The sequence below is a fragment of the Myxococcus faecalis genome (genome assembly GCF_050039385.1).
GTDB classification, from domain to species: domain Bacteria; phylum Myxococcota; class Myxococcia; order Myxococcales; family Myxococcaceae; genus Myxococcus; species Myxococcus fulvus.
The window spans coordinates 10,542,210-10,657,552 of record NZ_CP144336.1; the positions used below are offsets into that span (position 1 = coordinate 10,542,210).

The following is a 115,343-nucleotide window of genomic DNA, read 5'->3' on the forward strand; positions in this document are numbered from 1 at the left end:
AGCGACGGCACCGCGCCCGGCACCTATATCCTCCGAGACCTCTGGCCCGGCCCCGAGGGCTCGTCCCCCGCCTCCTTCACCGCGACGGGAGATCGCGTCTACTTCGCCGCCACCGAGCCCAGCGTCGGCCGCGAGCCCTGGTCCACCGACGCCACCCGTCCCGGCACCGCGCTCGTGTTCGACGTGCACCCCGGTCCCTCCGGCTCCTACCCCCAGGACTTCACGCTCCTGGGCCCCAGCGTCCTCTTCAGCGCGGAGGACGGGGTCCACGGACGAGAGCCCTGGCGCGCCGACAAAGGGGTTCCGCGCGCCGCCCTCGTGAAGGACCTGAACCCGGGCCCCCAGGGCTCCGAGCCACGCTGGATGACCTCGGTCGGCGCGCTCGCCCTCTTCCACGCCGACGACGGCCGCACCGGCCCCGAGCTCTGGGAGTCCAACGGCACCACGGCGGGCACCCTCCTGCGTCAGGAGCTGGCCCCGGGCCCGACAGGCTCGCTCCCCTACGTGTTCACGCCCACGAACACGCAGACCTTCTTCCTCGCGGACGACGGCGCCCAGGGCATCGAGTGGTGGGTCCTGCGGCTCCCCGCCTCGCGCGAGCGGGAGTGACCCCCCACCCCGCAAGCCCTCTCCGGGCTCGCCGGGAATAGATATTTCTCCCAACCGTTGCCCCAGTGTTCACCCTATCCTCATTTCTTTTTCCCCGGAGTCATCGCCATGAGCAGCGAGCAGTCCCTCATCGTGACTGAGACCGACCTGGACCGTCTGCGCCAGGTCATCGACCACCATGGAGGGGGCCGCACGGCCGAGCTCGTGGAGATGCTCGAGTCGGAGCTGGGCCGGGCCCACGTCGTCAGCTCGGAGACGGTGCCCCCCAGCGTGGTGACGATGAACAGCACCGTGCTCTTCGAGGACGAGCAGACCGGCGAGCAGCGTCAGGTGACGCTCGTCTACCCGAAGGACGCGCGCAGCGACGAGGGCCGCATCTCCGTGCTGGCGCCCATCGGCAGCGCGCTCATCGGCCTGTCCGTGGGCCAGTCCATCGTCTGGCCGCTGCCGAACGGCCGCACCAAGCGGCTGCGCATCGTCGCCGTGCCGTACCAGCCCGAGGCCTCGGGCCACTACCACCTCTGAGGGCCCTTGAGGCGCCCGTCCCGTCCGTCGAGAGGGACGGGCGTCGACGATTCCCTCAGCGCAGCCCCACCCGCTTCGCCAGCTCCTGCGCCAGCGAGCGCAGCTCCTCGACCCCCGGCGCCGCGGGGCTCGTGTCGAACACCACCTCGTAGCCCAACCCCGCCTGATTGATGGACTCCGAGCGCGGAATGCGCGCCCGCAGCACCGGCACCGTCGAGTCCCTCAGCGCCTCCTCCATCGCCCCGTTCGTCGCCGGAGTGCGCCGATCCCACAGGTTCACCACCGCCACCAGCTCGCCGCCCTGCGCCTCGCGCACGTCGCGCCACGCCGCCTCAATCTCGCCCAGCCCCTGCAGCGCGAACGCGCCCGTGGGCACCGGCGCCACCACCAGGTCCGCGAACGCCAGCACCGCCTCCGTGTACGCGCCGATGCTCGGCGGCGTGTCGACCAGGATGATGTCCGGCGTCCAGCTCAGCGTCTTGAGCGCCCGTGGAATCGCCTGCAGCCGGTGACCCCACTGGAACAGCTCGCGCTCCAGGGCCGCCATGCGCGGCGCCGCCGGCGCGATGAAGAGCGTGGGACGCTTCGGTGACGCCACCACCACGTCGTCCAGCCGGTACTTCGGCCGCGGCCCCAGCGCCTCCGCGAGGCACGGCCCCTCACGACTCTCCAACCCCAGCACCAGCGACGCGTGCGCCTGCGGGTCCAGGTCCAGCACGAGCACCCGCCGGCCCGCGTCCGCCAGCGCCGAGGCCACGTGCGCGCAGAGCGTGGTCTTCCCCACGCCGCCCTTGATGGTGCAGAACGCAATCAACGCCATGGGCCCGTCCTATACCGGATCTCCCACGCCGCCACCGGCCTCCCGGCGAGCCCCTCCGACGCCCCGGCACCTCCCAGAACACCCATGAATTCCGGACGCTCCGGAATGGTACGGCCGCACCATCCGGGGGCGCTCCAGAATGGTGCAGCGTCCCGGAATGTCAGACCTCTCGCCAATAATTCCAGCCACTTGGCCATGGCATCCCACGTGCTGAAGCACGGGGCATCAGGGCGTCCTCCCGAGGAGGCCCGCCAGCTTGAGGAGGCACATCATGGATATCCGGTTCTACGGCGTTCGCGGCAGCATCGCGGTTTCTGGCTCACGCATCGGCGGCAACACGGCCTGCGTGGAGGTGACGAGCCAGGGCCACCGGCTGATCCTCGACGCGGGCACGGGCCTGCGCGCGCTGGGCGAGTCGATGATGCGCGAGCCGATTCCGCACGACGTGACGATGTTCTTCTCGCACCTGCACTGGGACCACGTGCAGGGCTTCCCCTTCTTCACCCCGGCGTACCTGCCCACGTCGCGGCTGACGATGTACGGCCCCGGCGCGAATGGCGCGCAGGCGCTCCAGTCGGAGCTTGCGGCGCAGATGCAGCCGCCGCACTTCCCGGTGCCGCTGAGCACCATGCGCTCGAAGATGGACTTCCTGTCCGCGCTGCACGCGAGGACGGTGGAGGTGGGCCCGTTCAAGGTGACGCCCATCGACGTGCCGCACCCGCAGGGGTGCCTGGCGTACCGCGTGGAGGCGGACGGGCACTCGTTCATCTACGCCACGGACGTGGAGCTGCGGCTGGAGGACCTGTCGCCGGAGGTGGCGCGGCTGTTCGAGGGCGCGGACGTGCTGTGTCTGGACGCGCAGTACACGCCCGATGAGTACGACGGGAAGAAGGGCATCCCGAAGAAGGGCTGGGGCCACTCGACGATGATGGACGCGGCGGGCGTGGCGAAGACGGTGGGCGCGCGGCGGCTGTGCCTGTTCCACCATGACCCGGCGCACTCGGACGAGGTGCTGGAGGACATGGCCGAGCAGGCGCGGACGCTGTTCCCGGTGTGCGAGCCGGCGCGCGAGGGCCAACGACTGGTGCTGGGCCGCGCGGCCTGAGAGGTGGGCCGGACGATGCCACACGGATGCTATGGTGACGCTTCGGCCTTCATCCTCCCGCCCCTGCCCACCATGCCCCCCGCCCCGGATGTCACCCAGGTCCTCCTCCCCTTCGGGGCGCTGGTGGGCCGTGAGGTGGACCTCGACGCCTTCCTCCAGACGTTGATGGACCGCATCGCCGCCACCATGCAGGCGGACCGGGGCACGCTGTGGTTGTTGGACCCCGCACGGCGCGAGCTGTTCAGCCGCGCGGCGCACCTGCCGGAGGTGTCCCAGATTCGCGTGAAGCTGGGCCAGGGCGTCGCCGGCACCGTGGCCCAGCAGGGCCAGCCCATCAACGTGCCGGACCCGCGCGGCGAGCAGCGCTTCTTCGCGGACATCGACCGGATGACGGGCTACCGCACCACCAGCCTGCTCGCGGTGCCGCTGCGCGACGTGGACGGCGCGCTGTACGGCGTGCTCCAGGTGCTCAACCGCCGGGGCGCGGACCGCTTCACGCATGAGGACACCGAGCGGCTGGACGCCATCGCGTCGCAGGTGAGCTCCGCCCTGCAGAGCACCAGCCTCTACCAGGAGCTGCAGCGCGCCAAGGACCAGCCCCAGGCGCCGGTGGGCTACTTCTTCAACCGCATCATCGGCGAGTCCCCGCAGCTGCAGAGCATCTACCGGCTGGTGCGCAAGGCCGCGCCCACCGACGCCACCGTGCTGCTGCGCGGAGAGAGCGGCAGCGGCAAGGAGCTCTTCGCGCGCGCCGTGCACGTCAACGGCCCGCGCCGCGACAAGCCGTTCATCAAGGTCGACTGCGCCGCCCTGCCCGCCACGCTCATCGAGAACGAGCTGTTCGGCCACGAGAAGGGCGCCTTCACCGGCGCGGACCACCGGATGCCCGGCAAGTTCGAGGCGGCCGACAACGGCACCGTGTTCATCGACGAGATTGGCGAGCTGCCCCTGCCCGTGCAGGGCAAGCTGCTGCGTGTCCTGCAGGACCGCGAGTTCGAGCGCGTGGGCGGCACGCAGGCCATCAAGGTGGACGTGCGCATCGTCGCGGCCACGCATCGAGACCTGGCGCGCATGGTGGCCGAGGGCCGCTTCCGCGAGGACCTCTACTACCGCATCAAGGTCGTGGAGGTGGTGCTGCCCCCGCTGCGCGAGCGCGGCGCCGAGGACATCGAGCGGCTGGCCCGCCACTTCGTCGCCACCGCCGCGCGGAGACATCGCCTGGTGACGCCGCGCCTCAGCCCCGCCGCGCTGGAGCGGCTCAAGCGCTACCGTTGGCCGGGCAACGTGCGCGAGCTGGAGAACTGCATCGAGAGTGCCGTGGTGCTGTGCGAGGGGGAGATCCTCGAGGAGCACCTGCCCCTGCCGGACCTGGACCGCATCCCCGGGAGCACGCCCGCGGAGCCCGTGCGCACCCTGGCGCCCGCCGCGTCCGAGCCGGGCCTGAAGTCCCTGGCCGAGGTGGAGCGCCTGCACATCCTGCGCGTCCTGGACGCCGTGAAGGGCAACCGCACCGCCGCCGCGAAGGTGCTGGAGATCGGCCGCAACACGCTCGCCCGCAAGCTCAAGGAGTACGGCCTCGCCGACGAGGCGTGAGCGCCGCGCCCCGGTGGGCAGGCGGCCTTCCGCGTCAGTCCAGAATTACCCCTTGGAACCGACAGCACGTGCCTCCCGGTAGAACCTGGAGCATGCTGGAGCGGCCATCCATTCCGTCCGAGGGGAAACCCATGAAGGTCATCGAGTCGCTGCTCGCCCAACTTCCGCCGGCGCTGGCCGAGAAGCTTCCGGACGTGAAGCTGCAGGACCAGGACATCCGGGTGACGCTCGCGCAGGAGGGCCTCACGCGGGACAACATCCTGCCGCCCAAGCTGAGCCTCGCGGACTTCACGCTGTCGTTCGACGGGGCCGTGGAGGCCACGGTGCGCAACTTCAACTCGCCCGGTGACGTGGACGAGAACGGCGTGGTGGGCGAGCCCGCCGCCGCCAACGCGCCGGCCTCCGACGGCTCCCGGCCCCAGCTGCTGCTGGGAGGAGAGACCGGCTGGATGCGCTACCAGGCCACCGCGCGCATCAAGTCCGCGGGGTCCACCGGCTCGCTGCCGTTCGTGTCCGGACAGGGCAAGAGCGAGGTGTTCGCCACGCTCAGCGACTACCGGGCGCACCCGCTGACGCGGAACATGCGCGAGGCGGCGAAGGAGGACCTGTCGCATCCACGGCTGCTGGTGCTGTCCACGGACCTGACCAAGCTGGGCCCGGGCGACGCGGTGGCGTGGCAGGTGCGCGGGACGCTGGAGGCGGGGCTCGAGCTGAACTGGGCGGACCTGTTCACCACGAACCTGGCGAACCTGGCCTTCGTGCGCACCAGCGAGCTCATCGAGCTGAAGACGGCGCTCGACGCGAAGGTGGGCGCGCGCGTGTCGCTCACGGACGACTACCAGCTCGTCTTCTCCCGCCCCGCCGCGAGCCGCATCCAGCTGGCCGTGCGCAAGGCGAAGTCGCGCGAGGCCACGCTGGGCGCGGGGCTCAACCTCCAGGTGGAGCTGGCGGACGCGGAGGCGGTGCGCAAGCGGCTCGGCGAGGTGCTCACGGCCATCACCGGACAGGCCGAGGCGAAGGTGGAGGAGCTGGTCGACAAGGCCCTCGACAAGGTGCTCAGCGCCGAGGAGCAGGCCCAGCTTCGCAGCATCCTGGAGCGGCTGGGGCTGGACCCGCAGCTGGTCGTCCTGGACCACCTGAAGCAGGAGTGGGGGCAGCTCAAGCAGAAGGTGTCGAGCGCGCTCGACACGTTGGTGAAGGCGCGCGTGGCGGCGTCCTTCCAGTACGAGTACCTGCGCGTATCCGAGTCCTCCACGCTGCTGGAGGTGGAGCTGGACGAGACCACCGCGCTGCGCTTCCACGGCTCGCTGCTGCGCGGCAGCCTGGTGGACCTGCTCGCGTGGCTGCGTGAGCCTGCGAACGCGGGGAGCTACACGCTGCGCAACTACCTGAACACCTCCTCCGCCACGCTCCAGTCGACCGTGGGCTTCACGCTCGGCCTGGGCAGCTTCGAGGTGCTCAAGGCGCGCTCCACGCGGAAGCAGACCTGGGTGAACCAGGAGAACCTCCAGGGCGCGCGGCGGCAGGCGTTCCTCGGGCAGCGCGCGTACGAGGACTCGTTCCTGGGCCACCGTGGCCGGTGGGTGGTGGACTTCCGCGCGGACATGGAGACGTTCACCCTGGCCCCGACGGCGCCGGACTTCCGCCTGGGCCTGCACATGCTGCTGTGGGGCCAGAAGAAGAAGCTGTCGAAGCAGGAGCTGCGCGAGGCGGTGGACGACGCCGTCGTGTGGGGCGTGCTGGACGCGAACGACGCCGCCACGGTGCTGACGAAGCTCGACGCGCACGTGGGCAGGTCGGACGTGGAGACGCAGCTGGAGCTCAAGGTGTCGGACGACATGCTGCGCGAGATCCTGCCGAGACTGCAGGGGTTCGACGTCAAGCTGTTCTCCCGCGCGCTCGCCCGGGCCATGCCGTGGAGCGAGCAGACGGCGCGGGTGTCCCCGGAGTTCCGCAAGCTGGTCTACGCGCCCATCTGGGAGTCGTACCTCAACGAGGTCCTGGACAAGGGCAGCTTCCTGTCCGGAGACCTCTCCCCCACCCGCGCCGCGCAGATCGCCCAGTGGTTCATCGAGCGCGACGCGACGGTGAAGCAGCTCGCCTCGGACCTGCTGCTGCGCGAGAAGACGTGGAGCGGTATCGGCGGCAGGTTCACCTTCGCGGAGGTGACGCAGGCGAACAGCGGGACGCTGGGCAAGTGCCGCCGGTTCGTGGAGGGCCTCGTGCGGCTGCGTCGCTCCATCGACGAGCGGCGGAGCGGCGAGGAGCTGCGCGCGGTGCACGGTGAGTTGGAGGGGATGTGGAACACGGGGTTCCACCTGCGCGCCGCGGGGGCACTGCTCGCCGAGGTCGCGAAGGCGACTCCTCGCGGGCTCGGCGGCATCGAGCGCACGTTCACCGTGCGGATCGCGAGCAGCCAGGAGCAGCTCGTGTTCTCCACCGCGTGGGGCCCGTCGTCGTCAACGTAGGCAGGGCGCGGAGCTCACAGCGTGCGCGACAACATCAGCGCGGCGGCCACGGACATCACCCCGGCCGCCGTGAAGTGCGTCCAGGCGCGGCGAGCCAGCGTACCTCGCGTGTCCTGCGCCTCCGGCCCCAGGACGACCAGGGCGGGTCCGCCGCCGCGACCGCACAGCTCGTAGGAGCCCTCGCTCGGGCCCCGTCGGAGCTCACCCACCACGAAGCACGTCTCGCCCGCGGTCCCCACGCGCTCCCAGGACAAGGCCCAGGGCTCGTCCGTCAGCTGGCGAGCCTCGGGCACCGAGGCGCCCTCCGGCGTCACCGGCCGCTCCTCGAGCCACGCTGAGGGCGTCGGCAGACAGACCGTCCTGCAGCGGCGGGGCCGCACGGGCGCCATCAACGACGCGGGCGAGAAGCGCACTCGCGCCCGGATGCGCGCGCCGCGCAATGTCAGCGTCGGGGAATAGGCGCGCTCACGAGACAGCAGCGTCCCCTTGCGCCCATCCGAGGCGACCTCGCGCAGCTCCGCTTCGTAGAACGCGCAGCCCACGCCCCCTGGCGATGTCAGCTCCTCCTGCGCATCGAGCGTGCCCTGGAAGACACCCCAGCTCATGGAGGCCCCGGCGCACAGTTCCGCCACGGCGTCATCCAGGCTCTTCGGCGCCGAGTCGCGCAGCAGCTCCGAGCCCGAACGGACCCGGGTGCCCCGCACCGCGAGCAGGGCCGCCGCCACCAGCAGCGCGATGCCTACCGACCTGCCGAACGACTCGGACGACCACACCACGAAGGCCACGTTGCCCAGCCCGGAGACGAGCAGGAAGCCGCCGAAGGCCAGCATGCCGAACCAGACCAGCGGCAGACGGGGGACACGCGAGTCCGGCCCCCGCCGTCCCACGGTCAGCACGGCCACCACCAGCCCTGCCAGGAGCGCCGCATAGATGGGCGCCAGCACGGCGCGCCAGAATTCCATCCTGTCCCCCGGCCGCACGAACAGGGCCCGCTCCACGCCAGACCCCGGATACCGAGGGAAGGTGGTGCGTTGGACAGGCTCGCGCAAGGTCGCCCGGAGTCTCACCCCGTCCCGCGCCTGACAGGTGCCGCGCGAACCGCCCTCCGTCGGACTGCGTCCGGCCGGTTCGTGCGAGGGGAATGTTGAAAATGTGCCTCCCGCGCACCGCGGCCCTCATGAGCCGACCGCTCGTGAGTCCAGCCCCGCCTCGGGGCGCAGGTGCTGGAGAAACATCTCAGGAGGCAGGCGGGTAGGATTCACACGGCCATGGAGTTCCGTGGAGGCGGCCAGTGACCCTCGATGAGTTGGAACAATGCATCTCGCAACTTCTCGCACTCGCACGTTCGCGGGGCATCGAGAGGCTCGACACCGGGAAGCGCGACTACTACTGGAACGTACCGAGCCCGGAATGGGTGGACATGACGAAGCAGCCTCCATTGACCGTGGGTTCGCTCGACGATGACCTCGTCGAGCTGGACAAGCTGCGAGCCCAGCCGGAGCGAGCAGCGTCCGTCGATCTCGACCGTGCCGCCGCGATGCTTCGACTGATTTCGGACGAGCTGTCGAGGTGAGGAGCGGAACCGACGGCTCCCCTCTCGAGTCGGCGCACGCCGCTGAACCCGCTACTGCTCCTGGCCCGCGGAGGCCCGGCGCAGCGGCTGCTCGCGGAGCTGCCCCTTCACCTTCAGGTCATCGAAGGTGCAGGCGAGGTTGCGGCATCCCACCGCCACCTTGGCGACGCGGTTCTCCAGGCCGGGCAGCAGCTTCCGGGCGAAGCGCTGCCGCCCGAGGAACCCCTCCGCGAGCACCCCACCCTTCACGCGGCTGAGCTTCAGGCGCACCTGGTAGGGCCCCCGGTCGGGCAGCGGCATCTCGTCCTCGACGAGCCCGTCCGTGTCCTGCGCGCTGTTGCCGACGATCTCCTGTCCGTCCTCGGCGAAGTAGCGCCACGCCAGGCGCATGCCGACCTCCGGAATCGCGAAGGCCGACACCTGGAGGTCCCGGATGCGGAAGGACAGCTCGCCGTAGTGCTGTGAGTCCGGCTCGTCCGGACGGTACTCGTCCCCGAGCGGCTTCACGTCCATCATCACCGAGGCGTCGAAGTGGTCCGCCGCGAAGTAGCGCGTCGCCACATAGGCGCGAGGCACCAGTCGCCGGCCACCGGCATCCTGCCCCCCCTGCCATGCGCGGAGCTGTCCGCCTTCGACCTTCCACAAGCCGCTGTGGAGATTGAGCTCCTCGGGGCCCTTGTCGTCGAAGGACACCTCGAAGCGCGCCTCGCCATCCGGCGTCGCCGCCTCGACCAGGGTCGCCGTGGAGAAGGCCTCCGCGTACGTGTTCGGCGGGTTCGGCTTCTCGGGCATCCGCCCGTTGACCCATCGCGCGCCGAGCCCCAGCACCGCGAGTCCACCCACCACCGACAGGCCTGCACGCACCCGTCGCCACCCGGTCCGCAGCTTGCGGGTGATCTGACTCGTCGACTTGCGACGCCCCTCGATGGGATGCGTCGGCCGGGTCGTCTGGTTGGGCGCGGACGTCGAGGCCACCAGCAGCTCCAGCGCCTCGCACAGCTCCGTGGCCTTCGCGTAGCGCGCCTCGGGGTCCGTCTCCAGCAGCCGGTCGATGATGTGGTCCACGCGCGGGTCCAACCCCGGCACCCGCTTGGACGGCAGCTTGAAGCGCCCCAGGGGGAGCTCCCCGGTGAGCAGCTCGTAGAGGACCACGCCCAACGAGAACAGGTCCGCGCGGCCGTCCACGCTCTTCGCGTCGCGCCGCTGCTCGGGCGCCATGTAGTTGAGCGTGCCCATGGCCACCGCCGTCGCGGTGAGCTGCAGCCGGGCCTCGGACTGACGGATGCCGGCGAGACCGAAGTCCGCCACCTTCACGTTGCCGCGCCCGTCCAGCAGGATGTTCTCCGGCTTGAGGTCGCGGTGGATGATGTCCTTGTCGTGCGCGCACTCGATGGCGCGCGCCGCCTGGAGCATCAGCTTCAGGCCCTGCTGCGGCGTCAACGAGCCGGTGGAGATGGCCTCGCGCAGCGAGCAGCCCTCCACGAACTCCATCACGAAGTAGTAGTGCTCGCCGGCCACGCCCCGGTCGATGATCTGCACGATGTTCGGGTGGTTGAGGGCGGCCAGCGCCGTGGCCTCCTTCTCGAACCGCGCCACGAACTCCGGGTCCTTCGCCAGCTTCGGCGGGAGCAGCTTCACCGCCACCGTGCGACCCAGCGACGTCTGGCGCGCGAGCCACACCTCGCCCATGCCGCCGCGGCCCAGCAGCTCCTTCAGCTCGAAGCCCGGCAGCGTCACCCGCGCCGCCGCCACGAACGTCTCCACCGAGTGGATGTCCAGGTCGGAGTCGGCGTCGCCCCGCCCCGTCGGCCGCGTCGAGCGCACCACCGTCGCGTCCACGGGCACATCCATCCCCGGCGTCGAGGAGGGCAGCGCCACGCCACTCGGGCCAACGCCGCCCGACTCGTTCGAGGACTGCGGGACGCCCTGCCGACCGTTGCCCGGACCCTCTCCTCCGCCCGAAGCGCTCTGCACGGGCACCTCGCCCGCGCGAACGCCCGGCAGGGGCACGCCGAACGGTGCGCCCGGAGATGCCCCGCCATGCCCGGGAGCATCGCCCCCCGCAGCGTTCGGAGACGCGGCGACGCGCGCCAGCGCATCACCCGCTGCGCCCACCCCTGGCACCGCCACTCCGAACGGCGCGCCTGGCGACACGCCGCCACGGACGGAGGCCTCGCCTCCGGCAAGCCCCGAGGCCACCGGAGCCTCGCCGCCCACGCTCACGCCCGACAGCGCGACGCCGCCCGGTGAGGAATCGATGGCGGTCCCCGTCACCCGCAGGCCGGGCACGTCCGTGTCCCCGAAGGACACCTCCACACCACTGTCGCGCGCCGCGTCCCCCGCCGCTTCCACGTCTCTCATGTCGGCCACACCCGAAGACGCGTCCACGCGCGCCACCGGGCCCACTGACGCGGCGTCACCACCCGCGCTCACAGCGGCGCCCAGGCGCGCTCGCGCCTCGGAGCCCGACGTCACGCCGGCCGCGGACGTCCCACCCACCCACGAGGCACCCGCCCTCGCGATTCCACTCGGAGCCGCGCCGACCCTCGACGAGCCGGGCTCCCGCTCCTCACTCCAATCGATTCCGCTCGACCCCGCGGACGCATCCCGCAGCGCTCCGCCGTTCGCATAGCTGGGGCTGCGCGACGCGCGCTCCTCCCCCAGCCCCGGGACCACCGTGTCGCGCGTGTGCTCGTTCAACGGCTGCGCCCGGTGCGGCGCGAACGTGATGTTCGAGTTGCCCGCCCCCACCGGCTTCACACCACCCACGTCCTGACGACGCACCTCGAAGCGGATGCCACAACGGCACGTCAGCTTCTGCCCGCTGACATAGACCCGGGTGTCATGTTGGGTCCCGCAGTTGGGACACTCCTGGGTCGTCGTCATCGGCGCGGGGAGGCGGCGGTCGTATGTTCCACGCCATGGACGCGGTAGGTGGGGACGGCCTTCTCCTTGCCCTTGACCTGCATCGCCGGCAGTTCCTCCACGTCGAAGCCGGCGCCGGACCTGCGCACCGTCGACTCCGACGCGAGCACCTCGCCGCTCTTGGCCATGCCGCACAACCGCGAGGCCGTGTTCACCGTGTCGCCGATGGCCGTGAACTCGTGCCGCTCCGCGCTGCCCATGTAGCCGACGACCGCCTGGCCCGTGTTGATGCCGATGCCCACCTCGATGGGCGCCTTGCCGGCCGCCACGCGGTTGCGGTTGATCTGATCCACCGCCTCCTGCATCTCCAGCGCCGCCCGCACCGCCCGCGCCGCGTCGTCCGGATGCGACAGCGGCGGACCCCACACCGCCATCACACAGTCGCCGATGAACTTGTCCAGGTTCCCCTCGTAGCGGAACACCACGTCCGCCATCGCCGTGAAGAACGTGTTGAGCATCGACACCACTTCCTGCGGCGACTCGTTCTCGGAGATGGTCGTGAAGCCGCGGATGTCCGCGAACAGGCAGCTCACCTCCGCCAGCCGGCTCTGCCGCAGGTCCTCCGTCTCACCGGAGATCACCGCGTCCGCCACCGCCTTGGACAGGAAGCGGCTCAGCTCCGCGCGCGTCACCGCCTCCGCGCGGATCTGCTCGCCCAACGCCGCGTTCTCCAGCGCGATGCTCGCCTGCGAGGCGATGCCGGAGAGGATGTTCAGGTCCTTCTCCGAGAAGGCGTTGATCTGCTGGCGGCTGTCCAGGAAGAGCACCGCTTGAATCTTGGAGTTCACCATCAGCGGCACCGCCATGGCGGAGCGGATGCCCTGCGCCACGATGCTCTCCGCCGCGGAGAAGCGCTCGTCGATGATGGCGTCCGCCGTCAGCACCGCCTTGCCCGTCTCCACCACGCGCTTGAGCACCGTGTCGGACAGCATGACGTTGACCGGCTTGCCCGTGCGGTGGTGCACCGCCGCCGGGATGAACTCCCCGTCCCCGGCCACCTTCAGGATGACGCCGTGGTCCGCCGCGAGCAGCTGGAAGGCCACCTTGAGGATCTGCTCGAACAGGCCCGTCTGGCTGCCCTGCGTGCTCACCTGCCGGTGGAACTCGTGGGCGATGCGCAGCTTCTCGTAGTCGCGGCGCAGCGCCTCGCCGTCCGTCATCTGGTCCACCGGACGGAAGTTCTGCGGCACCTGGTCCATCTGCGCCAGGAACGCGGGCATGGACACCGACTGCGCCACCACCGTCACGCCGGGCGCCGCGGGCGCGGGGACCGCCGGCTGCTCGCCGCTGTGGAAGATGAGCCGCGAGGAGCCCAGGGCGATCTCGTCCCCGTCCTTCAGCCGCAGCTCCTTCACCCGCTTGCCGTTGACGAACGTCCCGTTCGAGGACCCCAGGTCCTTGAGGACGAAGTCCTTGCCCACCTTCTCGATGGTCGCGTGCTCCTTGGAGACCTCGCGGTCCACCAGGCGCAGCGTGTTGGACGGATGACGGCCGAGCGACGTCAACGGCCCCAGGGGGAACTCCCCCAGAGTGCCGTCCGCGAAGCGCCCGGTCAGCCGGGGGCCTCGGAGCTGTTGCCCGGATTTCGGAGCGAATGGGGCGGGAACCTGGCTCACGCGCGAATCCTCACCGGCCCGGACACTACCAGAGCCGCCTGGGAAGCGGGGAACGTCTGGTGGCGCTGGCCGACCAGGGCCCCCTCCGGAGGGCTGCACGGCCGGTCAGGGTCCCGCTCCTGGGACGGCGCGTCAGCTCCGTCCACCCCCCTCCCCCTGGTCCCCCGTCCTCCGCCCCGCTTCTCTCCCAGGGCCCACACTGGTAAGGGGGGCCCGTGCGAATCAAACAGAAGCCCGAAGACTTCAGCGTCAAGGAATCCTACCGCTTCGATGAAGTCGCCTCCGGGCGTTTCCGCGTCTACCTGATGGACAAGCAGAAGCTGTCCACGTTCGACGCCGTGGCACGCCTGCGGGACGCGTTCGGTCTCAAGCCGGGCTCCATCAGCTATTGCGGCCTGAAGGACAAGCAGGGCCGCACCGAGCAGCTCATCGCCGTGGACGGCGCCGACGTGGACATGCAGGAGCCGGACCTCCGCCTGAAGTACCTGGGCCGGACGAACAAGGCCCTGTCCTCGGCGAACATCACGTCCAACCGCTTCTCCGTGACGGTGAGGGCCCTGGAGGAGTCGTCCCTGGGCCCCCTCAACGTGGCGGCCGCCGAGGTGAACCGCCTGGGCGTCATCAACTACTTCGACAGCCAGCGCTTCGGCTCGCTCAAGCACGGGCAGGGCTTCATCGCCAAGGACCTCATCCGGGGCGACTTCGAGGCGGCGCTCCACAACTACCTGGCCAAGCCGTCGGAGCTGGACCGCTCCGAGGACGCCAAGGTGAAGGCCTTCTGGCGCGACAACTGGGGCCACTGGGACGCGCGCGTCCCCTTCGAGGGCACCAAGAAGTACCACCGCGTCCTGCGCGCGCTGCGCGAGGAGCCCAAGAACTTCACCCGCGCCTTCCTGCAGATCGACGCGGACTACCGCGCGATGCAGCTGTTCACCTACCAGAGCTACCTCTGGAACGAGGGCGTGCGGCGCTACCTGCAACTGCTGTTGCCGCGTGAGTCGCTGTTCCCCATGCGCTACCAGGCCGGCTCGCTCCTGTTCCACAAGGATGCGGATCCGCAGACGCTGCGCGTGCTGCGCGACGCCACCTTCCCCCTGCTCGCGCCCAACAGCACCTTCACGGATCCGAAGGTCGAGGACGCCGTGCGCTGGGTGCTCGGCCGCGAGAAGCTCAAGCTGTCGGACCTGGTCATCCCCGGGGCCGAGCGCATGCTCTTCTTCAAGCACGAGGAGCGCCCGGTCCTCTCCTTCCCGCACAAGCTGGTCATCGGTCGCACGCAGCCCGACGAGCTCAACCGGGGCAACATCAAGGTCAACGTCGCCTTCACCCTGCCGCCGGGCGCGTACGCCACGCTCGTCGTCAAGCGCCTGTTCCACTTCGAGTACGCCGAGGACACCGCGGAGGAGATCCGCGCCTCCCAGCGCGCGCACCTCGTCGAGCAGGAGCAGGCCGAGGGTGCCCCCTCCAGCCGCCGCGGCCCTCCCGTCCGTGAGGAGCGGGGCACCGGCCGCCGGGCCCCCGCCGCCCGTGGCGCCGCCGGCCGCCGCGCCGAGACCACCTTCGACGAGGAGCGTCCGCGCGCCTCGGACCGCCGTGCGCCCGCGCGCGGCGAGGCCCCCAGCCGGCCCGGTCGGCGCACCACCTCCGAGGTCGAGGCCCCCGCCCGTCCCGGACGCAAGAGCACGGCCGAGGTCTCCGAGACGCCCACCCGGGGCCGCTCGCTCGCCCAGCAGGCGGAGCCCAAGCCCAGGCAGGAGCCCGCCGCCCCGCTCGGCTTCCGTGAAAAACAGCGCCAGCGCAAGGCCGCCCGCGAGGTCGCCCGGGCGGAGACCGAAGCCAAGCGCTCGAAATCACGGAAGAAATAAGTCTGCAACGGCGATGAAACACCTGGACGCAATGGGGGAGCGCGCACACCGTAGACCCAGGTGTGAACGCTCTTGCCCTCGACGACGCTCCCGGGACCCTCGCCCACGCCATCGGGATGCTGATGGCTGACGACGCCGTCCCCCTCCCCTGGAAGGCCGACGTGCAGGCGGCCCGCCGTGGAGATCCGTCCGCCTTCGAGTCCCTGGTGCGCAGCGTCCAGCGCCAGGTCTACGGCCTGGCGCTCCGGCTGCTGCAGAGCGAGGCCGAGGCCGCGGAGGTGTCCCAGGAGGCGCTCCTGCGCGCGTACCAGAACCTGCACCGGTACGACGACTCGCGCCCGTTCGACCTCTGGGTGCTGGCCATCACCCGCAACCTCTGCCTGGACCTGCTCCGCCGCCGCACCAAGGTGCGCACCGAGGAGCTGGAGCCCATGAAGGAGGTGCTCCCCAGCAACGAGGCCTCCCAGGAGGAGGGCGCCATCGCCCGCGAGGAGCGCCAGTCGCTGGAGGAGGCCATGGCTACGCTCTCCGTCGATGATCGTGAAGTCCTCGCGCTCTACTACGTCCAGAAGCGCACGACGAAGGAGATCGCCCAGATCCTCGGGTGCGCCCCTGGCACCATCATGGCCCGGCTCTTCAGGGCCCGAGAGAAGCTTCGCAAGAAGATGAGCACGGAGGAGGCCCCCCGATGAGCGCGCACCCCTGCCCCGACCTCGAGGTCCTCTTCGCCGAGCTGGAGGAAGGTGAAGGCCCCGCGCTGGACCACGCCGCCGAGTGTGACGCCTGCGCGGGGGTCCTCGAAGAGCACCGGCTGATGGAGAACGACCTGTACCGGCTGGCGGATCCCCTCCCGCCGCCGACCCTGGTCGCCAGCGTCATGGCACGCGTGGCGGCGGAGCCCGTACCTCAGCGTCGCGAGGTCTGGTCCGGGCTCGCCATCCTGCTGACCTCGTTGCTCGGTGGGCTGGGCTACCTGGTGATGAACGACCAGGCGCTCGGCCGGCTGGGCACGGGCGTGGCGTCCTTCCTCGTGGAGGGGCGCTTCCTGGCCGAGGGCGTGCTGAGCGGCGCCCGCGCGTTGTGGTCGACCGAGGGCCTGGCCGTGGCCGCATTCCTCGCGTTCCTCCTCCTGACGTCGCTGGCCGGTCTCAAGCGGCTCGCGGGCAGCGCCCCCACCCCCTCCGAAGCCTGAGCGACCCATGAAGATCTCCTCCCGATTCCTCATCCCCGCGTTGCTCCTGGGCGCCCCCCTCGCGCTCGCCGAGTCCGCGCCCGCCGCCCGCGCCGCCGAGTCCGCGCCCGCCGCGAAGAGCATCGACGTCTCCTTCCGCGGCAGCCTGCGCGACGCGCTGAAGACCATCGCCGACAAGGGCGGCCTCAACCTGGTCGTCACCGGCGACCTGGACGTCCCCGCCGAGGTCCACCTGCGCGGCATCTCCGCCGACCAGGCCCTGCGCACCGTGTCCCGCGCCTACTCGCTGCGCATGGAGCAGGACGGCTCCATCATCACCCTGCGCCCCATGACGCCCTCGGAGAAGGAGGCCGCGGCCCAGGGGCTCGCCGAGCCGGCGCCCGCGCCCCAGGCGGTCCCCGCGCCCGTGGCCCCGCCCGCGCCACCCGCTCCGGCGGCGCCCGCGGTCGCCTCCGATGGCTCCGAGCACGAAGAGGACTCCGCCACGGACGCGGAGACGATGCGCGAGGTGCGCGAGCAGATCCGCGAGCAGATGCACCGCACCCGCGACGAGCTCAAGCGCTCGCGCCGCTCGGGGGCCCGCAACGTGGTGGCGCGCGGTCAGTCCCTGGAGGTGAAGGAGGGACAGACGGTGGAGAGCGCCGTGGTGTACGGCGGCAACCTGGTGGTGAAGGGCAACGTGGAGAAGGACGCGGTGGCCTTCGGCGGCAACCTCATCGTCCACGGCCACGTGGAGGGTGACGCGCACGCCTTCGGCGGCAACGTGGTCCTCAAGCCCGGCGCCTCCGTGGAGGGCGACGTGTCCTCCTTCGGCGGCAACGTGGACCGCGAGGACGGCGCGAACGTGGAGGGCAGCATCAACACCTTCGGCGGGGCCAACATCGGCCGCGTCGTCGCGAAGGAGCTCAACAAGGGCCTCCAGGAGTCCAGCGACGAGGGCGAGGAGCGGCGGCGCAACCGCGACGACGACGACGGGGGCGGGCTCGCCGGGTTCATCCTCACGTTCGCGGTGCTCTTCGGGCTGGGCTTCCTGGGCCAGATGTTCTTCCCCTCGCGGATGAAGCAGTTGGGGGATGAGATCCGCGCGCGGCCGGTGCAGAGCGGCCTGACGGGCCTGCTCGGGGTGGTGGCGATGATTCCGCTCACGGTGGTGCTGGCCATCACCATCATCGGCATCCCCGCGGCGCTGGTGCTGTGGATGGCGGCGCCCCTGGCGGCGGCCCTGGGCTTCGCGGCGGTGGCGAGCGAGCTGGGCACGCGGCTGCCGGTGATGCGCGGACGCAAGACGCAGGCGGTGGTGCTCGCGCTGGGGTTGCTGGTGTTGCTGGTGGTGGGCGCCATCCCCGTCTTCGGCGCCATCGTCTCCTGCCTGGTGGTGCTCATCGCCCTGGGCGCGGTCATCCGGACCCGCTTCGGCTACCGGCCGCGCGGCATGGGCATCCCCGAGCCCATCCACACCCACGGGGAGCAGCCGCTCTGACGCACCCGCGCCGGGATTTGCCCGGCGCGTCAAGGACCACGGCCTGCACGGCCGCCCGCTCCACCCACCGGGGATCGCCACGAGGCCTGAGACGGCCCGTCGCGGTCCCCGGTGACGTTCTGCGGGAGTCTTAGAGAAGTTCCAGCGCGCCATCACCTCGACTGTCGGCTGGGCCTCATGACCGGGGTGCGTCATGCGCCGACAGGCTTTGACCACCCGCGGGCGTTACGCCATTTTGCGCGGCACCCATGCGACGTCTCCCAGATGCCTCGTTGCGCGGCAGGGCCATCACCGTGGACCTCGAGGGCGAGAGCATCCCCGCCATCGAGGGCGAGCCGGTGGCATGTTCCCTCGTCGCCGCGGGCGAGCCCATGCTCGCCCGTTCCGTGAAGTACCACCGCCCTCGCGGGCCCTACTGCTTCGCCGCCGCGTGCTCACAGTGCCTGATGCGCGTGGACGGGCTGCCCAACGTCTACACGTGCCGCACGCCCGCGCGCGACGGCATGAAGCTGGAGCGGCAGAACGCGTACCCCTCCGCGAAGGTGGACGTGTTCGAGACCATCGACTGGTTCTTCCCCAACGGCCTGGACCACCACGAGATGTTCGCCGGCGTGCCCGTCGCGGAGACGGTGATGGCCAAGGTGGCCCGGCAGCTGGCGGGCCTGGGCCTGCTGCCCAAGGACGCAGCCCCCGCTCCACCGCCGTCTCGCACGCTGCGCACCCGCGTCGCGGTGGTGGGCGCGGGCGCCGCCGGGCTCGCCGCCGCGAGGGAGCTGACCGGACGGGGCATCCCCTTCCTGATGTTCGAGCGCGAGGACCACGTGGGTGGCCGGCTGGCGCACGGCGCCCCGGAGGCGGACGCGCCCGCCATCGACGACGTGGCCACGCTCGCGCGGGACAGCGTCGTCACCCGCGCCACGGCGCTGGGCCTGTACGACGACGAGCAGGGCCGCTACCTCGCGGTGGGCGCCCGGGAGAACGGCGAGGCGCGGCTGCTCAAGGTCTACGCGGAGCGCTTCCTGCTGACGCCCGGTGGACACCCGCCGATGGTGCCCTTCGAGAACAATGACCTGCCCGGCGTCTACGCGGGCCGCGCGGCCAGCCTGCTGTTGCGTCGGCACGCGGTGGCGCCGGAGCGCGCGGCGCTGGTGGGCTGGGGCCAGGAGCTGCAAGGGCTGGCGCGGCTGCTCGAGGAGCACGGCGTGAAGGTCGCCGTCGTGGTGGACCTGAAGGGCGCGCCGGGCGCGGGAGCACATCCGACGACGGTGGAGGGCTCGGAGCCCAAGGCGCACGGCCTCCGGCACGTGAGCGGGTTCAGCTTCACGCCGCGCCAGGGAGGACGGCGCAAGGTGGACTGCGACGCGGTGCTGGTGTCGGTGCCGGTGACGCCCAGCTTCGAGCTGGCGCGGCAGGGTGGCGCCAAGGTCTCCTTCGAGGCTTCGCGCGGACTGTTCCGGGTGGAGGCGAGCGCCGAGGGCCGCACCGACGCGGCGGACGTGTTCGTGGCCGGAGATGTGACGGGCGGAGGCAGCGCGAAGGAGGCGTCCGAGGCGGGCCGCCGCGCGGCCCAGGCGCTGGTGGAGGGACTGTCATGAGCAAGTCGATGATCTGCTCCTGCGAGGACGTCACCGCGGACGACGTGCGGCACGCGGTGTCGCGGGGCTACTGCGACGTGGAGTCGGTGAAGCGCTACACGGGCTTCGGCACGGGCATCTGCCAGGGCAAGAGCTGCCTGTCCGCCGTGGCCGCGCTCCTCGAGCAGGAGAAGGCGCTCAAGGCCGACGCGGTGGTGCCCTTCACGCCCAGGCCTCCGCTCTACCCCACCGAGCTGCGGCTGCTCGCGAGCGCCCCGGTGGACGAGTCCCAGCCCCCGGTGGGCGGCGTGCCCCAGGAGGTGGATGCCTTCCCCAAGGGCCTGCGCCCCACCGAGCCCCTGCCCGCCAAGGCCAAGGTGGTCATCATCGGCGGCGGCATCATGGGCCTGGCGCTCGCGTACAACCTGGCGCGCGAGGGCGAGACGGACGTGGTGGTGCTGGAGCGCGGCTACCTCTGCGCGGGCGCGTCCGGCCGCAACGGCGGCGGCGTGCGCATGCAGTGGGGAACCCCGGCGCTGGTGGAGCTGGCCAAGCGCTCCATCGACCTGATGAAGGGCTTCGCCCGGGAGATGGGCATCAACGTGTGGCTGCGCCAGGGCGGCTACCTGTTCCTCGCGCGCACCGACGCGGTGGCCAGGCGGCTGGAGCGCAACGTGGCGCTGCACAACCGCTTCGACGTGCCCACCCGGCTCGTCACGCCGGACGCCGCGCGCGACATCGTCCCGGGCCTCACGATGAAGGGCTGCGTGGCCGCGTCCTTCAACCCCGAGGACGGCGTCATCTTCCCCTGGCCCTTCCTGTGGGGTTACGCGCAGGGCTGCCGCAAGAAGGGCGTGCGCGTGGAGACGTACACGGAGGTGACGGGCTTCGACGTCAGCGGCGGACAGATCCGCAAGGTGAAGACGGACCGCGGCGACATCGCCTGTGACACCGTGGTGCTCGCGTCCGGCGCGTGGAGCCCCGAGGTGGCGAAGCTCGTCGGCGTGCAGCTGCCCAACGAGCCGCACCGCCACGAGATCCTCAGCACCGAGCCCCTCAAGCCCTTCCTGGGGCCGCTCGTGTCCGTGCTCGACTCGGGCCTGTACTTCAGCCAGTCCATGCGCGGCGAAATCGTGGGCGGCATGGGTGACCCCAAGGAGCCCGCCGGGCTCAACATGGGCAGCACCCTGCGCTTCGTGTCCCGCTTCGCCCAGGCCCTCATGGAGCAGTTGCCCCACGTGGGCCACGTGAAGGTGCTGCGCCAGTGGGCCGGCTGCTACGACGTGACGCCGGACAACAACCCCATCCTCGGGCGCACCCCGGGCCTGGACAACCTGCTCCAGATGTCCGGCTTCGTCGGCCACGGCTTCATGATGGCCCCCGCCGTCGCCGAGCGCATGGCGAAGTGGATGCGCACCGGCGAGTCCGACGAGCTCTTCACCCGCTTCAACCTGCGCCGCTTCTCCGAGGGCACGCTGGAGCGCGAGGACATGATCATCGGCTAGGCGCCCGCGCTCCGCTCACCGCGCCCCCGGGCCGCGTTCCCCCTCTTCAATGAGCGAGCGGAACGCGGCCCGTGGATTTTTCCGTCGCTGTCCGGGACCACGACACCCGACGCCGGGAGCGTCCCATTACAGGACAGTTCCGGAATTAATTGTAAATCACGAATATCATGAAGACTCTCGGCGGCGACGCGAAGGGGCTTTACAACCGCCGGTGACGGAGCGGAGCACGCGCGCACCACCCGGGGCCCGGCGCGAGGAGGGCTGTCGAGTGGAAGTGTCCCGCGCGGAACGCTGGCATGGGGAGTGCCTTGGGCACGCCGCGCGCAATCCCGCGTGTGGAGGAGACCCGATGTTCGCCAAGAGCCTGCGTGCGTTGTTCGTGATGGGTGCCCTGTCGGCCTGCGGTACCGAGCAGTCCCCCGATGTCCCGGACCAGGAGGCGAACGAGCCGCTGCAGTCGCAGGAATCCAACGTCATCGTCGGCTCGGTGAACTGGGTGAGCTCCACCACGCTGACGGGCGCGCAGGCCACGGCGGCCAAGGCGGTGGGCTACCTGTCCATCCCGGCGGTGGGCAGCCGCTGCACCGCGTGGCTGGTGTCACCGGATGTCATCATCACCAACAACCACTGCGTGGGCAGCGCGTCCGAGGCCGTGGGGGCCCGGGTGTCCTTCAACTACATCGACGGCGTCGCCTCGGCCAGCCGCGTCTGGTACTCCTGCGCCACGTTCATCAGGACGTGGTCCACCGACGACATGACGGCGCTGCGCTGCTCGGCGACCAACGGCCAGCTCCCCGGCAACGTGCAGGGCTACCTGACGGTGGCCAGCGCCAACGCCGCCACCAACGCGAGCATCTACGTGGTGCACCAGAACTGCGACTACTACACGTCGTCGGGCTGCTCGCCGACGAAGAAGCTGTCGCCGGGCGTGGTGAAGAACGCGAACTACTCCACCACGGACCTGTCCTACGACGCGGACACGCTGGGCGGCTCGTCGGGCTCGCCCGTGCTGTCGACGGGCTCCAACCAGGTGGTGGGCCTGCACCACATCGGCCTGGGCGGCAACTCGCAGGGCCGCGGCACGGCCAACACCGGCGTGAAGGCCACCCGCGTGAAGGCGCGTCTGGCGGAGATCGGCCTCTAGGCCGTCACGCCGGATTGGGCTCGCGCGCCAGCAGCACGGGCGACGCGAGCCCCACGGGCAGGGCGTCGGGCGCGGCCAGGGCCTCGCGGCGGACACCGCGCAGCGCCAGCCGCCCCAGGCTCCGCTGGAGCCCTCGTGGCAGGAGGGGCAACAGCCGCATCACCCAGCGGTGTCCCCAGCCCGGGTACACCAGCGCCTCGCCCCGCTCGAAGGCCGCCAGCGCGGCGCGAGCGCAGCGCTCGAGCGACATCTGGAAGAAGGGCGCGCGCCCCGCCTCCTCGGCGCCCGAGTCCCCCACCGGTCCCGGAGCCACGCGGGTGATGACCACGCCGCGCCCCTCCACCTCCAGCCGGAGCGACTCGGTGAAGCCGTCGAGGAAGCGCTGCGTGGCGGCGAACATCGCGGAGCCGGGCAGCATGAGCTGCGCCGCGCCCGAGCCGATGTTCAGCACCCCGCCCCGCCCCCGCTCCAGCATGGGCGCGAGCAGCCGGTGCGTCAGCAGCGCGGGCACCCACACGTTCGAGCGCAGGAGCTCCTCCAGCCCTCCCCAGCGCGCCTCCGCGTAGAGCCCGCGCAGGCCCAGCGTGGCGGTGTTCACCAGCACGTCCACCCGGACGAACTGCGCCTCCAGCGAGGCCACCATCGCGTCGACCTCGCGCGGCTCGCACACGTCGCAGGCGTGGAGGAGGACGCCCAGGGTGGGATAGCGCGTGAGCAGCTCCTCACGCAGCGGCTCCAGCCGCGCCACCTCGCGGTCCACCAGGACCAGCGTGCGGACGCGCCGGGACAAAAGCCGGGCAAGCTCCCGGCCGATACCCCCGGCCGCGCCGGTGATGAGGACCGTGGCCTGATCAATGGGAGGTCGCATGGGGGCCATCCTGCGCACGAATCGCGGGCCGCGCTCGCCTCCCCGCAAGCTTTGCGCGTCGCGGTGGCGAACGGGCGGGCAGGCGCTGGCACGCAACTTCCATCTGAGGACGTTCGGCCCCACCCCAAGAGAGGGCCTTTCACCTCAGCGAGGAGCCGACCATGGCAGCGCCATCCCGAATTCTCGTCCCCGTCGACCTGAGCGAGGGCTCTCGCTCCATCGTCGACTACGCCCTCCAGCTCGCCCGTCCCTTCAACGCGTCGGTGGAGGTCCTCCACGCGTGGGAGCCCCCTCAGTACGTCGCGCCGGATCTGCTCGTCGCCGCCCCCGGATGGAACCCGCTCTCGCTGGAGCAGGTCGCCCTGGACACGGCGGGCAAGGAGCTGGCCACGCTGCTCAAGCAGATGGAGCCGGCCTCCGTCCCGCTCAAGCACCGCGTGGTGGTGGGCGAGGCGGCCTCCACCATCCTGGAGCTGGTGGAGAAGGAGGGCTTCGACCTCATCATCATGGGCACCCACGGCCGCCGGGGGCTGTCGCGCATGCTGCTGGGCAGCGTGGCGCAGAAGCTGGTCTCCCGCGCGCCCTGCCCCGTGCTGACGCTGCACGTCCCGCAGGACACCCAGAAGTAGGCGTCAGGGACTCAAGGCCCGAGCGCCGCCTTCAGGGCGGCCTCGCGCCGGCGCGCCGCGAGCACCGTGGGCACCGCCAGCACCGTCATGGCCACCATGACCAGCGCCGCGCCCAGAAGCTCGCGCGGCCCCACGCCCGGCAGCCCCAGCCACAGCGACAGCCCCAGCGTGGCCACCACGCCCGCGAGCACGCTGGAGGCCCGGTTCACCGGCACGGAGAACGCGTTCTCCCGCGCGTCCAGCAGGATGAGCCCACCGAAGATGCCGGTGCCCTGGGACAACAGCCCCACCAGCATCTCCTCCAAGAGCCGCCCGCGGGCGAACATGCCGGTGAAGCCCTCGCGGATGTCCAGCGCCGGCCCCGCGCCGCCCCACACCGCCACCAGCCCGAGCACCAGCACCAGGAAGGGCGTGGCCACCATCTGCTCCTCCACGAAGTAGCGGATGGACAGGCTCTTGTCCTCGGACTTGGCCAGCCGGCTCATCGCGCGCAGGCGGATGAAGTAGCTCAGCAGGTACACGCCGACGTCCAGCGCGGCCACCCACGTCAGGGTGGCGCGCGCGTCCTTCCCCGACGCGACGAGCACGGCGGCGAAGCTCAGCCCCAGCGCCACCCACGAGGGCCAGCGCACGTGCCTGCGGCTGAGCACGTCCACGATGGGCGCCAGCACCAGCACCCCGCCGCGCATCAGCAGCATCATGAAGACGATGGAGGTGCCCTCCAGCGTGTACGCCAGCGTCGTGGTGCCGATGATGGCCGCCGAGCACATCCCCGACAGGAACGTCCACGCCCCCGGCGCGGGCACCCGCAGGCCCAGCACCTGGCGGTGCGCCGCGAAGCGCCACCAGCGCTTGAGCGAGAGGAAGACGAACATCCCCACCATCGACGTCGCCGCGCTCACCGGCAGGAGCGTGAAGCCGACGATGCCCTCCTCCATGCCCGGCAGGGAGCCGCTCGACAACGCCTTCGTCAGCGCGCTGTACGGGGCATACGCCGCGAAATAGCCGAAGGCATAGGCCCAGATGGTCAGGTCATGCGAGGAGGAGTCTTGCTGCGTCGACGATGTGGCCAGGGGAAACCTCGGGGCGTGCGGGCCAGGGCCTCCCCCACCCTACTGCAAGCCGCGCGCCCCGACCTGCCTCCCGGGAGGGAAACAAACCCATGCAATGGGTGTGGGCCTGCCGCGTAGACCTCTCAACCCGGTCGTCCCCAGGAGCCGTCCATGCGCTCACGCTTCCTTTCCACTCTGGCCCTCGCGTCCACCCTGGCCCTGCCCGCCTTCGCCGGCGATGACGCGGCCAGGAAGTCGACCTCCCCGGTGAAGGTCGTCTGCGACACCACGGCCAAGGACGGCAGCCGCGTGGTGCAGGGCACGGACCTGGTCATCGAGGCGGGCGAGAAGGCCAAGGACGTGGTCGCCGTGGAGGGCGACATCATCATCCGCAAGGGCGCCACCGTCGACGACGCGGTCGCCATCCGGGGCCGCGTCATCGTGGAGGCCGGCGCCGTGGTGAAGGGCGACGCGGTGTCCATGGGCGGCGAGGTCCGCCTCCGGGGCAACGCCCGCGTCGAGGGCAGCGCCGTGGCCCTGGGCGGCAAGCTGACCACCGACAAGGACGTCCACATCGAGGGCGACCGCATCAGCCTGTCCTTCGAGATCGGCGGGAAGGACCTGCTGCGCGGCTTCATCGAGGACGCGCTCGACGAGGAGTCGGGCTGCCACATCATCGACAACGAAGTCACGGACGCCTGAGCGGCGTGCCTCGTCGAAGCCGCTACGCGGCGCTGGGAGTCCCCGGCGTCGCGGCGTCCTGGGTGAGCGGCTGCAGCGTGGCGCGCAGGGCGAGGATCTGCTCGCGCACCAGCGTCTTGAGCTTCTCCACGTCATCGAGCGTCATGCCCTTGGTGGAGATGGGCGTGCCCACCGTCACCAGGCCGCGCGAGGTGGAGAAGCGCCAGGAGTGCTTGGGCAGCGCCTTGCGCGTGCCGCTCACCGCCAGCGGGAGCACGTCCGCCTGCTGCTCGATGGCCAGGCGGAAGGCGCCGTCCTTGAAGGGCAACAGCTCGTCCGTCTTCGAGCGGGTGCCCTCCGGGAAGATCATCACCGGCATGCCCTTGCTCATCCACTGCTTGCAGCGCGCCATGGCGCCCGTGGCGGACTCCTTGTCGCCGCGGTGCACGGGGATGTCCCCGGCGATGCCCATCATCCACCCCACCACCGGCACCTTGAACAGGCTCGCCTTGCCCAGCCACTTCATCTCCCACGGCAGGCGGGAGATGAGGAACGGGTCCGCGTTGGACTCGTGGTTGCTGACCACCACCGTGTTGGGGGCCACCTGGTCCGGCACCGGCCCGTGGATGCCGAAGCGCCAGTACGGCGTCAGCTTCGCGGCGGTGACGCCCACCATGCGGAAGCACCTCCCCACCGCGTAGCGCTTCTTGTCGAACGGCAACGTGAAGACGGCGATGACGAGCTGAACGAAGAAGCCGACCAGCGCGACGATGCCAATCTCGACCCAGGTCCAGATGGAGAGCAGTGCGTTCATTGAGAGCCTCGAGGGGGATCAGCGGACGGCGGAGTCCAGGTCCACGCTCACCGGGCAGTGGTCGGAGCCCGACACGTCGGGATGGATGGCGGCGCGCTTGACGAAGGCCATGGCCGCGGGGGACGCCAGCACGTAGTCGATGCGCCAGCCGATGTTCTTCTCGCGCACGCCGAAGCGCTGGCTCCACCACGAGTAGTGGCCGGCGCCCTTGTGGAAGTGTCGGAAGCTGTCCACCCAGCCGGCGCGCAGCCAGCGGTCCAGCTCCTCGCGCTCCTCGGGACGGAAGCCGCTCGTCTCGCGGTTCTCCCGGGGCCGGGCCAGGTCGATGTCCTGGTGCGCGGTGTTGAAGTCGCCCACGACGAGCAGCCGCTCACCGTCGCGCAGCGGCTTCTCCAGCTGGTCGAACAGGCGTCGGTAGAAGGCGAGCTTGAACGGGATGCGGCTCAGGTCACGGTCCTTCCCGTTGCCGTTGGGGAAGTACACGTTGGCCACGGTGAGCTTGCCGAAGCGGGCGAGCTGCAGCCGCCCCTCCACGTCCATCTCCGGGACACCCAGCCGGGTCTCCACCATGTCCGGCTCGTCGCGGGAGAACAGCCCCACCCCGCTGTAGCCAGGGCGCTCCGCGGCCGAGAAGTGCGTCTTCCACCGGGCCGGAGCACGAACCTCATCCGGCAGTTGCTCGGGGCGCGCGCGCACCTCCTGCAATGCCACCACCTGCGCCCGGGCGCCCGACAGCCAGGGCAGGAAGCCCTTGGTATGGGCCGAGCGCAGCCCATTCACGTTCCATGAGACGACTCGCACGGGAACGCTTATGACCCGGCCGCGCCGGGTTTTCCAGCCCCTACCGGTTGATGGACCCGGTAGGGGCCGGAAGGCCCTGAGTCAACTACTCCGTGGCGCTGCTGGTGTTCTGGGGCTGGCGCTGCGTCCGGAGGATGAAGTCGGACGCGTTGTCGTCGGAGTCATACCCGTTGCCCGCCGCCGCCTCCGAGCCCCCCTCCATGGTGGCCGCCGTCGAGGAGATGGTCGCCTTGCGCTCGAAGGAGCCGGCCTCCGCGGGGACCGTCGGGAAGGCGGTGCCCTCGGGGGCATTGCCCGTCCCATAGGCGAAGGCATCCACCGTGGCCGGGTCGTTCATGTTGGTGCCCAGGCCCGGCCCACCGATGCGCAGGTTGCCGCCGCCGGTGCGGCTGGCGGACATGGAGAACACCGTCCCCCAGCTCACGTCCCCCGCCGTCGCCCCGCTGTAGCCGGAGTGCGTCAGCAGGAAGAAGCCCCGAGGCTGGATGATCGAGTTCGCCGGCAGCGTGAAGGACAGGTACGTGGTGCCCGTCGCGCTCTTGTACTGGAGCTTCCAGCCGGACAGGTCCACCGGGCTCGTCGTCGGGTTGAACAGCTCGACGAACTCGTCGTTCGCGCCGCCCGACCCCGCCGGCGCGGTCTCGCTGATGACCACGTGGTTGGCGCCCGCGGGCTGCTCGGTGACGCGCAGCTGCGCGGACACCGAGTCGCCGCCCAGGCTGGCCACCACCTGGCCCTCGCCGCTGACGTTGGCCGCCGTGAAGTCGAACTTCGCGGACAGCGTGTCGGCGCGCACCACCACCTGGGCCGGCACCGCGCCCAGGCTGGCCGGCTGCACGGACAGGCTCACCACCGTGTCCACCGACGGAGGCACATCCAGCGTCACCGTGAGCGTGGCCGTCCCGCCGCCCGTCACCACGACCAGCTCGGGAGACAGCTGCTCCAGCGCCGCCGGCTGGTCCACCGCCAGCACCGTCACCGTGGCGTCGCGGGACACCGTGCCCAGCGTGGCCGTGAGGGTGGCCTTCTTCGCGTCCGGGTCCAACGCCGAGTCGGTGTTCAGGAGCACCACCGCGGAGCGCTCGCCCGCGGGGATCACCACCTGGCCTCCCACCACGGAGACGGCGGGGCTGGACGACGCCACCGTCACCACCGTGTCCACCGTCACCGGCCCGGTGAGCGTCACCGTCAGCGGCTCCGGGAACGTGGGGCCGTTGACGCCCGAGCGCACGAAGACGCCCGTGGGCGCCAGCGAGGCCAGCGACACCTCGCCCGCACTCGCCGGAACGAGGTCCGCGGCGGAGCGCGGCTCGATCTTCGAGTGGTCGTTGCGCAGCTCCAGCACGCCGGTGATGGAGAAGAAGCGGTCTCCCAGCGCCGGCAGCGGGAACGAGAACAGGTAGTCGTTGATGCGCAGCGCGCCGTCCACCTCGAACTCACCGGTGGGCGCGGTGTCGCCGCCACCCGGGGTGGGCGCGGTGTTGGTCACCTGCACCTGCGACACGCGCACCAGCACACCCTCCAGTGTCGTGGCGCGCGAGCCACCCGTAGCCACCTCGGCGGGCGTCACCACCTGCGGCGGAGGCAGCGTGCTGCCCTGGGAGACCACCTCCACGGAGGGCGAGGCCAGCTGGAGCTGACCGAAGTAGTTGGCCACCGTCGCGTCGACGTTCACACGCGAGCCGGCCGCCACGGCGCTCGGCGGCGCCGTGCGGGTGAAGACGAAGGCGCCCGAGTAGTCCGGGCCCTGGTAGCCCTGGTCCAGCGGGTTGACCTGCACGAAGAAGCCCGTCGCGCCAACGCCGGTGACGGTGACGTTGGAGAGCACCACGCGCTGGCCCAGCCACGGAGACGTTCCACCCGTGCCCGGCTGCTTCACCGCGTAGATGGACAGCGGGCAGGCCGCGTCGCCCGGGTTGGGCGCCGGGCAGAGGTCACACGCGTCGCCCTTGCCGTCGCCGTCCGAGTCCGTCTGGTCCGGGTTGTGCGTGTTGGGGCAGTTGTCCGTGGCGTTCGGGATGCCGTCGCCGTCGGTGTCGTTCGGGTTGGGGCGGGTGCACTCGGTGGTGCCGGGCGCGAACGGGCACACGTCGCACGCGTCACCCACGCCGTCGCCGTCGACGTCGGGCTGCACGCCCTGGTCCATCGGGCGCACCGGGTTGAACACGCCGGGGCAGTTGTCGACCTCGTCGGGGATGCCATCGCCATCGACGTCCGCGCCCGACAGGCCACCGGAGTACACGGTGGAGCCCGACACGGAGGCCGGCCAGCGCGTGTTGGTGGAGGTGCGGGACGGCTCGCACGTTGGCTCGTCCGTCGGCACGCCGCACGCGAACAGCGGGTAGGCGCCGGAGTTGCGCGACTGGAGCGTGGACAGCGACATGCTGATCTCGGACTGGAGGCACACCGAGCGCTCGACGCCGCAGACATCCAGCGTGTCGCAGCCCCCGCCGCTCAGGGCGGAGACGACGGAGGACTCGCCGTAGAGCGCCTTGCCGCCGCGCATCGTCAGCACCACGTCCGCGGGCTCCGCCCGGATGACGGCGCGGTGCGGCGAGGACGCGTGGCCGTTGAGCCGGAAGATGGCCACGTCCGCCACCTTGCCCGGCACCAGCGCGCCGGTGTTCGTCGCCTGGAAGGCGTGCGCCGCGTTGCCCGTCACCAGCGCCCACGTCTCCGCGTCGCTGAGCGAATCATTGAAGTAGTCGCTGTCCAGGTCGTCCGCGCAGCGCAGCTCGCGCAGGATGTTCATGGAGCCGGACTGCAGCCAGTCGGTGCCCAGCGTCATGTTGACGCCCAGGTACTTGTAGAGCGGGATGGCCGCGGTGTCGCCGTACAGGCCGATGTTGGAGCGCGGCGACCAGACCAGGCTGGTGCTCGAGGTGGCCATCATCCGGATGTCGCTGGCGCTCAGGCCGATGCCGTGGACCAGGGCGGTGCGGGAGCTGAGGATGTTCTGGCCCCCGGACTGCTGCCCGGAGAGGCAGAGGAACTCGTTGCGCGCGCTGGTCTCGATGCCCTCGGCGATGTGCGGCAGGTAGGCCGAGGCGGCCGGGATGACCGACGGCGAGTCGACGCGCTCGTAGTCACAGCCGCTCGCGCGCTCGCGACCATCCGAGTCCCCCAGCGGGAACGTCTGGTACTCCGCGCCCGAGCCCGCGCCCAGGCCTTCCTGGTTGGTGCCCGTGTCGGACGTGTTCGGCGCGTCCAGGTTGCGCAGCAGGCCCTTGGCGCCGCCGGAGCCGGCGATGGACGTGGTGCCCGCGATGACCTGGCGCAGCTCCGCCCAGCGGATGCCGTCCGCGCCCGCCGTGTTGCCCGCGGGCAGACGCGTGTGCTGGTTGTTGCCCTGGCGCCAGTCGTGACGGTGCTCGTACTTCTCATCCGTCCGGGCGAAGGGCGCCTTCTGGAAGGTGATGTGGTCGTGCGCGTTGATGAGACCCGGCGACACCACCGCCTGCGGGCACGTCACCTGCGTGGCCGAGGCCGCGCCCGCGGCCTGCGAGCAATCACAGCTCACGCACTGGATGACACCCGCGGAGTCCACGAGCACCTGCCCCCCGTGGTAGACCTTGTCCGGCGCCAGCACGATGCCGGTGAACAGCTTCGCCGCGCTCCCCGACGTCACCGTGCAGCTCCCCGTCGCCGGAGGAGGCAGGTTCGCCGCGGGGCACATCACGACGGTGCCACCCCCAGGGCCCGCGTCCGGCTCACCCGGGCCGGCATCGGGAGTCCCCGAGCCACCATCCGTCTCACCTGGACCGGCGTCGGGCGTACCCGAGCCGCCGTCCGTCTCACCCGGGCCGGCGTCGGGAGTCCCCGAGCCACCGTCCGTCTCACCGGGACCCGAGTCGGGCGTACCGGAGCCGCCATCCGTCTCGCCCGGACCCGCGTCGGGAATCCCCGAGCCGCCATCCGTCTCACCAGGGCCCGCGTCGGGCTCGACCTGGCCACCGTCGGTCTCACCGGGGCCCGCGTCGGGCTCGACCTGGCCACCGTCCGTCTCACCGGGGCCCGCGTCGGGCTCGACGTGGCCACCGTCGGTCTCACCCGGACCCGCATCGGGCTCGCCCGGGCCGCCGTCGCCTCCGCCCGGACCGGCATCCGGCCTCGGGGTCGGCTGACATGAGCTCTCACACCCATCGCCGTTGGTGGTGTTTCCGTCGTCACAGGCTTCGCCGCGCTCGACGACACCGTTGCCACAGACAGGACTGGGGGGATCATCATCGCCGCAAGCGGTGACGACCAGGAGTAGCGCCGTGAGCGGCGCCAGCAATTGGCGGAAAGACATGAAGGAGAGACTCCGAAGTAGGTGTGACCTGCGGGGGGGCCTGCAGCCTACAACCGTCGCCCCTCCTTCGAGCTGGCAAAATTCCAACATCGGCGTAGCAAATTGCCACCCACTGGGTGGGTTTTACCCCAGGAAAATTCAGGCAATTCAAACAATTACGTGTACGCCCGAGACAACCCCGCACTCCCTGTTCCTTTGAAACTTCTCAGACAACCTCACGGAACGTCCGAGGAGTGTCGCGAGTCCGGGTGTTTACACGCTGTGTTTACTTCCGGCGGCCAGCACCCATAGTGAGACATCCCAGACACAGACAACGTCTGGGTTTGTGAGAAGTCTCTCAGAAACAGAAGTCTCACACCTGGCGGCTTAATCAGAGAATCGCCCCGAAGGGGGCCGATACTGGGGGAAGTGTGTCTTCGAGCGAGAAACGACATCACCCGGGTGGAACACCTCCGCCCCGAGGTCCGGAGGGGCGCGCGCGACAGCGGCTCCTCCTGGCGGCGACCACCTTCCTCATCCTGTCCTGCCAGCCCGACAAGGACGCCGCGTCCACGGTCGCGGCGCCGGGGAACCAGCCCATGGCGGAGGCGCAGACGCGGCAGGTGGACCCTTCCCCCCAGAAGGTCGCCGCCCCTCGCTGCGCGCGCACGGTCCACGCGGACGTCGTCGCGCTGGACCAGGTGTACACGTACAACCGGCTGGGCTCGTTCAACCCCACGGGGATGATCTACGCGCTGCTGGAGGACGTGGAGCCCATCAGCCCGAGCAAGCCCCTGGGGCCCGGCAACACGCGGCTCAAGACGAGCAAGCGGCCACGCCCCCTCACCCTTCGCGCGAACGTGGGGGACTGCCTCCACGTGAAGTTCTTCAACTGGCTGGCGCCCACGCGCTCCGCCATCCCGAGCCCGAACCAGTCCCAGCCCGGCGTGAGCAAGGCGGAGGGCTCCACCACCCTCTCCTTCCTGCGCAAGGTGCTGCCCTCGTGGGTGTGGACGCCCACCTATGACCCCGTCGAGTCCCTGGTGCAGAACAAGGCCGTGGGCGGCCGGTGGTTCTGGTGGGGGCAGGAGCTGGAGGCGGAGAACGACCACCGCGACAACTCCCCGGCCACGCGCCATGCCTCGCTCCACATCCAGGGCCTGCAGTACTGGAGCATCGACTCGGACGGGGCCTGGGTGGGCCGGAACACCAGCAGCCTGGTCCCCTCCGGCGGCCAGACGGACTACCACTGGTACGCCGACCACGAGGGCGTCTTCTTCTTCCACAGCATGGGCGCCTCGTTCGGCGGCGAGGGCGACGGCGGCTCCACCGCGCAGGGGCTCTTCGGCGCCGTCAACGTCGAGCCTCCCGGGAGCGTCTGGTACCGCTCCAAGGTGAGCGCGTCGGTGCTCAAGTCCGTCACCACCGGCCTCAACCCGGACGGCACGCCCCTCATCGACTACGCGAAGCTGGACGACACCGGGCGCCCGCACCTGGCCATCCTCGACGCCAACCACAAGATCCGCCACGGCGACCTGGAGGCCATCATCACCGGCTACTCCAGCACGGTGATGGGTACCCGTTCATCCATCGACCAGGGCCACTTCCGCGAGCTCACCGCCATCTACCACGATGAGATCAAGGCGGTGCAGGCGTTCGACGAGTTGGAGTGGAACCCCACCTTCCACAGCGTCCGCGACGGCTTCGGCGTCAACTACGGCGTGGCGGGCCTGGGCGCGGAGCTGCTCGCCAACCGCGCGAAGATCGGCCCCACCAAGGACTGCGTCACCTGTGAGTACGAGGAGTTCTTCCTCGAGTCCTGGGCGAATGGGGACCCGGCGATGAACGTGGAGAAGGACGCCAGCGGCAAGGCCGTGGGCGCGCTCTACCCGGATGACCCGTCCAACGTGCACCACAGCTACCTGGGCGACCCGGTGCGCATCCGCAACATCCACGCGGGCCCCGCGGAGACGCACGTCTTCCACCTGCACGCGCACCAGTGGAAGTACTCGCCCGGCGCGGAGGACTCCAACTATCTGGACTCGCAGACGGTGGGCCCCGGCTCCGCCTTCACCTACGACATCAACTTCGGAGGCTCGGGCAACCGCAACTTCACCGCGGGCGACTCCATCCACCACTGCCACCTCTACCCGCACTTCGCGCAGGGCATGTGGGCGCTGTGGCGCGTGCACGACGTGTTCGAGGCCGGCACCAAGGACCGCCGCCTGCCGGACCCGGAGATCTCCGGCGGCACGCCCAACCCCGCCGTCATCCCCATCCCCCAGCGGGCCATGCCGCCCATGCCCACGTACGTCGCCACGACGGTGAGCACGCCCTCGGGCCCCATGTCGCGGCCCGCGTTCCCGGGCTTCCCCTTCTACATCGCCGGCATGCCGGGCCGACGCGCGCCGCAGGCGCCGCTGGACCTGGAGTACGACGGCGGCCTGCCGCGACACATCGTCACCAACGCGGTGGGCCCGGTGGCCTACGGCAACTCGGGGCGCTTCGACGTGGACCCCACCGCGCTCAACATCAAGCTGCTGCCCCACGACGGCACGCCCACGGAGAAGGCCGCCATGGCGTTCCACGCGGGCGAGTTCCCCAGCAGCGCCGGGACGAGCGCGCCCACGGTGGCGCCGCTGCACGCCGACCCCGCCTTCGCGGAGCTGGCGCGCTACTACCCCGGCTACACCGCGCTGGGAGGCACCGGCCGGTTCCTGATCAACGGCCGCAAGCCCGTGGCCGGCGCGCCCTTCGCGGACCCGTGCCCCGAGCGCACCACGAAGCGCAACTACCGCGCGACGTATCTCCAGGTCGCCATGCAGCGGGTGAACCGCGCCGGGTGGCATGACCCGCAGGCGCGGCTGATGGTGCTCAACGAGGACGTGGCCGCCACGCAGGACGGCAAGCGCGCCCCGGAGCCCTTCTTCTTCCGGGCCGCGTCCGGCGAGTGCATCAACTTCTACGCCACCAACATCATCCCCGCGCACCTCAACCCGGACGACTTCCAGATCTACACGCCCACGGACGTCATCGGGCAGCACATCCACCTGGTGAAGTTCGACGTGATGGCGGCGGACGGCGCCGGCAACGGCTGGAACTACGAGGACGGCACGCTGTCCTCGGACACGGTGGCCCACCGCATCCACCTGGCCAACGCCGCGGGCGGCGCGTTCGCGGCGGACGGCACGGTGGGCGAGTCCGGGCCGCGCGTGTACCTGAGCGCACCGGCCACCCACCCGCGCATCCCTCGCGCGCCGGGCACCGCGCAGACCACCGTGCAGCGCTGGTGGGCGGACCCGCTGCCCAGCAACACCGGCCGCAAGCACCCGCTGGAGACCGTCTTCACGCACGACCACTTCGGCCCGTCGTCCCATCAGCAGCACGGCTTCTACGGCGCGCTCATCGTCGAGCCCGAGGGCTCCAAGTGGAGGGACCCGCGCACGGGCGTCTACTTCGGCTCGCGCGTGGCGGACGGCGGCCCCACCAGCTGGCGCGCGGACATCATCGCCGCCAACCCCGCCGACAGCTTCCGTGAGTTCGGGCTCGCCTTCGCGGACTACGTGCCGCTGTACGACGAGTGTGGTCAGCCGGTGAACCCGCCCAACTACAAGGAGACGAAGCTGCCGTGGGCCGTGGACTTCGAGTCGGTGCCCATGCCGGAGGCCATCAGCGCGGCGGACCCCGGCGGGATGACCATCAACTACCACAACGAGCCCATCCCCCTGCGCATCAGCAGCCGGCTCTCCTGCGGCGGGCGCGTGCAGCGGCTCGGCGCGCGGGGCGACATGGCGAACGTGTTCCGCTCGGACATCCACGGCGACCCGTACACGCCGGTGATGGCGGGCTACCCGGGCGACAACATCCGCATCCGCCTCATCCAGGGCGCGCAGGAGGAACAGCACTCCTTCACGCTGCACGGCAACAAGTGGCTCAAGGAGATGTACGACCCGGACAGCGGCTACTACAACGCGCAGGCCATCGGCATCTCCGAGCACTTCGAGTTCAACCTGACCGGAGGCCTGCCGCAGATCATCGGCCCGTACGAGACCGCGGACTACATGTACATGAGCGCGTCCACGGGGGACCTGTGGAACGGCCTGTGGGGCATCCTCCGCACGTACAAGCACCGGCAGCGCGGCCTGCGCTCGCTGGCGGACGTGGCGCTGCTGGCGGCGGACGAGAACCCGAAGCTGCACATCTTCACCACGCGAGGCGCCGCGGAGCCCCAGGCGCAGGCGTATCCGCCCATGGAGCTGCTGGACCTGCCCGAGGAGGCGGGCCTGGAGGTGATGGACCCGGAGAAGGAGCGCGACTCGGTCCAGGACTCGTACGAGGTGGACGAGGAGGGCAAGCCGGTGAAGCCGCGCCTGGTCGAGCACGTCATGGCGGACCGCGACGGGATGATGCGCATCGACAAGGACCTGGTGCTCAAATATGAGGAGCTCGGCTGGTTCGGCATCAAGCCCGTCAAGACGGACTCGTGCCCCGTGGGTGCGCCGGTGCGGCTGTACCGGGTGTCCGCCATCGACGCGAAGACGTGGCTGTACGGCAAGCGGCTCGTCTACAACGACGCGCACAAGATCTACGACCCGGACGCCATCATCTTCGCGCAGGACGCGCACCTGGCCGCGCTGAAGAACGGCAGCCGCAAGCCCGAGCCGCTCATCCTCCGCGCCCGCGCGGGTGAGTGCGTCCAGGTGGTGCTGACCAACCGGTTGCCCTCGAGCTCGCTGACGAAGCAGAACACCTGGGCGCACCACGCCGCCATCACGCCCTACTTCAACGTGAACCAGGTGCGGATGTCGAACCACGTGTCGCTGCATCCGCAGCTCGTCAACTACGACGTGAACGTGGATGACGGCGCCAACGTGGGCCTCAACGCCGTGCAGACGGTGCCGCCCGGCGGGGTGCGCACGTACCGGTGGTTCGCGGGCGAGTTCAAGAGCTCTCCCTTCGGGATTCCCTTCCCCTGGGGACGCCGCACGCCCATGGAGCTGGGCATCGTCAACCTGCGCAACATGGCGGACGTGGTGAACCACGGCATGCACGGCGCCATCGGCGCGCTCATCATCGAGCCGACGAACGCGTACTGGATGACGGACCCGGGCACCGAGGCCCAGGCCTATGTCTCGCACACCCTGCCGGACGGCACGCAGGAGACGTTCCGCGAGCTGGTCGCCCTCCTCCAAGATGACCTGGGCCTGCACAGCGACGACTCCACCTTCTGGGACACGGACGGGCTGGAGAGCGGCACCGCGCTGCGCAACACCGCGGGCATCGACGACTCGCAGGACACCGGGCAGAAGGCGTTCAACTACCGCACCGAGCCGCTGTGGGCCCGGCTGGGCGTGCCGCCGCAGACGAGCCCCGAGGCCATCAACGACTTCGACCTGCACCACATCCTCGCCTCCAGCGTGCACCTGGACCCGGCCACGCCGCTGTTCCGGGCGAAGCCGGGAGACCCGCTGCGCTGGCGCTTCGGTCACCCGTCAGGACACTCGCGTCAGCACGCGCTCTCCGTGCACGGCGCGGAGTGGCGCCGCAACCCCTGGCGCGCGGGCAGCCAGTCGCGGGTGATGGGGCCCAACGCCTCGTCGCCCATCATCTCCACGCAGGGCGGCGCGTCGGTGATGCAGTCGTACACGATGATTCCCGAGTACGGCGCCGGGGGCATCACCCAGTCCTCGGGTGACTACCTGTACCGCGACCACTCCAGCTTCCTGTGGAGCGGCGGCGGTCTGTGGGGCGTGCTCCGGGTGGAGTAGCGCGCGTGTGGCAACCCTCGGACGGCGTGGCGCGAGTCGGCGCCGCGCCGCCCCGTCCTCTCGTCGTCTCGAAGCACCCTCCTCATGATGCGCAAGAGCCTCGTCCTCCTCGTCTCGGGCGTGCTGTTCGCGGGCGCCCTCGCCACCGTGCACGGCGCCCTGCGCCCGGACGCGTCGCCACCTCTCGAAGACCCACCTCCTCCGCTGCCCGCGGCCCCTGTCTTCGCGGAGCGCGAGGGTGTCCGCGTGTCCTTCGACCTCGCGCTCAAGGCGCGCCCCCGCGAGGCCGCCGCCGGGTCCGCGCTGCAGGGCACCGCGCGCTTCATGCTCGCGGACGCGAAGACCGGCGCGTCCCTCCAGGGACGGCGCGTGCTGGGCTGGATGGCGCCTCGCGCCCCGGGCGCCGAGGCTCCGGACGACGCGGCCTGCAAGGAGCGCGTGAAGTCCTATCTGGGGGGACTGCTCTCCACGAAGGCGGAGGTGGACCTGAACGCCTATTGGTTCCTCACGCTGAACCATGACCAGACGGTGTCGGTCATCAACCCGCAGCTCGCCTTCGAGCGCACCAAGCTGCACAGCCTGGTGTCCCTGGGCGGCGAGGTGGCGGACTGGGCGCTCCTGAAGGACCGCTCGGCGCTGTACGCGACGGTGACCAGTGGCGACAGCGTGTCCGTGGTGGACCTGCGGCGCTTCCTCACGACGCGCACGATTCGCGTCGGTCAGCGCCCCGGGCGCATCGTGGTGGCGCCCGACGGCCGCACGGCCTGGGTGAGCAATGACGGGGACGGCACGGTGAGCATCCTCGACACCACGGCGCACACGGAGCTGGCGGCACTGGAGGTGGGCGCGGGGCGCCACGAGGTGACCTTCTCCGACGAGGGTCGCACCGCGTGGCTCACCAGCACGGAGGCGGACGCGCTGACGGCGGTGGATGTCGCGTCCCGCGAGGTGCTGGGCACCGTGAGCGTGGGCGTCGGCGCGGGTGACGTCGCGTGGAGCGCCGTGGCTCGCGCGGTCTTCGTCGCGCAGCCGCGCACCAGCGAGGTGCTGGTGTTGGACGTGGGGCGGCGTGAGGTGTCCCGCCGCATCGCGGTGAAGCCGGGGCTGGGGGCGCTGAGGCTCGACCGCACGGGGCGCTGGGCCTTCCTGCTCCACCCGGACGCGGGCAGCGTGGACATCATCGACGCGGCGACCAGCCAGGTGGCGCACTCGCTCCACGGCTTCGCCGCGCCGGACTCCGTCGTGTTCACCGATGCGTTCGCCTACGTGCGCAACACCACCAGCGGGCGCGTGTCGCTGGTGGACCTGAGCACCCTGGGCGGCGCGAGCACTCCGTCCGTGGTGAACGTCACCATGGGGCAGTTGGCGCCGGCGGATGCGCGTGGACTGGGACGCTCCGACCCCATCGCCGCGCTCCCGGAGGGCAATGGGGTCATCGTCGCGGGCGCGGCGGACCGGGCGCTGTTCCTCTACCAGGAGGGCATGATGGCGCCGCGCGGGACGCACCTGAACTACGGCCGCGAGCCTCGGGCCGTGCTGGTGCTGGACCGCTCCCTGCGCGAGGTGGAGGCCGGGACGTACACGGCCACCGCCACGGTGCGCGAGAACGGCACCTACGACGTGGCCTTCCTGCTGGACAATCCACGCACCATCGTCTGCATGGAGTGGAAGGTGGGAGGCGTGCCCGAGGACGCGGCGCTCGCGAAGAAGCTCCCCCTGAAGCTCACGCCGCGGTTCGACCCGGCCCGGCACTTCACCGCGGGGACCTCTACGCCCTTGCGCTTCCGACTGGAGCCCACGCCGGGCATGGACCCGCGTCCGGTGGGGCCCGAGGAGGTCCGGGTGTTGATGTTCAAGACGCCCGGGACGTGGCAGTGGCGCACCGAGCCTCGCCTCACCGACGACGGAGACCTCGAGGTGGACTTCGCCCCGCCCTCTCCGGGCCAGTACAAGCTGGTGGTCGGCGTGGAGAGCCGGAACATCGACCTGGGTCGTCTGCCGCACTTCACCTTCGGCGTCGTCGAGGCTTCGGCTCCGACGCGCGCTTCCCTCTCCGAGGTCGCACGATGACTGTGTCCATGCGCTCGCTGTTCGTGCTGCTCACCCTGTGGAGCGCCCTCGCCGGGGCCGAGGACGTGGCGGTGCCCACGCCGCCCAGGGACTCCGCCTCGTTGCGCATCGAGGTTCCCGACGTGGAGCTGATGGACCAGACGGGCCGCCCGGTGAAGCTGTGGTCGGACCTGGTCCGTGGCCACACGGTGGCGATCAACTTCATCTTCACGCGCTGCAAGACCATCTGCTCGCCGATGACGGCCACCGTCGCGCGCGTCCAGAAGGAGCTGGGGCCGGACAGTCCGGTGCGCTTCATCTCGATCACCTTGGACGTGGCCAACGACACGCCCGAGCGTCTCGCGCGCTTCGCGGCGCCCTTCCAGCCTCGTCCGGGTTGGTCCTTCCTCACGGGAGACCCCGCGAAGGTGAAGCAGGCGCTGGTCGCATTGGGGGGCTATGTGCCGGACAAGGAGGCCCACCGTCCCACCGTGCTGGTGGGCAATGCAGTCTCCGACACGTGGACACGGGTGGATGGGCTGGGCGCTCCGAGCGCGTTGCTCGCCGCGATTCGTGAGGTGCAGGCCGCTTCGGCGGGGCCGTCCGAGCTGCGCGGTGCCGCGCCCCAGGACGATGCGCGCGCGCAGGACGAGGCCGCGGCGAAGTACTTCACGAACACGGAGCTGGTGGACCAGGACGGCCGCACGCACCGCTTCTACGAGGACCTGGTGCGAGGCCGGAAGGTGCTCATCAACTTCGCCTTCACGTCCTGCAAGGGCGCGTGCTCGCCCATCACGAAGCACCTGACCCAGGTCCAACAGCGGCTCGGTGAGCGCGTCGGGCGGGACATCACGATGATCACCCTCTCGGTGGACCCGGCGAACGACACACCGAAGAGCCTGGGGGCCTTCACGAAGAAGCTCGGGGTGAAGCCCGGTTGGTACTTCCTCACGGGGGCGCGAGAGAACATCACGCTCGTGCTGAAGAAGCTGGGTGGCTACGTGGATGACCCGGATGCACACAACACCACGCTGCTCATCGGAGACGCGGCCACGGGCGTGTGGGTGAAATCCCCGGCGATGGCGCAGGTGGAGAACATCGTCCACGCCGTCGAGAACCTGAATGCGCCGAGGTAGTCCCATGCGCGGTCTCGGAGGCCTGTCCGTGAGTGCGCGCCAGCACCACGTCCTCCTGATGGTGCTCGCTTCGGTGTGGTTCGGCTGCAAGTCGGCCTCGACGCCCGAGGATCCTGAGCATGCCCGGCGTGGACGCATGCTGTTCCAGCGAGGGCAGAGTGTGCGTGGCATGCCGCTGGTGGGCTTGCTCGCGCCCGAGCGCGTGGAGCTCGGCGGCGAGGTGGCCGCGTGCGCGCGATGCCACGGCCCCGCGGGACGCGGGAGCGCCGAGGGCGGCGTGGAGGTGCCCGACATCACGCCGGGCGCGCTCTTCCACTCACGCCCCCGCGCCGTGGGCGAACTGGAGGACAGGTCGCGGCCGGCCTACACGCGCGACACGCTGCTGCGCGCCATCACCGAGGGCCGCTCCGCGAGCGGCCGGACGCTGAGCGTGGCGATGCCTCGTTACGAGCTGGACGACCTCTCGCGCCGGGAGCTGCTGGCGTACCTGGGGGAGCTGGGTGAACGCCCCGACCCGGGAGTGAGCCCCACGACGCTCACGGTGGGCGCGGCGCTGCCGCTCACGGGGAGCCTGGGGCCCGCGGGTCGGGAGGCCGCCGCGGTCCTGCGCGCGGTGTTCGACGACGTGAACGCGCGGGGCGGCGTGTTCCGCAGGCGTCTGGAGCTGGTGGTGGAGGATGACGCGGCACAGGTCCCCTCGCTGCAGGCGGATGCCACGGAGCGCCTCCTGGAGCGTGGCGTGCTCGCGCTGGTGGGAAGCCTGCGTCGAGGACCTCGAGCCTCTGATGCGAGGCTCACGCGGGAGGGGGCTCCGCTCGTGCTGCCGCTGGTCTTGCGTGGCGGAACCTCCGACGTGGACAGCCCCGTGTTCTTCCTCTACCCGGACGAGCCCTCGCTGGCGCGGCTCGCGGTGCAGTGGCTCGCGAACAGCCAGGAGCCTCGTTTGCGGCGTGCTTCACTCGTCGTGGCACACTCGGGAGATGACGTGGGCGCGGAGTGGACCCGCGCCGTGAAGGACGAGATGACGCGCCGGGCGCTGCCGTCCATCACGGAGCTCGTCCTGCCTCGAGGACTCCCCGGCGAATGGCCAGCGAGGCCCCCCGTCGCGGTGCTCTATGCGGGAGCACCCGAGGATCTCGCTCCACTGCTCCGATGGTTGGAGGCTCGAGCCCCGTCGGTCCTGGTGCTGGCGCCAGCCCGCCTCGCGCGGCCGGAGGTCGTCGGGGCGACCTCGTTGCAGCTCCGGTTCCTCTCGCCCGTGGGCCTGGGTGAGCGTGCGCCCAGGCTGGAGGCCTTCTCCGAGTTCATGGCGCGTCATGGCCTCGAGCAAGGCCACGCCGCCTTCCAGCTCGGAGCCTACGCGGCGGCGCGAGTGCTCGTGGAGGCACTCACGCGCACGGGCGCGGAGGTCACCCGCGCGAGCTTGATGCTCCAGCTCGAATCCCTGCGGGATTTCGATACAGGCGTCTCGCCGCCGCTCACCTTCGGCGTCAACCGCCGCGTGGGGGTGCAGGGAGGACAGCTCGCCGCGCTGGAATCGGGCACGGGTCGACTCGTGCCCGCGTCGGAGTGGCTCCCCTTGTCGCCGTGACGACGCCCCACCGGTCGCATCCGCTGCCTCTGACGCCGCCGCGGCTCAGCGCGCGCGGACCCGCTCCTCCGATGAGTCCCTCGGCAGCTCGATGACCACCTCGGTTCCGAAACGACGCGGCTCCGGAGCGACATAGGCCCGGCCACCATGTTGCTCCGCCACCTCGCGGACGATGGACAGCCCCAGTCCAGTGCCCGGCGTGTGCGCCGTTCCAGCCAACCGGTGGAATGGCTCGAACACGGACTGGTGCTCCGCCAGCGGAATCCCCGGCCCGGCATCCGCGACCCGGACTTGATAACGCTCCGCCTCGCGAACGAGCCGCACTTGAATCTCACCGCCCGCGGGCGAGAACTTCATCGCGTTCGACAAGACATTGTCCACCGCCTGCCGCAGGCTCCCCGCGTCGAAGAGGGCCTCGGCTGGCGCTGACACCTCCGCGCGAATCAGCAACCCGCGTCGCTCGGCTTCCGCGCGCGCCCCCTCCACCGCCTGCGCGACGAGCCGCGACAGGTCTCCCTGTTTCCGGTCCCACGCCCCCCGCCCCGCCACCGCGAGGTCGAGCAGATTCCCCGCGAGCACCGCCAGCCGGTCCACCTCGCGCCGCGCCTCTTCCAGCCCCACCCGCAGCTCCTCACGCGACCGCTCCCGTCGCAGCGCCAGGTCCATGCTCGTGCGCATCAGCGTCAGGGGTGTCCGCAGCTCATGGGCCGCGCCCGCGATGAGCCGCTCCTGCGCCTCACGCGCGCCCCGAAGACGCTCCGTCGCCTCCGCCAGCACGGCGCGCAGCTGTCCGATTTCATCACGCGCCGGGTCCTCCACCGGGGCATGGGAGAAGTCCCCTTCCCGCAGACGCCGCAGGTGCCGGGTGATGGCCGCCAGCCTCCGCGCCAGCTTGCGCGCCTGCCAGGTCTGCACCACCAGCAAGGCCAGCCCCAACGACACCGCGAGGAAGAGCGCCAGCCGGTGGTACGTCCCCACCGAGCCATCCACCTGCCCCAGGGACGCCGACAGTCGCAGCGCGTACGGCGCGCCCTGCGGAGAGCGGACATCCACCTGCACCTCGCGCCAGCGCACCCCATCCGTTCCGATGCGCGTGACCAGCTGGGGCGGCGCACCGGGCGCACCCGGAACCCGTCTCGACTCGGACTCCTCCACCTGGAGCCCGGGCGGATAGCGCGCCACCAGGGCTCCATCCGGACCATGGAGATAGCCGTGCGGTGCGAAGGGGCGTACCTGCTCCAGCAACGGGGACACCGTCATGTGGAGGTGGGCCTTGCGCTCGGGCCCGTCGAAGAGGCTGGCGCTCTCCACCGCCGCCTGCGCCAGCAGCGCTCTGTCCAACGAGCGCTCCAGGTCGTAGCGGAACAGCCGCGCCGCGCTGCCCAGCGCGACCACCATCGCCAACGCGGGAACGAGCGCGCCCAGCAGCCACAGCCGCCGGGTCAACGTCACGGTGTCACGGCCTCCGACACCGTCAGCTTGTACCCCACGCCCCGCACTGCGCGGATGGCCACGTCCGTCGCCGAGAGCCGCTCGAGCTTCGCGCGCAGATAGCCGACATACACATCGAGCACGTTGCCATGCCCCTCGAAGTCCCGCCCCCACGCCTGCGCCAGCAGCCGCGCGCGCACCTGCGCCTCTCCCGGGTGCTTCGCCAGCGCGGAGAAGAGCGCGAACTCACGCGCCGTCAGCGGCTCCTCGCGGCCGGAGCGGCCCAGCACCCGCCGCCGTGGATCCAACACCACCGAGCCCAGGCGCACCGGTCCATCCTCGGACTCCCCACGCCGGGCCAGCGCCTCCAGCCGGGCCAGCAGCTCCTCGAAATCGAAGGGCTTCACCAGGTAGTCGTCCGCGCCCGAGCGCAGCCCGGTGACCTTCTCCGGCGTGGTGCCACGCGCGGTGAGCATCAGCACAGGCGTGCGCACGCCCGCGCCCCGCCAGTGCTTGAGCAAGGTGACACCGTCGACCTCGGGCAGCGCCCAGTCGAGCACGATGACGTCGAACCCCTCCTCACGGCCCCGCTCCAACGCCTCACGCCCGCCGGTACAGACCTCCAGGCTATGGCCTTCCTCCTCCAGCCCCCGCTGGAGCAACACCACCATCTTCACTTCGTCTTCGACGAGCAGCAGTCGCATGGGCACGTCCCCCCTGCGCTCCAGAGCTTTCCACGCTCCGGGAGAACGGACCAGCATCGTTCCCGTCACGAAGAAGGAGGGGGTGCCTCCGCCGGCCGCAGCCCGTGGTCCACCAGGAAGCCGCGCACCGCGTCGGCGATCTCTGTTCCGGCCTCCAACAATCCCGCGTGCCCGGCGTCCTCCACCAGCATCCAGTGGGCATGTGGCAGCGCGTCACGCATGCGCACCATCTCCCTCAGCGGGACGAGGGTGTCGTGACGGGCGGCGATGATCTGCGTGGGCACCTTGACATGGGGCAGCACATCCCACGCGTGCCCCTCCGCGAACCCCCGCAGCGTGTGCCAATAGGCCTGGGGGCTCATCGTGCGCAGCGCGTACAGGAACTCGTCGATGTCGTCGCGCGGGGCCCGGGGACGCAGCGCGCCCACCGCGCGGGCCAGCGGATACGCCAGCCGGCTGCCCAGGAACGCGCGCACCACGGGCGTGGCCAGGGGCACCGCGGGCGTCGCCAGGCGGATGGCCTCGCGCGCCGTGCCCAGGAGGGCCCGCGCCGCCAGCCCCGCGTCCCCCGAGCCCGCCGCGCCCGGCGTGCCCGCGATGAGCGTCATCGCCGGCACCAGGTCCGGACGGCGCCGATACAGCTCCAACAGGACACGCACGCCCATGGAGTAGGCCACCTGGTGTGGAGGCCGTCCGTCGCCGAGCGCCATCACCTCCTCCGTGACGCGCTCCAGGTCTCCCACGTGCACGGAGAAGTCGTAGTCGCCTCCGCGCGACTCCTCGCTGCCCCCGTGGCCCCGGTAGTTCCAGTGCACCACCCGGTGGTCCTGCTCCAGGCTGGCGACGACGTGGCGCCAGAAGTTCTCCGAGGAGCCGATGCCATTGCTCAGGAGCACGGTGGCGCGCGGCTTGAGCGCCTCGTCCGAGGACTCCTCGAGCAGCTCCCCCAGGTGCGTATGCCAGGCCACCCGGGTTCCATCCGGAGCGACGACGAAGCGCGTGGTGCGACGGTAGGGCATGCCGCCCTCACCATGGTGCGAGGACGGCGAGCGCGCAAGCCGTGCGTGCCCCAGGCCCCCGTCGTCACACTCCTCCACCGCAGGCGTCCGAGGTATGAGGGCGCATGCTTCGTGACGACGCGCAGGCGCTCGACCTCACCCCGGTGCTCGCGCACTACGCCGAGCATGGCTATGCCCGGCTGGGCAGGGTCCTGGACGAGGAGGGCCTCGTGGCCCTGCGCGAGCGGGCGGACGACCTGATGCTCGGCCGCGTGGTCTACCCCGGCATGTTCTTCCAGCCGGACGCCACCACCGGACGCTACGAGGACGCCCCCCTGGGGCTCGGCTGGCAGGGGCCCTCGCTGGACTACCGCAAGCTGGAGAAGCTGGAGAAGGACGCGCGCTTCCTCGCGTGGCTGGAGAATCCGCTGTTCGAGCGCATCGTCCGCGCGCGCATCCCCGGCGACATCGTCCTGTACCGCGCCATCCTCTTCCACAAGGGCCAGGCCGGCGGCAGCAACCTGCCCTGGCACCAGGACGGAGGTCGGCTCTGGGGACTCACCCGGGAGCCGGAGCTCCAGCTGTGGACCGCGCTGGATGACGCCCCCGAGGACGGCGGCTGCCTGGAGGTGGTGCCCGGCAGTCACCGGCGAGGACTGGTGACGGAGCTGGGCGGCGTCATCCCGCCGGACCAGGTGGCCGCCGAGGACGCGGAGCACCGCGCGGTGCCCCTCCCCGCGCTCGCGGGCGAGGTCATCCTGGTGCACAACCACCTGTGGCACCGCTCCGGCCGTGGGCGCCCCGGCCTGAGGCGCCGCGCGTTCTCCGCCTGCTACATGAGCGCGGACACCCGCTGCGTGCGCAAGAAGAAGGCGCCCCGCGTGTTCCATCCGCTGTTCCGCCACGGACGCGACTGAAGCGGCCTTCAGCCCACCAGGTGCAACGGAGGGGGACGTCCCAGCGCGCGCGCGCGGTGCCCCACCGGCAGGGAGACGCGGAAGGTGCTGCCCCGCCCCACCTCGCTCTCCACGGAGATGTCCCCGCCGAAGCCGGTGACGATGCCGTGGCAGATGGACAGGCCCAGGCCCGTCCCCTCCCCCACGGGCTTGGTGGTGAAGAACGGGTCGAAGATGCGCGCGCGCACCTCCGGCGTCATGCCCACGCCGGTGTCGCTCACCTCCACGATGACCCGGTCCCCCGAGGCGCGCAGCACCACGCGCACCTCGTGGTGCTCCGGCTTGCCCTCTGGAATCGCATGCGCGGCGTTGATGAGCAGGTTGAGGAACACCTGCCCGAAGCGCCCCTCGCTGCCCTCCACCGGAGGCACGTCGCCGAAGTCGCGGATGATCTGCGCGCGCATCTTCAGCTCTCCGCGCGCCATGGTGATGGCGGACTCGAGCACCGCCTGCAGGTTGACGGCGGTGGCCACCTCGTCGTCCCCGCGCGAGAAGGTCCTCAGGTCCCGGACGATCTGCCGCACCCGGTGCGCGCCATCCACCGCCTCGCGCAGCACCTCCTCCATCTCGGACGTGCGCCCCGGGGGCAGCTCGCGCGTCACGTTCTGCAGCTCCACGGAGAGGAACGACAGGTTGGAGAGCACGAAGGCCAGCGGGTTGTTGATTTCATGCGCCACGCCCGCCGCCAGCGTGCCCACCGCGGCCAGCCGGTCCGACACGACCAGCTGCGCCTGCATCGCCTTGCGGTCCGTGACGTCCAGCGACACGCCCCCCAGGAGCCTCCGCCCTGAGCGGTCGCGCACGATGAAGCGGTAGGTGAGCCAGTGCCGCTCCGAGCCGTCCGGCGCGGGAATCATGCCCTCCGTCGCGCTGGGCTCCCCCGACGCGAGCACCGCCTGGTCCTCGCGCCGCACGTGCTCCGCGGAGGCCGCGGGCATCAGCCGCGCGTCGTCCATCCCCTCCACGTCCGCGCCATCGGCCAGGCCGAAGAAGCGACGATAGGGTTCGTTCACCCAGACGCGGCGCCCCTGCGAGTCCTTCATGTACGCCACCGCGGGGCTGTGGTTCATGAAGGCCGCGAACAGCGCCTGGGACTCCTGCAGCGCCGCGAGCGCCGCCGCGCGCTCCTCCATCAACGCCTGCCTCGCCGCCGCCTCCGCCGCGTTCCCCATGGCCGCGCCCAACAGGCCCGCCATCAGCTCCAGCGTGCGCACGTCCCGGTCATCGAACGCGTTGGGCAGGTGCGAGGTCAGGTTCAGCGCCCCCACGGGCCGCGCCTCGCGCCACAACGGGACGCAGACCATGGAGCGCGCGCCCACCTGCCGCGTGGCCGCCACGTTGACGCGCACGTCGTCCTCGGTGTCGTCGGTGCGCATCACCTCGCCGCGCAAGAGGCTGGTGCCGGTGAGGCTTCCCTCCACCTTCAGCCGGAAGCCCATGTGCCGCCGCAGGCTGCCGGTGGCCACCCGGTACTCCACGTAGCCCTCCTCCAGCAGCGCCACCGCCGCCCCGTCCGCGCCGCACAACACCCGCGCGCGCTCGCACAACAGGCTCATCACCCCCGACAGGTCCAGCCCCGCCAGCGCCACGTCCGCCTGCGTCTGGATGATGGAGGCCAGCCGCTCCATCTCCCCACGCGCCGCGGCCTGGGTGCTCTGCATCTGCCGACGCCGCGCCGCCCGGCGCTCCAGCAGCAGCCGGCGCGCGCGCACCTCCACCGCGTGGAAGGGCGCCACGAGGAACTCCTCCACGCCCGCCGACAACAGCGGCGCGAGCGCCTCGTCCGTCGCCTCGTCCGCCAGCCCCAGCACCAGCGGATCCTCGGGCCTGGCGCGCCCACGCAGCGCATCCAGCCACCGGGCATCCGGCGCGAGCGACGCGGCCTCCACGATGAGCACGTCCACGTGGCCGTGCACCAGCTCCGCGTCCGCCTCCGCCGCCTCGCCCCGGATGAGCACGTCCTGCCCCTGACGTCGGAGCTCCTCCGCGACGGGATGCTGCGGGTCCGCGCTGATGCACAGGTACCTCATCCGTTCGTTTCCACCTCGGCGAAGGTCCCTGACCGGCTTTGGAATGTTACAATCTAGCAGCAGGAGCAATCCACCGCGTCCGGTCCGGCAGTGAGGGGCCGCGCCACCCCAGCAATCCTCCGCGGAAAAGAGGCCGTGCGTGCCGGGCAGTCCAGGAGTCGTCGTCGCCGAGCAACCCCACTACCTGCCCTGGGTGGACTTCTATGAGCAGACGGCGCGCGCGGACACGTTGCTGGTGCTCGACAACGTGCAGTGGCTCCGGCGTGGCTGGCAGCGCAGGACGCGCGTGGCGCTGCCCGCCACCGTGCCCACACCTCCGCCCACCGAGCCCGGCTTCCAATGGCTGTCCATTCCGCTGGAGGACCCACATCGCGACACACTCATCGCCGACCTGGCGGTGGACTCGCGTCAGCGCTGGGCGCGCAAGCACCTGGACACGCTGGTGACGCTGTACCGGCGGCGGCCCCATTTCGCCACCCAGGTGCTTCCGCTGCTGGAGCCCTTCTATGACGGCGTCGCGACGGAGGCGGGCCCCGGCTCGCTCCTGAGGGTGTTGCTCGCGAGCACCGCCCTCTTCCACGCGCCGCTGGGGCTGTCGCCGCGCATCCTGCTGGCCTCCACGCTGCGGAAGCAGGGCGACGAGAAGTCGGCGCGGCTGGTGGAGTACTGCCGACAGCTGAAGGCCCACACGTACTACTCGGGGCTGGGCTCGTCGCTGTACCTCCAGGTGGGGCTGTTCCGGAGCGCGGACGTGCGCGTGCTGTGGCAGCGCTTCCGCCACCCGCCCTACGAGCAGGGGCGCGACGGGAGGTTCGTGCAGGGGATGTCCATCGTCGACGTGCTGTCCAACGTCCCCGTGGACGAGGTGCGCCGGTGGTTGGAGCCCTCGCCGTGGGGCCCCTTCGCGCCGGCGCCCCCCTAAGGAGCGCTGAAGGGCCTTCAGCCCGCGGAGGCCGCGGTGGTCTCCGCGGGCTTGTCGAAGCGCACGAAGTAGCTGCGCACGGCGGCGTCCAGCAGCGCCGGGTCCAGGCGAGGCTCCTGCCCCATGTAATGGGACATGTCGATGACCTGGTCCAGCAGGTCGCGCGGCTGGCAGGCCGCGAAGGGCCGCTGGGTGGGCCGGTAGTGCTGCTCGATGAGGTAGTCGACCGCGTTGGCGTTGTAGGCCACGCCGCGCTTGCGACACATCACCTCGAAGATCTGATGGAACTGCTCCTCGTCCGGGCGCTGCACCTCCAGCTTGTAGCGGACGCGGCGCAGGAAGGCGTCGTCCACGAGCGCGCTGGGGTCCAGGTTGGTGGAGAAGGCGGCGAACACATCGAAGGGCACCTGCAGCTTCTTGCCGGTGTGCAGGGTGAGCATGTCGATGTCGCTCTCCAGCGGGACGATCCACCGGTTGAGCAGGTCCTTGGGGGAGACCTTCTGCCGGCCGAAGTCGTCGATGAGGAGCATCCCGTTGCTGGCCTTCATCTGGAACGGGGCCTCGTAGTACTTCACCTCCGGCGAGTACACGAGGTCGAGCATCTCCAGCGTCAGCTCACCGCCCACGACGACGAGCGGCCGCCGGCAGCGCACCCAGCGCCTGTCGTACGAGGGGGCCCCCTCCTCCTCCACGGGCTTGTGGAGGTTGCTGTCGAAGACGCGCACCACGAAGTCGTCGATGAGGATGGCGTGGGGGATGAAAATGTCCCCGTCGAAGCAGTTCACCATGCCCTGGCAGATGGCTGTCTTGCCATTGCCCGGCGGCCCGTAGAAGAAGATGGCGCGCCCGGAGTTCATCGCCGGACCGATGCCGTCGTAGATGTAGTCGCGGATGATGAGGTCGCCGAACTTGTCCTGCATCCGCGCGCGGGTGATGCGATTGCCGCGCACCGTCTGCTTCTTCACCGCCGCCACGTACTCCTGGAAGGGCACGGGCGCCGGACCGTTGTAGCGATTGCGGTCCGTGATCTGCCGGAGCACGTCCGTCACGAAGGGCGTGAGCTGGTAGATCATCGTCGACTTGCCCACGCCGGACGCGCCGCCGCCGCGGATGTCCACGTACTTCTGGCGGCGCAGGCCCTCGATGATGTCGTCGACGATGGAGGTGGGCAATTGCAGCCGGCTGGCCAGGTCCATGCCGCGCATCTCGCCGGCGAAGAACAGCGCCTTGAGCACCAGCTCCTCGACGAACGTGGCCGTGAGCCCCGTCTCGGACAGGTCGCGGGGCTGGGTGGGCCAGAAGCGGTCCGGAGCCCCGGGGCCGCCCGACTCGAGCGCGCGACGCGAGCCGGTGACGGCGGACCGGCGCTCGGGGCCTGAATAGGCCGGAGGAGGCACCGTCCTGCGCTCGGCGCCCCCGAAGGCACCACCACCGCCCGGGGCCGCGGCCTGGGGACGGCGCTCCGGGGCGCCCGGGGCGGCGGAGGGAGGACGGCGGGCGGCGCCCTCCTGGTTGGACACGATGACGGACGGCAGCGCGCCGGCCGGCGGGGGAGGACGGCGCTCGGCGCCCGGGCCCGGCTGGGCGGTGCGCCGCTCGGTGGGGAACTCCGGATCATCCGAGGGAGGCGGCTGGGGTCGCATGGAAGCACCGGGCCTGCGCTCGCCGAGCCCGGGGGACGCGCCTGCCAACGGGCCGCGGGCGCGCGGGGGAGAGCTGAGGACCGGGCTGGGGATGTCGGACTGCGCGGGCGTCTCCGTGGGGGTGGCGCTGCGACTCGAATCGTCGCTCGACTCACCCGCCGTCGGGGGGGACGGCCTCCTGAACAGGGTCATTCGGTGCTCGCTCCAGGGTGTTCGCCAGCGAGCCTACCCGAAATGACGGGGGACAACGAGGCGCCCCGGGCGTGGGCCCCACGGGCCATGATGCGCGCGCCTCCCCATGGAGGGGGTCTGTCGCCGGCGTCCACGCCGGCCCGGGCCCGCCATTCACCCAGGAGCCACACCCTTGAAACACATCCTGACCCTGTTCCCCCTGCCCCTGCTGTTCATCGCCAGCGCCGCCGCGGCCCAGGGCGCGCCCGGCATCTCCTTCCACGCCGACTGGACGCTCACCCAGTCCCGCACGCTGGTCGCGGGCGACGCGGTCCAGGTGACGTACGACACGAACCGGCTGCCGCAGTGCCGGCTCACGCTTCCGGATGGCACGCCGGGCTGGAGCCTCACCGGCCACTACCGCGTCAACGGCGGCCCCGAGGGCAGCTTCGACGTCGCGGGCCAGCCCACCGCCGGCGCCCCGCCCGTGGTGTCGCTGCCCGCGGAGGGCACGCTGGCGCTGTGGTTCCGAGTCTCGAGCCCCGGCTGCGAGCACTACGACTCCCACTTCGGCTCCAACTTCCAGTTCGCCGTGCGCGCGGCGGGCACCGCGCCGACGCCGACGTGGGTGTTCCAGGAGGGCTGGCTCGAGTACACGGTGGGCACCGTGAAGGCGGGACAGCCCTTCCTGGTGGACTACGACATCGACCGGCTGCCCGAGTGCCGCCTGCTCTACAACGGCGCGCCCACGTGGGAGGTCTGGGTGCACTACCGCTTCGACAACGGCGTCACCGGGAGCCAGAGCATCACGCAGGTCAGCGGCTACTCGCGCTACGGCGTCCCGGTGACACTCACCCCGCCCGCGGGCGCCCGCGCCGTGACGCTGTGGTTCGAGAACTGGGACCGCGGCTACTGCCGCCGCTGGGACTCCCTGCACGGACAGAACTACCGCCTCGCGCTGCAGCCGTAATCCCCTTCCCTCCGCCCCACCGAGATGACCCACGCGGTGGGGTGGACCCGGTTGCTTTTTGCGAGGCCCGGCGGTCAACTGCGCCGCATTCCAACCAGGGGCCGGACGGCAACCGACATGTTCAATCAGACCCACAAAGCACTGGCACAGCAGCTCAAGCCCCTGGTGAAGTCCGCGGCCCGCAACTTCATCCATCGCCTGGAGCCCTGGCTGGGGCCGCCGCCTGCCGCGGCGGCGGTGCAAGCCGCTCCCGCCCCTGCTCCCGACCTCACCAGCGCCGTCTGGACGCTGCCAGACAGGCCCCTGACGGTGTCGCTCCCGCCCATCGCGGAGCTGCTCCGCGAGAAGCACGGTGGCGAGCCGCTCAGCCTGGTCGCCAAGGGCCTCTTCGGCGACGACGGAACCGTCCAGACCGGCCTGCTCCAGTCGCTCTCCGAGGAGCAGCTCCAGGCCTACGTCGCGGCGGACACCGCCCCGCTCCCTCCCATGCAGGAGCGCGCCCACTACTTCGGCGAGCAGCACGTCAGCTACTGGCTCAACGGCCTGAGCGACTACCTGTTCCTGAAGGGCCTGCTGAAGTCCGCGGGCATCGACCCGGACGGACACTTCCGCTTCCTCGACTTCGCCTGCTCGTCGGGCCGCGTGCTGCGCCACTTCCTCGCGCACGCCCCGAAGGCGGAGGTCTACGGTTCGGACATCTACTCGAACGCCATCCGGTGGATGAACCGGTACCTGTCACCCAAGGGCTTCTTCTTCCAGACCGCCATCGTCCCGACGCTGCCCATCCCCGACGCGTCCATCGACCTCATCTTCTGTGGCTCGGTCTTCACGCACATGGATGAGTTCGAGGAGTCGTGGCTGATGGAGTTCCGCCGCGTCCTCAAGCCGGGCGGCGTCGCGTTCATCTCCCTGCACACGGAGCGCACCTGGGACGCCATGGCCCGGGACGCGGGGCACCCCATCCGGCGGCACCTCCTCGACCACCCGTATCGGAGCCTGGAGTCGGACACCCAGCCCGTGCCCTCGGCGTGGTTCGACCAGCCGATGCCCTCCGAGCGGGTGGTGCTGCGCTACATGCCCTCGCCCTTCCACAACATCCACACATTCTACAAGTCGGACTACATCCGGACGAAGTGGGCGCGCTTCTTCGACGTCCGCGAGCTGCTCCAGAAGGTCCACGGCGCGCACCAGGACGGTGTCGTGCTCATCAAGCGCTAGGCGGCGCCCGCGCGCCCGGTCGGCGCCCGCTCGTGGAGGAGCCGGGCGCCGACGCGTGGTGAGTCAGAGCGCCAGGCTCTTCTCGATGTCCGCCAGCTTGAAGCGCGCCATCGCCAGATTCGCGTTGGCGCGGTTCAGCGCGAGGTAGAAGAACAGACCGTCACGCGTCGAGAGCGGCCGGATGATGTGGTACTGCTCGCCGAGCGTGATGAGGATGTCCTCGATCTTGTCCTTGATGCCGATGACGCTCATCGCCTTCATCTTGGCGCGCACCACCTCGGTGTTGGCCGCAGCCGCCGTCTCGATGTTGAAGGCCGCGGTGCCGCCCTGGGAACCCAGACACATGCCGCTCTTCGCATCCACCAGGCACGCAGCGAACGCGCCTTCGATCTTCAGTGTCTCTTCCAGGGTCTGCTTCACGTTCGCCATGACTTCTCTTTCGACTGGGGGGTGGGTGGGGTGCTGCTCGACAGGGTGCACCAGCTCCTCCAGCGTGAACGTCAGCTGGCTGGAGTAGGTGCGCGGTTGGGGAACGAAGAGCGCCTGCGCATCCGGCACCGCCAGCAGCGCCTGGACGTGGCCGGCCATGTGCTCGCGCAGCAGGTCGCGCAACGTCTCGCGCGGTACCAGCCCCCACGACACCAACACCTCGCAGAAGTTGCCGCCACTCTTGCGACACTCCGCCATGACCTGCTCGACGTCGTCGCGCGTGACGAGCTGCTGGTGGATGAGCACGGACGAGAAGTTCTGCACGCCGGGCCCGTTCAGGACCGCCCAGGCCACCTTCTTTCCGACGATGAAGATCCGCCCGGAGATGCTGGCGGACTTCACCACCACCTCACCTCCCTGGTGGCTCTCCAGGGCCTCATGAAGCACGGTGCGCAGCACAGGGCGTGAAACCTGGGTCACCGTTCGGGATGCTGGTTCCATGGAGTGGGTCCGGGACGCACCAGGTGTACTGATCTGCATATTCATCGCTCTGCGGGCAACTATATCCAGCCTCCCCGCAATATCGCAACCCGACTACATTTTTCGCGGAAATCGGGCGATCTGGGTTCACCCCGCCCCAGACTCGGAGCAGAGCCGACCCATCGCAGAGATCAACGAGGTTGGGAAGGAAATTTCCCGTAAGAATACATACACAGCGTGCGTCTCGGCGCCGCCCAACCCAGGAGGCATGGGCCCGGCTCACGGGAGCCGACAGCCTGCCTGCTTTCCCACCATTCCCGACGCGGCCACCTGCGTGAATTGTCCGCTCATTGACAGTCACCTCCCGAGTGACGCCGGGGCCATGTGCAATCCATGCCGGCTGTCCGCGAGGCTTTCCGGTCATGAATGACATCCACTCGTTGCGGACCCATCTGGCCTTGAATGGCCGGATGCGGCTGGAGTTCCACGCCGCCCTGTCACGGTTCTTCAAGGAGCAGGGGGTCCCGCTCGCCGAGAGGATCCTCGACTCCGCCACGCTGGCCACCGAGGAGGAATTGATGGCGCGCTCGCTGGCGGCGGCCTCCCCCGCCCCGAGCGCCCAGCTTCATGCCGCGCACTACGCGATGAACGCCTACGCCGGCGCGTACCCGTCCTATTGGGGCTGGATGCCGACCTGGTACGCCTATCCCTACGCCTCCTACTACCCGACCCCGGGACGCTGATGGGCGCGCTCACCCCCGTGGAGGGTGCGGGCGGCATCCTCGAGTTCCCTGACGCGCTGACGGACACGAAGGCCCTGCTGGAGCTGGCGCGCGAGCCCGACGGCTGGCAGCCCACGGCGAACGCGTCCGTCACGGACAAGCACGCGAACATGCGCACCCTGGAGATGACGCTCCCGGCGCTCGCGCCCTACCGCGCGCTGGTGGAGGGCGCGCTGCTCGACGCGGCGAACGCGCGGTGGAGTCTGTCGTTGCGCGAGCACCTGCCCCAGGCGCACCTGGTCCGCTACGAGCCCGGGCAGATGTACCCGCCACACTTCGACCACCTGGGCACCCCGGAGCGCTTCTTCACCGTCATCGGGTACCTCAACGACGACTACCAGGGCGGCGCCACCGTGTTCCCGGACCTCGCCCTGCGCATCGAGCCGCGCGCGGGGAAGGTCGCCGTCTTCCCCTCGCACTACTGTCATTACCCGGCGGACGTCACCTCCGGCACCAAGTACGTGGCCGTCACCTTCCTGCTGGGAAGGCGCCCCGGCCCCCGCGTGTTCCGCGCGCAGCCGCCCCGGCCCTGAAGCCGACGCACGCTATGACTCCAGGACCTCCGGCCCCCGGAAGTCCCGGTCATGCCCCAGCGACGGGAGCGCCCGGCGCGCCTCCTCCACGCGCGCCAGGTCGATCTCCGCCGTCACGAAGCCCGCCGAGTCCCCGCCCGCGTCCGCCAGCACCTCGCCCCAGGGGCTCACCACCAGCGAGTGCCCGTACGTGCGCCGCCCTCCCGCGTGGAGCCCCACCTGCGCGGGCGCGAACACGAAGCAGCCGGTCTCGATGGCGCGAGCCCGCAGCAGCACGTGCCAGTGCGCGCGCCCCGTGGGCACGGTGAAGGAGGACGGCAGCGTCAACAGCGTCGCGCCCGCACGCGCCAGCGCGCGCTGCAGGTGCCCGAAGCGCATGTCGTAGCAGATGCCCATTCCCAGCCCACCCCAGGGCGTGCGGGCCACCACCGCGCGCTCGCCCGGCCTGAAGACAGAGGACTCGCGGTAGCGCTCACCGTTGGGTAACTCCGCGTCGAACATGTGAATCTTGTCATACCAGGCCACCACCCGGCCCTCCGGGTCGATGACATAGGAGCGGTTGGCGCACCGCTCGCCCTCCACCTTGACGTGGATGGAGCCAATCAAAAACCAGACACCGTGTTCCCGCGCCAGGCCCTTCGCCGACATCAGCCCGGGGTGGTGCTCCTCTGCCACCACCTTCGACAATGTATCCTCGTGGTTTGCCCCTAGGAGCGTGGAGTTCTCCGGCGTCATCACAAAGTTCGCGCCGGCCGCCAATGCCTTGCGCGCCTGCTCCTCGATGAACGAAATATTTGGCGCCATTTCATTGCGCGCATTCACCTGGATGAGGCCGACGATGAGCTTCGACATGTCTCTCTTGGCTCCTTGACCAATAACGCGGTTGTCTTTATATACCGGCTTTCGGAAAGGGGCTTCGTTCCGCTATGTCCAACGCACTCGACGTGGACGGCCTGGAGGGCGACGCTCGGGAGGGCAAAGCCAGACGCCTGGCGATTGAGAGCCCCTTCCTCCGTCGGATGCAGCGCAGACACTTCTTCCTGTTCAACGTGGGCCCGTTGCTCGGGACGCTCGCGGCGGTGGGCTGGGCCTTCGTGCGGCCCATCGGCGCGCTGGAGCTGGGGTTGTTCGGGGTGATGTGGCTCATCACCGGGCTGGGTGTGTCGGCGGGCTACCACCGCTTCTTCACGCACCGCTCCTTCAAGGCGCCCACGCCCGTGCGCGTGGCGCTCGCCATCATGGGGAGCATGGCGGCACTGGGGCCCGTCATCTCCTGGGCGGCCATGCACCGGCGTCACCACCGGCTGGCGGACCGCCCGGGGGACATGCACTCGCCCAACCTGCACGGCGCGGACTTCGGGGGCCGGGTGCGCGGGCTGGTCCACGCGCACTTCACGTGGATGCTCCAGCACGAGTATCCGAACATCGTGCACTACGTGCCCGACCTCCTGGAGGACCGGGCCATCGTCCGCGCCTCGCGCCACTACCAGACGTGGGTGGTGTTGGGGCTCGTCGTGCCGACGGCCATCGGCGCCCTGGTGACGCGGACCTGGGAGGGCGCGCTCGCGGGCTTCCTGTGGGGTGGCGTGGTGCGGATGTTCGTGGTGGCGCAGTCCATCTCCGCGCTGAACTCCATCCTGCACACGCTGGGCTCCCGGCCCTTCCAGCTGAAGGACAACAGCCGCAACAACCCGTTGTTGGGGATGCTCATCTGGGGCGAGGGCTGGCACCACAACCACCACGCCTTCCCCAGGTCCGCCTCGTTCGCCCTGGCCTGGTACCGGGTGGACCTCTCCTACTGGTTCATCCGCCTGCTCGAGAGGCTCGGGCTGGCCACCCACGTCATCGTCCCCACGCCGGAGCAGAAGGAAGCACGCCGCGCCCGCGCGGCCATCAAGGACAGCAACGCCCACCTACAGAGGAACGAAGCGACCCATGGAAGCCAAGGCTCATGACGCGGCGTCGATTCAGTCGTGGTGCATCAACTACGTGGCGAGGATCCTCGACACACCTCCATCCCGCATCGACCCCAACGTGGAGGTGGAGCGGCTGGGCCTGGACTCGTCCACGGCCGTGGCGTTGATCATGTCCCTGGAGGAGCACCTGGGCATCGAGCTGATGCCGGAGCTGCTCTTCGAGTACCCCACCCTCGCGTCCATCTCCAAGCACCTGGCCACGAAGCTGCCCTCGGCGGCGGGAGGCGCGTGATGGGCAGCCCGGCTCGGGTGGACGAGGCGGCCACCGGCACCGCCGCGGCGCTCCGGGAGCGCGAGGGCGACAAGTACGGCGGCTCACAGGAGGGCATCCAGGCGCACTACGACCACGACGCGCGCTTCTGGGAACTGGTCCTCGGTCCGACGATGACCTACTCCTGCGCGCTCTTCGAGGACCCGGACGAGCCGCTGGAGCGGGCGCAGATCCGGAAGATCGACTGGCACCTGGCGAGCGCCAACGTGGCCAACGCGCGCACGGTGCTCGACGTGGGGTGCGGCTGGGGCTCGGTGCTGCGGCACACCTCCGCGCGTCCCTCCGTGGAGCGCACGGTGGGCCTCACGCTCAGCCCGCTGCAGGCCGACTACCTGCGCTCGCTGAACCTGCCCCGGGTGGAGGTGCGGGTGGAGAACTGGGCCACGCACGAGCCCGCCCGGCCCTACGACTCCATCATCTCCGTGGGCGCGCTGGAGCACTTCGCCAAGCGCGAGGAGACGCCCGAGGAGAAGGTCGCCGTCTACGCGGACTTCTTCGCGCGCTGCCACAAGTGGCTCACGCCGTCCGGACGGCTGTCCCTGCAGACCATCGCCTTCGGGGACATGCGGCGCGAGGACGCCAGCGACTTCATGAACCGGGAGATCTTCCCGGACTCGGACCTGCCCTTCCTGGGAGAAATCGTCGCCGCGGCCGAGGGCCTGTTCGAGATCGTCGCCTTCCGCAACGACCGGCTCCACTACGCGCGCACGTATGACCGGTGGGCCACCAACCTGCGCCGCCACCGCGCGGAGGCGGTGAAGCTCGTGGGCGAGGAGACGGTGGCGCGCACGGAGCGCTACTTCAAGCTCACCTCCATGGGCTTCCGTCTGGGCAAGCAGCACCTGCTGCGCTTCATGCTGCGGCCCATCTCGCCCCACTGGTCCGTCAACGGCACCGACCACTGGGGTCCCCGGGGCGCCTGAGCCATGTCCATCCACTCACCCTGGCTGCGCCACGCGGAGGGCACGGCTCCGCCCTCGGCGCGCCTGCTGTGCCTGGGCCACGCGGGCGGCGGCGCCTCCAGCTTCAATGGCTGGCGCGCCGTCCTGCCCGACTGGCTGGAGCTGGTGAAGGTCCAGCTCCCGGGCCGCGAGGACCGCAGGGACACGCCGCCGTGTGAGCGGGTGGAAGAGGTCCTGCCTCCGTTGTTCGCCCAGGTGCGCGCGCTCTTGGACCTGCCCCTGGTCATCTACGGGCACAGCATGGGCGCGCTCATCGCCTTCGAGCTGGCGAGCGAGCTGCGTCGCCAGCAGGAGCCTCCGCCGCTGGCCCTCTTCATCTCCGGCCGCCGCGCGCCGCACAAGCCGCTGCGGCCCGCGCACGAGCTGCACACGCTGCCGGAGCTGGCGCTGGTGGACCGGCTCCACGCGCTGGGCGGCATCCCCCCGGGGCTGCTCGGCACCGCGAAGCGTCGCGAGTACTACCTGCCCACCATCCGCGCGGACCTCGCCCTGTCGGACGAGTACGCGTACCGGCGCGAGCCTCCGTTGCCGTTCCCGCTGCACACGTTCATCGGCGAGCACGACAACCTGGTGGTCCGCGAGGACTGGGAGGCCTGGTCCGAGCTGGCGGGCGGCACCTTCACCCGGCGGGTGCTCCCGGGCGGCCACTTCTTCGGCAAGGAGGGCCAGGCCGTGCTCATCACCTCCATCGTGGAGGGCGTCCGCGCGACGCTGTCCGCGTCCACTCCCACGCCCCTGAGGTCCGCATCATGAAGCTCATGCGCGCCGCCTTCGCGGAGGCCATCGGCGAGCCCCTGAAGCTGCGCGAGGTCCCCATCCCCGAGCCCGGCCCCAGCGAGGTGCTGGTGCGAATCGCCGCCAGCGGCGTGTGCCACACGGACGTGAGCATCCTCGACGGCGAGTGGCCGATGAAGAAGCCCCGCTTCCCGGTGGTGCTGGGTCACGAGGCCACCGGCTACGTCGCGGGCCTGGGCGAGGGCGTGCGCTCGCACAAGGAGGGAGACCGCGTCGGCGTGTTCTGGCTGAACTCCGCCTGCGGCACGTGCGAGGACTGCGCCACGGACCACGAGCCCTTGTGCGTGCGCCAGGTGGGCACCGGCTACAACGTGAACGGCACCTACGCGGACTACTGCGTGGTGTCCGAGTCCTTCGCCGTGCCGCTGCCGGACGGGCCCTCCATGGAGGAGCTGGCGCCCATCCTCTGCGCGGGCGTGACGAGCTACAAGGCGCTGAAGACGCTCGACGCGCGGCCGGACTCGTGGGTCGTCGTCTCCGGCGTGGGCGGCGCGGGCCACCTGGCCATCCAGTACGCGACGGCGCTGGGGTTGAAGGTCGCCGCCGTCGACGTGAGCGCGGAGAAGGCGGCGCTGGCCGAGTCGCTCGGCGCGTCCTTCACCGTCAACGCGGAGAAGGAGTTCCCCGTCAACCGCATCGTCCACCGCACCGGGGGCGGCGCGCATGGCGTGGTGGTCACCACGGGCGCGGCGAAGGCGATGGAGCAAGGCGCGCGGATGCTCCGGCGGGCCGGGACGCTGATGGTGGTCGGCGTGGCGCCGGAGCCCCTGCCCTTGTCCGTGTTCGACCTGGTCATCAAGGGCCTGTCGGTGCGCGGGACGCTCATCGGAACCCGGCAGGACGTGCGCGAGGCGCTGGCGCTGGTGGCCGCCGGCAAGGTGCGGCCGCTGGTGGAGAGCAGGACGCTGGACGACGTCAACGGCGCCATCACCGCGCTGCGCCAGCGGCAGGTCCAGGGACGCCTGGTGTTGAGGATGACGTAGCACGCGGAGGAGCCCCATGGCCCACGTCGAGCAGGTCGCAGGCAAGCGGGACAAGAAGGCGGTGAGCAGCCCGTATCTGCACAAGCTGCAGCGCCGCCACTTCATCCTCTTCGACATCCTCCCCACGCTGGGCACCGTGGGCGCGCTGTGGCTCGCCTTCACCGTCCGGCCGCCCACGGCCCTGGACCTCACCCTGTTCGCGGTGATGTGGGCGCTGACGGGCTTCTCGGTCAGCATCGGCTTCCACCGGCTGTTCACCCATCGCGCCTTCAAGACGAGCACGCCCGTGCGCGTGCTGCTCACCGTCTTCGGCTGCATGGCGGCGCGCAGCTCCATGATCACCTGGACGTCGCAGCACCGGCGCCACCACGAGCTGGCGGACCACGAGGGCGACGTGCACTCGCCCAACCTGTTCGGCCAGACGTGGCGCCTGCGCCTCAAGGGCCTCTGGTACTCGCACTTCAGCTGGATGCTCAAGCACGAGTACCCCAACGTGGTGCACTACGTGCCGGACCTGCTGGCCGACAAGGCCATCATGAAGGCGGACCGGGGCTACCTGCGCTGGGCGGTGCTGGGGCTCGTCCTGCCCGGCGTCATCGCCGGCGCGCTGACGCAGAGCTGGCTGGGTGCGCTCACCGGCTTCTTGTGGGGCGGCGTGGTGCGCCAGTTCGTTGTGGCCCAGCAGGTGTCCGCGCTCAACTCGCTGACGCACATGTTCGGCACGCGGATGTTCAAGATGAAGGACAACCACAGCCACAACAACGCGCTCTTCGGCCTCATCACCTGGGGCGAGGGCTGGCACAACAACCACCACGCGTTCCCGGACTCGGCCAACTTCGGGTTCCGCTGGTACCAGCTGGACCCGGGCTATTGGATCATCCGCGTCATGGAGGCGGTGGGGCTCGTCTGGGACGTGAAGCGCCCGGACGCAGAGCGCATCGCCGGCCGCATCCAGCGCCTGGAGGCGCTCGACGAGCCCGCCGCCGAGCCCACCGCTGGCGCCCGGATGCCGGGCTGAGTCCCCCGTTCCCCACGACCTGCTTGCGCGAGGCTTCCATGCAGACCCGCTACCCCTCCCTCGTCACCGCGCTGCGCACCCATGCCTCCGACCACCCCGAGGACCGCGCCTACGTCTTCCTGGGAGAGCGCGGGGAGGAGGCCGCCGTCCTGACGTACGCGGAGCTGGACCGACGCGCCACCGCGCTCGCCAGGGTGATGGCCGCGAAGGCGGGCCCCGGTGAGCGCGCGCTCCTCGCCTTCCCTCCGGGCCTGGAGTTCCTCGTCGCCTTCTTCGCCTGCCAGTACGCGGGCATCGTGGCGGTGCCCACCATCCTCCCGCGCCAGATGCGCCTGCGCGACTCCAGCATCTCCATCGTCGAGGACTGCGCGCCCAGGCTCGGCCTCACCACCGCCGCGGCCCGCGAGGCCGTGAGCGCCGCCTACGCGCAGGTGCCCGCCGCCCGGAGCATGGAGTGGCTGGGCGTGGATGCGAACGCCACCGACGACAGCGGGCCGCCGCTCGCGGTGAGGGAGCCGGACCCGAACGCCATCACACTCCTGCAGTACACGTCCGGGTCCACGTCGGCGCCCAAGGGCGTGATGGTCAGCCACGGCAACCTGTGCGCGAACGTGGAGATGATCAGCCAGGGCGGCGACCTGTGGCGCCACGCGACGCGCGTCGGGTGGATTCCGATGTACCACGACATGGGGCTCATCTTTAACGCCCTCCAGGGCGCGTACGTCGGTGCGCAGTGCGTGCTGATGTCGCCCCAGGCCTTCGTCGCGCATCCGCTGTCGTGGCCTCGCGCCATCAGCACGTACCGAGCGGAGATGGCCATCGCGCCGAACTTCGCCTACGACCTGTGCCTGGAGAAGTACGACGCGGAGCGGATGAAGGGCACGGACCTGTCGTGCTGGGAGCTGGCGCTCAACGGCGCCGAGCCCGTGCGCGCCAGCACCATCACCCGCTTCGCGGAGGTCTTCGCCGCCCACGGCCTCCCCCGCTTCTCGCCGCGCCCCACCTACGGCATGGCGGAGGCCACCCTTCAAATCTCCGTGGGCAAGCGCGGCAGTCCGCCCCGGCTGTGGAACGTGGGGCGTGAGTCACTGCAGAAGGATCGCGCGCTGGCGCCCGCGCCCGGTGAGCGCTCGCAGGACCTGGTCGGCTGCGGCAGGGCCCTCACCGGCGAGAAGCTGGCCATCGTCGCGCCCGACTCGCACCAGCGGCTCCCCCCCGGGCACGTGGGGGAGATCTGGGTGCACGGCCCCAACGTCGCGCACGGGTACTGGCAGAAAGCGGACGCCACGCGGGAGATCTTCGAGGCCCGCATCGTCGGCGAGGACGGCGCCACGTGGCTGCGCACCGGGGACCTGGGTTGCATGGACGACACCGGCGAGCTGTTCATCACCGGTCGTCTCAAGGACATCCTCATCATCCGGGGCTCCAACTTCTACCCCCAGGACCTGGAGCTGACGGCGGAGAAGAGCCACCCCGCGATCCGCCGGGGACACTCGGCCGCCTTCACGCTGGCGGGCTCGCGGGAGCAGGAGCAGCTGGTCATCGCGTGCGAGGTGCGCGAGGACCAGGTCGCCGGCCTGGACGTGGCGGACGTCGTCGGCGCGGTGCGACGCGCGGTGGTCCACGAGCATGAGCTCACCACCTACAAAGTGCTGCTCACGACCTCCGGGGCAATACCGCGCACCACCAGCGGGAAGATACGACGCAAGGCCACCCGTGAGCTCTGGCAGAAGGAGCAGCTGCCCCTCGTCGGTCAGAGCTAGCGGGAGGAGGATGGCATGGGAGCGATTCGACGACTGGAGCCCACCGACCTGCCCGCCGCGGTCCGCATCTGCAACGCGGAGATTGCGCGAGGTGGCTCCACCTGGGGACCGGCGGAGCTGACCGCCGACCAGCTGGGGGCGCGGCTCTCCGGCGGGCCCCGGCCGCTGGAGTCCTGGGTGTGGGAGGACACGCCGGGCGAGCTGGCGGGCTGGGGTGCCCTGACCAGCCACACGCAACGCGACATCTACGACACCATCGCGGAGGTGGCGCTCTTCGTCGATGAGCCCAAGCGCCGCCATGGCATCGGCCGGGAGCTGGCGCAGCACGCGCTGGCCCGGGCACGCGCGCTGGAGCTGCGGGCGCTGGTGGTGCTCGTGCAGCCCACGCCCGCGTTCCTCATCGCGTGGTGTGTGCGCCAGGGCTTCCGCAACGTGGGCTGGCTCAAGGGCGTGGTGCCCGTGGGCGCCGAGTGGCGTGACACCCTCGTCTTCCAGAGGACGCTGACATGATGAGGCCCGCCGAGGAGCGAGACGCGCCCGCGCTGGCGCGCATCTACAACCAGGCGATGAAGCCGGGCATCTACGCCGTCCCGGTGAACAAGCCCGTCACCGCCGAGGACCGCGTCGCGTGGCTCAAGCGCTTCCAGGCGCCCTTCGGCGCGTGGGTCTACGAGACCCCGTCCGGTGACGTGCAGGGCTGGTGTTCGCTCATCCCCTTCGCCGTCCGGCCGTCCTACCCGGGCATCGCGGAGATCTCCGCGTACGTGGACGAGACGCATCGCGCGAGCGGCATCGGCGGCCTGCTCCTGGCGTGTCTGGTATCCGAGGCCCGCAAGCGCGGGCTGCGCTCGTTGGTGTCGCTGGCGTTCGAGAAGAACGTGGTCAGCATCTCCGGCTGTCTGCAGGCGGGCTTCCGGCCCATGGCCCTGCTGCCGGGCGTGGCGACCTTCGGCGACCACTTCGAGAACGTGGCGTGGATCCAGAAGGACCTCCTGGAGGAGGACCCGCCCGCGCTGCGTCACCTGCTGGAGAAGGTTCCATCGAGTCGAGGAGGCGCACGGTGATTCGTTTCGAGGAGACCTTCGTGGGTGACGAGCCGCTGCCCCGGGTCTGGCGCATCACCCAGGGACAGGACGCCTCGCGCGAGCAGATGGTGGACTGGCTGCGCGAGCACAAGGGCGCGCTCAACGCCGCCCGGGACAGACATGGCGCGGTGCTGGTGCGCGGCTTCCAGGCGCTGGACTCCGCGCCGGCCTTCGCGGACGTGCTGGGCGCCATCGCCAATGACTTGATGGAGTACGTGGGCGGCACGGCGCCGCGCAAGGTCGTCCACGGCCGCGTCACCACGGCGTCCGGACTGCCGGGGACGCACTCGCTCGCGCTGCATCAGGAGATGGCCTACCAGGCCAGCCGCCCCGACGCGCTGGCGCTGTTCTGCGAGGTGCCCCCCGACGAGATGGGCGAGACGCCGCTGGCCGACGCGCGGAAGGTGACCGAGCGGCTGGACGCGGGCGTGCGCGCGCGGTTCGACGCCCAGGGGGTCGGCGTGCGGCGCGCCCTGCGCAGCCCGTCCACCGGCGAGGAGAACAGCATCCCCCGTCCCTGGAACCAGGTGTTCCTCACCACGGACCGGGACGAGGTGGAGCGCATCGCGCGCGAGAAGGAATGGAAGGTGGAGTGGCGCCCGGACGAGTCCATGCTGCTGTGGCAGCAGGTGCTCCCCGCCTTCAAGGCCCACCCGCGCACCGGGGAGCGCGTCTGGGCGAACCAGGTCCACTACCACATGCCGGAGTGCATGGTGCGCTGGGCGCTGCGCGATGGCCGCTCCGCGGACGCGGCGGACCTGCGGCGACAGATGGCCGAGACGCCGGAGCTGATGGACCACTGCTTCCACCGCGACGGCACCCGCGTGTCCGCCGAGGACGCGGAGCACGTCTGGGACGTGCTCGAGCAGTCGGAGGTCCCCCTGCGTTGGGAGCGCGGTGACGTGCTGCTGCTCGACAACGTCCTGGCCATGCACGGCCGCCGCCAGTACCGGGGCCAGCGCCGCATCCTCGTTGGGATGATCAAGGACTGACGATGCCTCCCTCCTTCTCCCATCTGGTGGCCTCGCTGAACCTGTCGCAGCCGTTCCCGGGGCGGCGGGAGCTGGAGCGCAAGCGGGGGCGCCCCTACCGGGTCCGGCTGGGCGCCAACGAGTGTCTGTTCGGCGTGTCCCCCGCCGTCTCGCGGGTGCTGGCCACGCGCGGCGGTGAGCTGCCCTACTACTCGGACCCCGCGCAGTTCGAGCTGCGGACGGCGATCGCCCAGGGCCGGGGCTTGACGCACGAGCACGTGGTGGTGGCGGAGGGAATCGAAGGGCTGCTCGGCCTCTTCTCGCGGGCCTACCTGGACCCGGGCGACACCGCGGTGACCTCGCTCGGCGGCTACCCCAGCTTCGACTACTACGTGCGCGGCTGTGGCGGGCGACTGGTCCACGTGCCGTACACCCGCGCCGGATGGAACGACCTGGACGCGCTGGTCGACGCCGCGCGACGACAGCGCGCGAAGCTGCTGTATCTGGCCAATCCGGACAACCCCACGGGCACGCACCATGGCCCCGCGGAGCTGGAGCGGCTGCTGGACCAGCTCCCCGAGGAGTGCCTGCTGCTGCTCGACGAGGCCTACGTCGAGTTCGCGGACCCGGGCAGCGTGCTCCCCTTCACGCGCAGCCGCCCCAACCTGGTGCGGCTGCGCACGTTCTCCAAGGCCCATGGCCTGGCGGCCGCGCGCGTGGGCTATGCGCTCGCGTCTCCCGAGCAGGTGTCGACGCTGGACCGCATCCGTCAGCACTTCGCGGTGAGTCAGCTCTCCCAGGAGCTGGCGCTGGCGGCCTGGCGGGATGTCGACTTCCTGGGCCAGGTGATTGGCGCGACGCGCGAGGGACGGGAGCACTACGCCGAGCTGGCCCGGCGCGTGGGCGCGACAGTGCTCCCCAGCTCCGCCAACTTCGTGAGCTTCGACTTCGGCGGCACCACGCGGGCCCGAGCGGTCGCGCGCTGGCTGGACGAGAAGGACATCCTCGTGCGCCATCCCTCGGAGCCCTTCGGTCAGCTCGTGCGAATCACCGTGGGGCCGCTGGCGGCCCGCGAGCTGCTGGCGGAGGCGCTCGCCTCCGTCCCGAATCCCTGACGCGCCCGCTCACTCCGGGCGGTGGAGCTCGAACACCTTGCCCGGATTGAGGATGCCATGCGGGTCCAGGGCCTGCTTGAGCACGCGCATCACGGCCAGCTCGGCCTCGCTCCGCGAGCGCCACAGGTGCCCCTTCTTGAGCAGCCCGATTCCGTGCTCCGCGGAGACCGAGCTCGTCTGCCGCTCCAGCGTCCCATAGACGATGTCGTCGACGTCGCCGTGCGCGTCCGAGCCTCCCGCGCGGATGGACAGGTGCAGGTTCCCATCCGCGAGGTGTCCGAAGACATGGCAGTGGTGCGCGGCGCCGAAGCGCTCCGCGAGCCGCGCCTTCACCCGCGCGACATAGTCCTCCATCGCGTCGAGGGGCAGGCTGACGTCGTAGGAGAAGACGGGGCCGGTGCGCTTGAGCGGGTCCAGCTCCTCGCGCAGGCTCCACATCTCGCGGCGCTGCGCGGCGCTGGTGGCCACCGCCGAGTGGGCGAGGAGCCCCTGCGACTCCGCCTGGGCCAGGGCCGACAGCAGCGTCTCGTCGCCCTCCTCCGCCCGGGGCCCCATCGTCTCCACCAGCACGTAGTACTCACACCCCGCGGGGAGGATGGGCCGGCCGCGCGAGGGAGGCGTGGTCATCAAGTCGTAGAACGAGCGCCACATCACCTCGAACGAGGTGAGCTCGCCCTGGAGTCCCGCCTCCATCACCCCGAGGAAGCGGGCCAGGCGCTCGAAGCCGTCCACCGCCACCAGCGCCGTGTGGTGCCCCCTGGGCATGGGCCGCAGCCGCAGCACCACCCGCGTCACCAGCCCCAGCGTGCCCTCCGAGCCGATGAACAGGTGCTTCAGGTCATAGCCCGCGTTGTTCTTGAGCATCTTCCCGCGCGAGTCCACCACGGTGCCGTCAGCCAGCACCGCCTCCAGGCCCAGCACCGCCTCCCGCATCATCCCGAAGCGCAGCACGCGCGTGCCGCCCGCGTTCGTGGCCACGGTGCCTCCCACGGTGGCGCTGCCGCGAGCCCCCAGGTCCACGGGCACCATCAACCCCACCTCCTCCGCCGCCTCCTGCGCCGCCTGCAACGGCACTCCGGCCTGCGCCGTCAGGCAGCGATTGAGGACATCCACCTCCTCGATGCGCCGCATCCGGTCGAACGCGAGCGCCACCTCCTCCGCCCCGCACACGGCGCCGTGCACCAGCCCCGTCAGCCCCCCCTGCGCGACCACGGGCCGACGGGCCTGATGACACAGCGCGAGCACCCGGCTCACGTCCTCGGTGTCACGGGGCAGCAACAGCACGGATGACCGGCTCCCCGGCGCCATCCGCCGGGTGGCATCCACCCCCGTCAAGACAGACTCCGGTCCGATGGACTGCCGCAACCGAGCAATCAATGACTCCATGGCTGCTCTCTCCAAAAGAAGACACTCCACCCCTGGCGACGCATTGACCGTGACAATCCTTTACAATAGCATCCTCCAACTTTCCGGGAGGGACTCATGGCGAATGGGCGGCCTGGGGCTTCCGCGGACTCCGTCTACAAGCAATTGGAGTCCGCCTACAACGCATTCATGCTCGAACTGGGAGGGTCCTCGAACGAGGCCCAGCGGCGGGTCTTCATGGCCGCGCAGCAACCCTGGGACGGTGGCAAGGATTACGCCACGGCCCACGCGGAGCATCGCCAGCGGATCGACGACGCCTGGAAGGACGTCGACCTCACCCAGCGTTATCTGAATGCATTGAAGGATTACAAATCCGCGGTCGAGAAGGTCATGGCCAACACGGATGTCCATGCCCTGGACTCGATTGCGCTGATGGCCTGGTCGCAGACCTTTCATCACATCGCCATGTATGGCTATTGGCTGAACGACCCGGGGGTGCTGGGGAAGAGCGACACGCCCTCGGGAGGTGCTGAGCGCATCGAGCCGGATCCCAGCAGGAAGCCCACGCCGCCCCCCGCTCCCCCGAAGTAGCCCGAGCGCGCTCCGTGAGCCGCACGGTGCTGATGTTCGGAGTGGAGAGCCTCCTCGGCAGCCACCTGGTGGCGGACGCGTTGTTGTCGCCCCGGGAGCCGGGAGAGCTCGTTCATTGTGGGGTGTCGAGCCCGCCGCTCCAGGGAGCCCGCACGGGGCCCCTGGAGGCCATCCGTCACGCCGCGAGACACCTCGCGCCGACGATGTCGGAGGGCGTCCGCGAGGAGCTGCTGGCCGCGCGCCTGCGCTGGGTCGTTCCAGGGGCGTGGGACGCGCCGGTGGACGAGCTGTGGTGTCTGTCGTCGGCGGCCCTGGAGGTGTTGCCGCGCTCGCGCATCGGCGAGCTGAACCTGGTGAGCCAACCCTCCGTGTCGACGGAGGAGCTGGAGCGTCAGCTCGCGGGGCCGTGCGGGGCACGGGACATCCCCTGGCGGCTGTTCCGCCCGGGGCTCCTGCTGGGCGTGCCCTCCGAGGAAGGCACGGGCTGGAGTGAAGGGCTGCTGCCGCTGCTCTCGGCCCTGCACACGCTGAAGCACGAGGTCGAGGAGCGTGCCCCCGGGTACTTCGACCACCACGCGCTGCGGGTGCGCGCCCCCATCGACGCGCAACCGAGCGTCCTGCCGGTCCACCACGCCGTGAAGCTGTCGCGCGGACTGGCGAGCCGTCCCGACACTCGAGGCCGCGTCCTCGACCTCGTCGCGCCCGTGCCCCTTCCCTTCGCGGAGCTCTGCGAGCACCTGGGCCTGGAGTATGGGCTGAGCCTGCTCGCCGTCGGTCCGCATGAATCCCTGGCGCCCGTGGACCGGCTGTTCCAGCTGCGGCTCCGGGACTTCGAGCGACACCTGCACGTGTCACCACCTCGGGGCTCCGAGGAGCTCTACGCCTTCGCGGGCGTGGAGCCGCGAGCGCTGACGATGGAGCCCAGGGCCTGGCGCTCGATGTTCCGCGCCGTGAGGAAGGCCCAGGACGTGGCCCACGCGGAGCGGCGGCGGCGGGTCGACACGCTCTGGTCCTCGCTGCGACGCTCGACAGTGGCCGTCGGTGGCGACTCGGAGCTGACGTGCCTCTCCGGAGGCATGGGGGAGCCCCCGGTGGTCATCCTCAATGCGCTGGGACAGGGCCTGCGCTACTGGGCGCGGCTGGTGGAGCGTCTGCTCTCCAAGGGACGCCGCGTCCTGCTCTGGGAGCCACGGGAAGCGACGCGCCCTCTGCTCCTCGAGGACCAGGTGAAGGACCTGGAGGCGGTGCTCAACGCGGAGGGTGTCTCCCGCTGCCACCTGGTGGGCTGGTGCACCGGCGCCTCGGTGGCGGTGGAGTTCAGCCTCCGGCACCCGGACGCCGTCGTCTCGTCGGTGTTCCTCAATCCGTCGTTCAAGTGCGACGGCGGCCCGAAGGAGCTGGACACCGACTACGAGGAGACGCTGGAGCCGCTGTTCCGGATGCTCGACCGGCGCCCTGCGATGGTGTCCTCGGTGACGAACTCCCTGCGGACCCGCGCGAGCGCGCACCCGCCCGACTCCACCGAGGTCCTCACCCGGATGAACCGGGACCTCGAGACGGAGGTGCTGGCGCCGTTCCGGACGGAGGCGTCGACGCTCGACTACGCCCGGCAGCTCATCGACTTCTGGGCCTATGACGTCCGGGCCCGGGCCCGGGAGGTCCGCGCGCCCGTGCTGCTGTTGGGAGGTGAGCTGGACCGGGTGGCCTCGTCCGCGGCGGCCTGTGAAGTGGCTCGGCGCTTTGCCGACGGACGCTACCTGGAGGTCCACGCCGGGACGCACTACTGCCTCTATGACCGGCCCGCGCTCGTGGCCGAGGTGATGGAGCGGTTCTTCGAGGACCCGCGCCAGGTGGATGGCCTGTCCGGAGAAGTGGAGCACGTGAGATGAGCCAGCGCGTCGGCGAGCGCATCGCCAACCTCTCGCCCGAGAAACGCGCCCTGCTGGAGCGTCGCCTGCTCAGGCCCACCGCCGCGCCGGACCGCATCCCGAGGCGCCCCGGGGACTCCGGCCCACCCCCGCTGTCCTTCACGCAGCAGCGGCTGTGGTTCCTGGAGCAGTTGGAGCCGGGCAATCCGTTCTACAACCTGCCGCTCGCCACGCGCTTCCGGGGCCTGCTCTGGCCCTCCAGGCTGGAGGAGGCGCTGAACGAGGTGGTGCGCCGTCACGAGGTGCTCCGGACCACGTTCGTCCTCCAGGACGGGGAGCCGACCCAGCGCGTGGCGGCGCACCGCGCGCTCACGTTGCCGGTGGTCGACCTGAGCGAGCTTCCCCCCGAGCAGCGAGAAGCGGAGGCCGCGCGACGCACCGCCATCGAGGCCCACCGCCCCTTCCGCCTGACCGAGGAGCCACCGCTGCGCGCCACCCTCTTCCGACTGGCCGAGGACGACCACGTGCTGGTGCTGGGCATGCACCACATCGTCTCGGATGGCTGGTCGATGGGCGTGCTCGCGCGCGAGGTCTCCGCGCTGTATGCCGCGTTCAGCGCCGGCCAGCCATCACCGCTCCCGGAGCTTCCCATCCAGTACGCGGACTTCGCGGTGTGGCAGCGCGACTGGCTGCGCGGCGACGTGCTGCGACGGCACCTCTCCTACTGGAAGCAGCGGCTGGCGGGGATGCCCACCCTGCTGGACCTGCCCACGGACCGGCCGCGCCCTCCGGTGCAGGTGTTCCGAGGCGCCACGTACACCTTCCCGATTCAAGCCTCCACGGTGGAGGGGCTTCGCGCCGTGGGCCGCGAGCTCAACGCCACGCTCTTCATGACGCTGCTGGCGGCGGTGGATGTGCTGCTCCAGCGCTACAGCCGACAGACGGACGTGGTGGTGGGCGCGCCCATCGCCAATCGGACCCGGGTGGAGACGGAGGGGATGATCGGCTTCTTCGTCAACACGCTGGTCCTGCGCGCGGACCTGTCGGGGGACCCGACCTTCCGTGAGCTGGTGGCCCGCGTACGGGACGTGACGCTGGAGGCCTTCGCGCATCAGGAGCTCCCCTTCGACCGCCTGGTGGAGGAGCTCCAGCCCGAGCGCAACCTGTCCCACAACCCGCTCTTCCAGGTGATGTTCATCCTGCAGAACGCGCAGGCGAACCTGGAGGCGAGCACCCGCTTCGCCGCGCCGCAGTTCAGCGCCGGGACGTCGAAGTTCGACCTCACCGTGTGCGCCATGGAGACGACGGACGGCGGGCTGCTCATGGCCCTGGAGTACAACACCAGCCTGTTCGACGCGCCCACCCTGGTGAGCCTCGCGGAGAACCTCCAGGCCCTCCTGGCGAGCGCGGCGTCCCATCCGGAGCGGAGCATCTCGCGGCTCTCGATGAGCCCGCATGGCGAGGCACACGACGTCCCTCGCGACGAAGGCGACGCGCCGGACTTCGAGCTGCTCCATCAGCTCTGTGAGCGACAGGCGAGGCTCCGCCCGGAGGCGCTCGCGCTGGAGTCCCCTGGACGCACGCTGACGTATGGCCAGCTCAATGCACGGTCGAACCAGCTGGCGCGACGCCTGCGTGCGCTGGGCGTTGGCCCGGAGGTCCCCGTGAGCGTGTGCCTGGAGCGCTCACCGGACCTGGTCGTCGTCGTGCTGGCCCTCTGGAAGGCCGGGGGTGTCTACGTCCCGCTGGACCCGGCACATCCGCAGGACCGCATGGCGTATGTGCTGGAGGACTCGGGAGCGCGGCTCCTCGTGACGGAGGAGGCGCTGTGCGAGCGGTTGCCTCCCTTCCCGGGAACACGGCTCACGGTGGACACGCTCTGGGGCGCGCTGGAGGAAGAGGACCCGAGCGACCTGCGTCCCCAGGCCACACCGGACAACCTGGCATATGTTATCTACACCTCCGGCTCCACGGGGCGGCCCAAGGGCGTGGCGGTGGCCCACCGCACCGTGTGCAACGCGGCCGAGGCCGAGCAGCGCCTCTTCGATCTGCCGCCCTCGGCCCGCATCCTCCAGTTCTCCGCGTGGACCTTCGATGTCTCGCTGTTCGAGCTGCTGATGGCGCTGCGCTCGGGTGGGACGCTCTATCTGGCGCCGACGAAGGCGCTGCTGCCTGGAGCCCCGCTGTTGGAGCTGCTGAAGGAGCAGCGCATCCACGCTGTCACGCTGCCCCCTTCCTCGCTGGCGGCGCTGCCCTGGGCGGAGCTTCCCGAGCTGCGGATGATGGTGGTGGGCGGAGAGGCCTGTCCCCTGGAGCTGGTGACGCGCTGGGGGCGTGGACGGCGACTGTTCAACGTCTACGGTCCCACCGAGGGCTCCATCTGGAGCACCTGCGCGCTGTGCTCCGAGGACCTCCAGGTCACGCCGCCCATCGGCAGGTCACTGCCTCGGGTCCGCACGTATGTCCTGGACGCGAACCTGGAGCACGTCCCGTTCGGCGTCCCGGGTGAGCTGTACCTGGGGGGCGCGTGTGTCTCGCGCGGCTATCACCGACGGCCGGACCTCACCGGGGAGCGCTTCCTGCCGGACCCCTTCTCCACCGAGCCCGGCGCGCGCATGTACCGCACCGGCGACGTGGTGCGCCGTCAGCGCGAGGGCGACCTGTGCTTCGTGGGACGCGCGGACGAGATGGTGAAGGTCCGCGGCTACCGGATTGAGCCCGCGGAGGTCGAAGCGGCCCTGTTGAGCCGACCCGAGGTGCAGGCCGCCGCGGTGGTGGCCGAGCGCGCCGGCACCGATGGCGCGCGCCTGCTCGCATATGTCGTCCCCAAGGAGGGGCAGACGGTCGACCCGGCGAACCTGCGGGGAGCGCTCCGGCGAGCGCTGCCGGAGTACATGGTCCCCGCCGCGTTCATTCCGCTGGAGTCACTGCCCAGGACCTCGCACGGGAAGCTGGACCGCCGTGCGCTTCCCGCCGTGAGTCGGGATGCGCTCGCCCGGGCACGCGCGGAGCCGGTTGCGCCCCGCACCGCCACCGAGGCCCTGGTGGCGCGCGTGTGGGGCGAGGTCCTGGAGCTTCAGCGCGTCGGCGTGCTCGATGACTTCTTCGACCTGGGCGGCCACTCGTTGCTGGCCACCCGCATCGTGTCCCGGCTGTCCGCCGCGGCCGGGGTGGAGCTCCCGCTGCGCACCCTCTTCGAGCGGCCCACGGTGGCCGCGCTGGCGCAGGCGCTCGACACCTCGCGAGACAGCGGCGCGAAGTCCACCGAGCCGGCCCTCCTGCCGCTCGACAGGCAGGCACGACGCATCCCCATCCCCGTCGTCGGAAAGGACGCGCCCACCTCGGGGGTGTGAGCACCCACGAGCCGCGTGACGCCCACCATGGCCTCATCACCCGCGGTCCCGGAGCTTCGCGAGGCCTTCGTCTTCCCCGCCTCATACGCCCAGCGCCGCCTGTGGTTCCTCCACCAGTTCGAGTCCGCGAGCCCCGTCTACAACATCCCCTCGCCCCTCCGACTGGGCTTCGCGCTGAACGTGGAGGCCCTGCGCAAGAGCCTCGACGAGCTGGTGCGCAGGCACGAATCGCTGCGGACCACCTTCACGGCCGTCGACGGTGAACCCATGCAGGTGGTGGCGCCCTCGCGACAGGTGACGCTGGACATCACCGACTTGCGCTCGATGCCCGCCGCGCAGCGCGAAGCGGAGGCGCAACGGCTGGCGTCCTTCGATGCCCTGCGCCCGTTCTCCCTCGCCGAGGGTCCGCTGCTGCGCGTCTCGTTGGTGACGCTGGCGGAGGCAGACCACGTGCTGCTCGTGACGATGCACCACATCGTCTCGGACGGCTGGTCCATGGGCGTCTTCCTGCGGGAGCTGGGGGCGCTCTACAACGCGTTCAGCGCGGGCTGGCCCTCGCCCCTGCCGGAGCCGCGGCTCCAGTATGCGGACTACTCCCATTGGCAGCGGGAGCTGCTCCGCGGCGACGTCTACACCCGGCACCTCGAGTATTGGAGGACGCAGCTCGCGGGGGCGCCGCCTCGGCTGGAGCTTCCGACGGACAGGGTGCGTCCGTTGATGCAGGCCCACCGCGGCGCGGGGCACCTGGTGACGCTGGACGCCGACCTGCATGAGAGGCTCCGGGCCCTGGGGCAGCGCGTCGGGGCCACGCCGTTCATGGTGATGCTCGCGGCCTTCGATGTCCTCCTGTACCGCGCCACCGGACAGGAGGACCTGGTCGTCGGCACACCCATCGCCAATCGGGGACGACCCGAGCTGGAGGGGTTGATCGGCTTCTTCGTCAACACGCTGGTGCTGCGGACCCAGCTCTCGGGCGCGCTCGGCTTCCAGGACGTCCTGGCGCGCGTCCGCGAGGTGACGCTGGGCGCCTACGCCCACCAGGACATTCCCTTCGAGAAGCTGGTCGAGGAGCTGCAACCCGAGCGCAACCTGGGCAGCAACCCGCTGTTCCAGGTGATGTTCTCGTTCCAGAGCGCGGAGCGTCCCCAGGGCAGCGCATCTCCCGGTGGACCGGAAGCACCTCGGGTACCGACCACGACCTCCAAGTTCGACCTGACGCTGTCGGTGGCGGAGGCGCCGCGCGGTGGAGCATTCGCGCTGTTCGAGTACGACACGGAGCTGTTCGAGCCGGAGACGGTGACGCGGATGGGCTCGCACTTCCTCGCCCTGCTCCACGCCATCGTCCTTGCGCCGGCGCAACCCATCTCGAGGCTTCCCCTCCTGGGCGACGAGGAGCGGCGGCGGCTGTTGGTGGAGTGGAACGACACCACCGTGTCCCGGGAGGAGCCGGGATTCCTCCACCGCGTCATCGTGGCGCAGGCCGCGCGGACACCGGAGGCGGTGGCGCTCATGGCCGGGCTGGAGCGGGTGACGTACCGGGAGCTCGTGTCCCGCGCGAACCAGCTCGCGCGCTTCCTCGGGCGTCACGGCGTGGGGCCGGAGGTCCGGGTGGGCGTGTGCATGGAGCGTTCGCCGGAGCTGCTCGTCGCGCTGCTGGGCATCCTGCAGGCAGGTGGCGCGTATGTGCCGCTGGACCCGGAGTATCCCTCGGAACGACTGGCCTTCATGCTGGAGGACTCCGCGCCCGCGGTGCTCATCACCCAGGCGAGCCTCGCGTCGACGCTGCCCGGGACGCGTGCCCGCGTGCTCCGCCTGGACACGGAGTGGGCGGAGGTGGCTCGCGAACAGGACAGCGACCCGGCGCTGCCCGTGCACCCCGCGCAGCTCGCGTATGTCATCTACACCTCCGGCTCCACCGGGCGCCCCAAGGGCGCGATGAACTCCCATGCGGGCATCGCCAACCGCCTGGCCTGGATGCGCCAGACGTACCGGTTGGATGGGCGCGACAGGATGCTCCACAAGACGCCGACCAGCTTCGACGTGTCGATCACCGAGCTGTTCTGGCCGCTGATGACGGGCGCCACCGTGGTCATCGCGAAGCCCGGAGGACACCGCGACCCGGGTTACCTCATCGACCTGATGGCCGCTGAACGGGTGACCGCCGCGCACTTCGTCCCGTCGATGCTGCGAGTGCTGCTGGAGCACCGGGGAGTCGAGCGCTGCGAAGCCCTGCGGCAGGTCATCATCAGCGGAGAGGCCGTCACGCCCGACCTGGAGGCGCGCTTCCACGCACGCTTCCGGGCGGAGCTGCACAACCTCTACGGCCCCACCGAAGCAGCGGTGGAGGTGTCCGCGTGGACATGTCCTGCGACTGGCAGTGGTGGTCGGGTGCCCATCGGCAAGCCCATCCACAACACCCGGTTGTTCATCCTGGACGCGACGCTGGAGCCTGTTCCTGTCGGTCTCCCGGGGGAGCTGTTCATCGGCGGCATCGGCGTGGGACGCGGCTACCTCGGGCGCCCCGAGCTGACCGCGGAGCGCTTCATCCCGGACCCGTTCAGCACCGATCCCGGACAGCGGCTGTATCGCACCGGTGACCGCGCGCGCTTCCGGGCGGATGGGAACATCGACTTCCTCGGGCGACTGGATGACCAGGAGAAGATTCGAGGGTTCCGCATCGAGCTGGGCGAGGTGGAGGCGGCGCTGCGCTCGCATCCGTGCGTACGCCATGCGGTGGTGATGGCTCGCGAGGTGACGCCGGGCGACAAACGGCTGGTGGCCTATGTGGTGGGCGGCCCCAGGGAGGACCTGCCAGGCGCGCTGCGACGCCACCTGTCTCGCACCTTGCCCGAGCACATGGTGCCCACCGCCTTCGTGGCGCTGGAGGCCTTGCCGCTGCTGCCCAACGGCAAGCTGGACCGACGCGCGCTGCCGCTCCCTGGAGAGCTCGATACGGCGACGAGGACGGCCTATGTGGCGCCGCGTGGCGCGGTGGAGGAGAAGCTGGCGCACATGTTCGCCGAGCTGCTCGGCCGCGCGCGCGTCGGGGTCCACGACAACTTCTTCGAGCTGGGGGGACACTCCCTCCTGGCGACGCGCGTGGTGTCGCGCATCCATGACGCCTACGGCGTGGAGGTGCCGCTGCGCCGGCTCTTCGAGACGCCCACCGTGGAGGCGCTCGCGAAGGTGGTGGCGGAACAGGGGGCGACGCCGGTGGCCTCGGCCATTCCCAAGCTGGAGCGGGACACGGAGCTGGCGGACGTCGCCCACCTCTCGGACGCGGAGGTGTCGGCGATGTTGGAGGAGCTGGCCGCGCGCGGGGAGCTGGCGAAATGAGCGCTCCCGCCCTCGCCCAGCTCTCGCCGGATGAGCGCAGAGCCCTGTTGGCGCGGACCCTGCGGGACAAGGGCTCCCGGCCCGAGCCTCCGCTCTCCTATGCACAGGCGCGGCTGTGGTTCCTGGACCGTTTCCAGCCTGGGAACCCGACGTACAATCTTCCGGCGGTGACCCGGCTGACGGGGCCCATCGACCTGGCGGTGTTGCAACGCTGTCTCGATGCGCTCGTGCAGCGCCATGAATCCCTGCGCACCCTCTTCGCCCTGGTGCGCGGCGAGCCGGTGCAGCGGGTCCTGCCTGCGCTGGAGCTGAAGCTGTCCGCGGTGCGCCCTTCTGGCGAGGACGAGGCCACGCGCGCGGTGGAGGCGCAGCGACTGGCCATGGAGGAGTGTCGGCGACCGTTCGATCTGGAGCGCGGGCCGCTGCTCCGGATGACGCTCTACTCGTCGAGCGACACCGAGCACCTGCTCGTGCTGGTGCTGCATCACATCATCGCGGATGGCTGGTCGATGCGGGTGTTGTTCGACGAGCTGGCGCGGCTGTACGAGGCCTTCTCGGCGGGACGTCCCTCGCCGCTCCCGGCGCTTCCGCTCCAGTACGTGGACTTCGCGGCGTGGCAGCGGAAGACGCTGCGCGGAGAGGTGCTGGAGGGGCACCTGGCGTACTGGCGGAAGCAGCTCGCGTCGGTGCCCAGTCTGTTGGCGCTGCCCACCCATGGGCCGCGTCCCCGGGTGGTGGGTCAGCGGGGTGGTCATCACGTCTTCTCGCTCGAGCCCGCGCTGATGGAGCGGTTGGGGGTGTTGGGTCGGAGGGAGGGGGCGACGAGCTTCATGTTGCTGCTGTCCGCCTTCGCCACCCTCCTCCATCGGCTCAGTGGTGAGACGGACGTGTGCATCGGCACGCCCATCGCGAACCGGATGCGTCCGGAGCTGGAGGGACTGGTCGGCTTCTTCGCCAACACGCTGGTGCTGCGCGCCGACCTCTCGGGGACGCCGAGCTTCCGGCAGCTCCTGGGGCGGGTCCGGGAGATGACGCTGGGGGCGTTCGCGCATCAGGACCTGCCCTTCGAGAAGCTCGTCGAGGAGCTCCGACCCGAGCGCAACCTGGGTCACAACCCGTTGTTCCAGGTGATGTTCGTCCTGCAGAACACGGGGCCTCGTGATGCGAGCCGTGCACCGTCGTCCGACACGCCTCCGCTGTATTCGAGCGGCACGGCCAAGTTCGACCTGACCCTCTGCGTGACGGAGGCGGAGGCCGGGGCTCACGCGTTCTTCGAGTACAATCTGGACCTGTTCGAGGGCGAGATGATCGCCCGGCTCGCGAACAGCTTGCACGCGCTGCTGTGGGGCATCGCCGAGGAACCGGACAGGACGACAGCGTCGTTGCCGCTGCTGGACGCCGAGGCGCGGCGACGAGTCGAGGCGGCACAGCCGTTGCCGGAGGTGCCGGTCCGGTCGAGCGTCGAACGTGTGCACGAGAAGGTGTCCGCGAGAGCGATGCGCCACCCGGAGGCCGTCGCGGTCCAGACCGGTGAGGACGCGCTGAGCTACGGCGAGCTGGTCCACCGCGCGGACCTGGTGGCCCGAGCGCTGCGGACGCAGGGAGTCTCGCCGGGAATGTTGGTGGGGCTCTTCGTGGAGCCATCGCCGGAGCTGGTGGTGGCCCAGCTCGGTGTGCTGTGCGCAGGAGGAGCGTTCATCCCGCTCGACACGAGCGAGCCCCCGTCTCGACTGGCCGCCACCGTGGAGGCGCTGCGCCCGTCGCACATCCTCTGCCAGCAACATCAGGCCGCACGGCTGCAGGGGCTCCCTGGACGGCACATCCTCCTGGAGCATTGCCTGAGCGCTGATGCGCCCCCCACCGGTGACATGGCACCTCTCGCGGCTGGGACGCGCTCCGCTGGATTCGCACCAGCGAAAGAAGACGAGCCCATCCCTACGATTCGCGACGGGTTCGCTCGCTCCCTGCCACGTCCAGGCCCCGCGGCCCCACCGGCGGCAACACTCGATGGGCTTGCCTGCGCCCTGCCTCGTCCAGGTCCCGAGGGCCGGCCGCTGGGCGTGGTGATGAGCCACGCGGCCCTCGCGGCGGCATGTCGACTGCCTGACCTGAGGCTGAGCCCCGACGATTGCCTCTCCTTCCCTGAAGGGGCGTGGGACGAAGCCGCGCCCTTCTTGCTGTTGGGCGCGCTCGCCGCCGGTGCCCGGCTCGCGCCTCTGTCAGGTGGGCGAAGCCTGACTCCGCGCAAGCTGGCCATGCATCTGCGCGAGCACTCGGTCTCCGTCATCGCGTTGACCACGCCCATGCTCGTGAAGCTGGGCCGTGAGTTCCCCTGGTCCCTCCGCTCCCTCCGACTCGTGTTGTGGACCGGCGGCCCCGACGAGGAGGCCCTGCTGACGAGCTCGCTTCCTCCTGATGTCCTCAGTCGCGTCCTCCACGTGTACGGCTGGACAGAAGTCGGCGGAATCGCCGCGCTCCGTCCCGTGGCGGCGCCCTCTCCTTCCGAGCGCCCCGTCACCCGAATCGGTACACCCGTGGCGGGCACCACCCTGCACCTGCTCGACGAAGCCCTGTCCCCCGTTCCATCGGGCTTCGTCGGGGACCTGTACATCTCGGGTGAGCAGCTCGCCTCCGGATATCTCTCCTCACCCGAGCGCACCTTCCCCCGCGACAACCTGGTGCGAACGGGAGACCTCGCGCGTCGCTTGCCCGACGGAGGGCTCGAGTGGGTGGGTCGACGCGATGGGCGACACCTGCATCGCGGAACACGCCTCGAACTGGGCGAAGTCGAACAGGCCCTGCGTGCGCATCCCCAGGTGACGGAAGCCACGGTCGTCCTCAGGCCGGGCTCGCAGTTGGTGGCCGCCGTGGTCGCCCCGTCCTCGGAACGCAAAGCCCTTCGACAACACCTCGAGGACCGACTCCCCGACTCCGCCCTGCCCGACTCCTTCCTCTTCCTGGACGCACTTCCACGTGCCCCTACAGAGGAGCACGCACGCCGAGCCCTGCTGACCGAGCTCGAACGTCGAGACACCGCCGGTGCCTCGGCAGCGCCCTACTCGGCACCGCGTGACCCCGTGGAGGAAACCCTCGCCCGCATCTGGGCCCAGGCCTTCAGCCTGGAGCGCGTGGGCATCCACGATGACTTCTTCCGCCTGGGTGGACACTCCCTGCTCGCGACCCAGGTCGTGGCGCGCGCATGCGATGCGTTCGGCGTGGACCTGCCCCTGCGTCAGCTCTTCGAGGCGCCCACCATCGCGCAGCTCGCGCGAACCATCGAGCGACTCGGCCACGACTCCGGCCGTCCTCCCCCCATCCGCCCCGCGCCCAGGGACCGCCCGCTCCCGCTCTCCTTCGCGCAGCAGCGCCTCTGGTTCCTCGACCAGTTCGAACCCAACAGCGCCTTCTACAACATCCCCACCTCCTTCCGGATTCGGGCGCCCCTCGACGTGGCCGCGCTCCAGGGGAGCCTGAACGCCCTCGTGCTCCGGCACGAGTCGCTCCGCACCACGTTCACCGTGATGGACCAACAACCGGTCCAGGTCATCGCGCCCCCAGGCAGTGTCGCCCTGCCAGTCGTCGACCTGCGCTCCTGGCCCGAGGCCACGCGAGAACACGAGGCCCAACGACTCGCCGCCCTCGAAGCGCAGCATCCCTTCGACCTCTCACGCGGCCCGCTGCTGCGCGCCCGGCTCCTGCACCTCGCGGACAACGACTACGTCCTGCTCCTCACCGTGCACCACATCGTGGCCGATGCCTGGTCGGCCGACGTGCTCTTCCGTGAGCTGAGCGTCCTCTACGAAGCGGGCCGGACGGGCACACCCGCATCGCTGCCTCCGCTGGAGCTCCAGTACGCGGACTTCGCGGCCTGGCAGCGACAGTGGCTGACGGGCTCCGTGCTCGAACGTCAGCTCGCCTATTGGAAGGAGCACCTGCGCGGCGCGCCGCCCGTGGTGTCGCTGCCCACGGACAGGGCGCGTCCTCCGGTCCAGGTCTTCCGAGGCGGCCTCCATCCCTTCACCCTGCCCTCCACGGCCTTGCTGCGCTTCTGCCAGGCCGAGGGCTGCACGTTGTTCATGGGGCTGCTCGCGGCGTTCAACCTGCTGCTCCACCGCTACTCGGGGCAGGACGACCTGGTGGTCGGCTCCCCCATCGCGAACCGGGTGCGTCCCGAGCTGGAGGGGATGATCGGCTTCTTCGCCAACACGCTCCCCATGCGCACCCGCGTCACCGGCGAGGAGAGCTTCCGGCAACTGCTCGCACGCGTCCGCGAGGTGTCGCTCGGCGCCTACGCGCACCAGCACCTGCCCTTCGAGAAGCTGGTCGAGGAGCTGAACCCCGGACGCAACCTCGCGTACAACCCGCTGTTCCAGGTGATGCTCGCCCTGCAGAACACGGGGCGACCCTTGTCCGCGGAGGGCGCGAGACTGGCCTCCGGTGCCCCCGCGATGGGCACGGGCACCGCCAAGTTCGACCTCATCCTGTTCGTCGCGGAGACCTCGGAGTCCCTCCAGGCGAGCCTCGAGTACAACTCGGACCTGTTCGACCCGGAGACCATCGCCGGGATGGCGTCCCACCTGCGCAACCTCCTCGCCTCCGCGCTCGCCACACCGGACCTCCCCGTCGCGCGGCTCTCCATGCTGGACCCGGCGGAACAGGCCGCGCTGGCGCGCTGGAATCCGCCCCGTACGCCCGCGCCGGACCTGTGCGTGCACGAGCTGTTCGCGCGGCAGGCCGAGCGCACCCCGGACCTGCGAGCCGTCCTCCTCGGCCCCCGCGCCCTGACCTACCGCGAGCTCGATGAACGCTCGGAGGCCCTGGCCACACGCCTGCGTGGACTCGGCGCCGGGCCTGGGGTCGTCGTCGGAATCTGCCTGGAGCGCTCGCTGGAGATGGTGGTGGCGGTGCTCGCCGTCCTGCGCTCCGGGGCCGCGTACCTGCCCCTGGACCCCGGGTTCCCGAAGGAGCGACTCGCCTTCATGCTCACCGACGCGAAGGTGCCCGTGGTGCTCACCCACCGGGGCACACGCGAGCGGCTCCCCGTCGACCTCGCCCGGCTCATCGACTGCGACGAAGAGGACACCGCCCCGCTCCGCCCCATCGCGCCACGGGCACCACCGTCACCGGACTCGCTGGCGTACGTCATCTTCACCTCCGGCTCCACGGGCACCCCCAAGGGCGTGGCGATGCCGCACCGTCCGCTGGTCAATCTGCTCCACTGGCAGATGGCCCGCTCCCAGCTCCCCCTTGGCGCGAGGACATTGCAGTTCGCGTCCTTGAGCTTCGACGTGTCCTTCCAGGAGCTGTTCTCCACGTGGTGCGCGGGCGGCACGCTGGTCCTCGTCACGGAGGAGCAGCGCAGGGACCCGGAGGTGCTGTGGCGCCTGCTCGCGACCGAGGACATCCACCGCGTCTTCCTCCCCTACGTCGCGCTCCAGCAGCTCGCGGACCGGGCCCGGGAGCTGGGTGGCACCCCCGCCAGCCTGCGCGAGGTCATCACCGCGGGCGAGCAGCTCCAGATCACTCCGTCCATCGCCCACCTGTTCTCGCGCCTCCAGGCCACGCTGCACAACCAATACGGTCCATCGGAGACCCACGTGGTGAGCGAGCTGACGCTGGAAGGTCCTCCCGCGTCGTGGCCCGCGCTCCCCGCCATCGGTCGCCCCATCCCCAACGCCACGCTCCACGTCCTGGATCGCTGGGGACAACAGGTCCCCGTGGGAGTCCCAGGTGAGCTCCATCTCGGCGGGATGATGCTCGCGCGCGGCTACCTGGGCCGTCCCGACGCGACGGCGGAGAAGTTCATCCCCGGCCCGCCCGACCCATCCTGGCCCGGCGAGCGCCTGTACCGTACAGGCGACCGAGCGCGCTATCTGCGCGACGGCACCGTCCAGTTCCTGGGGCGCGTGGACGAGCAGGTGAAGATTCGCGGCTATCGGGTCGAGCCCGGCGAGGTCGAGGCACGGCTGCGGCAACACCCGGCGGTGAAGGAGGCCGCGGTGACGACCCGGCCCGACGGAGAAGGACGCCCCAGGCTGGTGGCCTTCTTCCAGACGGTGGATGCTCGCGACCTCGCGGCGAACGAGCTGCGCACATGGCTCGGGGCCTCGCTGCCCGAGCACATGGTGCCGTCGGCGTTCGTGCGGATGGATACCCTGCCCCTCACGCCCACCGGCAAACTCAACCGGCGCGCCCTGCCCGACTCCGACGAGGTCCTGCCCGCGACCGCGGACCGCTTCGTCGCGCCAAGGACGCCCGTGGAGGAAGCCCTGGCGAAGCTCTGGACGGAGCTGCTGCGAGTCGCGCGCGTGGGCGTCCACGACGACTTCTTCGAGCTGGGAGGCCACTCGCTGCTCGCGACCCGACTGGTGTCCCGCATCCGCGGTGAGCTGGGGACGGAGCTGCCCCTGCGACGCGTGTTCGAGGCGCCCACCGTCGAGCGGCTCGCGGTGGTCATCGTCCAGACCCGTGCGGATGCAGCGAGTGAGGACGAGGTGGCCCTGCTGCTCGCGGAGCTGGAGGCGCTCCCCGCCGAGGAGGCCCAACGACAGTGGGCGGCGCTCCAGGAGGAAGGTCCATGAGCCACGCCCGGAACGAGGAGACGCCGATGGACGCCATCGACGTGCGTCGGATGCTGCCCCGCCTGCTGGAGCATCCCTCGCGCGAGGTCATCACCTTCGAGAAGGGCAAGGTCGTCCGCCGAAGCCACGCGCAGGTGCACGAGGACGTCGTGACGACGAGGGCCGCGCTGGAGCGCTGGGGCATCCGCCCGGGCATGCGCGTGGGCCTCCGGGCACCGAACTGCTACGAGTGGCTGGTCCACGACCTGGCGCTGCTCGAGCTTCGCGCCGTCACCGTCGCGTTCCCCGACGACTTCGCCGCGAGACCTCCCGACGAGCTGCTCGAGCGCTACCAGCTCTCCTTGCTCCTGGTCCCAGGAAGGCAACGTGAGGGACACACGAACGCCGCCCTCGCCGCGCTCGATGGCCCCAACGACGGCGTGCGCGCCATCGAGCGAGGCACCGAGCCACCCCCGGAGGGCTTCGACCAGCCCTGGCTCGTCTTCTCGTCGGGCTCCTCGGGGTGGCTGAAGGGGCTCGTCCTCAACCGCCGGGGGGTCGAGGAGAGCCTGGACGCCTTCGTCCGCGCGGCGGGGACCCGCTCCGATGACTCGATGCTGTTGTTCCTGCCCATCTCCAACTTCCAGCAGCGGCTGATGTACTACGCGGCGTTCTGGTACGGGTTCGACCTCATCGTCACGGAGCCCGTCCACCTGTTCCGCGCGATGAAGGAGCTGCGGCCCACCGCGCTGGTGGCCCCGCCCACGCTCTACGAAGCGATCGAGACCCGCTTCGGCAACCTGCCCCGCTCGAAGCAGCTGCTGGCCCGGGTCCTCGGAGCAATCGCCCGGCGTCTGCCCTCCCGGTCCGCGCGCGACGCCATGGCCCGGAGGATCTTCCGCGAGGTCCACGAGACGCTCGGTGGACGCATGCGCTTCATGGTGACGGGGATGGCCCCCACCAAGCGCTCCACGCTGGAGCTGCTCGAGCTGATGCGCCTGCCGGTCTTCGAGACCTACGGCGTCACCGAGTGCGGCTCGGTCTCCCTCAACACCGCCGAGGCCCACCGGCTGGGGAGCGTGGGCCGGCTGCTCCCGGGTCCCAAGGTGGAGCTGGCGCCGGATGGGGAGATCATCGTCCACCGCGAGCACATGTACGCGACCGGCTACTTCGAGTGCGCGGAGGGCGAGAACGAGAAGACCTTCATCGGCGGCAATCGCGTGGCCACGGGTGACGTGGGGCGCTTCGACGCGGAGGGCTACCTGTACCTGGTGGGCCGCAAGAAGGAGATCATCATCACCTCGGGCGGGGAGAAGGTGCATCCGGAGCTGGTGGAGGCGGAGATCGACCGCTGCCCGGAGGTGGCCAAGTCCGTGGTGTTCGGCGGCGGCACCCTGACGTGCCTGGTCGCGGTGGTGCTCCCCAAGAACCCCGACGACGTGGAGGCGAAGCGCCGCATCGAGCGCCACGTGGAGGAAGTGGGAGGACAGCGGCAGTCGCTGCGCGTGGGGCGCGTGGTGTTCGCGCAGGAGGCCTTCACGCGGGAGAACGGGCTTTTGCGCCCGAATCTGAAGTTGGACCGCAAGCGCATCGGCGACGTCTTCCAGACCCAGCTCGACCGCGCCGCGAGCTGAGCACCCCGCAGGACTTCGAGGAGCACCATGACGGGCGACCCGACGTTCGAGGAGAAGGTCATCGCGATGATTGCCCAGGCCGTGCCGCGCCGGTTCCGCAAGGCGGCGATCACACCGGAGCTGAGCCTGCGCAAGGACCTGGGCATCGACTCGCTCGGCGTGGCGAGCCTGCTGTTCCGGCTGGAGGAGACCTTCGGCGTGGCCCTGGACGAGCTCGCCTCGGACGTGGACCTGGGCCGGCTCCACACCGTGCGGGATGCCATCGACATGAGCCGGCGCCTGGTCGAACAGGCCCGCGCGGCCGGCCCTCGGGCGGAGTCGGCATGACGCAAGGCCCTCCACCGCGCATCATCGACGCGCACTGCCACATCGCCTCGGAGCGGTTCATCCCCCGCTCCTTCATCGACGGCGTCGTGGCCAACGGCGTCGCGGCCCTCACCGCGCAGGGCGTGCGCGCCACGCCCCAGAAGCTGGCGAACGCCTACCTCCAGAAGCTCCAGGACCCGCTCTGCGACCAGTTGGTGGCGGAGATGGAGGCCGCGGGCATCGAGCGCGCGGTGCTGCTCGCGGCCGACTACAGCTACGCGCTCACGGACTGTCCGATCACCGTCGAGGAGACCCTCCTGGCGCACGCCGAGGTGCTGAAGCGCCACCCCGGGAAGCTGGTGGTGTTCGGCGGCGTGGACCCCCGGTGGGGGAAGGACGGCGTGGACCTGTTCGAGCGCTCGCTGGTGGAGTGGGGCTTCAGCGGGTTCAAGGTGTATCCCCCGTGCGGGATGAGCCCCAGCGCGCCGGAGCTGTTCCCCTACTACGAGCTGTGCGCGCACCACCGCGTGCCGGTGGTGGTGCACATCGGGCCCACGTCACCGGTGCTGGCGTTCGACACGTCGACGCCGCTGATGCTGGACCTGGCGGCGCGCTCGTTCCCCACCGTGAACTTCATCCTCGCGCACGGCTCGGTGAGCTACCCCGACGAGTGCGCCATGCTGTGCGCGTACCGGCCCAACGTGTACCTGGATGTCAGCGGCTATCAGAGCCAGTTGAGGACCTCGTCGGACGAGGCCCTGCGGCGCGTGGTGGCTCGCGGCATCAACCACAAGGTCCTCTTCGGCACGGACTGGCCCGTGTTCCGCATGCAGGGGGACCAGCGTGCCTTCGTGGACGTCCTCACCGCCGAGGAGGGTCCGCTGTCCCTCATCACCGAGCTGGAGGCCCGCCTGGTCCTCCATGACAACATGGCGCGTCTGCTCGCCGGAGCTGCTGGGAACGCCTCGAACCAGGCTCGTGTCGCAAGCCGTTGACGCTGTCTCCACCCCGGAGAATGGACCATGACCACTGCCCCCGTCGTCGAAAACCTCTCATTGGCGAGCCGAGGTCCGACGCGCCCGCTGATCCTCAGCGACCGCCAGGGCTTCGACCGCCGCTGGTTCGCGCCGAACCTGAAGGCTGTCTACGTCCCCACGCACCCGGAGCAGGTGCTCGCCATCGTCAACGAGGCGCTGTCGACCCATGGGCGCAACGTGAAGATCACCTCTGGCCGCCATTGCTACGAGAACTTCGTCTACAACGATGAGACGGCCGCGGTCATCGACATGTCCGCGCTGAACCAGGTCGGCTTCGACAACGCGAGGCAGGCGTACTTCGTCGACGCGGGCTGTGAGAACTGGACCGTCTACCGCACGCTGCTCAACACGTTCGGGAAGACGCTGCCCGCGGGCTCCTGCTACTCGGTGGGCGCGGGCGGGCACATCACCGGAGGGGGCTACGGGCTGCTGTCCCGGCTGCACGGCCTGACGGTGGACCACCTGAGCGCGGTGGACATCGTCACCTGGGACGCGGCCGCGGGCCGGGGGAAGCTGAGCCATGTCTCCGCGTCCAGCGCGGACCCGGACGAGAAGGACCTGTTCTGGGCGCTGCGCGGCGCGGGCGGCGGCAACTTCGGCGTCATCGCGCGGTACTACTTCCAGCAGCTCCCGGACGCACCGGACCACGCCACGCTGTGGACGCTGGCGTGGGACTGGTCCAGCCTGGACCTGACGGCCTTCACGAACCTGCTCGCCGAGTACGCGGACCTGGTGACGACGCTGCCCGACAGCAACTTCACGTTGCTCAAGTTGAACCACGTCGCGGCGAGCCAGGTGGGCATGGTGTTGCAGGTGACGTCCCCGGCCGGGACGAAGCATGACCAGCACCGCAGGCACGCGGAGGACAGCGTGGCGCGCATCCAGAAGCGCTTCGCGAAGGTCGCCCGGTCCAGACCGCTGGTGAGGCCGCTGGGAGGCCACCCGGGGATGATGACGCACCTGCTGGCCAGCGATGAGGCCCAGCACATCACCTATCTGGAGGCGCTCCAGACGCTGAACGGCTCCGGGCCCAACCAGTTCGGCAAGTACAAGTCCGCGTACATGAAGAAGGCGTTCCCGGCCGAGCAGGTGACGGCCATCTACGAGTGGCTCCACCGCTACCCCTCGGGGATTCCCCAGGCGGACATGGCGCAGAGCCTGCTGCAGGTGGACAGCTACGGCGGGGCCATCAACCGCTACCCGGCGGACTCGACGCCGGTGCCCCAGCGCAGCTCACTGATGAAGCTCCAGTACCAGACGTACTGGAACAACGCCTCCAAGCCCGGCGAGGGCCTGATGTCGCCCTTCCGGGAGCAGGCCGAGGCCCACGTGAGCTGGATCAACGGCTTCTACAAGGACGTGTACGCGGCGTACGGCGGGACACCCAATCCCACGCGGGACTCCACGGGCACGGTGGACGGCTGCTACTACAACTACCCGGATGAGGTGCTGGGCACCCATGCCCGGGGCAACGTGGACCAGGCCCTGTGGCTGTACTTCCTCCAGAACTTCCGTCAGGCACCGCGCAACCTGGTCAAGGTGAAGCGCCGCTGGGACCCGACCAACTACTTCCATCACGCCCAGTCGATTCCCGTGAGTTAGTGATAGGCTTTCGAGCGACCCTCCTGCAAGGGAGGGCCTCCACTCGAATGACAGGCAAGGAAGAGCCCATGCGCTTCGGACAGCTGACGCGGAGTCTGACGATTTCCATCGCGGTCCTGACGACGGCCTGTGGAGGTCCCGAGGCTTCAGGGGAACAGGAAGCGGACGTCGAGTCCCGTCATGCCGAGGCGCCGCCCGTCTGCGACTCCGAATTCAACATCCACTACTTCAGCGACGAGACGCTCACCACCCGCGTCGGCTCCTGGCGGTGCGTGTGCGGCCTGCCCCAGGGCAGGACGGGCCATACGACGCCGTATGTGAAGATCCTCATCCCCGAGACCCCCTGCGAGTCCATCGCGCGCTGACCTGGGAACGGGACGGCCGGGAGGACAGTCTCCCGGCCGTCCTCATGTCAGCGGTGAGGTGCCACGGTTACCGGACGCTGCTGAGCTCGGCGACGCGCGCCTGGATCCACGGCAGGAAGCTGGAGACCTGGGTGTAGACCCCAGGGAGCCCCGCCCTCGCGCAGCCCACGCCGAAGCTCGTGATGCCGTGGAGCACGTACTTCGTCCCGGACTTCATGACCAGCGGTCCCCCGCTGTCTCCCTGGCACGCGTCCTTGCCCCCCTGCGCATAGCCTGCGCCCAGCATGGTGGGGCCGTCGATCTCGATACCTTGCGTGCGATAGCTCTGCGCCAGGGCCCTGTCACCAACAATGGGAACACCGACCTGCAGCAGGATGCTGGAAGAGTCATAGCCCCCCTCTCGCGTCAGGCCCCAGCCCGCGATGGACGACATCGTGCCCTCCGCGAGCTCCGCGCCCACGGCCGGAAGACACACGGCCTGGACGCTCAGCGCGTCGGTGAGGGACACCACGGCGGAGAGGTTGGGACGCTGGGGCACGGCGGGCTCGCCACACGTTCCCCCGATGCGGATGGGGCGCTCCAGCTTGAGGACGGCGATGTCGTTCTTCGTCGTGTCCCAGTCGTACTGCGGATGATAGACGGCTTTCGCCACGCGGACGGCCACCTGCGCGGACGTGGGTCGATAGAAGTCGTGGGCTCCCGCGACCACCGTCACGCCCGCGTATCCATCCACGACACAGTGCGCGGCGGTGAGGACGATGTCGGTCTCCTGCTTGCTACCCACCCGGATCAGGCTGCCACCACAGAAATGGTTCCCGCCCTGCTGCAGGCTGACGATCCAGGGCCACGAGCCGGGACGCGCCTCGACGCCTCCCACGATCTCCTGCGTCCCCTGCTCCAGGGCCTCGGGCATCTCCAGCTCCGACCCACCACACCCCAACAGCCCGACCGCGACCACCACACGACTCACGAAACGCAACGCAGCCTCCAGTTCCAGATGGGCCCGGACGACTGCAATGCGTGAACCAGGGGCCACCCAGAAGGAGCCCCGCGCGCGAACCCCGACAAGGAGCATCGCTGACACGTCATGCGCTCCGGGAGCTTGGAGCGTTGACGCGTCAGCTTCCCCCTGGGCAGTCCCGGGCTCAGACGAAGACGAAGTCGTCGTCGTCGTCCGAGTCCTTCTTGCTGTTGTCCACGGGAGGCTGTGGCTTCGGGAGCTCCCCGCTCTTGACCAGGGGCTTGGGCGAGTCGAAGTAGTCCTCCACGATGACGAACTCGTCCATGAACTGCCGGTTGAGGTTGTCCAGGACCTGCTGATGCTCCGCGCGGAACCCGACGGCGGCGTCACGCGGGTGGCGCGCCGTGGGAGGCAGAGCGCCGTCGTTCGCGACGAGGTGCCGCGCGATCTGGATGATCCACGGACCGCAGCTGTGCTGGCCGTCCTTGTAGCTCCCCATGACATCGTCCTGGTAACGGATGCCGGAGCGCTCGACCAGCAGGTCCGGGAACGCGCGCCGCAGCGTGCCCAGGTTGGGCACACCTTGCGGCCCCAGCGGGTCGACGAAGAGCACACGCGCCTGGCCCCGGACGCCTCGCGCCGGAGGCGCCACCTTGATGTAGATGAGCCCCCAGTGGTTGCCATTGATGTTGTAGGGCTGGACGAGGACGCGGGGCGGGCCATCCGCGACCATGCCCTGGAGCGCCTCGTCATACGTGTCCGGCGCGATGCGATTGAGCACGTAGAGGTTGATGCCACGCAGCACGACCACGTTCGGCACGCCGCGCAGGTAGTGGCGCAGGAGCGTGTCGATCTGCTGGTCCGTGTAGTAGTGCGCCCCCTCGATCTTGTCGTGGTTCTCGAAGGCACTGGAGGACGAGTCCTTCGTCGAGGGCGAGGACCCGCCCGTCGTCGTGGAGGCGGTCTGCTGCGTCGTCCCCGTCGACGGGGACGAGGACACGGGCTGCAGGCGCTTGAGGCGATCCCGCTCCTCCTTCTCCTTCTTCGCCGTCTCCTCGTCCTTCTTCAGGATCTCCATCAGGTCCGGCGGCGCGCGCAGGTCGACCCGCAGGACCTTCCCCTGGTTGCCGGCGTTCAGGAGCGGCTCGGACCAGTCCTGACCCGAGCCCTTCCGGGCGAAGAACGAGGGCGACTGGAGCCCCCCTGGCATGCGGCCACCGAAGAGCTCGGGACGCGGCAGCGGGCTCCCATGCCCCATGCCCATCAACAACCGGCTCGCGGGCAGCTCGGACATCACCCCACGGCCCGACCTGGGCTTGGGAGGATTCTTGAGGGTCTTGCATCCCCCATCACAGCGGGGATTGACGCAATGCTTGCCCGAGAAGGACCAGAGCGGCTCCCAGTAGTTGCGCAGCATGTCGCCCACCGCGACCGGCCCCTCCACCAGGTAGTTGAACTCCGAGAGGAAGCCTGGATACAGGTTGTCGGACCCGACCACGTACGCCTGGTCGTCGGCGATCATGATCTTGGAGTGGTTGCCCGGCGCCGACGGGACCTTGGGGAAGACCGCGCCACTGGCCTTCTGCACGGACTCCACCGCGTTGCCGATGATGCCCTTGACCGGCGGCACCTCGGAGAGCGCCTTCTGCTTCAAGGTCGCCGTGTAGCCCTCGGGCGTCAGCTGCGGCCAGAAGTACGACTCCCCCTCCCGCGTCTTATCCCGGGGCACGTCCGTGTAATAGAACGGCGCGATGTGCAGGCGGTCCAGGGCGCGAAGCCGCCGCTCGGCATCCGGCCGCAGCGCGTCCTCCAGCGTCCTCGCCATGTAGTACTGGAACAGCTCGAACGTGCGGCACGCGCCCGAGCCGAACGAGTACTGGTCTCCTTCCGCGCCCGCGCCCGCGTCCAGGGGCGACACCACCACCTGCACCACCAGGTGCGGGTTGACGAGCAGCGACTCCATGATCCAATGACAGACGACGTGCGAGGACCACTTCTTCTTCCACGCGCTCACCAGGTCCATCTGCGACAGGCGCAGCACGTCCGTGCAGCCCATGATGAGGTTCTCCTTCATGAGCTCGGACGCCTTCTCGTAGTCTTCCTTCATGTCCGAGCCGGACCAGTGCTTGCCGATGGACAGCACGCGCGTCGCGCGCTTGTACTCCCCCATGCCCGCGTAGCCGATGGTCCGGTCCTCCTCGAAGACGGGCTGCTCCAGGTCCCTGAGCGTCTGCAGGTCGTCCTCGCGGATGACATCCGGCAGGAGGTCCTCTTCGGTGTCCTCCTCCCAGACGGTGGGCAGCGGCTCGTTGCCGATCCGGCGGCGGGCGCGAGGACTGTCCACCGGCAGACCGCCGATGTGGATCCTGGAGAAGAGCTCGTAGCGCTGCGCGCGCAGGTCCTGGGCCTCCTTCAGGTCCAGCGGGTCCAGGGGCTTTCGCACCTCCGCCTTGTCGTCGTCCCCGTTCACCCACGTCAGGGTGTCCGGGTCCAGGCGCTCCTTGGTCACCACGTCCGTCCTGCAGGACCACATCCGGTTCAGGAACCGCTGCGCGCCCAGAGCCCCCGCGCCGTGCATGACGACGGACACGTCGTGCACGGGGGGATAGCTGGTGAACAGGTCCATGTTCAGGTTGTGCCCGCCGACCAGCGCCTCCGCGCCATCCGAGGCGACGATCTTCGAGTGGTTCCACGTCATCTTCGTGAAGTCGTCGTCGGAGTCCGGCGCCAGCCATGACGGCAGCGACGCGCTGACGAAGGCGGAGAAGCCCGACAGCAGGCCCTCCTGCAGGCGGTAGAACTTCGCCATCCAGATCTCCGGCACCGCGCCCCAGTCCTTCTTGCGAGAGCGCACCAGCCGGATCAGCGCGCCCTGGAAGTCGATGAGGTTGGGCGACGTGCCGTCCTTGAGGAGCATGGGCGTCTGCCCGAAGAGGAAGCGGATCTGGATGGGCTTGCCCTTGTTGGCCATCATCGCCGTGTCGAGGGCCCCCAGGATGATCTTCGCCCAGGCGGGGTCCGGGCTGTTGAGGGACGCCACGTCGCAGCGGAAGCGCGTCTTCTGGAGGACCTCCACCAGGGCGCGCTCGAAGTCGTTGGTGCGGCGTCGGGCCTCCTGCATGATCTCCGGGCCGAACGGCAGCCCCCAGATGCGGGGCGTGTCCAGCAGCCGCACGTAGCAGTCGTGGCTCACGTGCGTGAAGTACTTGTCGGGCACCACGGACAGCACGTCATCGATCTTGCTCATCGTCGTCGAGCTCCACGCCTGGAGGGGTTTGCGATGTCTCGGTGGCCGCGCGGGCTCACAGGAAGGTCCAGTCGATCCACCCGTCCCCGGCCTGTTCGATGGTGCAGGGATAGGTCAGGTTGTAGGGAGGCGTGCCCACCACGTCCTCGAGGTAGTAGCGGTCCCAGGTGCGCATGCCGTGGATGGAGGAGACGCGCCGCACGGACTGGCGCAAGGGCAGCCGGGACGTGCGGACCTCACCGAGCGCCATGGTGTCGAAGTGGGAGTGCGCCGTGTGGATGCGCCTGCGCAGTGACTTGACGCCCTCGCGCACGCGGCTTCGCGTCTGGAATTCGGTGTCCCACTGGGTCAGGTACCCACGGGCCATCTTGTAGACGAGCCGGGGGACCGCGCCGACGTCGTCGCTGACCTTGGAGGCGTCATAGAGCCCGTCCGTGGTGTAGATGCCCGCGACGGTGCCGTGGCGTCCCCGGATGGCGTAGAGCTTGTACCCCTCCGGCTGGGGCAGTTCCTGACGGACGAGGGGGTCGGCGAGCTGGCGGTTGTTCGCGAGCGTCGCCCAGGTGCTCCCCAGTCCCCGTCCATCCTCGATGTCCTGGTGTGCCTGCTGCTTGGTCATCCGGGCGTTGGGCCGGGGAATCACCGCGCTGAAGCCCGTGTCCAGGTGGTCCCACGCATAGACGCCGACGTAGTTGGCGACCTGGGGGGCCAGCTGGGTCTGGATGCTGTACCACTCACCCATGCCCGGGACGGGGTCGATGGCGAAGATGTTGATGGGGATGTTCTTTCGAGCCTCTCCGCCATAGGCGTAGAGGAACCAGGCGGCCATGATGGCCTCGACGCCGCCACGGCTGTGCCCGATGAAGTTGTATTGCTCCGCGCCGCTGGCCGCCGCGAGGCTCGCGCCGTGGAGCGCGAGCGCGGCGTCGGCCCACCCCAGGCCCTGGTTCGCCATGCCGCGTTGATCGCCCTCGGAGTAGCCCGACACGTATTTGCGCAGGTCTCCGGGAGTCAGCTCCAGGTTGCTGAGCAGGGGGTCGCAGCGGTCCATCTGGTCGTACCAGTCGTTCTCACCCACTCCTCGCACGGAGCCGCTGCGCTTCGTGTTGCGCAGCCCGCCGGAGATCTCCTTGTGGATGCGCACCGGGATGTAGCCCGTCTGCGGGTCGAAGATGTTCTTGTCGCTCTTGAGCTGGCGCTCGGTCTTGGACAGGAAGCGGACCAGCGAGGTCTTGTAGTCCCAGTACCGGGTCTCCTCGCCTTCGTCGCGCGCGCAGCCGGTTCCACAGAAACACACGGTGAAGACGTCCTTCGGCATGCCAGTTCCGTCCGGGTCGAGGAGGGGGTGCGCCCCCTATTGCCAGCGGCGTGCCGAGGCGGCTCCACACGGTGCGCCCCGGTCCCTCCGCCAGGGACGCGGTCCACGAGGACGCGGCTGCGTCGCGGTGGTACGCGGGCCCGTCGCCAGACGGGTAGACAGGCACCCGTGGCGTGTCCGGAGTGACGTCGGACCGGCAGTGCGTCCTGGCGGGACTCAGGCGGAGGTGCGGCGCCGCTCGCTCGAGGGCTCCAGGCGGGCGGCGGCCTCGAGCCCCCACACCGTCTTCACCTTCACGTTCGTCACCTTGCCCGAGCGCTCCAGCACGCCCTGCCCCACCAGGAACAGCGCGCCGTGGAGCTCCTTGCGGCAGCGCTCGTAGACGTCCGGAGGCACCACGAGGTTGGCGATGCCCGTCTCGTCCTCCAGCGAGAGGAAGCACATGCCGCGCGCGGTGGGAGGCCGCTGGCGGCAGATCATCATCCCGCCCACCGTCACGGTGCGCCCGGAGGCCACCGTCTTCAGGCCCTCCGCCGTCACCGCGCCCTGGCGATTGAGCAGCGGGCGCACGAGCTCCAGCGGATGCTTCTCCAGGGACAGGCCCACGGTGTCGTAGTCCGCGCAGACGCGCGCGTACACATCCATCGAAGGCAGCTCCACCTTCGTGCCGTCCATCGACATGCCGAAGAACAGGTCGTCCGAGTCCAGCGGCCCCAGCGCCTGGAGGTCCCAGAGGGCCTGTCGTCGTGAGCCGCTCAGTGACGCGAGCGCGCCCGCGAGGGCCAGGCGCGTCAGCTCGTGCCGGGGGATGCGGGCCCGCCGCGCCAGGTCTCCGACGTCGGTGTAGCCGTGCTCGCCTCGGCCCGTCTCCACGCGGCGGCCCGCGGACTCGCCCAGTCCGCGCACCATCCGCAGCCCGAGTCGCAGCGCCCTGCCCCCGTCCTCCAGGGTGCAGTCCCATTGGGACACGCGCACGTCGACGGGGCGCACCTCCACGCCATGGCGTTGTGCGTCCGCGACGAGGGTGTGCGGGGCGTAGAAGCCCATGGGTTGGGAGTTCAGGAGCGCGGTGGTGAAGGCCGCCGGGTAGTGGCACTTGAGCCAGCTGGACGCGTAGGAGATCAACGCGAAGCTGGCGGAGTGGCTCTCGGGGAAGCCGTAGTGGGCGAAGCCGCGGAAGTTGTCGAACCACTCCTCGGCCTGGGCGCGGGCGTAGCCGCGTGACAGGCAGCCCTCCACGAAGCGGCCCCGGTACTGGAGGAGCATCGACTCGGCGCGCTTGTGGCTCAGCACGCGACGAAGGCCGTCCGCCTCCTCGGCGGAGAAGCCGGCGGCCACCATGGCGAGCTTCATCGCCTGCTCCTGGAAGAGCGGCACGCCGAGCGTCTTGCCGAGGATCTCCTTCACGGCCTCGCTCGGGTACACGACGGTCTCCTCGCCGTTCCTCCGGCGCAGGAACGGGTGGACCATCTTCCCGACGATGGGGCCGGGGCGGATGAGGGCGATCTCCACGACCAGGTCGTAGAAGGTCCGCGGCTTGAGCCGGGGCAGCATGTTCATCTGGGCGCGGCTCTCGATTTGGAACACGCCCACGGTGTCCGCCTCGCACAGCATGTCGTAGACCTTCGGGTCCTCGGCGGGGATGGTGGCCAATGACAGCTCACGGCCGTGGTGCTCGCGAATCAAGGTGAAACACTTCGAGAGCGCGGTGAGCATGCCCAGGGCGAGCAGGTCCACCTTGAGCAGGCCGATGGAGTTGATGTCGTCCTTCTCCCACTGGATGACGGTGCGGCCGGGCATGGCCGCGTTCTCCACGGGGACCAGTTGGGTCAGGGGCTCGCGGGTCATCACGAAGCCACCGACGTGGATGGAGAGGTGTCGGGGGAAGCCTTCCAGCTCGGAGGCGAGGGACAGGGTGCGCTGGACGCGGCGGTCGAACGCGGACAGGCCGGCCTCGAGAAGGACCTCTGGCGTCACCTCGAAGCCGTGGGCGGCGGAGACCTTGGAGAGTCGGTCGACCTGGTCCAGGGACAGGCCCATGGCCTTGCCGGCCTCGCGGAGGGCCAGCCGTCCCCGGTAGCAGATGACCTCGCACACCATGCCGGCGCGGTGACGGCCGTGCTTCTCGTAGACGTACTGGAGGACCTCCTCGCGCCGCTCGTGCTCGAAGTCCACGTCGATGTCCGGGGGCTCCCTGCGGGCCATGCTGAGGAAGCGCTCGAACAGCAGGCCCATGCGCACCGGGTCGATGGCGGTGATCTGCAGCGCGTAGCAGACCGCCGAGTTCGCCGCGCTGCCTCGGCCCTGGCAGAGGATTCCGCGTCGCCGCGCGAAGCCGACGATGTCCCAGAGCGCCAGGAAGTAACCCGCGAAGTCCAGCGCGGCGATGAGGCGCAGCTCGTGTTCGATCTGCTTGACCACCTCGGGGGGCACACCCGCTGGGTAGCGGACGGTGAGCCCTTCGTAGGTCAGGGCGCGCAGGTGCTCGTCCGCGGTGCGGCCCGGGGGCAGGTCCTCCTCGGGGAAGCGGTAGCGCAGGTCGTCCAGGGAGGCGCGGCAGCGCGAGGCCAGCTCCACGGTGCGCTCCAGCGCGTCCGGCCGGTCCGCGAACAGGCGCGCCATCTCCTGGGGGCCCTTCAGCGTGCGCTCCGCGTTGGGCATCAGGCGCGTGCCCACGCGGTCCACGGTGGTGCCGTACCGCACGGCGGTCAGGACGTCCTGGAGCGGCTGACGGCGTCGGTGGTGCGTGTGCACGTCGTTGTGCACGACGAGGGGGGTCCTCAGCTCTCGGGCCAGTGCGACGGCTTGCGCTTCGCGCGCGGAGTCTCCGGCGGACAGAGTGCGGCACAGGCCGACGTGGAAGCGCTCCGGGAAGGCCTCCGCGAGGGGGGCGATGCGCTCCAGGGGGGCGGGTTCGGGGAGGAGCGCGAGGAGGCCGCTGGAGCGCTCCGCCAGGGCGCGCCAGGGCAGCCCGGCTTCACCCTTGGGGTGGGTCATGCGGCTCTGGGAGACCAGGGAGCAGAGGTTGGAGTAGCCCCCGGCGTCCGCGGCGTAGACGACCACGGGAGGCCCGTCCTCGAGCGTCAGCTCCGCGCCCAGGATGAGGCGCAGGCCGTGCTCCTTCGCGGCCAGGTGGGCCTTCACGGCCCCGTAGAGACCATCCGCGTCCGTCAGCGCCAGGGCGCGCTGACCAAGCCGGGCGGCCGTGACGATGAGCTCCTCCGGGTGCGAGGCCCCGTGCAGGAACGAGAAGTTGGAGCGACAGACGAGCTCGGCGTAGTCCACGCCCGATCAAGACACTGACCGGCCGTTCAGGCGCTAGGTCGGATCTTCGTTCGACGTGCGAGGGACTTGGTGGGTTCGGTTCCCTGTTTCCACGTGCTTCCAGAGGGACCCGCGAGGACCGAGCCTCCTTGACCTGCGGCTTCGTCACTTGATTGAACGGGCGTGACCATGAGCTCGCGCGCCTGTGCGGCACTCCTGCTGTTCCTCACGGCGTGCGCCACGTCGGCACCGGGGCCCAGGGAGCTTGGGCCTCGAGCCACTCGGCTCGCCAACCTCCAGCGGGCGGCGGAGCTGCCGTGGAGGGATGATGGACGATGCGTCGTCCGCGAGGCCTCCCAACCGTGGCCCGTGCTCGCGGAGCGCTGCTTCCACGCGCTCGACCATGACCGGGTCCGGTTCAACGACCCGACGCGGAGATGCACGGTCGCGTCGGCGGGCGCGGCGGCCCTGGGTATCGGCCTGTGTGTCCTGGCCGCGCCCGAGATTGTCGTGGGCGCGGTGATTGTCTTGGGTGTCGTGGTGGTGGGGGTCGTCATCGAGGAAGCGCTGGAGGCGTATGAGCTGCGGGGGAGCAGCTCGGAGAATGACGAGGCCTCGCTCCAGACGAAGCCGGCCCTGCGGGAACCTTCCGCGAATCGAAAGCGCGAGCCAGCGGGTCAGGACGCATTCCCACCAGTGCCAACCGAGCCCGCGGAACAAGAGCGTCGCCCGGAGTGCAGGCCCATCCCCGTGCCACACGCGGGCAATGATGCTCCGCATAACGCGTGCGCCGACACGTTTCCTCCGAACCGATACCCTGGGATGGACGTCATCGTGAACGGAGTGCGCTTCGATGCACTACAGGTCGGCGCGCGCGTGCTGTGGGAGCTCAAGACCCATCAGTTCGACACGTACAATCGCTTCATCCAGGACCGGGAGATTGAGAGCGAGTTGAAACAAATCAGAAAGGAGCGAGACACCGCGGCAAGATGTGGATACGACTTCGTCGTCGGTGTGAGCACCGAAGATCACCAGCGCGCACTGCTCGACGAGATTCCCACACTCAATGTCGTCGTCACGGGATGCCCTCGATGACCCAACCGAGAACCCTCACCCTCATCGTCTATGCGCCTGCGCTTGCAGGCACAGACGGCCGCGCTCTCGATGCCATCCAGGGGATGGAAAAGGCGCTCCCTGGCTTGCGCCTGGAGTGGCGGATCTCCGAAAGCGGAAGACCCATTCCACTGCCGCAGCGCGACGCGTGGCTCATGAAGAGTATCGAGGACGGGGGCTTCCCGCTGCTGTGCAACGGGAACGAGAGCTACCCCGTCACAGTGATGGGGTGTGAAAACTCTGCGCTCTTCAGCCCGGGTGGGCAGGCCCAATTCGAAGTGCATGCCAAACTGCCACTCGACCCACCTGTGCTCACGGCAACTGCGGCTGTGCTGGAGGCCGTGGCAGAGGGGGCGCAAGCATTCTGGGGACATGCGTCGCAGCAGGGCTATGGCTCGGAAATCGCGAAGCAGCTTCGCCGCTCTGCGAGTGGGCCGGATCACTCACCTCGTGGGCTGCCCATGCTCAGCCTCCCAGAGAAGCTCCCTGAGAAAGAGACGCCCTCTTTCCTCGGATGGGTGAACTACTGGTCCGCCGCTACCGCTCGAACCATCGGGTTCCCTGATCCTGCTCGCGACACCGATTTGCTCACGCGAGCGCGGCGCACGGCATCAGGAGGATGGGTTGTGCAACTCACGGATACGCCTCTCGACTACGACAACCCCACCCACCTGGATGCCCTCAAGCGAACTTATGAGCGTTTCCCGCAGATCGGAGGCCGTGCGGACTTGAGATAGATTGGCCCACCAGGAGGTGGCCATGACCTGGGTACTTCAAGCAGCGGTGGTGCTGTCGGTCCTGATGGGTCTCCTGGGAGCAGTCTGGGCAATCGTCCTCGGCTACCGCTACGCGCGAAAGTGTCGACAGGCCGCCGCCGAAGCAGCCCTCGGCATCTACGGCCAACGCGAGCTCGAACTCACCGGCTTTCGCGGCTGGCTGGCGGATTGGGTCGATGGCACCTCCAGCGAGACCTGTGCCTCCAGTTCGGACGCGTCTCCCAGCATGTGCCAAGACACCTCCGACGCAGCCCACGCGTCCTCGGACTGAAACCACAGGTATTACCCGGGGTGACGGCGCCTCCGTCCGAAACGCACCCCGGGTGACAGACCGGCTTCACGCAAAAGGGCCCGGGCCGCCTCTGGTAGCGTCATGAATACATGCTGCCGCAGCTCGCGACTCGTCTCCTCGACCCGGCTGAGCCGGACCTGTCCATCGCCTTCGAGCGCAACCTCGTCGACGAACGGCTTCGTGTGGCCCGTCGTCTGGGGGCCCTGCGCTTCTTCGGTGTGCTCGCCTGGCTCTGCTTGAGCCTGAGCCTCTCGTGGCCCGCGTCCCCAGTGGCGCTGGGCGTCTACCTGGTGCTCGCGGGTGTGCTCTGGGCGACGGCGGTCTTCACTCGCGGGTACAGGTATGCGGGCCTGGCCGTGGCGCTGGTGGACGCGCCCATGGTCTTCATCCAGCAATACGTCACCCTCCTGGCTGATGTGCCCGCGAATCTCGTGGGCCCCATGTCCTGCGGGGTGTTCTGCGTGCTCCTCGCGCTGTCGGTGCTGTCGCTGGACGTCGTCACCGTGGCGCTCTGCGCCGTGATGGGTATGGGCTTCTCGGTTTTCCTGATGAGCCAGGGCACTGCCGAGGACTGGAGCCTCGCCCCCGTGCTCGTCGTCATCCTCGGCGTCACGGCCCTGACGCTCGCCTATGCCACGCACCGCATCCAACACCTGCTGCATGGCATCTCCCGCGAGCAGGCTCGCCGCGAGCGCCTGGGTCGCTACTTCTCCCCCGAGGTGGCCCGCCACATCGCCGATCGAGGCACCGGCCTCGCCACGGGCCAGCATCGCGAGGTGACGCTGCTGTTCTCCGACATCCGCGGCTTCACCTCCATGTCCGAGCGGATGGACAGCCCCCAGGTGGTCGCGCTGCTCAACGAGTACCTGTCGCGCATGGTGGAAGTGGTGTTCCGCCATGGCGGGACGCTCGACAAGTTCATCGGCGACGGCATCCTCGCTTACTTCGGCGCCCCCCTGGACCACCCGGACCATGCGCGCGCGGCCGTGGCGTGTGGACTGGAGATGCTCGACGTGCTGGCGGCGCTCAACACGGAGCGCGTGGCGCGAGGCGAGGAGCCACTGCAGATCGGAATTGGCATCCACACCGGCCGCGTCGTCGTGGGAGACGTCGGCAGCCCTCAGCGGCGCGAGTACACAGTGATCGGTGACGCGGTGAACCTGGCCAGCCGCATCGAAGGGCTCACCAAGCAGGTGGGGACGCCGCTGCTCGTGTCCTCATCCACGCGCGCCACCGCGGGAGAGACCTTCACCTGGTCTCCTGCCCCTCCGGTGGCGGTCAAGGGCAAGAGCGAACCCGTCGCAACCTTCGTCCCCTCCACGGCCATCGCGCCACCGACAGCGCCCGAAGGAAGGCCGGTCATCACCCCGCACGCCTGATTACGGCTTCGCCTTCACGGCATCGGCCAGTCGCCGCGACTTCGCGTAGAGCTCCGCCGCGGTCACCGCATCCCCCAGCGCGGCATGGCATTCAGCCAGGCTGTCCCAGGCATTGGCTGACTCCGGATGAAGCACGGTGTTGAGGGTGAACACCTTCAGCGCCGCGCGGTCGCCGAGGTTCTCTCGGACGGAATAGCCGGCGCTGTTGATCGCGCGCTCCAACTCCTCAGTGGCGACGCCGCTGCCGTCGCGCAACCAGGTCTTCAATCCCGTGTCATCGGCGCCCTCATCAGCGAGGGCATGGGTGATCAACCGCTCGGACAGCGTCTCTCGCGGAAACAGCCGTGGCGCCACCTGCGCCATGGTGCTGTCCACCAGCGTGCGTGACCAGACATTGCGCACGCTGCCGTTGGTGAAATAAACGAACGTCCAGGTGTCACCCACCAGCGAGTCCTTGAACAACAGGCGAGCCCGAACGCGAGTGCCACCGTCGTGGCTCATCTGCCGATAGTCGCCGCTCTGCCCGAACTCCCAGCCACTGATGAACCCACTGTCGCGACCCGTGCTGAGCTTCCGCGGCTGAAACAGCGTCCGGAGCGTCGCCCGACGCACCAGCTTGCCGGCGGCCAGCGCCTGCAGGAAGCGATCGAGATCTCCCACGGTGGTGTGCAGGCTGGCATGCCCCAGCGCATAGGCGGGCCAGGCGATATCATCCTCCCGCCGCAGCGCGCCGTCCTTGCCGATGTACCCCCTGGCCAGGCGCGCGGAGGGCACGCCAGCAGGTCCCAGCCAGGTGTTGCGCAGCCCCAGTGGCTTCAGGATGCGCTGGCGCACGATGGCCGCATAGGGCTGACGATAGTGCGCTTCCAGCAACGCGGTCAGCACCAGGAAGTTCGTCTGCGTGTAGCGGTTGCTGCTGCCGGTGGCGAACTGCATCGGCGTGTCCGCCAGCCCCGCGAACGCCGCCTCCAACGTGGGCGCAAGCCCCGCGTGTCCCTTCGACACCAGGGTCCCCTCGCGGTTCTCGAAGTACTCCGGCACACCGGAGCTGTGGTTCAGGAAGTGGCGCACGCTGATCGCCTTCCACGCATCGGGAAGCTCGGGCAGATAGCGGCTGGCGGGTGCATCCAGCTCGACACCGCCCTGCTCGACCAACTGCATCACCAACACACTGGCCAGCAGCTTGGCCAACGAATAGGCGTTGAACACGGTGTCGGTCGACACAGGCGCGTGGCGCTCGACATCCTTTTCACCGGTCGCGGCCTGATAGACGAGCTGACCGTTGTGGCGGATGAGCACGGCCTGACCCGCGATACCGTAGCGCTCGCGGTTGCGCTTCAGTTGCGCGTCGAGGCGAGTGGTCAGCTCTGGATTCGCCGCCGGAGCAGCCAACGGCCCCACGGCAAGCACGCAGCAGAGCACGGCGACAAGCTGGCGAGACATCCCGGTGTTCCTTCCAGAGGTGGAAACACACCTTAAGGAGCCCCCTGGCGCTGGGTCAATCCACGGTGAGCGAGCCGGTGCACCCGCCCCGAGCGCCACGCGACGCACCTGCTCCGCGCGTCGCATGGCCACCGCTACGCGGTACTTCGACTCAGTGGATGTTGAGACACCCGTCGCTCAAGTCGACGCCACCGAGCACCTCCACGGGCTCGACGGGGATGATCTCCAGGGAGTCGAAGGACTGGTCCTCGCGGCAGACGCCCCGCGCCAGGTTGAAGCCGGGCTTCAGCGCCTCCAGGTTGGTGACGAGCCCCCTGTTGCGCAGCCACGCCAGGACGTCCTCCGTCACCTCCGGCACGTAGAGCACCGCGTGGTGGATGGAGAGTCCCTGGAGGGCCTCGTCGTCATCCAGGTCCATGACGCCATCACCGTCCACATCGTCGTAGACAGCGAAGTACCCCGTGCCCAGCAGCCCGGGATTCAAGTGGTTGAGGGCCGCCGTCGGAGGTGCGTCCTCCAGCGTCAAGGTGAACGCCCCAGGGACGCTCCCGGTCAGCAGGCGGTTGCCCTGGGAGACGATGACGTCCCCCGATCCCATCCAGTTGTCCCAGGCGATGGTCACCTTGCTGCGACCCGAAACCATCGCGGGCTCCAACGACGTCACCTGCCCGCTCAAGGTGTAGCCCTCGGACTCCTCCGTCGAAGGTCCCGGCTTCTTCTCGGCGTCATCTCCACAAGCGGTGAGCATGGACGCAGCAAGGCCCGTCGCGACAATTGCGATGTAACGGTTCATGGATTGCTTTCGTGATGGCGCAGTGGCGTTCGCGCCGCGCGGCCACTCGCCAGGAGACACTCGACGACATCCGAGCACTGCGCGGCTGAGCGCCTCTCTAAAGAAGCGCTGGCACCACCGCAAGCACGTAGAAGCCCACACGCCGACCGTAGAGGTTGCGCCTCAGGCGACGGGGCCATCAGCGAGCAAGAAGAGAGCGCCCGCGACCACCGCGACGACCTTCTCGAGACCAGGGACGAGCACGGGCGCGAGCCGAGGCGTGGTGGTGCCATCACGCCCCGATTCATGCGATGACGCTTTCAACGAGGAGGGGCCTGGTTGCCTGTGCGCCGCACCAGTCCGCGGACTCCATGCACTGAGTCGTCTTTGACTCGGCATACACCAACGCCCATCGAGGCCTCCTGTCCATACCACTGCGGGGTGAGGGACAGATTTACAGCCCGGACTTATGTATGGATGAAGGACATGCTGGCGCACCCCACGGGGTGGCCTGACCAGGAGGAGTGGATGTTCAATCCGACGGACTTCAACACTCGAGAGCTCGTGGTCCGGGACAACGCAATCATCGCGCTCGGCAGCCAGCGCTCCGTTCCGAAAGCCCTCGAGGCGAGCCGCACGTCGATGCTCGAGTTCGTCCAGGCCGACGCCATGGCGCTGTGCCTCATGCGCCTTGCGCCCACGCTCGACTTCCGCTGGCACGTCCCCGGCCACCGCATCCCCATCCTCGAGGAGTATGCCGGCCTGGTCGACCATGACTTCCTCCGGGACCCCATCCTCGCCAAGCCCGGCGTGCCCATCTGCGATACGCAACTCCTCTCACGCCGGGACTACGAGCGCACCCTCGTCTATCAACGCAGCCGGGAGCTGGAGCAGCCCCTGGAGCACATCATGGCCGTCCTCGTGCCCATCCGCCCGGGCCTCGTCGGCGCCCTCGCGTTCTACCGGCACCAGCGCTCGCCCTTCCCCGACCAGAGCGTCACCGCCCTCGCCAGCGTCACCCGGCACTTCGCCAACACCCTCGGCAACTGCCAGGACTTCCAGGACATGACCGCCGGCGCGCAGCTGCTCCAGGAGCTCTACCAGCGCGACGACTCCGCCTTCATCATCCTGGAGCCGCCCAGGCGCGAGGTGTTCCGCTCCCAGCACGCCACCCATCTGCTGGAGCGCTGGTTCACGCCGTCGGAGCTCCACGCCTCCGGGCTCCCGTTCGTCTTCAAGGAGCAGCTGGACACCCTCATCCGGATGACCCCGGACGAGCGGCTCGGCAAGAACCTCTGGGTCGTCAATCATCCCGACGGCTACCGCACGTGCCGGTTCATCGAGCTGCCCGCCAATGACGCTCCTCGCCAGTGGGCCCTCCTCTTGACCGAGCTCCCCCACTCCATCCCCCTTCCCCTGCACATGCAACGCGAGCTCACCACCCGCGAGCTCGACATCGCGAAGGGCGTGCTCCGCAACTGGTCCAACGGGCAGATCGCCGACGACCTCAAGATCTCCGACCAGACGGTGAAGACCCACGTGCGCAACCTCTTCGGCAAGCTGGGCGTCGACGACCGCGCCGACTTCCTCTACCAGCTCGCCCTCCTCAGCAAGCCGGTGTGACGCGCCCCACCGCGAGTCGGAGGTGCCTCCGACTCGCGGGCGCGGAGCGCTACCTCGCGAGCTCACCGCCCTGACGGAAGATGCGCGGGTAGACGCACCGCGCGACCCGGGCAGAGAAGAGGATCGCCTCCTGGTCCTCCAGCTCCGTCAGCCCCGCGAAGAGCCGCTCCATCTCCGCCACGTGGTCCCCGTCCAGCGCGCCGTGGCTGCGCAGGAACGTCACCGACTTGCGGATGTTGGGGATGGTGGACAGCTCCCGCAGCCGCTCGGCCCACAGGCCCGCCCGCGTCTGTGACAGGTACTCCAGCACGTACGCGGTCCCCAGCGCCGCCGTCGCCACGCCCGCGCGGGAGGTGAAGAAGTTCCACCCCGTATACGCCTCCACCGCGGGGCTGCGCGCCGCCGACTCCACGGCCTCCTCGGAGCACCCCAGGTTCTTCAGGTCCGACAGCAGCCACCGGTCGTGCCCCCGCTCCTCCTCGCCCTTCTGGATGAGCAGCGTCGCCAGCTCCGGGAGCCGGCCCTGCTGCCTCAGCCGCACGCCCGCCTCCGCGAGGATGGGCGTGCTCCAGCGGGCGTAGTGGTACGTCTGGATGAGGAAGTGGATGTAGCCCTCCTTGTCGAGGGTGCCCTCGAGGAGGCTTCGAGCGTCGGGCTGCGCGTCCACCGCCGCCACCAGCCCTCGCGCCTCCGCGTCCAGCGCCGCCAACCAATTCGCTCCCACGTGATTCTCCGTCTGGGTGTGCACGTACGTCTCCTGTCCGGTGCCCCTGGGGCTCCCGGTCGCTGCGTGTTGAAGGTGAAGGGAAAGGAACCGCGACCGCCTAGGCGGCCAGGCTCACGCCGTGCTCCAGCGCGTGGAAGCGCGCCAGGGAGTCCGTCGGAATCTCATCGAGCGCCATGACGAGCGGCAGCGTGAACCACTGGAAATACGTGTCGTAGAGGGGCTCGGCGATGAAGCGCGCGCCCATCGTCCTGGCGAAGAGCGCGGGCGCCCGGGGCAGCCGCAGCCCGTCCCACTGCCCCTGCGCCGCCCTCGCCCGCTCCTCGGGCGTGTAGAAGGGGCTGCGGGGACGCGCCGGGGCGCGACACGTGTCGGGGATGGAGACGCGCCAGTGAGGGCTCAGCCAGCCGCGGCGCGCCGCCACCCGCCAGGCGAGGCGCGCGTCCTCGGCCGAGTCCGTCTCCAGGTTCGCGGACGCAATCCAGTGCGTCACGCCGCGCCGCCGGCTCTCCGCGTACATGCCCGCCTGCAGCCACGTGACGGCCTCCGAGCGCCGCCACTGGGGCAACACACAGAAGCGCGAGGGCTCCGCGACCAGCCTCCCCGGCTGGAGCAGCCCCGAGAGGTCCACCCGCTGCTCCATCTCGAGCCCCACCTTCCCGCCCAGGTTCGCCGCCACCTCCGCGTTGGGCAGCGCCACGCGCATCGTCGCCACCGGCTCGTCACCGGCATGGACGAGCACGTGCACCGTGGTGTCGAGCGTGTCGACGCACGTCACCTCCCGCCGGGACACCGCGGACTGCTCGGACAACAAGCCCAGCTCTCCGCCGAAGACCGCCCAGCGGATGCGCGCCACGGCATCGAGTTCCTTCTGGGTGGCGGCGACACACCAACGCCAGCGCCCGTGTCTGCACGTCATGGGTACCCCTCCTGGTCACGAAGAGGGTCGGTGTCTCACCGCCCTCTCACGTCCTTTCGTGACGGGAGACCCGAGTTCGACGGCGGAGGAGCGCTGGCGCACGTGGGTGCGCGATATCACCCGGGCGGATTCATCCCCGCCCAGTCGTTCTTCATCCCCCCCGCAGGGGTTGCCACCATCCACGTCGAGTCATCAGCCCGCGCCGCACCCGATGCGGGGAGACATCTTTCGATTTCTCTCCCCGAGAGCCCCCACTTAAGGTGCTTCCTCCATGAGCCCATCCCGCCCGTCCCCCGCGCCCAGGTCCAACAACAAGGTGGTCCTCTTCGCCGGCGCCGCAGTGATGGTCATGGCGGGCGCCCTGGGAGCCGGGGTCATGCTGGGCGGGTCAGGTGGCTCGGCCGGAGACAGTGAGGAGATCGACGTCGGCGCGCTCCAGGAGATGGCCGGCATCCAGGCGCAGCTGGGCTCCCTGAAGCTCTGCAAGGTCCAGTACGGCGTTCGAGGACGGCGGATGAAGTCGGGCTCGCACGAGTCCGTCTGGGTCAGCGCTTGCGAGCAGGACCGGTTCACAGGGGCCCGCATCGACGTCCCCACCGAGCGGCAGGTGCAGCACGTCACCTTCGACCTGGAGCGGACCTCGGTCTCCGAGCCGTGGAAGATCCTGGTCGACAAGAACCGGGTTCCCTTCCCCGACCTCCAGCGCGCGCTCGAGCAGCTCGCCCCGCTCCTCCGAGAGAAGACGCCGGAGGCGCTGACGCGCGCCATCGAAGAGCGCGCGGCAGCGGACCGTCGGCGAGAGGAGAGCGAGGCCGCGGAGCGCGCCCGCCGGGAAGCCGCGAAGGACTCCTATCCGCGGCAGTGACGGGCGCGGGCCCCCGCGGTCGTCACCTCAGGGCGTGGTCACCACCGGGCAGGGCCACCAGGACGGCGGCGAGGCCCGGTCATCCCAGGTGCCATCCCAGTAGTCCTTCAGCATGTACACCTCCGTGTTCGCCACGGAGCAGAAGCGCTCGGGGTGGGGATTCACGTACAGCACCTGGTCATTGCGCGAGATGGAGTGGATGAACGTGCCGCACCGCTGGGTGCTCCCCACGGGCGGAGGCCCCACGGTGGAGGCTCGCACCGTGTCCAGGAGGACTCGAGCGTTGGGCTCCTCGCAGGCGAGCTGCTGGAAGGCCTGGTTCGCCTCCAGATCCATGTCCAGGTCCACCCTGCGCGTCTTCACGGTGCACTCCGTCCCTTCTTCCGTGTAGTGCAGCGTCACCACGGAGTACCCCTGGGGGATCTCCGGGCAGTCCGGGAAGTCGAAGCGGTAGAGCGGGTGGAGCGCGCCCTCGCGGTACAGGATGAAGGACTGCTCCGTCGAGTCCGCGCTGAAGCCCGACTGGAACCCGACGACGATGTCAGGGCTGGAAGTGGCCTCGTTCGACACCCGGTCCAGGGTGCCGTTGCCGTTGCCGTCCACGTAGGCCATCACGTAGGCCATGCCCAGCTTGGAGCCCTCCTCTCCAATCAGTGCCGCGGGATCCGGCAGGCGATTGAGGGACATGCTGAAGGTGTTGGGGAAGTGGCCGTTGACCCTGACGTCCGCGTCGGGGTGGTGGTACGACGTCTTCGGGGCCAATCGCTGGCACCGGGCGAGGCCCTCCGGGTACGTCCGCTGGACCATGCAGTCCACGACGACCTTGGGCCAGACATCCCAGAGGAGCGACGCGCGAATGCGGTCGGAGTTCCCCAGGTCGAAGGTGGAAGAGGCGCGCAGCGTGCCCTCCAGCGTCAGCAGGGCTTCGTCCTCCGCCTCGTCTCCCATGACACCACCGCATCCCGTCAATGCCAGTGCAAGCAGGCTCCACTTCCAGAAACCGCGCTCCCGCATCGTCGTCATATGGCCTTCCTCTCGGACCCGGGCGCAATCCCAGGTCACGTGACAGGCATCAGCCGGCGAACCCGCGCGCCCTCTTCTCGAAGCGCTCGCGCCATCCAGTCGATGCGAGCAAGGAGACGCGTGGACGGACTCACGTGGGACATGCCACCCACGCTCACAGCCCCCAGGTGCAACCCAGCATCAACTGTGGCGCGAATTGCGTCCTGAGCTTCTCGTCCTCGCGCATCAGCGCGACATGGCCGCCCAGCCGGGCGAAGAGGCCCGTGCGCGCGCTCACCGGGACCTCCGCGGAGAGCGCGGCGAAGGTGGCCGCGCCCGCGCCCGTGCGTGTCCGTCGCGTGGGGAGGCCCAGCTCGCGGCGGCGCTCCGCATCCGGGCTCGTCGCGCGCTGAGCCAGGCCCAGCACACCGAGGCCCGCGTGGGCTCCCATCCAGACTCGCCCCACCGAGCCCGCGAGGCCCAGGCCACTCCACAGCCCCAGCTCCACCTGCTCGAATCGCTGCGCGTTCGTTGCGCCCCGGGTGCCCCCCAGGCTGAGTCCTCCGAGGAAGGACAACCCAAGCCCACCGGAGCTCTCCCTCGCGAGCAGCACTCCCACCTGAGGCCCCCACCCTCCCAGCTGCGTCGACGAGCGGCCCGCGCCCACCGCCGCCTGGAGCCGCCAGTTGCTGGACTCCAGGAGCGCGCCCTTGCGCTGGTGCAGGGCCAGCGTGCGGACCTCCAGCGACGCGGGCTCCAGGCGCTGCTTGTCGCCCCAGGGCAGGTACACCTTGCCGTAGAGCACCTGGGGGCCTCGCCGCACCTGGACCCGATAGCGACCCGCTGGCAGCGCGACGCGCACCGGCTCTTCACCTCGGGGCTCCACCTCCGCCATGACCTGCAACGTGCGCTCGTCCACGAGCACGACGCTGTCTCCCACCCGTGGTGGCAGCTCGAGCTGCGCGTGGGCCCGCGAGAGCGTGGTGAGGAACAGGTCCCCTTCTCCCGCGAGCTGGCTGGACAGCTCCGGGTGCTGCACCGCCGCCGTGGAGGCGTGCGAGCCCGCCAGGGTGCGGTGGTAGACGTGGCCATAGGCCTCCGTGAGCGAGACGCGGCCATCGGCGTCCACGTCCGCCGCGCCCCTCAGGCCTGAAATCAGGTGGTGCGTGAAGAACGAACCCCGGAGGCTGTCCGACTCCTGCGCCACCTCGTGAGCCCCCGCGGATGCGATGAACACGCGCCCCTGCGGTCCCACCTGGCGGAGGAAGGAGATGTCGAACGCGGGCGCGGACTTGAGGCCCTTGGAGCGGCCTCGCACGAGCGCGCCGCTGTGACAGGCGTCCAGCACCGCGACGGTGACGGTGGCGGGGACCTCCGACAGCAGGCGTTGCAGCTCCGCGAGCGGGAGCGCCTCGCCGCCCATGCGCAGGGCCGACTCGTCACCGTGGCCCGAGTAGAAGAAGAACAGCAGCGTGCGCTCTCCGGCGCGCCGCGCCTCCTCGATGCGGCCTCGCATCCGCGCGAGCCCGAGCTTGAGATTGGAGACGGACTCCCCCCGCAGCAGGAGACGACGGTCCTCGGGGACTCCGCCGAGCTGGCCGAAGACGGCGTCCATGCGCTCGGCGTCCTGCTGGGCCCAGCGCAAAGGCTCGTCCGTGTCCCGGCCCAGGTTGTGGCCCACGCTGATGGAGAACCGGCTCTCCGCGCTCGCGACGGAGGTAACGACCAGGGCGAGCAGGACACCGAAGCGCAGCACCGTCCTCATGGCAGCTCCTTGGGGAGGACGTGGACGGTGTGGCGGGTGCCAGGGAGCGGCGAGGGTGACGGGGGGAAGGCCGTCTCCCTCGCCGCGTGCTCCAGCCAGCGCTGGACGGTCTGGGGCGATGGAGCACTCGGGGCATCGGAGGCGAGCACCACCACCAGCGCCTCCTGTTCGGGGGCGGCATCCAGCTCCAGGCTCCCGGGCAGCACCCATCGGCCTGGCCCCATGGACAACGCGCCGCCGGTGGCCTCGAAGCCCTGGAGGGGTGTGACGCGGCCGCGCTCGCTCAGCGCCAGGACATAGAGCGCGCCGCCGTTGACGTCCTCCACCTCCACCCGGACCCGGTCTCCGGGGCGCAACACCACACCGGGCCCCTGCTCGAAGACCGCGTCACCTCGCTTGACGAGCACTCGCGCGGTGAGCCCGCCGCGCACGCGAACCTTCTCCACCTCCTCGAGGGTGACGAGCCGGGGCAGCACCGCCGCGAGCACGACGCCGAGCACCAGCACGGGATGGCTCCAATGCCAGGGCCCGCGCCAGCGGCTCGGACGCGGGGTCTCCAGTCGGGCCCGCACCGGGCCGAAGGGGCGCACGAGGGCGAAGGCGGCCTTCTCGGCCTGGCGCTCCCGCAGGTGCGCCGCGAGTTCGGGCGAGACGCGCGCCGCCTCTTCCACGCGCCGGGCCTCTTCCCGGGAGAGCTCGTCACACAGGTAGCGCTCCAGCAGGAGGTCCGGCACGCCCGGGAAGCGAGGGATGGAGGTGGGGTTCATGCGGGGGCCGTTCCCTTTCGAGGCTCGGTGCGGGGGGCGACCTCCAGGAGTCGCCGCGCGGTGTCGAAGAAGGTCTGCAGCTTGCGCTGCACCGTCTTGCGGGAGACGTCGAGCAGCGTGGCGATCTGCTCCTGCTCCAGCTCGTCGATGAAGCGATGGGCGACGATGCGCTGGACGTCCTCCGGACAGTGCGCGAGGACGCGCCTGACCAGGTCCGCGTCCACCAGAAGCCGCTCCAGCGCGGCCTCCGGCGATGCGCGGGCCTCCGGAAGTGGCGCCAGTCGAGACAGCGCATGGGTGGCCTCGGTGCGCCGGCGGCGCAGCACGGAGAAGCATTGTCGGTCCGCCACGGTGAGCAGCCACGACAAGGCGGAGCCCGCGGCGCGCAGTTGCTTCAGGTTGGAGTGGACGCGCAGGAAGACCTCCTGCGTCGAATCCCAGGCCAGCGCCTCATCGCCGAGCAGGCGCAGACACCGCCGATGCACGGCTTCGCCATAGCGACGGTAGTAGCCCTCGGTCTGCTCGACCTCGTTCGCCGGCTCGCGCACGCACGGACCTCACCCTGGGCCGATTGCCGCCCCCGTCGTCAGTCTCGCCCGGCACGGGCGCCAGCGGGGGCACGTCCCGCCAGGCGAGACGCATGACCCTCATTCCGTGGGACATTTCCCGGGACATTCATTCCCAGCTTGACGGGGAGACGGTCGACACGCTTCGGCGAACGGGACGCGCGACTGGGGGGGCACTCTCCGCCCCCCTCTCACAAGGACTCACGTCACGTGCATCACAGAGGGTCAGGCCCCCCAATGCATGGCGTGCACGTGTAGCGGATACCCGAGGAGCAGTCTGGGTATGGGATGGAGCTGGTGGGACAGAAGCCCGCCCGACACGGGAGCTGACAGGTGTACCAGTACGTCGGGGCAAGATCTCCTTGCGAGACGAGGTCCTGGATGGGGGCCTCGGGGGTGAGAGGTTCCGGGGCCTCCGGACCACCGCAAGCGGTGACCCACAGCAGCGCGCACGACAGCAACACGATCTTCTTCATGCATCCTCCGTGACGAGGGACTGCGCTGGGACTGCGGGAGTGAGCCCAGCACATCCTTCACGGAACCCCAAGCCGGTGGGCAACGCACGGCCTGGGCACCGACGGAGGGAAGGCGACGCCTCTTCCCATGAGGAACGGCATCCTGCCTCCCTGGCATCTCCGTCCCCTGGTTGATTCGAGGGATCGCGCAGCAGCGCAGGGGGCAGGAGATCGTTTTCAGAGGTCGGCTCCGCCCTTCCCCTCTGTCGGGCAGCCTCCACGTCCATTGGTCTGGGCGCTGGCGCGCCTTGAAACACAGGCATCGGTCCGCCCGGCACGATTGCCCCGCCTGTCATGTCGTGGCGGGGCAGGCAGTCGCCTCCCGCCAGACTCCGTGCGGGACAATCCGACTTCGCGAAAGATGGATTTCTTCCGGGCAGGCGTCGGAGGAGCTGGTTATCAGGCGTGCCCCATCGGTCGGGAGCCCGCATGGCCGGCTCCCCTCCTTCCAGGAGGCACACATGAAGATCGGCATCATCGGAGCGGGCCACATCGGCGCCACGCTGGCGCGCAAGTGGGTGAAGCTGGGCCACCAGGTCTCCCTGGCGAACTCGCGGGGACCGGACTCGATTCGGGAGCTCGCGGCGGAGATCGGCGCGACGGCCGTCACGGCGGCCCAGGCGGCGAAGAGCGGCGAGGTCGTGGTCGTCACCATCCCCCAGCGCGCGGTGATGGACCTGCCCAAGGACCTCTTCCAGGGCGTGCCCGCCGACGTGGTCATCATCGATACCGGCAACTACTACCCGACCCGGGACGGCGCCATCCCCGAGCTCGAGCAAGGCAGGACGGAGAGCGTCTGGGTCAGCGAGCGGCTCGGCAGGCCGGTGGTCAAGGCCTTCAACAACATCTACTCCCAATCCCTCGCGGACAAGAGCCAGCCTCCGGGCACGCCCGGCCGCGTCGCGCTCCCCGTCGCCGGCGCCCCCGAGGCCAAGGCGAAGGTCCTGCGCCTCATCGACGAGCTCGGCTTCGACCCGGTCGACGCCGGAGACCTCGAGGGCTCCTGGCGCCAGCAGCCGGGCACGCCCTGCTACACCCAGGACCTCGACGCCCCGAAGCTGAAGGCCGCCCTCGCCGCCTCCGACCGCGGCCGCATCCCCGAGTACCGGAAGGCCGCGGATGACGCGGCGAAGCCCTTCTTCCTCGCGGCGGCCCAGCGAAAGCCCTGACGCGCGTCGGGAAGAAAGCACCGCCGCCCGCAGCCAGCTTTCTGCGGGCTGTGCGTATCCATGGTGGACCGAGGCACTCGCGGCAACCGGCACACGGTCCGCGAGCGCCTGGCGGCTGATCAGTCGCTGGAAGCAGGTGACCCTCCTCAGCAGCAGCCAGCCGTGGAAGGTCTGGAACGAGTCCGGCAACAGCTGGTGCAACTGGCCGTCGCCTTCGACCGCCGGCTGCGACACCCACTCGGAGTGGTCGAGCATCGTGCTGGATCCGTCGACCCGCTTCCTCTTCAGCAAGTCGAAGGGCCTCTTCGGAACCCATACCGACGTGTATGAGCTCTCGAACCTCTCGGCGCGGCTCACCGGCGGGGATCGCGTGACGTTCCGCTGGGTCCAGGACTGAGCGGCGCCACCGCGCTCACTTCGACAGTCGCAGCACCGCTTGCACCGCGCGCTCGGTTCCGTCCACGCCCTCCAGCGAGGACGCGAGCGCGCGGGCCCGGGTCGTGACGGCGGACTCCAGGAGCCGGGAGAGCGCGCTCGCGACGGAGGAGGCCTCCAGCGCCGAGGGAAGCACCACGCTCCCCACGCCGAGCCGCTCCACGCGGCGCGCATTCGCGAGCTGATCCCCACCGAAGGGAATCACCACCATGGGGCGACCCGCGGCGAGCGACTCCTGGACGGTGTTGTTCCCGCCGTGTGTCACCACCAAGTCCACGCGCCGCAGCAGGGGCACCTGGGGCACCTGACGGAACACGAGCGTGCGCGGGCCCGCGCGTCGCTCCAGCCGCCCGAAGCTGGCGCCCGCGCTGACGACGGTGTGGACTTCGTGTCGCGCCAGTCCGTCGAGGATGGCGTCGAACACGCGGGGCTGGCCGTTGAACACCGTCCCCAGCGACACGTACACGTGGCGACGTCCGGGCTGGAGGGAGCGCAGCGCGGGGTCGTCCTGGTCCGCGTCCCGCGCCCGGGGAAGACAGGGGCCGGTCATCTCCACGGGCCCCGTGAGCGGCTTCAGCCCGGGCTCCAGCTCCGGAAGGGTGGCCAGCAGGTTGAGGTCGTCGGAGATGGGCGCGGAGAGCAAACCGCCAGGGCGCAGGCGCACGCCCAACGCGCGCGCATCCCTGGCGACCCGGGCATCGAACCACGCGCCGAGCGCCTGGGTGGCCTGCTCCGCGCGCGCCCAGGTCTCGTCGCGAGGCGCGTCGTCCGGCAGGCCGCTGCCGAAGGGAGACGCACCCTCCACGGGGAAAGGCAGCGCGGAGTGGTAGAACGCCGCGTAGGGCCGCCTCGTCAGCCGGGCCGCGAGCAGCGCCGCGGGCATGAGGTAGTCGCCGAGCACCACGTCGATGCCGGACGCCTCGATTTCCCGGGCGAGGTGGCGGGCCTGCGACTTCATCCCGGCGGTGAACAGACGCAGCGCCAGGGCCAGCTCGTCGACGCCCCGAGCGTGCGGAATACGGGCGCCGTACCAGAGCATGGCGGGTGCGGGCTGGAGCCGGATGAGCCGCAGGCCGTCGCGCTGGATGGCCTGGGGCAGCGTCGTCGCCACGCGCAGGGGCTCCGGCCAGAGGTTCGAGAAAGGGAGCGGCGGCGCGGCGAGCGCCATCGCGACGTCGTGCCCCAGCTCGCGCAGCCGCACGCCCATGGCGCGCAGGGCGTTGGTGTGGCCCGCCGTGGGGTGGGCCGCCATGAGGATCTTCGACATGGGGGACGCTTATCACCGAGCTGTCCCACCGTGGAAACCCCCATGTCGCCTCGTGGGAAACCACCAGGCCTCCTCGCCCTTCCATGCCTCCAATCGATGTCTTTGTTTTGTTCGGAACCTTGCGGGACCCTGACGGATATCAATGAATAACAACTCTTGATATGCCTTTGCCAATCCCTGTCATTCGCCCCACGTTCCTCCCCAGGGACGGACACGCGTGCACTGGCACGGCCGATCTCACCGCAGTCCCACCCCCAGAGGTAGACCATGTCACGACGTCTTTGCAGACATGCTGCTCCCTTGTCGTTGCTGCTCACCGTGAGCCTCGCCCTGGCTGGATGCCAGAAGGAGACTCCCCAGGACTCCGGGCAGAGCCCCACCGAGGCGCCGGGCTCGAACGAGCTGCGCCCCGGAGACCTGTCCCAGGTGCGAGCACTGGCCGCGAGGCACGGTGGTGTCGTCGCGCTGGACCTGTCCGACGAGGCCCAGTACCGCTTCCTCCGCGCCCGGGTAGCGGCCGCGGGAAAGACCCCGGAGAAGTATCCCCAGTTCTTCGCCATGCTCCAGTCGGTGCGCGAGCGTCACGCCGCGCGCAGGCAGGGCGTGAGCGCCCAGGTCTCCGCGGAGGCCCCCAGGGACCACTTGATCGGCAAGGTCATCGTCGGGCCGGACGGGAGGACTTTCGAGGCGACGGCGTTCTCCACCGTGCAGGGAGGCGCGGACTACAGCTTCCTGGACGTGGTGGTCTGGGACGAGACCCAGCAGAACCAGGTGTCTGACTATGGATGGGGCGAGGTCTATGCCGATGGGCGCAAGCTGTGGGCCCGCGCCACGGGAGTGCTCCCGCTGCCCCGGGATCCGCTGCTCTATGTCGACTCGGCCAGCCTGGTCTCTTTCGGTGGCCAGGAGTACGTCCTCTACAAGTCGGCCACTGTCTCGCCGTCGCCGGGCTGCGACATCATCCACCCCAGGGACCTGGCACCCGCCGCGAGGCCGGACAACATCGTCACCATCTGCCTGCAGCGCAACAACGGCGATTGTGACTACCCGCTGGTCAACTTCCAGCAGGTGCAGATTCCGCTGAAGGGGACGATGACCTTCCCCTTCCCGGTGACGAGCATCAACAACACGCCGGGCACGTACGCCAAGCTCGTCGAGGAGAGCGGTGGTCCTCGGGAGATGGCCTTCGGTACCTTCTTCAACTGGCTGACCATCAACCCCTCGGACCCACGGCAGGTGCAGTGGGACATCCCCCAGAACCAGGGCGTCTTCACCGGGGTCTTCT

At 70.1% G+C, this 115,343-nt stretch carries 85 protein-coding genes (2 of these 85 cut by a window edge); 55 read left to right on the top strand and 30 right to left on the bottom strand.

What is annotated here, in order from left to right:
- Positions 1 to 609, top strand: the 3' portion of a protein-coding gene (locus VZQ01_RS41810) for an ELWxxDGT repeat protein (protein ID WP_426746447.1). It extends 2,205 nt beyond the left edge of the window; the window shows 609 of its 2,814 coding nt (coding positions 2,206–2,814); the start codon falls outside the window, past its left edge; the stop codon is at positions 607 to 609.
- 108 nt (positions 610 to 717) lie between these two features.
- Positions 718 to 1,134, top strand: a complete 417-nt coding sequence (gene rnk / locus VZQ01_RS41815) for a nucleoside diphosphate kinase regulator (RefSeq protein WP_223748696.1) — start codon at positions 718 to 720, stop codon at positions 1,132 to 1,134.
- 55 nt (positions 1,135 to 1,189) lie between these two features.
- On the opposite strand, the gene VZQ01_RS41820 is transcribed toward rnk, so the two are convergent.
- A complete protein-coding gene (locus VZQ01_RS41820; protein ID WP_223748697.1) occupies positions 1,190 to 1,954 on the bottom strand; it encodes a ParA family protein in 765 nt (254 codons plus the stop codon).
- A 271-nt stretch (positions 1,955 to 2,225) separates the two neighbouring features.
- Between VZQ01_RS41820 and VZQ01_RS41825 the strand changes: the two genes are divergently transcribed.
- From VZQ01_RS41825 to VZQ01_RS41835, 3 genes are all read left to right on the top strand, one after another.
- Positions 2,226 to 3,059, top strand: coding sequence for an MBL fold metallo-hydrolase (locus tag VZQ01_RS41825; RefSeq protein ID WP_223748698.1), 834 nt, complete (start codon positions 2,226 to 2,228; stop codon positions 3,057 to 3,059).
- A gap of 15 nt (positions 3,060 to 3,074) precedes the next feature.
- The gene (locus VZQ01_RS41830; RefSeq protein WP_223748699.1) at positions 3,075 to 4,652 is read left to right on the top strand and encodes a sigma-54-dependent Fis family transcriptional regulator; all 1,578 of its coding nucleotides are present in this window, start codon (positions 3,075 to 3,077) and stop codon (positions 4,650 to 4,652) included.
- Between the two features lie 131 nt (positions 4,653 to 4,783).
- The gene (locus VZQ01_RS41835) at positions 4,784 to 7,120 is read left to right on the top strand and encodes a hypothetical protein (RefSeq protein ID WP_426746448.1); all 2,337 of its coding nucleotides are present in this window, start codon (positions 4,784 to 4,786) and stop codon (positions 7,118 to 7,120) included.
- A gap of 14 nt (positions 7,121 to 7,134) precedes the next feature.
- Here the strand turns inward: VZQ01_RS41835 and VZQ01_RS41840 are convergent, their stop codons facing one another.
- A complete protein-coding gene (locus tag VZQ01_RS41840) occupies positions 7,135 to 8,082 on the bottom strand; it encodes a hypothetical protein (protein WP_426746449.1) in 948 nt (315 codons plus the stop codon).
- Positions 8,083 to 8,411: 329 nt separating this feature from the next.
- Here VZQ01_RS41840 and VZQ01_RS41845 point away from each other — a divergent pair, with 329 nt between their 5' ends.
- Complete coding sequence (locus tag VZQ01_RS41845; RefSeq protein WP_426746450.1) at positions 8,412 to 8,693, top strand: hypothetical protein; 282 nt, start codon at positions 8,412 to 8,414, stop codon at positions 8,691 to 8,693.
- A 51-nt stretch (positions 8,694 to 8,744) separates the two neighbouring features.
- Here VZQ01_RS41845 and VZQ01_RS41850 read toward each other — a convergent pair whose 3' ends face one another.
- Positions 8,745 to 11,579 carry a serine/threonine-protein kinase gene (locus tag VZQ01_RS41850; protein WP_426746451.1) on the bottom strand — a complete coding sequence of 945 codons (2,835 nt, stop codon included), beginning with the start codon at positions 11,577 to 11,579 and terminating at the stop codon, positions 8,745 to 8,747.
- A complete protein-coding gene (locus VZQ01_RS41855) occupies positions 11,576 to 13,234 on the bottom strand; it encodes an adenylate/guanylate cyclase domain-containing protein (protein WP_426746452.1) in 1,659 nt (552 codons plus the stop codon). Before VZQ01_RS41855 ends, VZQ01_RS41850 begins: the two co-directional genes overlap by 4 nt.
- Positions 13,235 to 13,449: 215 nt before the next feature.
- Here VZQ01_RS41855 and truD point away from each other — a divergent pair, with 215 nt between their 5' ends.
- The 7 genes from truD to VZQ01_RS41890 all read left to right on the top strand — a co-directional run bounded on the left by truD (position 13,450) and on the right by VZQ01_RS41890 (position 21,994).
- Positions 13,450 to 15,099 carry a tRNA pseudouridine(13) synthase TruD gene (gene truD / locus VZQ01_RS41860; protein WP_426746453.1) on the top strand — a complete coding sequence of 550 codons (1,650 nt, stop codon included), beginning with the start codon at positions 13,450 to 13,452 and terminating at the stop codon, positions 15,097 to 15,099.
- A gap of 122 nt (positions 15,100 to 15,221) precedes the next feature.
- The gene (locus VZQ01_RS41865) at positions 15,222 to 15,791 is read left to right on the top strand and encodes an RNA polymerase sigma factor (RefSeq protein WP_174816812.1); all 570 of its coding nucleotides are present in this window, start codon (positions 15,222 to 15,224) and stop codon (positions 15,789 to 15,791) included.
- Positions 15,788 to 16,291: a hypothetical protein gene (locus VZQ01_RS41870; RefSeq protein WP_223748704.1), complete on the top strand. Its 504-nt coding sequence runs from the start codon at positions 15,788 to 15,790 to the stop codon at positions 16,289 to 16,291. The genes VZQ01_RS41865 and VZQ01_RS41870 overlap by 4 nt, the downstream gene beginning before the upstream one ends.
- A 7-nt stretch (positions 16,292 to 16,298) precedes the next feature.
- Entirely contained in the window at positions 16,299 to 17,771 is a 1,473-nt protein-coding gene (locus tag VZQ01_RS41875; protein WP_223783230.1) for a DUF8173 domain-containing protein, read from the top strand.
- A gap of 248 nt (positions 17,772 to 18,019) precedes the next feature.
- Positions 18,020 to 19,366 (top strand): 2Fe-2S iron-sulfur cluster-binding protein, encoded by a 1,347-nt coding sequence (locus VZQ01_RS41880; protein WP_426746454.1) that lies wholly within the window; start codon positions 18,020 to 18,022, stop codon positions 19,364 to 19,366.
- The gene (locus tag VZQ01_RS41885; RefSeq protein WP_267696257.1) at positions 19,363 to 20,850 is read left to right on the top strand and encodes an FAD-dependent oxidoreductase; all 1,488 of its coding nucleotides are present in this window, start codon (positions 19,363 to 19,365) and stop codon (positions 20,848 to 20,850) included. Before VZQ01_RS41880 ends, VZQ01_RS41885 begins: the two co-directional genes overlap by 4 nt.
- A 349-nt stretch (positions 20,851 to 21,199) precedes the next feature.
- Positions 21,200 to 21,994: a trypsin-like serine peptidase gene (locus VZQ01_RS41890; protein WP_223748708.1), complete on the top strand. Its 795-nt coding sequence runs from the start codon at positions 21,200 to 21,202 to the stop codon at positions 21,992 to 21,994.
- 4 nt (positions 21,995 to 21,998) lie between these two features.
- Here VZQ01_RS41890 and VZQ01_RS41895 read toward each other — a convergent pair whose 3' ends face one another.
- Positions 21,999 to 22,862: an SDR family NAD(P)-dependent oxidoreductase gene (locus VZQ01_RS41895; protein ID WP_223748709.1), complete on the bottom strand. Its 864-nt coding sequence runs from the start codon at positions 22,860 to 22,862 to the stop codon at positions 21,999 to 22,001.
- A 161-nt stretch (positions 22,863 to 23,023) separates the two neighbouring features.
- On the opposite strand from VZQ01_RS41895, the gene VZQ01_RS41900 reads away from it, so the two are divergent.
- Complete coding sequence (locus tag VZQ01_RS41900; RefSeq protein ID WP_223748710.1) at positions 23,024 to 23,491, top strand: universal stress protein; 468 nt, start codon at positions 23,024 to 23,026, stop codon at positions 23,489 to 23,491.
- A gap of 11 nt (positions 23,492 to 23,502) precedes the next feature.
- On the opposite strand, the gene VZQ01_RS41905 is transcribed toward VZQ01_RS41900, so the two are convergent.
- A complete protein-coding gene (locus tag VZQ01_RS41905) occupies positions 23,503 to 24,453 on the bottom strand; it encodes a hypothetical protein (RefSeq protein ID WP_223748711.1) in 951 nt (316 codons plus the stop codon).
- A 261-nt stretch (positions 24,454 to 24,714) separates the two neighbouring features.
- Between VZQ01_RS41905 and VZQ01_RS41910 the strand changes: the two genes are divergently transcribed.
- Entirely contained in the window at positions 24,715 to 25,245 is a 531-nt protein-coding gene (locus tag VZQ01_RS41910; RefSeq protein ID WP_223748712.1) for a hypothetical protein, read from the top strand.
- Between the two features lie 22 nt (positions 25,246 to 25,267).
- Here the strand turns inward: VZQ01_RS41910 and VZQ01_RS41915 are convergent, their stop codons facing one another.
- The 3 genes from VZQ01_RS41915 to VZQ01_RS41925 all read right to left on the bottom strand — a co-directional run bounded on the left by VZQ01_RS41915 (position 25,268) and on the right by VZQ01_RS41925 (position 31,130).
- On the bottom strand, positions 25,268 to 26,038 hold the full coding sequence (locus VZQ01_RS41915; RefSeq protein WP_141327203.1) for a lysophospholipid acyltransferase family protein: 771 nt from the start codon (positions 26,036 to 26,038) through the stop codon (positions 25,268 to 25,270).
- Between the two features lie 18 nt (positions 26,039 to 26,056).
- Positions 26,057 to 26,839 carry an exodeoxyribonuclease III gene (locus tag VZQ01_RS41920; protein WP_267696261.1) on the bottom strand — a complete coding sequence of 261 codons (783 nt, stop codon included), beginning with the start codon at positions 26,837 to 26,839 and terminating at the stop codon, positions 26,057 to 26,059.
- An 85-nt stretch (positions 26,840 to 26,924) separates the two neighbouring features.
- Positions 26,925 to 31,130: a lamin tail domain-containing protein gene (locus VZQ01_RS41925; protein WP_426746455.1), complete on the bottom strand. Its 4,206-nt coding sequence runs from the start codon at positions 31,128 to 31,130 to the stop codon at positions 26,925 to 26,927.
- A 410-nt stretch (positions 31,131 to 31,540) separates the two neighbouring features.
- Here VZQ01_RS41925 and VZQ01_RS41930 point away from each other — a divergent pair, with 410 nt between their 5' ends.
- From VZQ01_RS41930 to VZQ01_RS41945, 4 genes are all read left to right on the top strand, one after another.
- Positions 31,541 to 36,877 (top strand): copper oxidase, encoded by a 5,337-nt coding sequence (locus VZQ01_RS41930; RefSeq protein WP_426746456.1) that lies wholly within the window; start codon positions 31,541 to 31,543, stop codon positions 36,875 to 36,877.
- Between the two features lie 84 nt (positions 36,878 to 36,961).
- The gene (locus VZQ01_RS41935) at positions 36,962 to 38,947 is read left to right on the top strand and encodes a YncE family protein (RefSeq protein ID WP_426746457.1); all 1,986 of its coding nucleotides are present in this window, start codon (positions 36,962 to 36,964) and stop codon (positions 38,945 to 38,947) included.
- Complete coding sequence (locus tag VZQ01_RS41940) at positions 38,944 to 40,062, top strand: SCO family protein (RefSeq protein WP_408890469.1); 1,119 nt, start codon at positions 38,944 to 38,946, stop codon at positions 40,060 to 40,062. Before VZQ01_RS41935 ends, VZQ01_RS41940 begins: the two co-directional genes overlap by 4 nt.
- A gap of 4 nt (positions 40,063 to 40,066) precedes the next feature.
- Complete coding sequence (locus tag VZQ01_RS41945) at positions 40,067 to 41,653, top strand: ABC transporter substrate-binding protein (RefSeq protein WP_223783225.1); 1,587 nt, start codon at positions 40,067 to 40,069, stop codon at positions 41,651 to 41,653.
- Between the two features lie 45 nt (positions 41,654 to 41,698).
- Here the strand turns inward: VZQ01_RS41945 and VZQ01_RS41950 are convergent, their stop codons facing one another.
- The 3 genes from VZQ01_RS41950 to VZQ01_RS41960 form a co-directional block, all read right to left on the bottom strand.
- The gene (locus tag VZQ01_RS41950) at positions 41,699 to 43,105 is read right to left on the bottom strand and encodes a sensor histidine kinase (RefSeq protein ID WP_223783224.1); all 1,407 of its coding nucleotides are present in this window, start codon (positions 43,103 to 43,105) and stop codon (positions 41,699 to 41,701) included.
- A complete protein-coding gene (locus VZQ01_RS41955; protein WP_223748720.1) occupies positions 43,102 to 43,788 on the bottom strand; it encodes a response regulator transcription factor in 687 nt (228 codons plus the stop codon). Before VZQ01_RS41955 ends, VZQ01_RS41950 begins: the two co-directional genes overlap by 4 nt.
- Before the next feature lie 65 nt (positions 43,789 to 43,853).
- Positions 43,854 to 44,807, bottom strand: a complete 954-nt coding sequence (locus VZQ01_RS41960; protein ID WP_426746458.1) for an alpha/beta fold hydrolase — start codon at positions 44,805 to 44,807, stop codon at positions 43,854 to 43,856.
- A gap of 104 nt (positions 44,808 to 44,911) precedes the next feature.
- On the opposite strand from VZQ01_RS41960, the gene VZQ01_RS41965 reads away from it, so the two are divergent.
- Positions 44,912 to 45,703: a phytanoyl-CoA dioxygenase family protein gene (locus tag VZQ01_RS41965; protein WP_223748722.1), complete on the top strand. Its 792-nt coding sequence runs from the start codon at positions 44,912 to 44,914 to the stop codon at positions 45,701 to 45,703.
- Positions 45,704 to 45,711: 8 nt separating this feature from the next.
- Here VZQ01_RS41965 and VZQ01_RS41970 read toward each other — a convergent pair whose 3' ends face one another.
- Positions 45,712 to 47,772, bottom strand: a complete 2,061-nt coding sequence (locus VZQ01_RS41970; RefSeq protein ID WP_223783223.1) for an ATP-binding protein — start codon at positions 47,770 to 47,772, stop codon at positions 45,712 to 45,714.
- A 139-nt stretch (positions 47,773 to 47,911) separates the two neighbouring features.
- On the opposite strand from VZQ01_RS41970, the gene VZQ01_RS41975 reads away from it, so the two are divergent.
- Entirely contained in the window at positions 47,912 to 48,694 is a 783-nt protein-coding gene (locus VZQ01_RS41975; RefSeq protein WP_223748724.1) for a WbqC family protein, read from the top strand.
- 17 nt (positions 48,695 to 48,711) lie between these two features.
- Here VZQ01_RS41975 and VZQ01_RS41980 read toward each other — a convergent pair whose 3' ends face one another.
- Entirely contained in the window at positions 48,712 to 50,529 is a 1,818-nt protein-coding gene (locus tag VZQ01_RS41980; protein ID WP_223748725.1) for a DUF8689 domain-containing protein, read from the bottom strand.
- Between the two features lie 172 nt (positions 50,530 to 50,701).
- Between VZQ01_RS41980 and VZQ01_RS41985 the strand changes: the two genes are divergently transcribed.
- Entirely contained in the window at positions 50,702 to 51,478 is a 777-nt protein-coding gene (locus VZQ01_RS41985) for a DUF6209 family protein (protein ID WP_426746459.1), read from the top strand.
- Positions 51,479 to 51,595: 117 nt separating this feature from the next.
- Positions 51,596 to 52,696, top strand: a complete 1,101-nt coding sequence (locus VZQ01_RS41990) for a class I SAM-dependent methyltransferase (RefSeq protein ID WP_426746460.1) — start codon at positions 51,596 to 51,598, stop codon at positions 52,694 to 52,696.
- A gap of 63 nt (positions 52,697 to 52,759) precedes the next feature.
- Here VZQ01_RS41990 and VZQ01_RS41995 read toward each other — a convergent pair whose 3' ends face one another.
- Positions 52,760 to 53,584 (bottom strand): hypothetical protein, encoded by an 825-nt coding sequence (locus tag VZQ01_RS41995; RefSeq protein ID WP_408890473.1) that lies wholly within the window; start codon positions 53,582 to 53,584, stop codon positions 52,760 to 52,762.
- 443 nt (positions 53,585 to 54,027) lie between these two features.
- On the opposite strand from VZQ01_RS41995, the gene VZQ01_RS42000 reads away from it, so the two are divergent.
- Positions 54,028 to 54,348 (top strand): hypothetical protein, encoded by a 321-nt coding sequence (locus tag VZQ01_RS42000; RefSeq protein ID WP_426746461.1) that lies wholly within the window; start codon positions 54,028 to 54,030, stop codon positions 54,346 to 54,348.
- Positions 54,348 to 54,920, top strand: coding sequence for a prolyl hydroxylase family protein (locus VZQ01_RS42005; RefSeq protein WP_267696272.1), 573 nt, complete (start codon positions 54,348 to 54,350; stop codon positions 54,918 to 54,920). Before VZQ01_RS42000 ends, VZQ01_RS42005 begins: the two co-directional genes overlap by 1 nt.
- Positions 54,921 to 54,932: 12 nt before the next feature.
- On the opposite strand, the gene VZQ01_RS42010 is transcribed toward VZQ01_RS42005, so the two are convergent.
- Positions 54,933 to 55,772 (bottom strand): carbon-nitrogen hydrolase family protein, encoded by an 840-nt coding sequence (locus VZQ01_RS42010; protein WP_248542760.1) that lies wholly within the window; start codon positions 55,770 to 55,772, stop codon positions 54,933 to 54,935.
- Positions 55,773 to 55,846: 74 nt separating this feature from the next.
- On the opposite strand from VZQ01_RS42010, the gene VZQ01_RS42015 reads away from it, so the two are divergent.
- Genes VZQ01_RS42015 through VZQ01_RS42065 form a run of 11 tightly spaced genes read left to right on the top strand, consistent with a single transcriptional unit; the run spans position 55,847 to position 65,859 of the window.
- Positions 55,847 to 56,875, top strand: a complete 1,029-nt coding sequence (locus VZQ01_RS42015) for an acyl-CoA desaturase (RefSeq protein WP_223783217.1) — start codon at positions 55,847 to 55,849, stop codon at positions 56,873 to 56,875.
- The gene (locus VZQ01_RS42020) at positions 56,856 to 57,128 is read left to right on the top strand and encodes an acyl carrier protein (protein WP_141323960.1); all 273 of its coding nucleotides are present in this window, start codon (positions 56,856 to 56,858) and stop codon (positions 57,126 to 57,128) included. The genes VZQ01_RS42015 and VZQ01_RS42020 overlap by 20 nt, the downstream gene beginning before the upstream one ends.
- Complete coding sequence (locus VZQ01_RS42025) at positions 57,128 to 58,090, top strand: class I SAM-dependent methyltransferase (protein ID WP_426746462.1); 963 nt, start codon at positions 57,128 to 57,130, stop codon at positions 58,088 to 58,090. The genes VZQ01_RS42020 and VZQ01_RS42025 overlap by 1 nt, the downstream gene beginning before the upstream one ends.
- A gap of 3 nt (positions 58,091 to 58,093) precedes the next feature.
- Entirely contained in the window at positions 58,094 to 58,882 is a 789-nt protein-coding gene (locus VZQ01_RS42030; protein WP_141323958.1) for a thioesterase II family protein, read from the top strand.
- Complete coding sequence (locus VZQ01_RS42035) at positions 58,879 to 59,907, top strand: zinc-dependent alcohol dehydrogenase (protein ID WP_426746463.1); 1,029 nt, start codon at positions 58,879 to 58,881, stop codon at positions 59,905 to 59,907. Before VZQ01_RS42030 ends, VZQ01_RS42035 begins: the two co-directional genes overlap by 4 nt.
- Positions 59,908 to 59,923: 16 nt before the next feature.
- Positions 59,924 to 60,925: an acyl-CoA desaturase gene (locus VZQ01_RS42040; protein ID WP_141323956.1), complete on the top strand. Its 1,002-nt coding sequence runs from the start codon at positions 59,924 to 59,926 to the stop codon at positions 60,923 to 60,925.
- Between the two features lie 38 nt (positions 60,926 to 60,963).
- Positions 60,964 to 62,688 carry a fatty acyl-AMP ligase gene (locus VZQ01_RS42045; protein ID WP_426746465.1) on the top strand — a complete coding sequence of 575 codons (1,725 nt, stop codon included), beginning with the start codon at positions 60,964 to 60,966 and terminating at the stop codon, positions 62,686 to 62,688.
- A gap of 15 nt (positions 62,689 to 62,703) precedes the next feature.
- Positions 62,704 to 63,198 (top strand): GNAT family N-acetyltransferase, encoded by a 495-nt coding sequence (locus VZQ01_RS42050; RefSeq protein ID WP_223748735.1) that lies wholly within the window; start codon positions 62,704 to 62,706, stop codon positions 63,196 to 63,198.
- Positions 63,195 to 63,752, top strand: a complete 558-nt coding sequence (locus VZQ01_RS42055) for a GNAT family N-acetyltransferase (protein ID WP_141323953.1) — start codon at positions 63,195 to 63,197, stop codon at positions 63,750 to 63,752. The genes VZQ01_RS42050 and VZQ01_RS42055 overlap by 4 nt, the downstream gene beginning before the upstream one ends.
- Entirely contained in the window at positions 63,749 to 64,765 is a 1,017-nt protein-coding gene (locus VZQ01_RS42060; RefSeq protein ID WP_141323952.1) for a TauD/TfdA family dioxygenase, read from the top strand. The genes VZQ01_RS42055 and VZQ01_RS42060 overlap by 4 nt, the downstream gene beginning before the upstream one ends.
- Positions 64,766 to 64,767: 2 nt before the next feature.
- Positions 64,768 to 65,859: an aminotransferase class I/II-fold pyridoxal phosphate-dependent enzyme gene (locus VZQ01_RS42065; protein ID WP_223748736.1), complete on the top strand. Its 1,092-nt coding sequence runs from the start codon at positions 64,768 to 64,770 to the stop codon at positions 65,857 to 65,859.
- 9 nt (positions 65,860 to 65,868) lie between these two features.
- Here VZQ01_RS42065 and VZQ01_RS42070 read toward each other — a convergent pair whose 3' ends face one another.
- Complete coding sequence (locus VZQ01_RS42070; protein WP_426746466.1) at positions 65,869 to 67,143, bottom strand: FAD-binding oxidoreductase; 1,275 nt, start codon at positions 67,141 to 67,143, stop codon at positions 65,869 to 65,871.
- Between the two features lie 198 nt (positions 67,144 to 67,341).
- Here VZQ01_RS42070 and VZQ01_RS42075 point away from each other — a divergent pair, with 198 nt between their 5' ends.
- Genes VZQ01_RS42075 through VZQ01_RS42120 form a run of 10 tightly spaced genes read left to right on the top strand, consistent with a single transcriptional unit; the run spans position 67,342 to position 87,876 of the window.
- A complete protein-coding gene (locus VZQ01_RS42075; RefSeq protein WP_223748738.1) occupies positions 67,342 to 67,815 on the top strand; it encodes a hypothetical protein in 474 nt (157 codons plus the stop codon).
- Positions 67,816 to 67,829: 14 nt separating this feature from the next.
- On the top strand, positions 67,830 to 69,704 hold the full coding sequence (locus tag VZQ01_RS42080) for an alpha/beta fold hydrolase (protein WP_426746467.1): 1,875 nt from the start codon (positions 67,830 to 67,832) through the stop codon (positions 69,702 to 69,704).
- Complete coding sequence (locus VZQ01_RS42085) at positions 69,701 to 73,036, top strand: non-ribosomal peptide synthetase (RefSeq protein WP_426746468.1); 3,336 nt, start codon at positions 69,701 to 69,703, stop codon at positions 73,034 to 73,036. Before VZQ01_RS42080 ends, VZQ01_RS42085 begins: the two co-directional genes overlap by 4 nt.
- 27 nt (positions 73,037 to 73,063) lie before the next feature.
- On the top strand, positions 73,064 to 76,372 hold the full coding sequence (locus VZQ01_RS42090) for a non-ribosomal peptide synthetase (protein WP_426746469.1): 3,309 nt from the start codon (positions 73,064 to 73,066) through the stop codon (positions 76,370 to 76,372).
- Complete coding sequence (locus VZQ01_RS42095; protein ID WP_426746470.1) at positions 76,369 to 82,953, top strand: non-ribosomal peptide synthetase; 6,585 nt, start codon at positions 76,369 to 76,371, stop codon at positions 82,951 to 82,953. Before VZQ01_RS42090 ends, VZQ01_RS42095 begins: the two co-directional genes overlap by 4 nt.
- Complete coding sequence (locus VZQ01_RS42100; protein WP_426746471.1) at positions 82,950 to 84,566, top strand: AMP-binding protein; 1,617 nt, start codon at positions 82,950 to 82,952, stop codon at positions 84,564 to 84,566. The genes VZQ01_RS42095 and VZQ01_RS42100 overlap by 4 nt, the downstream gene beginning before the upstream one ends.
- A gap of 27 nt (positions 84,567 to 84,593) precedes the next feature.
- Entirely contained in the window at positions 84,594 to 84,893 is a 300-nt protein-coding gene (locus VZQ01_RS42105; RefSeq protein WP_046713658.1) for an acyl carrier protein, read from the top strand.
- Positions 84,890 to 85,867 carry an amidohydrolase family protein gene (locus tag VZQ01_RS42110; RefSeq protein ID WP_426746472.1) on the top strand — a complete coding sequence of 326 codons (978 nt, stop codon included), beginning with the start codon at positions 84,890 to 84,892 and terminating at the stop codon, positions 85,865 to 85,867. The genes VZQ01_RS42105 and VZQ01_RS42110 overlap by 4 nt, the downstream gene beginning before the upstream one ends.
- A gap of 27 nt (positions 85,868 to 85,894) precedes the next feature.
- Positions 85,895 to 87,511 carry an FAD-binding oxidoreductase gene (locus tag VZQ01_RS42115; protein WP_426746473.1) on the top strand — a complete coding sequence of 539 codons (1,617 nt, stop codon included), beginning with the start codon at positions 85,895 to 85,897 and terminating at the stop codon, positions 87,509 to 87,511.
- Positions 87,512 to 87,558: 47 nt separating this feature from the next.
- Positions 87,559 to 87,876 carry a hypothetical protein gene (locus VZQ01_RS42120; protein WP_426746474.1) on the top strand — a complete coding sequence of 106 codons (318 nt, stop codon included), beginning with the start codon at positions 87,559 to 87,561 and terminating at the stop codon, positions 87,874 to 87,876.
- Positions 87,877 to 87,943: 67 nt separating this feature from the next.
- Here the strand turns inward: VZQ01_RS42120 and VZQ01_RS42125 are convergent, their stop codons facing one another.
- The 4 genes from VZQ01_RS42125 to VZQ01_RS42140 form a co-directional block, all read right to left on the bottom strand.
- Entirely contained in the window at positions 87,944 to 88,846 is a 903-nt protein-coding gene (locus tag VZQ01_RS42125; RefSeq protein WP_426746475.1) for a serine protease, read from the bottom strand.
- A 175-nt stretch (positions 88,847 to 89,021) separates the two neighbouring features.
- Positions 89,022 to 92,084: a phospholipase D-like domain-containing protein gene (locus VZQ01_RS42130; protein WP_426746476.1), complete on the bottom strand. Its 3,063-nt coding sequence runs from the start codon at positions 92,082 to 92,084 to the stop codon at positions 89,022 to 89,024.
- A 55-nt stretch (positions 92,085 to 92,139) separates the two neighbouring features.
- Positions 92,140 to 93,402 (bottom strand): Tat pathway signal protein, encoded by a 1,263-nt coding sequence (locus VZQ01_RS42135; RefSeq protein ID WP_223783202.1) that lies wholly within the window; start codon positions 93,400 to 93,402, stop codon positions 92,140 to 92,142.
- A 216-nt stretch (positions 93,403 to 93,618) separates the two neighbouring features.
- Entirely contained in the window at positions 93,619 to 96,687 is a 3,069-nt protein-coding gene (locus VZQ01_RS42140) for an error-prone DNA polymerase (protein WP_426746477.1), read from the bottom strand.
- Positions 96,688 to 97,035: 348 nt separating this feature from the next.
- On the opposite strand from VZQ01_RS42140, the gene VZQ01_RS42145 reads away from it, so the two are divergent.
- From VZQ01_RS42145 to VZQ01_RS42160, 4 genes are all read left to right on the top strand, one after another.
- On the top strand, positions 97,036 to 97,761 hold the full coding sequence (locus VZQ01_RS42145) for a DUF6310 domain-containing protein (protein ID WP_370640370.1): 726 nt from the start codon (positions 97,036 to 97,038) through the stop codon (positions 97,759 to 97,761).
- The gene (locus VZQ01_RS42150; protein ID WP_223748751.1) at positions 97,758 to 98,516 is read left to right on the top strand and encodes a DUF5953 family protein; all 759 of its coding nucleotides are present in this window, start codon (positions 97,758 to 97,760) and stop codon (positions 98,514 to 98,516) included. Before VZQ01_RS42145 ends, VZQ01_RS42150 begins: the two co-directional genes overlap by 4 nt.
- A gap of 22 nt (positions 98,517 to 98,538) precedes the next feature.
- The gene (locus VZQ01_RS42155) at positions 98,539 to 98,826 is read left to right on the top strand and encodes a hypothetical protein (protein ID WP_223748752.1); all 288 of its coding nucleotides are present in this window, start codon (positions 98,539 to 98,541) and stop codon (positions 98,824 to 98,826) included.
- A gap of 110 nt (positions 98,827 to 98,936) precedes the next feature.
- Complete coding sequence (locus VZQ01_RS42160; RefSeq protein WP_426746478.1) at positions 98,937 to 100,226, top strand: adenylate/guanylate cyclase domain-containing protein; 1,290 nt, start codon at positions 98,937 to 98,939, stop codon at positions 100,224 to 100,226.
- On the opposite strand, the gene VZQ01_RS42165 is transcribed toward VZQ01_RS42160, so the two are convergent.
- Both VZQ01_RS42165 and VZQ01_RS42170 read right to left on the bottom strand, forming a co-directional pair.
- Positions 100,227 to 101,669: a serine hydrolase domain-containing protein gene (locus VZQ01_RS42165; protein ID WP_223748754.1), complete on the bottom strand. Its 1,443-nt coding sequence runs from the start codon at positions 101,667 to 101,669 to the stop codon at positions 100,227 to 100,229.
- Positions 101,670 to 101,820: 151 nt separating this feature from the next.
- Entirely contained in the window at positions 101,821 to 102,462 is a 642-nt protein-coding gene (locus VZQ01_RS42170) for a hypothetical protein (protein ID WP_223748755.1), read from the bottom strand.
- A 507-nt stretch (positions 102,463 to 102,969) separates the two neighbouring features.
- Here VZQ01_RS42170 and VZQ01_RS42175 point away from each other — a divergent pair.
- The gene (locus VZQ01_RS42175) at positions 102,970 to 104,064 is read left to right on the top strand and encodes a helix-turn-helix transcriptional regulator (protein ID WP_426746479.1); all 1,095 of its coding nucleotides are present in this window, start codon (positions 102,970 to 102,972) and stop codon (positions 104,062 to 104,064) included.
- Positions 104,065 to 104,113: 49 nt separating this feature from the next.
- On the opposite strand, the gene VZQ01_RS42180 is transcribed toward VZQ01_RS42175, so the two are convergent.
- Together VZQ01_RS42180 and VZQ01_RS42185 are read right to left on the bottom strand one after the other, a co-directional pair.
- Positions 104,114 to 104,812, bottom strand: coding sequence for an iron-containing redox enzyme family protein (locus VZQ01_RS42180; protein ID WP_426746480.1), 699 nt, complete (start codon positions 104,810 to 104,812; stop codon positions 104,114 to 104,116).
- Positions 104,813 to 104,888: 76 nt separating this feature from the next.
- Complete coding sequence (locus VZQ01_RS42185) at positions 104,889 to 105,707, bottom strand: GNAT family N-acyltransferase (RefSeq protein ID WP_223783193.1); 819 nt, start codon at positions 105,705 to 105,707, stop codon at positions 104,889 to 104,891.
- Positions 105,708 to 105,978: 271 nt separating this feature from the next.
- Here VZQ01_RS42185 and VZQ01_RS42190 point away from each other — a divergent pair, with 271 nt between their 5' ends.
- On the top strand, positions 105,979 to 106,572 hold the full coding sequence (locus tag VZQ01_RS42190) for a hypothetical protein (RefSeq protein ID WP_223748759.1): 594 nt from the start codon (positions 105,979 to 105,981) through the stop codon (positions 106,570 to 106,572).
- Between the two features lie 27 nt (positions 106,573 to 106,599).
- Here VZQ01_RS42190 and VZQ01_RS42195 read toward each other — a convergent pair whose 3' ends face one another.
- From VZQ01_RS42195 to VZQ01_RS42210, 4 genes are all read right to left on the bottom strand, one after another.
- On the bottom strand, positions 106,600 to 107,520 hold the full coding sequence (locus VZQ01_RS42195; RefSeq protein WP_223748760.1) for a hypothetical protein: 921 nt from the start codon (positions 107,518 to 107,520) through the stop codon (positions 106,600 to 106,602).
- A gap of 229 nt (positions 107,521 to 107,749) precedes the next feature.
- Complete coding sequence (locus VZQ01_RS42200; protein WP_223748761.1) at positions 107,750 to 109,339, bottom strand: caspase family protein; 1,590 nt, start codon at positions 109,337 to 109,339, stop codon at positions 107,750 to 107,752.
- Positions 109,336 to 110,106 carry a hypothetical protein gene (locus VZQ01_RS42205; RefSeq protein WP_223748762.1) on the bottom strand — a complete coding sequence of 257 codons (771 nt, stop codon included), beginning with the start codon at positions 110,104 to 110,106 and terminating at the stop codon, positions 109,336 to 109,338. The genes VZQ01_RS42200 and VZQ01_RS42205 overlap by 4 nt, the downstream gene beginning before the upstream one ends.
- Entirely contained in the window at positions 110,103 to 110,654 is a 552-nt protein-coding gene (locus VZQ01_RS42210; protein WP_223748763.1) for an RNA polymerase sigma factor, read from the bottom strand. Before VZQ01_RS42210 ends, VZQ01_RS42205 begins: the two co-directional genes overlap by 4 nt.
- Before the next feature lie 994 nt (positions 110,655 to 111,648).
- Here VZQ01_RS42210 and VZQ01_RS42215 point away from each other — a divergent pair.
- Positions 111,649 to 112,356, top strand: a complete 708-nt coding sequence (locus VZQ01_RS42215) for an NADPH-dependent F420 reductase (protein ID WP_426746481.1) — start codon at positions 111,649 to 111,651, stop codon at positions 112,354 to 112,356.
- 136 nt (positions 112,357 to 112,492) lie between these two features.
- Positions 112,493 to 112,753, top strand: coding sequence for a hypothetical protein (locus VZQ01_RS42220; RefSeq protein ID WP_223748764.1), 261 nt, complete (start codon positions 112,493 to 112,495; stop codon positions 112,751 to 112,753).
- A 15-nt stretch (positions 112,754 to 112,768) separates the two neighbouring features.
- Here the strand turns inward: VZQ01_RS42220 and VZQ01_RS42225 are convergent, their stop codons facing one another.
- Positions 112,769 to 114,058: a glycosyltransferase gene (locus VZQ01_RS42225; protein ID WP_426746482.1), complete on the bottom strand. Its 1,290-nt coding sequence runs from the start codon at positions 114,056 to 114,058 to the stop codon at positions 112,769 to 112,771.
- 267 nt (positions 114,059 to 114,325) lie between these two features.
- On the opposite strand from VZQ01_RS42225, the gene VZQ01_RS42230 reads away from it, so the two are divergent.
- Positions 114,326 to 115,343: the 5' portion of a Hint domain-containing protein gene (locus VZQ01_RS42230; protein ID WP_426746483.1), read on the top strand. The gene runs 704 nt beyond the window's last position; 1,018 of the gene's 1,722 nt are visible here — the first part of the coding sequence; the start codon lies at positions 114,326 to 114,328; the stop codon falls past the right edge of the window.

What these genes read in the sequence shown, in the direction of transcription:
- VZQ01_RS41970 (WP_223783223.1), bottom strand. Translation starts at nt 47,772, where the DNA reads ATGAGGTACCTGTGCATCAGCGCGGACCCGCAGCATCCCGTCGCGGAG.
- VZQ01_RS41825 (WP_223748698.1), top strand. Translation starts at nt 2,226, where the DNA reads ATGGATATCCGGTTCTACGGCGTTCGCGGCAGCATCGCGGTTTCTGGC.
- VZQ01_RS42040 (WP_141323956.1), top strand. Translation starts at nt 59,924, where the DNA reads ATGGCCCACGTCGAGCAGGTCGCAGGCAAGCGGGACAAGAAGGCGGTG.
- VZQ01_RS41940 (WP_408890469.1), top strand. Translation starts at nt 38,944, where the DNA reads ATGACTGTGTCCATGCGCTCGCTGTTCGTGCTGCTCACCCTGTGGAGC.
- VZQ01_RS42085 (WP_426746468.1), top strand. Translation starts at nt 69,701, where the DNA reads ATGAGCCAGCGCGTCGGCGAGCGCATCGCCAACCTCTCGCCCGAGAAA.
- VZQ01_RS42020 (WP_141323960.1), top strand. Translation starts at nt 56,856, where the DNA reads ATGGAAGCCAAGGCTCATGACGCGGCGTCGATTCAGTCGTGGTGCATC.
- VZQ01_RS41915 (WP_141327203.1), bottom strand. Translation starts at nt 26,038, where the DNA reads ATGAACGCACTGCTCTCCATCTGGACCTGGGTCGAGATTGGCATCGTC.
- VZQ01_RS41955 (WP_223748720.1), bottom strand. Translation starts at nt 43,788, where the DNA reads ATGCGACTGCTGCTCGTCGAAGACGAAGTGAAGATGGTGGTGTTGCTC.
- VZQ01_RS42150 (WP_223748751.1), top strand. Translation starts at nt 97,758, where the DNA reads ATGACCCAACCGAGAACCCTCACCCTCATCGTCTATGCGCCTGCGCTT.
- VZQ01_RS42205 (WP_223748762.1), bottom strand. Translation starts at nt 110,106, where the DNA reads ATGAACCCCACCTCCATCCCTCGCTTCCCGGGCGTGCCGGACCTCCTG.
- VZQ01_RS42175 (WP_426746479.1), top strand. Translation starts at nt 102,970, where the DNA reads ATGTTCAATCCGACGGACTTCAACACTCGAGAGCTCGTGGTCCGGGAC.
- VZQ01_RS42165 (WP_223748754.1), bottom strand. Translation starts at nt 101,669, where the DNA reads ATGTCTCGCCAGCTTGTCGCCGTGCTCTGCTGCGTGCTTGCCGTGGGG.
- VZQ01_RS42195 (WP_223748760.1), bottom strand. Translation starts at nt 107,520, where the DNA reads ATGGGAGACGAGGCGGAGGACGAAGCCCTGCTGACGCTGGAGGGCACG.
- VZQ01_RS42025 (WP_426746462.1), top strand. Translation starts at nt 57,128, where the DNA reads ATGGGCAGCCCGGCTCGGGTGGACGAGGCGGCCACCGGCACCGCCGCG.
- VZQ01_RS41870 (WP_223748704.1), top strand. Translation starts at nt 15,788, where the DNA reads ATGAGCGCGCACCCCTGCCCCGACCTCGAGGTCCTCTTCGCCGAGCTG.
- VZQ01_RS41945 (WP_223783225.1), top strand. Translation starts at nt 40,067, where the DNA reads ATGCGCGGTCTCGGAGGCCTGTCCGTGAGTGCGCGCCAGCACCACGTC.
- VZQ01_RS42035 (WP_426746463.1), top strand. Translation starts at nt 58,879, where the DNA reads ATGAAGCTCATGCGCGCCGCCTTCGCGGAGGCCATCGGCGAGCCCCTG.
- VZQ01_RS42185 (WP_223783193.1), bottom strand. Translation starts at nt 105,707, where the DNA reads ATGACGTGCAGACACGGGCGCTGGCGTTGGTGTGTCGCCGCCACCCAG.
- VZQ01_RS42095 (WP_426746470.1), top strand. Translation starts at nt 76,369, where the DNA reads ATGAGCGCTCCCGCCCTCGCCCAGCTCTCGCCGGATGAGCGCAGAGCC.
- rnk (WP_223748696.1), top strand. Translation starts at nt 718, where the DNA reads ATGAGCAGCGAGCAGTCCCTCATCGTGACTGAGACCGACCTGGACCGT.
- VZQ01_RS41960 (WP_426746458.1), bottom strand. Translation starts at nt 44,807, where the DNA reads ATGCCCTACCGTCGCACCACGCGCTTCGTCGTCGCTCCGGATGGAACC.
- VZQ01_RS41885 (WP_267696257.1), top strand. Translation starts at nt 19,363, where the DNA reads ATGAGCAAGTCGATGATCTGCTCCTGCGAGGACGTCACCGCGGACGAC.
- VZQ01_RS42105 (WP_046713658.1), top strand. Translation starts at nt 84,594, where the DNA reads ATGACGGGCGACCCGACGTTCGAGGAGAAGGTCATCGCGATGATTGCC.
- VZQ01_RS41890 (WP_223748708.1), top strand. Translation starts at nt 21,200, where the DNA reads ATGTTCGCCAAGAGCCTGCGTGCGTTGTTCGTGATGGGTGCCCTGTCG.
- VZQ01_RS41865 (WP_174816812.1), top strand. Translation starts at nt 15,222, where the DNA reads ATGGCTGACGACGCCGTCCCCCTCCCCTGGAAGGCCGACGTGCAGGCG.
- VZQ01_RS41880 (WP_426746454.1), top strand. Translation starts at nt 18,020, where the DNA reads ATGCGACGTCTCCCAGATGCCTCGTTGCGCGGCAGGGCCATCACCGTG.
- VZQ01_RS42005 (WP_267696272.1), top strand. Translation starts at nt 54,348, where the DNA reads ATGGGCGCGCTCACCCCCGTGGAGGGTGCGGGCGGCATCCTCGAGTTC.
- VZQ01_RS42065 (WP_223748736.1), top strand. Translation starts at nt 64,768, where the DNA reads ATGCCTCCCTCCTTCTCCCATCTGGTGGCCTCGCTGAACCTGTCGCAG.
- VZQ01_RS42090 (WP_426746469.1), top strand. Translation starts at nt 73,064, where the DNA reads ATGGCCTCATCACCCGCGGTCCCGGAGCTTCGCGAGGCCTTCGTCTTC.
- VZQ01_RS42075 (WP_223748738.1), top strand. Translation starts at nt 67,342, where the DNA reads ATGGCGAATGGGCGGCCTGGGGCTTCCGCGGACTCCGTCTACAAGCAA.
- VZQ01_RS41990 (WP_426746460.1), top strand. Translation starts at nt 51,596, where the DNA reads ATGTTCAATCAGACCCACAAAGCACTGGCACAGCAGCTCAAGCCCCTG.
- VZQ01_RS41935 (WP_426746457.1), top strand. Translation starts at nt 36,962, where the DNA reads ATGATGCGCAAGAGCCTCGTCCTCCTCGTCTCGGGCGTGCTGTTCGCG.
- VZQ01_RS41965 (WP_223748722.1), top strand. Translation starts at nt 44,912, where the DNA reads ATGCTTCGTGACGACGCGCAGGCGCTCGACCTCACCCCGGTGCTCGCG.
- VZQ01_RS41850 (WP_426746451.1), bottom strand. Translation starts at nt 11,579, where the DNA reads ATGACGACGACCCAGGAGTGTCCCAACTGCGGGACCCAACATGACACC.
- VZQ01_RS42155 (WP_223748752.1), top strand. Translation starts at nt 98,539, where the DNA reads ATGACCTGGGTACTTCAAGCAGCGGTGGTGCTGTCGGTCCTGATGGGT.
- VZQ01_RS41900 (WP_223748710.1), top strand. Translation starts at nt 23,024, where the DNA reads ATGGCAGCGCCATCCCGAATTCTCGTCCCCGTCGACCTGAGCGAGGGC.
- VZQ01_RS41910 (WP_223748712.1), top strand. Translation starts at nt 24,715, where the DNA reads ATGCGCTCACGCTTCCTTTCCACTCTGGCCCTCGCGTCCACCCTGGCC.
- VZQ01_RS42200 (WP_223748761.1), bottom strand. Translation starts at nt 109,339, where the DNA reads ATGAGGACGGTGCTGCGCTTCGGTGTCCTGCTCGCCCTGGTCGTTACC.
- VZQ01_RS42030 (WP_141323958.1), top strand. Translation starts at nt 58,094, where the DNA reads ATGTCCATCCACTCACCCTGGCTGCGCCACGCGGAGGGCACGGCTCCG.
- VZQ01_RS42000 (WP_426746461.1), top strand. Translation starts at nt 54,028, where the DNA reads ATGAATGACATCCACTCGTTGCGGACCCATCTGGCCTTGAATGGCCGG.
- VZQ01_RS42045 (WP_426746465.1), top strand. Translation starts at nt 60,964, where the DNA reads ATGCAGACCCGCTACCCCTCCCTCGTCACCGCGCTGCGCACCCATGCC.
- VZQ01_RS42130 (WP_426746476.1), bottom strand. Translation starts at nt 92,084, where the DNA reads ATGAGCAAGATCGATGACGTGCTGTCCGTGGTGCCCGACAAGTACTTC.
- VZQ01_RS42015 (WP_223783217.1), top strand. Translation starts at nt 55,847, where the DNA reads ATGTCCAACGCACTCGACGTGGACGGCCTGGAGGGCGACGCTCGGGAG.
- VZQ01_RS41835 (WP_426746448.1), top strand. Translation starts at nt 4,784, where the DNA reads ATGAAGGTCATCGAGTCGCTGCTCGCCCAACTTCCGCCGGCGCTGGCC.
- VZQ01_RS42050 (WP_223748735.1), top strand. Translation starts at nt 62,704, where the DNA reads ATGGGAGCGATTCGACGACTGGAGCCCACCGACCTGCCCGCCGCGGTC.
- VZQ01_RS41840 (WP_426746449.1), bottom strand. Translation starts at nt 8,082, where the DNA reads ATGGAATTCTGGCGCGCCGTGCTGGCGCCCATCTATGCGGCGCTCCTG.
- VZQ01_RS42055 (WP_141323953.1), top strand. Translation starts at nt 63,195, where the DNA reads ATGATGAGGCCCGCCGAGGAGCGAGACGCGCCCGCGCTGGCGCGCATC.
- VZQ01_RS41875 (WP_223783230.1), top strand. Translation starts at nt 16,299, where the DNA reads ATGAAGATCTCCTCCCGATTCCTCATCCCCGCGTTGCTCCTGGGCGCC.
- VZQ01_RS42100 (WP_426746471.1), top strand. Translation starts at nt 82,950, where the DNA reads ATGAGCCACGCCCGGAACGAGGAGACGCCGATGGACGCCATCGACGTG.
- VZQ01_RS42010 (WP_248542760.1), bottom strand. Translation starts at nt 55,772, where the DNA reads ATGTCGAAGCTCATCGTCGGCCTCATCCAGGTGAATGCGCGCAATGAA.
- VZQ01_RS42120 (WP_426746474.1), top strand. Translation starts at nt 87,559, where the DNA reads ATGACAGGCAAGGAAGAGCCCATGCGCTTCGGACAGCTGACGCGGAGT.
- VZQ01_RS42215 (WP_426746481.1), top strand. Translation starts at nt 111,649, where the DNA reads ATGAAGATCGGCATCATCGGAGCGGGCCACATCGGCGCCACGCTGGCG.
- VZQ01_RS41830 (WP_223748699.1), top strand. Translation starts at nt 3,075, where the DNA reads ATGCCACACGGATGCTATGGTGACGCTTCGGCCTTCATCCTCCCGCCC.
- VZQ01_RS41925 (WP_426746455.1), bottom strand. Translation starts at nt 31,130, where the DNA reads ATGTCTTTCCGCCAATTGCTGGCGCCGCTCACGGCGCTACTCCTGGTC.
- VZQ01_RS42110 (WP_426746472.1), top strand. Translation starts at nt 84,890, where the DNA reads ATGACGCAAGGCCCTCCACCGCGCATCATCGACGCGCACTGCCACATC.
- VZQ01_RS41895 (WP_223748709.1), bottom strand. Translation starts at nt 22,862, where the DNA reads ATGCGACCTCCCATTGATCAGGCCACGGTCCTCATCACCGGCGCGGCC.
- VZQ01_RS42160 (WP_426746478.1), top strand. Translation starts at nt 98,937, where the DNA reads ATGCTGCCGCAGCTCGCGACTCGTCTCCTCGACCCGGCTGAGCCGGAC.
- VZQ01_RS42190 (WP_223748759.1), top strand. Translation starts at nt 105,979, where the DNA reads ATGAGCCCATCCCGCCCGTCCCCCGCGCCCAGGTCCAACAACAAGGTG.
- VZQ01_RS42135 (WP_223783202.1), bottom strand. Translation starts at nt 93,402, where the DNA reads ATGCCGAAGGACGTCTTCACCGTGTGTTTCTGTGGAACCGGCTGCGCG.
- VZQ01_RS42170 (WP_223748755.1), bottom strand. Translation starts at nt 102,462, where the DNA reads ATGAACCGTTACATCGCAATTGTCGCGACGGGCCTTGCTGCGTCCATG.
- VZQ01_RS42225 (WP_426746482.1), bottom strand. Translation starts at nt 114,058, where the DNA reads ATGTCGAAGATCCTCATGGCGGCCCACCCCACGGCGGGCCACACCAAC.
- VZQ01_RS42115 (WP_426746473.1), top strand. Translation starts at nt 85,895, where the DNA reads ATGACCACTGCCCCCGTCGTCGAAAACCTCTCATTGGCGAGCCGAGGT.
- VZQ01_RS41980 (WP_223748725.1), bottom strand. Translation starts at nt 50,529, where the DNA reads ATGACCCTGTTCAGGAGGCCGTCCCCCCCGACGGCGGGTGAGTCGAGC.
- VZQ01_RS41820 (WP_223748697.1), bottom strand. Translation starts at nt 1,954, where the DNA reads ATGGCGTTGATTGCGTTCTGCACCATCAAGGGCGGCGTGGGGAAGACC.